The sequence below is a fragment of the Variovorax boronicumulans genome (assembly GCF_019352895.1).
Classification (GTDB): Bacteria; Pseudomonadota; Gammaproteobacteria; order Burkholderiales; family Burkholderiaceae_C; genus Variovorax; species Variovorax boronicumulans_A.
Genome location: NZ_JAAAFX010000015.1, coordinates 1 through 111,875, shown reverse-complemented (window position 1 = coordinate 111,875; position 111,875 = coordinate 1). Strand labels below are relative to the sequence as shown.

The following is a 111,875-nucleotide window of genomic DNA, read 5'->3' as shown; positions in this document are numbered from 1 at the left end:
GCGCGACGTTGCTCACCGTGCCCTCGAGGATCATGCCCTCGACCAGGTCCTTGATGTCCTCGACGCCGTCGTTGAAGCGCGCCACCTTGAAGTCGGGGCGCGGGTCGCGGCCCGGCTTCTCGAGTTCACCCAGGATGTCCTTGACGGTGATCACGCCGAACTTCTCGTTGGCGAAGAGTTCGGGCTTGAGCGTCTTGAGCATGTCGGCGCGGCCCATCAGCTCGGTGATGGGCTTGCCGGTCTTGACCATGATCTGTTCGACCAGCGGGTAGGTTTCCGGGTGCACGCCGGTGATGTCCAGCGGGTTGCTGCCGTCGCGCACGCGCAGGAAGCCCGCGCTCTGCTCGAAGGCCTTGGGGCCGAAGCCCGTGACTTCCAGCAGCTGCTTGCGGGTGGCGAAGGCGCCGTTGGCCTCGCGCCAGCGCACCACCGCCTTGGCCACGCTGGCCGACAGGCCCGAAACGCGCGACAGCAACGGCACGCTGGCGGTGTTCAGGTCCACGCCCACCGAGTTCACGCAGTCTTCCACCACCGCACTCAGCGTGCGCGCGAGTTCGCTCTGGTTCACGTCGTGCTGGTACTGGCCCACGCCGATCGACTTGGGGTCGATCTTCACGAGTTCGGCCAGCGGGTCCTGCAGGCGGCGCGCGATGCTGGCCGCGCCGCGCAGGCTCACGTCCACGTCGGGCATTTCCTGCGAGGCGAATTCGCTGGCCGAGTAGACCGAGGCGCCGGCCTCGCTCACCACCACCTTGTCGATGGCCATGGGCGGCGCGCCGGCCTGGTCGGCCATCTTCGCCAGCAGCTTGATCAGGTCCGCCGCCAGCTTGTCGGTCTCGCGGCTGGCGGTGCCGTTGCCGATCGCGATCAGGTTCACGCCGTGCTTGGCGCAGAGCTTGCCCAGCGTGTGCAGCGAGCCTTCCCAGTCCTTGCGCGGCTCGTGCGGGAACACGGTGGCAGTCTCGACCAGCTTGCCGGTCGCATCGACCACCGCCACCTTCACGCCGGTACGGATGCCCGGGTCCAGGCCCAGCACCACGCGGCGGCCCGCGGGCGCGGCCAGCAGCAGGTCGCGCAGGTTGTCGGCGAAGACCTTGATGGCGGTCTTCTCGGCGTCTTCGCGCAGGCGGGTGAACAGGTCGCGCTCGGTCGAGAGCGAGAGCTTCACGCGCCAGGTCCAGGCCACGCACTTGCGGATCAGGTCGTCCGACAGGCGGGCCGCATGGCTCCAGCCCAGGTGCAGCGCGATGCGGCCTTCGGCGACGCTGGGCTTGCCCGGCTCGGGCTCGACCGGCAGCACCAGCTTGGCGTCGAGGATGTCGAGCGCACGGCCGCGGAACACCGCCAGCGCGCGGTGCGAAGGCACGCGGCCGATGGGCTCGTCGTAGTCGAAGTAGTCGCGGAACTTGGACACGTCGACGTTGTTCTCGTCCTTGCCGGTCATCAGCGTGGACTTGAACAGGCCTTCGGTCCAGAGCCATTCACGCAGCCGCTGCACCAGCGCCGCGTCTTCGGCCCAGCGCTCGGACAGGATGTCGCGCACGCCGTCGAGCACGGCCGGCACGGTGGAGAAATCGGGGCCCGGCTTGCCGTCGTCCAGCGTCTCGGCGGGCTTGAGGAAGGCCTTGGCTTCGACGGCCGGGTCCAGCGTCGGGTCGGCGAAGAGCTTGTCGGCCAGCGGCTCGATGCCGGACTCGCGTGCGATCTGGCCCTTGGTGCGGCGCTTCTGCTTGAAGGGCAGGTAGAGGTCTTCCAGCTCCTGCTTGGTGGCCACGGTGGCGATGGCGATGCGCAGTGCGTCGGTCAGCTTGCCCTGCTCGTCGATGCTCTTCATCACCGCGGTGCGACGCTCGTCGAGTTCGCGCAGGTACGACAGGCGCGCCTCGAGTTCGCGCAGCTGGATGTCGTCGAGGCCGTCGGTGGCCTCCTTGCGGTAGCGGGCGATGAAGGGCACCGTGGCGCCGCCGTCCAGCAGCTCGATGGCCGCCTTCACCTGGTGCTCGCCGACCTTGATTTCGGACGCGAGCTGGCGAATGATTTTCTGCATGTCTGAATGAACCCTGGGCGCGCAATAAAGCGCAGAAGTTTGCCATAGGCCCCGGGGCGCGCCGGGGGGTCACAATCGCTTGCATGTTGATCCGCTTGCGCCGCCTGCTCCGTCTTGTCGCCACCGTGCTGCTGGTGCCGGTGCTGCTGTTCGAGGAATGGGGCTGGGAACCGCTGGCCGCGCAGGTCGCCAAGCTGGCGCGCCTGCCGCTGTGGGCGCGGCTCGAACGCTGGGTGCGCAGCCTGCCGCCCTGGGGCGCGCTGCTGACCTTCGCGCTGCCCGTGATCGCGCTGCTGCCGATCAAGCTGCTCGCGCTGTTTCTGTTCGGCAGCGGCCACTACGCAAGCGGCGTGCTGCTGCTGGGCGCGGCCAAGCTCGCAGGCACGGCGGTGGTGGCGCGGCTGTTCCAGCTGGTACAGCCCACGCTGATGCGCATCGGCTGGTTCGCGCGCTGGTACCCGCGCTGGACCGCATGGAAGGACCGCGTGCTGGGCCTGGTGCGGCAGAGCGCGCCGTGGCGCGCGGTGCGGCAGATGAAGGCGGGAACGCGGCGGTTCTGGCGTTCGTTCTGGCGCCTGCGTTAGGCCTTCCGCCTGCCCTGCACCAGCAAGGCGACGAACACCAGCCCGGCCGCCAGGCTGGTGTGGCCGGTGAAGCTCACCAGCCCCAGGCCCCAGCCCTGCACACCGACCAGCACGCAAAGCGCGAGCAGCAAGGCGCCCCAGCCCGCCACGCGCAGCCGCCGGGTCAGCGACGGCGCGAAGGCATGCCCGAACAGCTCTTCCTGGTGCCGCTCCATGGCCAGCGCCAGCGCGGCGAAGCCCGGCAGGCACAGCACGACAGCCAGCCCGTGACACCAGCCGCTCATGCGCCCTCCCCGGCCGGCGTGGCCGTGGTCGATGCCGCGGCCGGCGCGGCGCGGCGCGCGGGCTTGGGCTTGGGGCTGTGACGCATCGTGCGGATCGCCAGCAGCGCATGCAGCGCGGCCAGGGCCCACAGCGTGAGTTCCAGGCCGGCGAACACCCCGTCGCCGGCCAGGAGGCTGCGCCACAGCGGCCGCTCGGTGGTGAAGGCGCTCACGACCGGCAGCAGCGCCAGCGCGGCGGTGGCGATCCAGAGCTGCTCGATCCAGGCGCGCTTCGCCGGCCGCAGCATCGCGTGCAGCAGCGCCAGCCCCCAGACGATGAACAGCAGGTCGACCTCCCACACGGCGCGCCGGGGCAGATCGAGCGGCAGCAGCCGGTTGCCCCAGAGGAAGGCCGTCATGGCGATCGACAGGCCCGCGATGGCCGCGATGTTCAGCCGCTCCACCAGCCAGAAGCCGAAATAGGGCTTGTCGGGGTCGGGCAGCTTCTGCCGCCGCTTGACGGTCCACATCACCAGCCCCGTGCCCACCATCGCGGTGCCAGCCAGGCTCACGAGGAAATAGAGCCAGCGCGTCGCGGTGTCGCCGAAGCGGCCCAGGTGCAGCGCGTACATCACGCCGCGCGTCTCGGCCGCGGCGCCCACGCGGTCCTTGGTCTCGAGCAGCTTGCCGGTGGTGCCGTCGAACAGCATGTACTGCGGGCTCACCGAAGCACGGCCTTCGTCGCCGCGCGAGACGGTCACGCGCGCGGCGGCATCGCCCGGCAGCGTGATGTTCACGCGCTTGACGTTGTCGCGCCCCCAGCGCGCCTGCGCCTGCCGCACCATGTCGTCGATGGGCGCGAGCGCCGCGGCCTGCCCGGTGGGCTTGCCCGGTGCAATGAAGGCGCTGAGCTCGGCCGAGAGCTGCTGCCGCTCGGCCGCGGTCTTGAAGGCGGCCTGGCTGCCCCAGGGCATGTAGAGCGCGGCCAGCGTGATCAGCCCGGTGTAGGTGATCATGAGGTGGAAGGGCAGCCCGAACACCGACAGCGCGTTGTGCGCATCGAGCCACGAGCGCTGGCCCTTGCCGCCGCGGAAGGTGAAGAAGTCGATGAAGATCTTCTTGTGCGTGATCACGCCGCTCACGATGGCCACCAGCATGAACATCGCGCAGAAGCCCGCGAGCCAGCGGCCCCACAGCACCGGCATGTAATGGAACTGGAAGTGGAAGCGGTAGAAGAACTCGCCGCCGCCGGTCTCGCGCGAGGCCACCTTGTGGCCGCTGACCGGATCGAAGGTGCCGCTCTGGAAAGCGCGCCGGCCTTCGACGCCGGGCGTGCGCCAGAAGGTGCTCACGACGTTGTTGCGCGCATCGGGCAGGCCGATGCTCCACTGCGGGCTGCCGGCCGCGTCGGTGCGCATCGCGTCGGCCACGCGCTGCGCCACCACGGCCGCATCGGGCACCTGGGCCTGGTGCGCGATCTCGGGCCGCATCCACTGCGAGATCTCGTCCTTGAAGTAGCTCACCGTGCCGGTGAGGAACATCGCGTAGAGGAACCAGCCGACCAGCAGGCCCGTCCAGATGTGCAGGTCGGACATGGTCTGGCGGATGCCGCGCGCCTTGGGCGGCGTCTTCTTCTGAAGCTTGTCGGTGCTCACGATGCGGCGCCTCCGCTCCACACCGACCAGGCGGCCAGCCCCAGCGGTACGGCCGCGACCAGCAGGCCGGCCCAGGCGCGCCGCGCGCTGCGCACCGCGAACACCCAGACCACCGCACCGGCGAAGACCGCGAAGCTCGACAGCATGCCCGTCAGCACGGCCTGCGGTTTGCTCATGGGCAGGGCCAGCGCGGCCACGCTGGCGAGCGCGGCCAGGCCGTAGCCGCCGAACATCGCGGCCACGATGCGCGAGAGCAGCGGCCCGACGCGCAGGGCCCGGTGCAGCACGGCGTTCACTTGTTGGGCGTGGCGGCCGGACCGGCGGCGATCGGAGCCACGCCCTCGGCCTTGACGTAGGTCAGCGTGGTGACGTAGCTCACGCCGTCGTACTTCTCGGGTCCGGCGGCCCCGGGACGTTCGCCGCCGGTGCGGTCGGTGTGGCTGGCCTCGGCCACGTAGGTGCCCTTCCAGGGCATGTCGAAGCGCACCAGGCCCTGCGCGTCGGTGCGGCCTTCCTTGGACCAGCCCGACTGCGTGACCAGCGTGACCTTGGTCTTGGGCAGCAGCTGGCCCTTGAACACCAGCTTGAACTCGCCCGGGCCGCCGGCCGGCAGCAGGTCGAAGGCGAGCTTGGCTTCCTGGGGCGCGAAGCCGGTGATCAGCCGCGCGGCCGGGTGGTACCAGTTCTTCGATTCCTTGTCGCCCTGCTTGACGGTGTAGAGCGGATAGTTCCTGTCCTCGGCCACGATGGACTCGCCCTTGGCAGCCTGGAAGGGCAGCGTGAAGCCCTGGGCCGCCTTGCTGCCGTCGACGGTCTTCTCGCCCTGGGCGGAGACCAGCGTGGCCGTCGGCTGGCCGAACTTGTCGAGCAGACCCGGCGAGGTCTCGCGCAGGTTCTCGCCGAACTCGCCGAAGCGGATCACCGCGCTCTGCCCGGCCGGCTGCTCGAGCCAGATCTGATGCGCCTGCGAAGCGGTGGCGAAACCCAGCAGGGCGAAAGCGGCGGCGAGTGTCTTGTGCATGAAGAGGGTGTTCCGGAAGTCTTGGGGGCGGCCATGGGCCGCGGGACGAAGGGTTCAGGGCCGGGAGGCCGCCGTCCTGCGGGCCAGATCGGCGCGCAGCGAGCGGACGGATGCAAGCCAAATAAATACGAACCATTCGCATTCTATCAATGTTGCAAAAGTGTTTCGGCACGCGGACTGCCCGCTATTTTTACCCGGGGGATATTGAAAAATTCTTTTTATCCGGGTAAATTCCGGGCTCCGTCGCTGAAAGCCTCCGTTCCGATGTCCACCACCCTGCCCTCCGCCCTTCCTCCCGCCGACCGCCTCACGGTCTTCGCCGGTTTCCGGCGCATCGCCGCCGGTCCGCGGGCAGACGTCGTGGCGCAGTTGCGGTCGGCGCCGCCGCCGCAGGAGCCGCTGCTGCGCGTGTTCGACGACACCACCGGCGAGCGGCTCGACCTCGATCTGCGGCCCGAGGCTGCCGAAGACGCCGCCCCGGCGCGCGGCGTCGGCCGGCCCAGGCTGGGCGTGGTGGCGCGCGAAGTCACGTTGCTGCCGCGCCATTGGGACTGGCTGGCCCGCCAGCCCGGCGGCGCCTCGGTCGCGCTGCGGCGCATCGTCGACGAGGCGCGCCGCCTGCACGAAGGACGCGATACGCTGCGCACCGCGCGCGAGTCGACCTACCGCTTCATGAGCGAGATCGCCGGCGACCTGCCGGGTTTCGAGGAAGCGACGCGCGCCCTCTTCGCCGGAGAACAGCAAGGATTTCTCGAACGCATCGCGGCCTGGCCCGATGACGTGCGCACCCATCTCGATCGATTGAGCAACGCCGCCTGGGACACAACACAATGAAGAAACCCGATGCACTGACCGCCGACCTGCAGGCCGAGGACCTGCGCGTGGCCGGCGAGATCACCGCCGCGCCCGCCGCCGTGGCCGACCCCACGCTGGTTCCCGTGGCGCCTGCCGCCGAATCGGCGCCGCCCGCCGCGCCACGCACCGGCGCCCACAGCCCCGACCCGCGCCGTCCGCTCTGGAAGATCTTCCTGTTCTTCCTCGCGCCCATGCTGCTGAGCAACATCCTGCAGTCGCTGTCGGGCACGCTCAACAACGTCTACGTGGGCCAGATGATCGGCGTGGGCGCGATGGCGGCCGTGTCCAGTTTCTTCCCGGTGATGTTCTTCTTCATCGCCTTCACCATCGGCCTGGGCGCGGGCGCCTCGGTGCTGATCGGCCAGGCCTGGGGCGCGCGCGACACCGCCAAGGTCAAGACCATCGCGGGCACCACGCTCACGGTGGGCATCGCCTTCGGCCTGCTGGTGGCGGTGTTCGGCGGCAGCTTCACGAAACCGCTGCTCGCCGCGCTGGGCACGCCGCCGGACATCCTGGCCGACGCCACCGCCTATGCCCGCATCATGCTGATCGCGATGCCCGGGCTGTTCGTGTTCCTGCTGTCGACCGCGATGCTGCGCGGCGTGGGCGACACCGTCACGCCGCTCTACACGCTGGCCATCTCGACCTGCATCGGCCTGGTGCTGACGCCGGCGCTGATCCGCGGCTGGGGCGGCCTGCCGCAGTTGGGCGTGGCCAGCGGCGCGGCGGCCACCGTGGTGTCCTTCGTGGTCGCGACGACCTGGCTGGCCTTCCGCCTGCGCAAGACGAAGAGCCCGCTGGCGCCCGATGCCGCCTTCGCGCATGCCATGCGCATCGACTTCAGGATTTTGAAGACCGTGCTCAAGGTCGGCGTGCCCACGGGCGTGCAGATGATCGTGATCGCGCTGGCCGAAGTGGCACTGCTGTCGCTGGTCAACAGCTATGGCTCGAACGCCACCGCGGCCTACGGCGCGGTCAACCAGGTGGTGGCCTATGTGCAGTTCCCCGCGATCTCGATCGCCATCACGGCCTCGATCCTCGGCGCGCAGGCGATCGGCGCGGGCCGCACCGAGCAGTTGGGCGCGATCGCGCGCACCGGCCTGCTGATGAACCTGGTGCTGACCGGCTCGCTGGTCTTGCTGGGCTACCTGTTCTCGCGCCCGCTGATGGGCTTCTTCATCACCAGCGCGCCGGTGCTCGAACTCGCGCAGACCCTGCTGCACATCATGCTGTGGAGCAGCGTGATCTTCGGCATGGCCTCGGTGCTGTCGGGGATCATGCGGGCCAGCGGCTCGGTGCTGGTGCCCACGGCCATCTCGATCTTCTGCATCGCATTGATCGAGGTGCCGGTGGCCTACTTCATGAGCCACCGCATCGGCATCAACGGCGTGTGGGTGGCCTACCCCGTGACCTTCATCGCGATGCTGGCACTGCAGACCGCCTACTACCGCGGCGTGTGGCGCAAGAAGGCGATCCGCAAGCTGGTCTGAGGCCCGGAGGCCTCAGGGCTCAGGTGCCGTAGAGCGAAGCGCCGTTGGCGGCGATCGCGCGCGCACCGGCGCGCACCGTCGCACGGTCGGCCGAGGCCACGGGCTTGGCCACGCCGGTGCCGCCGTTGGTGATCTGCACCGGCTTCAGCGCCTCCTGTGCCACTTCGGCACGCGAACGCATCGACTGGAAGGCCTGCGGCGGGATGTTGCTCTGTTCGCCCTGGAAGGCCTGGGCGCTGAAGCCGGTCAGGCCGGTGAAGGCGGCAACGGCGGCGATGGCGATGAACTTGGTGGACATGATGGAACTCCTCGTGGCAGGGTGAAGACCGCCAGCCCCTGAGGGCCGGTGGAACCGGTGTGCAGCCCGATTCAGGTCCGCACAGGATCTATACGCGGGGAATTTGCAGATGGATGCAAAGCATCCGTGCGCGATCCGCGGTACCGCCCAAGTACGATCGCCGCCATCGGCCGAAGACGGCCACTCGTCCATCTTTTCGCAGGAACGCTTTGCATGTTGTCAGACCCTTGGCTCGACCGCTGGATGCCCCTTGTCGCCGAGCGCAGTGGCCAGGTGCCCGTGCTCGAGATCGGCTGCGGCCACGGTGACGACACGGTGACCTTGACGAAGGCGGGGCTGGATGTGGTGGCCTTCGATCTTTCGCCGGTCAGCGTCGCCGCGGCCAGGCTGCGCGCCCCCGGCGCACGCATCGAATGCCGGGACACCCGCGACCCTTTTCCCGCCGCTGCGACCCCGCTCGGCGTGGTGGTCGCGAGCCTGTCGCTGCACTACTTTCCCTGGACGCAGACAGTCTCCATCGTCGAGCGAATCCGGGGCCTGCCTGAGGCTTGGCGGCCTCCTTCTGTGCCGGCTCAACTCGACGGAAGACCGCAACTTCGGCGCGGGCAGCGGCACGCCCATCGAAGAGAACTTCTATCTCGCCAATGGGCAGCACAAGCGCTTCTTCGACAGGGCCGCGATCGAACACCTTTTCGTGCAGGGCTGGCGCCCGCTGTCCATGGAACACATGACTTCGCGCAAATACCTGAAGCAGAAGGCGATGTGGGAGCTCGTGCTCGAGAAGGTCGAATAGGCCCGTGATCCGAACGTCCGCTCCGGCGCTTTCCGAACGTCAGCGCAGGCAGCGTCGCAGGTAGGCCTCGAAGACTTCGGGTCGCCCGTCGGCATCGGCGCATGCGACATAGCTGTCGGGACGGATCAGGTAGGCCGCGTTGCGCGCCAGCCCCGCCGCCTCGTGCGGCTTGCCGAAATCGAAATGGTGCAGGGTGATGGCCCGCGACGCGCACCATGCAAGCAGGTCGTTGCCGGCCATGCCGTAGACGTGCACCTGCCATGCGATCTCGCTCAGCGGGCCGTGGTTGTCCGCCTGCCGCACCCACGGCAGCCGATCGCCGCCGCGCACCTCGCCGGCCTTCCCTTCGCTAAGAGGGCTGTCGTGGTAGCTGATCATGGCCTGCGAGATCATGCGGAACGCGTACTCGCGCACGGCCTCGATGCCATAGGCCAGCGGCGCCAGGACCGGTGCGACGCGCGTGCGCACGAAGTCCGCGAAGCTCCCGTCGGCAGTGACGAAGCTGAACAGCCGATCGGTCGTCTCGACCAGCTTCAGCGCGAAGGCGCGGCGCTCGGCCTGGTAGCTGTCGAGCAGTGCGTCGGGAGCCGCGTGCCGCAGCACGGCGGCCAGCTTCCAGGCCAGGTTGATCGCGTCGCCGATGCCGGTGTTCATGCCCTGGCCACCGGCCGGGCTGTGGACATGGGCCGCGTCGCCGACCAGAAAGGCGCGTCCGCGGCGGTAGTGATCGGTCACGCGATGGTGCACGTGATAGGTCGAGAACCAGTGGACCTCCTTCACCTCGAGCCCGATGCTGGCGATCGCACGGTGGCCCACATCCTCGAAGCGCAGGGTTTCCGCGCGCTCCGCGGCGTCATCACCGACTGCACCGACCACCCCGATCAGCCGACCGCTGCCCTCGTCGTCATAGGGCAGCCAGGCCACGAAGTCGGCGTTGTCGAGCGCGATGTTGGCCTCGCCCTTCGCCGCCGGGCCCGCGGCGGCGACATCCGCCACGTAGAAGATCTTGTCGTAGGTGCCACCGGGAAAGCCGGCGCCGATCTCGTGGCGCACGATCGAGCGGGCGCCGTCGCAGCCCGCGATGTAGGCGGCCTCGCAGCTTTGCGTGCCGCCATCGGGCAGGCGAAGCTGCGCGACCACGTGATCGCCCTTGTCTTCGAAGCCCAGGCATTCGGTCTGGCGCTCGACCTCGACGCCCAGCGCCTCCAGCCGCTCGACCAGCAGGCGCTCGTGCCGGTCCTGCGGGTAGACGAGCAGGAAGGCATAAGGGGTGAGGTCGTGCCCGGCGGACCCGAAGGACAGCGTCGCCCGTTTCTTGCCGGTGGTCCAGAGGTTGATCGCCGGAATGCGGTGCCCGGCCGCCACCACCGCATCGGCGAGGTCCAGCTGGCGATAGAGCTCCAGCGTGCGCGCCTGCACGGCCATCGCGCGGGAGGTGGTGCCCGGCTCGCTCGTCTTGTCGACGATGCGCACCCTGACACCCTGGCGGGTCAGCCAGAGGGCGAGCACCAGTCCGGTGGGACCGGCACCGACGATCAGTACCGTGTCGGATGTGGGCATCTGGGGTGGCAGTTGTGGGCGCCGCGGCCGGCGCATCCGGTGATCGAGGAAAACCTTGCCGCGCACAGCAGCCTGTGCGGGAGCCAGCTGCCATGCTACGGCGGCTGCGGGAAAAGGTCGAGCGCCGGGCCGCCCGCCTATCGTTCGCACCGCCAGGAACGCGGATCCATGCGACGCATCAAGGCTTCGTCGCAACGGCCAGTGTCTTGGTGAAGAACCCCACAACCGCCACGTTGAAGGCTGCGTGAAACGCATCCCGGTCGAAGCCGGCGGCGCTGGTGCAGATCGCCGGCGCCATCGATGCCAGCGTGCTGCTGCACGGTGCCAGAAAATCGTAGTGCCCCGCATTCGAAACGACGTGATACTCGGGCGCCTCCGGCAACGCCAGCCGCACCGCTTCGGCATAGCGGGGATGCGGAACGACCACATCGTTTTCGGCACGCCACAGCTGCACCGGCACCTTGACGTGCCTGAGCCCGTCCGGAGCGAAGGTGAAGCCGAGCGCGGGTGCTGCCACCACCGCGGCCTTGATGCGAGGATCGGCTGCACGCGCCGTTGCCGACGCGCCGGGCGACGCCGTCGCGTTGCCACCGCTTTTCGCGATCAGCTGGCAGGCGAAGTCACCGGGGTACTGGCTGCACACCGCTCCGATCTTCGAGAAATCCGGAATGCCCCCGATGCTCGCCAGCGCAGTGAAGGCGCCCGATGAAAAGCCGAACATGCCGATGCGCGACGCATCGATCGCCGCGCGGCCATCCCAGTTCGACACCATGTGGTCGATCACCCGGCTGATCTGGGGAGGCCGGTCCATGATGTCGATGCTGCGGCTCTGATCCTTGTAGTTGTCGCCCGTGTGCGTGACGGCCGCCACGACGAAGCCGGCGTCGGCCAGGGCGATGGCCGTGTCATGGTGCCCGAGGAACGAGCCGCCGTTTCCATGCGACATCACCACCAACGGCAGCGCGGTGCCCTGCAGCGGTCCGTCGACCGCCACGCGCATCGTGATCGGCCCCATGGCCACGGGCAGGGCCCCCGCTTCGCTCGGATACCAGATGCCGATCTCCAGTGGCTTGCCATCGGGATCGGCCGCAAAGCCGTGTTGAAAGCCGGCGGCGCTCGCGCTGGTGCCGGCGAGCGTGAGTGCCAGGACGGCGACAGCGGACAGCAGCGTGGAGGTGAGCGTTTTCATGCGGATGGGGGGCTTGGTGAGGGACGATGTCGGCGATTGTCCGGATGGCCTTGCAGGCTGTCACGCACCTTGCGATGAAGTGCAGGGGGCGGTTCGCCAAGCGCAGTTGGCGGCCGCGGGATGAAGCGGCACGGCCCTTCGGAAGATCGTCAGTGGCAGTCGTCTTCGCGCTGATCGCGCACCACTGCAATGACGACCGCAGGGTCGTCGACGGTTTTGAACAGCGCGACAGGGCCCGTGTGGCCGAACGAGATACCACCTCGCGCAGGAACAGGTGGGCATGCCCCCGGACCTCGCGATGGGCAACAATCAGCGAGCCATCGCCATTCCATTCCTTCATCCAGCTGGCGCGCAGCATGCGTTCAGAAAGGCTTCTTCATGAACTTCGGCATCCTGATCTTCGACGAAGTGGAAGAGCTCGACTTCGTGGGTCCCTGGGAGATGCTCACCATGTGGAGCAAGGTCGCCGAGGGTCCCGGCAATTGCCTGGTCGTCGCTCAATCGCCCGGGCCGGTGCGCTGCGCCAAGGGCTTGTCCGTCAACCCGCACGTCTCGTTCGCGGACTGCCCGCCGCTCGACTACCTGTTAATCCCCGGCGGCCAAGGGACGCGAACGGAGGTCGGCAACCAGGTCCTGCTCGACTTCGTCTCGACCCAGGCGAAGACCTGCAAGGCCGTGCTGTCCGTCTGCACCGGCGCCTTCATCCTCCACGCCGCCGGGCTCCTCTCCGGGAAAAGGGCCACCACCCATTGGGGCTCGCTCGAGCGGCTGCGCGCGCTGGGCGATGTGGAGGTGGTCGAAGCGCGCTACGTCGAAGATGCAGGCGTTTGGTCATCGGCCGGCGTCTCGGCGGGCATCGACCTCATGCTGGCCTTCATCGCCAGCGTTGCCGGCACCGATGCCGCGGGGAAGGTCCAGTTCGCAGCGGAGTACTACCCCTCGGCCGTTCGATACGGCACGTACGAGAGTCATGCGCAGGCGCCGGCGTATCTCAAGTCGGCGGTTTGAAACGGCCAGACGGACGCTCGGGAGTGCCCTCAAAATTCGAATCAGGGAGGATGACCTTGTCTACGCTGCAGAGGCTTCGGGGGGATTCGATGCTCCGCGTTCCAACGCTGGGTCGAACGCTCACGCTCTACCGACAAGGCGCTCGGTTGGCATTGTTTTCGTGCATTGCGACCGTGGTGCTCTGCAACTTGCCTTGACGCCTCGTTCCGGTCGTGGGCGAAATTCTTCAAATGCTGGTTGCAGCCGTTGACTTCTACCTCTCTGCAGCCCTGATCGGTTCGCTCACGCCCAACGATGTCAACGCGGACACAGCGTCGCAACGCTGGCTCTGACTTCGGCATTCAGCCAGAACCGGTCGGTCACTCATCGCCCTGAAAATTCCTGAAGGAGAGAACTTGGTATTTCTAGCCATCACCCCCGGCGGTTGGAAAGATGCGCTTCGTGAAGCGGCGAGTTCCGGCACCGCGGTTTGGTGTGGCGCCGATGCGGTCTCCGAGGAAGACTTTGCCGTGTTGAAGGGAAAGCGCCTGACACGCTTCACCTATGTGTTGGAAGCTCGTGACCCGCTCGTCCTCGCGCGCGCGCTTGACACGATCGACCAGCATCATCCCAGCGAGGTCATCTGGGTCGAAGCCGCACCCGCGCCCACTTGACCGCACCCGGCGCTAGCGGGCGCTCGGCTCGATAGATGCGAACAGCCGCAAACGGACGCTCTGCGGCCATTCCCAGCGAGGCTGGATCTTGTACCCTTCGCTCCGCTTGTCGCGTGCACGAATCGCGGCTCCACAGAATGAGGCGGTAATGCCATGGCCCTACGGTTTCGCAAGTCAATCAAGCTCGCACCCGGCATCCGGATGAATCTTTCGGGCAGTGGTACCAGTTGGACGCTCGGGCCGCGCGGAGCCTCCATCGGCATCGGAAGGCGCAGAGCGTTCTTGAACACTGCGATTCCCGGTACTGGCTTTTCTTCTCGAACCCGACTGTCAGGCAGCAGCTCAATTCTCCGGGCTCAGTTGCCCCGGATGGCCGCAACATCTCAGACGCAGCAGCAGAGCATCTCGCTGCGGGTGTCCGTGTCCGATGATGGCAACGTGACTTTCACTGATATGACCGGTGCGCCAGCTAACGAACAACAGATGGCCCTGGCCAAGGGCCAAGCCAAAGGAGAAATTCGTGACCTCCTTGAAGAATGCTGTTCGAAAATCAATGGGCAGGTGGAAGCCTTGGAGCGTTTTCACGAGAGAACACCAAGCCCACACGAAAAGCCCATGTTTGAGGCCCCCGACTACCCGCAACCGAAACCTGCCCTCCCTGTTCCGCTCCGAGCCAAGTGGTGGGAGCATGCGCTGCCAGGCCGGCGCCGCCGCGTTGCAGAGGCCAACGCTAAGGCGCTGGCCGAGCACAAGCGAACACTCTTGGACTGGCAAGGTGCCAAGCAACAGTTTGCGGTTGACGTAGAGCAGCAGCGCCAGTTGGTAGAAGTCGGTATCTACCGTGACAAGGCAGCCATGGACTCCTATTTGGAGATGGCCCTTCAGGCCGTCGAGTGGCCCAGGGAGACCAACGTGGCGTTTGATCTGCTGGATCAAGGGCGGCTTGCCTGCCTGGACGTGGACCTACCCGAGATTGAAGACATGCCCAAGCGCACAGCCTCTCTGCCGCAGCGCGGGATGCGTTTGTCCATTAAGGATCTCTCACCCACCAAGGTGCAACGGATGTACGCCGCGCATTTGCATGGTGTGGCCTTCCTCCTGATCGGCGAGACCTTCGCGGCCCTGCCCCTGGTGCAGCAGGTCATCCTGTCGGGCTACACGCAAAGGCGCAGTGCAGCCACCGGCCAGGTTGCCGACGAATATGTGCTCTCCGTGCATGTGACCCGAGACGAGTGGTTACGCATCGACTTCGCGCACCTGCAGGCTATCGATGTGGTCGAAGCGCTTGCCCAGTTCACGATGCGGCGGACGATGAGCAAGACCGGGATCTTTAAGGCCATTGAGCCATTCGAACCGCTTGCGGCGTAGAGCCGAAATCAGCCGCTAGGTAAACGGTTCTTGCCCCAATGAGCTGGCCTGCAGTCCGGGCAGCCTGTCCCAAGCCTGAACGCCGCGTCTCAAACGTCCATGTGCGGTCTTAGCCCCGGATGGTCAAGAACCGCCGCCCCTGCCGTCGCAGCCCGCAAACCCCCGCCTCAGCCCGCGCCGCGGCAAGCCGCCGCAGGATCCGCCTGCAGCGCCGACACCTGGCGCGCGATGGCCTGGGCCGCCTGCGAGGTGGCGCGCTGCGCACCCAGCGCCAGCGCATCGATGCCCTGCCCCACCGGCTCGCTGCCCGCCCATTGGCAGGTCGCACTGCGCTCCGAATCCGAGCGCCGCACGGTCCAGCTGAAGGCGGCGTCGACGCGCGTGGCCTCGATGGCGTCGAAGCGCTGCAGCTGCACCGCGATGCGCCAGGCCGGCTGGCTGGGCTGGCGGCCGCCCTTGGTGACGTCGATGGCGCCGAGCCGGCTCGCGATGCCCGCGGCCAGCGCGTCGCGCAGTTCGTTCTCGAACGAGGCCGACCAGCGGTGCTGCTCGAGCACGGCCACTTCAGCGCCGCCGCCCACGCGCTGCACCAGCATCTGCGGGCGCGCCAGGCGCTCGGGCACCGCGACCGGCGCGAGCTCGATGAAGACCGGCGTGGCCGCCGGCACGGGCACGGCATCGGCCGGCGCGGCCAGCGTGTAGTAGCGGTCGGGCGTGCTGGTGGCACAGCCGGCGACCAGCAGGGACAGGGCCAAGGCGCCCAGCAGGGTTCGGGGCAGTTGCTTCATTTCTTGTTGTCCTCCGGTTTGCCGCGCAGCAGCGACTCGGGATGGCGTTCGAGGTAGTCGGTCAGCACGCGCACCGACCCGGCCGCGCGCGTGAGTTCCTGCAGCGTCTGGCGCATGTCCTGCTGCAGCGGCGAGTCCTGCGCCAGCGTGCGCTCGGCCGAGTTGATGGTCTTGCGCGCGTCCTTCATGGCGGCCGTGATCTCGGGCGACACGTCGTTGTTGAGCGTGCGCGTGAGCTGCTCGGCGCCGACCAGCGTCTTGTCGAGCGTGGCCAATGCCTTGCGCACGTCGGTGCCGATCTGCTCGAACGGGACCTTGTTGACCTTGGTCACGATCTCCTGCACCTGCGACTGAAGTTCGTCCAGGCTGTTGGGCAGCGTGGGCATTTCTAGCGGCGTCTTGCTCACGTCCACCTTCACCGGCGGCGCCTTGGGGAAGAAGTCGAGCGCGATGTAGTTCTGGCCGGTCAGCAGGTTGCCGGTGCGCATCTGCGCGCGCAGGCCCTTGCCGATCAGGAACTGCAGGCGCTTGTCCTGCGCGATCCGCGACTCGCGGGGCTCGCCGTTGGCATGGGTGTGCAGCCGGTCGGGGTAGACCGTGACGATCACCGGCATGCGGAACTCGCGCTCGCTGCGGTCGAACTGGATGCCGATCGACTTGACCTCGCCGATCACCACACCGCGGAAGTCCACCGGCGCGCCGGGCGACAGGCCGCGCAGCGACTGGTTGAAGTACAGCAGCATGGTCTGGGCCGGGCCGTCCGGCGGCTTCATCGCCGAGCTCTCGTCGTCAGCCAGGGCGAAGGAGGTGTTCTCGACCGCGACCGGCCCGCTGTCGTTCTCGGGCGCGCCGAAAGCGATGCCGCCGATCAGGATGGTGGCCAGCGACTGGGTGCGCAGCGTGATGCCGCTGGCGTTGAGCCGCATGTCGATGCCGCTGGCCTGCCAGAAGCGCGAGTTGGCGCCGATGAACTTGTCGTAGGGTGCGTTCACGAACACCCGCAGCGTCACGCCGCGGCCGTTCTCGTCGAGCTCGTAGGCCGCCACCTGGCCGACCTTGATCCGGCGGTAGTACACCGGCGAGCCGACGTCGAGCGAGGCCAGGTCGGGTGCGCGCAGCAGGAACTGCTTGCCCGAGGCATCGCGCGTGACGATGGGCGGCGCCTCCAGGCCGGTGAAGTCCTTCGAGCTCTCGTCGGCCACGCCGGCGTCGGCGCCGATGTAGGCGCCCGATAGCAAGGTGCCCAGGCCCGAGATGCCCGAGGTGTCGAGCCGCGGCCGCACCACCCAGAAGCGGGTGTCGGTGGCGGTGAAGGCGTCGGCGTCCTTGTTGAGCTGCAGGGTCACGCGCACGTGCGAGCGGTCGCGCGCCAGGCGCAGGCTCTGCACCACACCGATCTGCACGTCCTTGTACTTGACCGCGGTCTTGCCGGCCTCCAGGCCCTCGGCGGTCTTGAAGCTGACCTCGATCTCGGGGCCGCGGTCGATCAGGATGCGCGCCACCAGCGTGATGCCGACCAGCGCCGCCACCACCGGGATCAGCCAGATCAGCGAGGGCATCCAGTCGCGCCGCTTGGCCACGCGGGGCGCGGGCAGCGCGGGCGGCGCGGGCGGCCGCGCGTCGGAGGTCTTGTCGTCGTCACTCATGGCGTGCGTCCCTTGGGTTCTCTTGCTCGGTATCGTCTTCGTCGTCGTCGGGGCCGGCGTAGTCGTCCCAGGTCAGCTTGGGGTCGAAGCTCAGCGAGGCCAGCATGGTCAGCACCACCACGGCGCCGAAGGCCGCGATGCCCACGCCGGCCGTGATCTCGGCGAAGCCCTGGATGCGCACCAGGCCCGCCAGCAGCGCCACCACAAAGACGTCGAGCATCGACCAGCGGCCGATGATCTCGATCACGTGGTAGAGCTTGGCGCGCTCGAGGCGGCGCCAGCGGCTGCGGCGCTGCGCGCTCACCACGAGCACGAACAGTGCCGCCAGCTTGAACAGCGGCACTAGGAAGCTGGCGACGAAGACGATGGCGGCCAGCCCGTAGGCGCCGGTGATCCAGAAGTAGATCACGCCGCTCATGATGGTGTCGTTCTGCGACCCGAACAGCGTGCGGGTGATCATCACCGGCAGCAGGTTGGCCGGCAGGTACATCACGCAGGCGGCGATCAGCAGCGCCCAGGTGCGGTTCAGGCTGTCGGGCTTGCGGATGTGCAAGGGCGTGCCGCAACGGCCGCAGGGCGCGCCGTCCTGCGCATCGGCCCAGGCCGTGCCGCAGTGGCGACAGCCGATCAGGCCGGTATCGATGGCGCGCGGCGCCGCGGTCATGCGGCTTCCTCGGGCGACGGGGAGGCGTCCTCGGCCGCCACGGTCGCGCCTTCGGCCAGCGTCCAGAAGCCGCGCGGGTCGAAGGCCAGCACGGCCGTCAGCAGCACCGTGAGCGCCATGAAGGCATACAGCGCCGGGCCGGGCAGCACGGTCGCCATGCTCGAGAGCTTGACCAGCGCCACCAGCACACCCAGCAGAAAGACTTCGATCATTCCCCAGGGCCGCAGCGACTGCATGGCGCGCACCAGCCAGGCAAAGCCGGCCACGCGCCGGTGGTGGCGCAAGGGCACCAGCAGCCAGACCAGAATCAGCAGCTGCAGCAGCGGGAACAGCAGCGTGGTGGCCAGCACCAGCAGCGCCACCAGCGACATGCCCTCCCCCGCCAGCGCGATCACGGCACCGGTCAGCGTGGTCTGGCTGCGCAGCCCGCGCAGCTCGATCTCGACGATGGGAAACAGGTTCGCGATGGCGAACATGATCAGCGCCGCCACCGTGAACGGCAGGATGCGGGCCTGCTGCGCGCCCGGGTGCCGGTCGAGTTCGGTGCCGCAGCGCGGGCAGCGGGCGATCTCGCGTTCATGCAGCGGCGCACGGTGGTACACCGCATCGCAGCCTTCGCAGACGATCGCCTCGGGGATTTCCTTCATTGACGCGAGCTTAATGGCTCGGCGGGGGCCCCGCCCTCAGACGGAGGCTGCTGCAAATGCCAGCCAATGCCGCAAAGCAGGCCGCCAGCACCAGCGCGATCAGGGGCCCGCGGCCCTCGTGCGGGCTCCAGATGCTGAAGATGGCGGCGACCAGCACCGCGCCCAGGGTCTGGCCGGTGAGCCGTGCCGTGCCCAGCATGCCGCTGGCCGCACCACTTCGGTGCCGCGGCGGCGTGGTCACGATGGTGTGGTTGTTGGGCGACTGGAACAGGCCGAAACCCGCGCCGCACAGCGCCATGCGCCAGACGATGTCGAGGTTGTCGGGTTGGGCCGGCAGCGAGGCCAGCAGCCCCAGGCCAATCGCCAGCAGGCCCAGGCCGATGCCGCCGAGCAGGCCGTCGGGGTAGCGGCCGATCAGCCGCCCGGCGATCGGCGCCATCACCACGATGGCCAGCGGCCAGGCGGTGATCAGCAGGCCGGCCTGCAGGTGGGTGCGGCCATAGACGTCGAGCAGCAGGAAAGGCAGCGCGATGTACGACAGCATCTGCGCGCAGAAAGCCGCCACCGAGGTGCCCATCGACAGCGCGAACACCGGGATGCGCAGCAGGTCGATCGGGAACAGCGGCAGCACCAGCGCACGCTGGCGGCGCAGGTAGAAGAAGCCCACCCCCACGCCGGCCAGCAGCAGCGCCCAGGCCATGGGCTGGGCGCCCTGCGCCGCATCGGCCTCGCGCACGCCGAGCCGGTCGGCGCCGACGAAGATCAGCGCGAACATCAGCACGTTGAGCACCACGTCGACCCACGAGAAGCGCGAGCCCTCGGCCGGCGCCGCCGTGTTGAAGGGCAGCGCGCGCACGCCCAGGGCCAGCACCGCCAGCCCGAGCGGCACGTTGATGGCGAACAGCCAGGGCCAGGACGCCACCGACAGGATGCCGGCCGCCACCGAGGGCCCGGCCACCGAGGCGGTGGCCACCACCATCGAGTTGATCGCGATGCCGCGGCCCAGCTGCGCCGAGGGGTAGATCAGCCGCACCATCGCCGCGTTGACGCTCATGATGCCGGCCGCGCCCAGCCCCTGGAAGGCGCGCGCGGCGATCAGGGTGCCGAGGGAATTGGACAGCGTCGCGGCCAGCGACGAGACGGTGAACAGGGCCACGCCCAGCAGGTAGACCCGGCGATAGCCGACGCGGTCGCCCAGCGCGGCCAGCGGCAGCAGCATCACCAGCGTGGCGATCTGGTAGGCGTTGACCACCCAGATCGAATGCGCGGGGCTGGCATTGAGTTCGCGTGCGATGCCCGGCAGCGCAAGGTTGACGATGGTGCCGTCGAGCACCGAGACCGCGATGCCCAGGATGATCACCGCCATCGCGTACAGGCGTTGCGGCATGGGCAACCCGTCGCGCGGCGCCGCCGCAGCCACGGCCTGCAACGCTTCCTCGCGCAAGGTGCCGGCGCTCATTCAGCGCACCGCGGGTTCGGCCACGGCATCGGAACCGGCGCCATAGGCGCTGCCCAGCGTGAGCCAGGTCAGCACCACGGCCACCAGCGCGCCGCCGGCCATGCCGGCCACCATGGGCAGCGGCCGGCCGTCGGTGAACAGGCCCACCACGCCCATCACGACCGCGCCGGTCAGCATCTGCAGCGTGCCCATCAGCGCCGAGGCGGTGCCGGCGATGCTGCCGTGCTCTTCGAGCGCGAGCACCGAGGTGGTGGGGATCACCAGGCCCATCAGGCCGCTGGCGATGAAATACAGCACCAGCAGCACCCAGATCGAGTCGCCGCCCAGCAGGTAGTAGACGAACATCGCGACCATCACCACGCCGCAGGCCGCCACCGCGCCCTTGACCACGCGCGCCAGCCCGAAGCGTTCGCCCAGCGGGCCGTTGAACTGCGCGGCCGCGAAGAAGGCCGCCGCATTGACGCCGAAGGCCACGCTGTACATCACGGGCGACAGGCCGTAGTGGTCGATCATCACGAAGGACGAGTTCGCCAGGTAGGTGAAGAAACCGGCCATCGCGAAGCTGCCGATGAACACCAGGCCCAGGTAGTGCCAGTCGCGCAGCAGCTGGCCGTAGCCGGCCAGGGCGCTGCCCAGGCTGCTCTCGACGCGCTGCTCGGGCGTGCGGGTCTCGCCGAGCGAGGTATGGATCAGCACCAGCCCGGCGATGGCCGCCAGCGTGACGGCCCAGAACACCGCGCGCCAGCCGGCCAGCGCGATCACGCCGCTGCCGACCAGCGGCGCCAGGATCGGCGAGATGCTGAACACCAGCATCAGCAGCGACATCAGCCGCGCTGCATCGTTGCCGGTGTGCAGGTCGCGCACGATGGCCCGCGGGATCGCCATGCCGGCCGCGGCACCCAGGCCCTGCAGGAAGCGCAGCACGATCAGCGTCTGGATGTCGCTGGCCAGCGCACAGCCCACGCTGGCCAGGGCGAACAGGCCGAGCCCGAAGTACAGCGGCGGCTTGCGCCCAACCATGTCGGAGATCGGACCGTAGAAAGGCTGGCCCACCGCGAGCGCCAGGAAGAACACCGTGAGGCTCCACTGCACGGCGCCGATGTCGGCGCGCAGGCTGGTGCCGATGGCCGGCAGCGCGGGCAGATACATGTCGATGGCAAACGGACCGATGGCCGACAGCAGGCCCAGCACGAGCGCCATCTTGAAAAAACGCGAAGAAGTCATAGGGGGTGATTGTCGCCAACCTGGAAACGGCCACCCGGCAGCGCGGCGAGCGCGCTTGTGCTACGACGCCAGCAGGCCCTGGCGACCGCCCGCTTCGTCGACGCAGGAGATCTGCAATTGCTGCAGGTGCGAGCGAAAGGCGACCGCGTCGATCCAGCCCTCGACCTGGAAGCCCTCGCGTTCGCGCGCGGCGGCATCGGCGCCGTGCAGCAGCGTCACCGCGTAGCCGCCGGCCGCCTTGTCGGCCTTCACTTCGACCGCCATGGTGCGCAGATCGATCGCCTCGCGCCGGGCCGACCGGGCGGCTTTGGCGGCGGACGCCTTGCTCAGCGCCAGCACGCAGGGCGACGTGAGCTCGAACGCGGTGCGCGTGGCGCCGGCCTGTGCGCCCAGGTAGCCGTTGAGTGCGCGCACATGGTCCGCGACCGAGAGCGCGGCGGTGCGCGGGTTGTCGGCCGCCGGATAACCGTCGGCGCAGGCGGCCACCAGCAGCACCAGGCCGAGGCCGGCGATCAGCCGTGCGAAGTCTTCCATCGAGGGAGGTGGGGCCGGGTCTGGCCGGAGAAAAAGAGGAAGGGATGAATGCGGTGCGCGCCGGAGTTTCGACGCAGAAAGGCCGCAACACGCGCTTGACCTTGGGGACGGCCCGTGATTTCAACAGCCCCGCATTGTTTCCATTGCCCGAACGCCGTGGTTCTGCGGGCACGCGTTTTTGGCAGCCTTTCAGGATCAAACTTCATCCCACAGACCAACGCAGCAAGTTGATCTGGGTGAACAGGCCACCGAGCGAAGAGGCCGCTCCCGAGAGGGGCGGAGACACCCACCCAAGACCGGTTCTAAATCATCCAAATCATTGAAAGAGAAATCGAAATGACCACCCGCAAGATCCTCGCCGTCGCAGCCCTCTCCCTCCTGGCTGCCGTCGGCGCCCAAGCCGAAACCTATGACGGCGTGCTCACCGTCCACTCCAGCCTGAGCCGCGCCGACGCACAAGGCCAGGCCGTGGCCGCCGCCCGCGCCGGCAACATCTACGGCGACACCTACGGCAGCGGCGTGCTGGCCGTCGCGTCGACCGTCGACCGCGCATCGGTCCGCGCCGAAGCCGTGGCCGCCGCGCACAACCCGCTGCAGAGCCTGGACCGCCGCGCCTTCTACCGCGACCAGGTGCCCGTCGCTTACCTGAAGCCCCGCGTGTCCTTCACGCAGCAAGCTTCGCGCTGAACCACGGCGAGCCCGCTGTTCGACTAGAACTCATCGAACAGCGAGCCCGTCCCGCCGGGCCCCGCGCCTTCGTTGTGCAGCATGCGCATCTTGGCCAGCGCGCCGCCCGGCGCCGAGAAGCCCCCCGGCCGGCCATCGGCCGCCAGCACGCGATGGCAGGGCACGACGGGCGCGAAGGGATTGCGTCCCAGCGCCTGCCCCACCGCACGGGCCAGCCCCTTGCCGCCGAGTGCCTCGGCGACCTCCCCGTAGGTCCTTGTCTCGCCCGGCCGGATGCGCCGCGCGATCGCATAGACGCGCCGATGGAATTCAGGCACGCCCTCCTCGTCGAGCACGATCTCCAGCAGATCCAGCGGTGCGCCGGCCAGCATCGCGGCCGTGGCGTGCATGGCTTCCTGCACATGCGTGGGCGGCAGCGACTCGGCCAGCGCCGGAAAGCTCGCCTGCATGCGCGCGCGCGTCAGGGCCTCGTCGCGCTCGGGCAGTTGCACGCCCACGATGCCGCGTTCGCCCCAGGCGATGCTGCAATGGCCGATCACCGTTTCGAAGACGGCGAAACCGGCGGGGCATTCGGGCTGCACGCCGGCATCAGTCATGCAGCAGCACCTGGCAGCCGTCGGTCCGGAGCTCCAACAGTGTCTTGACCTCGCGCGCGATCTCCGCGCGGCGGCCAGCCTTCAGCGCCCGAAGCCGCTCGCCGTCGACCTGCCGGATCGTCTGCAACAGCAAGGTGATGGGATAGACCCGCCGAGGCATCTGCTCCGGCACGTCCTCCCAGGCCCAGACACACTCGCCCACGAAACGCACGCCCTCGTCGTCGACGAACTCGAAGGACTCACCGCGGTGGGTCAGGCGGGCGTGCTTCATCGGGCGGAGCTTGGGTCCGGCGCGCCTACTTGAGCGTCCTGGCGAACGCCAGCACGCGCTCGCCATCCGCATCGGTGTAGACCGTGGCTGGCGTCAAGCCGACATAGCGCCCGCCTTCATGCGGCCGGGCCTCGACGAGCTGAAGCCCCACCAGCTTGCCCGAGGGCACATAGCGGGTCTCGATGTAGATGCCGGTCTGCCCCTCCTTGACGATGGGCAGCTGCGCGACCGCCTCGTAGTCCTCGGCCTTGAGCAAGGCGGCCAGGCGGTCCTTCAGGGCGAAGGCATACCAGGCCTGCTCGTACACCATCGACTCGCCGGTCTGCACATGCTTGAGCATCACGAGCAGCTTGCGCTTGAAGAGCTTCAGCTCCTCCATCAGGAACGCGAAGAGGTCGCCGTATTCGCCCGGTGCCGTTTCAGGGGTACGCAAAACTGCCATGGTGTCGTGCTGCCTTTCTGGAGGGATCGAAGGGTGAAAGCCAGCGCACTTTACCCTCCCTCCGCAACACCGCCACCCTGCGCAGTTCAGGAGCTGGACAAGGCAGGGAAGTCGGTGCCCAGCCACTTCTGGTAGAGCTTGTTGAGCTCGCCGTCGGCCTTGTGGCGCGCCACGAAATCGTCCACGGCCTTCTTCAGCTCGGCCTGGCCCGGACGCAGCGCGATGCCCATGCGCTGCTCGGTCAGCACCAGCTTCTGTTCGTAGGTGTTGGCCGGTGCGCGCTTGGCGATCTGCGCGGCCACGGTGGTGGAGCAGCCGATCGCGTCGACCTGGCCCGACAGCAGCGCCTGCATGGTGGTCGCGTCGTCGTCGAAGCGGCGGATCTGCGTGCCCTCGGGCGCGATGGCGGTCAGCGCGACGTCCTGCGTGCTCGCGCGGGCCACGCCCAGACGCTTGTTCCTGAAATCGGCCGGGCCCTTGATCTCGGTCCTGGTCGCGCCGTAGAGCACCACGGAGGCGCTCGCGTAGGGCATCGAGAAATCGACCTGCTTCGCGCGTTCGGGCGAGATGGCCAGCGAGGCGACCAGCAGGTCGACCTTGTTCGTCAGCAGGAAGGGAATGCGGTTCGGGCCGGTGACCGGCACGATGCGCAGCTTCACGCCCCAGTCCCTGGCCAGCAGCCGGGCCACGTCGGCGTCGTAGCCGTCGGGCTGGTTCTGCGCGTTGGTCGTGCCGTAGGGCGGGAAGTCGACCAGCATGCCGACGGTGAGCTCGCCCTTCTTCTGGATGTCGGCGACCGACTGGGCCATGGCGAAGGGCGCGAACAGGGTGAGCGCGGCGCCCAGGCCGAGGGCCGCGAGGACCGTGCGACGGGTGGTGGAAGAGGTCATGTGCGGTGTCTCCTGGAATGCGAAAAATGAAAGGCCGGATCGACGCGTCACATCACGCCGAAGGTGTTGAAGGCCTCGACCGTGCTCATACCGTTCTGGATCGCGATGCGCACGCGGTTCTCGGTGCCGGCCTTCTCCAGCGCCAGGCCGATGGCCTCCACCTCGACTTCGCGCGGGATGATCAGCACGCCGTCCTGGTCGCCGAACACGATGTCGCCGGGCTTCACCCGCACGCCCTGGATCTCCACCGGCACGCGGTAGTCGACCACCTTGCCGCGCGGCCCCTGGTCCTGCGAATAGCCGCCGAGCGAGAACACCGGCAGGCCGAGCTCCAGCACTTCGTTGGTGTCGCGCGAGTAGCCGTCGAGCACGGCGCCCGCGGCCTTCAGGTGCAGGGCACGCGTGGTCATCAGGCCGCCCCACAGCGCGAACTGCGGCGCCGACCCGGTGGCGACATAGACCTCGTTCGGCTTCAGGTCGTCGAGTGCCTCGAACAGCAGGCCGAAAGCCTGCCGGCTCAGCGCCGACCGGCCCTCGGGCTCGGCGCGCGCGAAGCAGTTGGTCTCGAGCACCGGCATCGCGCGGCCCGCGACCACCATCGTGCGCGCCACCGGCCGGATGGCCGCCGGCAGAAACTGGTGCATCAGGCCCAGCGTGTCGAGGATGTCCCCGACCACGGCGGGAAACAGCCGCGTGCGCATCAGGCCGAACAGTTCGTCATCGTCTTTCCACATGTCGTCTCCTTTGGATGCGTGGATTGAACGCGGGGGACGTGCCTGGCACAACCTGTCACCCTGTACGATAGGTTGCATGACAGCCCATCCTTTCGTCCTCGGCCGCCTCGAGCGCACCTCCTTGTCCGAGCAGGCGGTGCAGAGCCTGCTGCAGCGCATCGAGGACCAGCAACTGCAGCCCGGCACGCCCCTGCCCTCGGAGGCGCAGTTGGGTGAATCGCTGGGCGTGAGCCGCACGGTGGTGCGGGAGGCCTTGCGCACGCTCAAGGGCCTGGGCGTGGTCGAGATCGCCAACGGCAAGAACCCCATCGTCCGGCGCGACCTCGATGCCTCGGCACTGGGCATCTACTTCTCGCGCGCGCTGCAGGTGCTGGAGAACTCCACCGACGACCTGATGGACGTGCGCGCCAGCCTCGAGGCCCGGGCCGCCGAACTGGCCGCACGTCGGCGCACGCCCGCCCAGCTGACCCGCATGTCCGAACTGGTCGTGCAGATGCAGGCGCAGCTGCGGCACCCCTCGGTCTACGCCTCGCTCGACACCGAACTGCACCTGGAGATCGCACGTGCCAGCGGCAACCTGCTGCTGTTCCAGATGATCGGCTCGGTCCGGGCCTCGCTCGAGGCGCAATCGCGTCAGGGCATGGAACGACGCAAGACCGACGCCAGCCTGCAGAAGGTCCAGGACGGGCACGTCGAACTGGTCGAACGGATCGGCAACGGCGACGCCGAAGGCGCGGCCGCTTGCATGCGGGCGCACATGGAGAGTGCGCTGCGCGTGTTGAAGAGGCGTTGAAAGGCTGCGACAGTTCAGCGGCGCCGCGCGATCCCACAACCCATGCAGACGGCGCAGCCGGCCGCGACACTCATCGCGTGCTCTTGCTTTGCAGCCGGGACGTCAGCATCTGGTAGATCTGCCGCGTCAGCGGATTGACGACATTGCGCCGAATCCAGAGGTAGTAAGGCATCTCGGGCAGGTTCGGCAGGCCGTCGCTGGCGCCCAGCACGCGCATGTCGGCGTCGAGCAGCTCGATGCTGCGCGGCGAGATGCCCAGCCCCGCGCGGACCGCGGCCTTGATCCCGATGAGGTTCGAAGACAGATAGGCCTGACGCCAGGGAATGCCGGCCTCGTCGAGCGCGCTCAGCGCCACCTTGCGGAAGATGCTGGGTTCGTCGGCGAGGATCAGCGGCACCGGTGCGCCGGCTTCGTACTGGAAGAAGGTCGAGCAGATCCACACGGTCGGCGAGGTGCGCAGCAGCGTGCCTTCGAGCGTGGAGTCGTGGCGCGTGGAGACGGTCAGGTCGATCTCTCCGCGGTGCAGCGCTTCCATCAGGAAGGGACTGCGGCCCACGTGGATCTCCAGCCGCACGTCGGGCGCCGCACGCGCCACCTGGCTGAGCAGCGGCGGCAGCAGCGTGTCGGCGACATCGTGCGGCGCCCCGATGCGCAGCGAGCCGCTCAGGCTTCCATCGCGCAGCAGCTGCATGGCCTCGTCGTTGATCGCCAGCATGCGCCGCGCGTACTGCAGCAGCTGCTGGCCCTGCGCGGTCAGGCGTTTGCTGCGGCCGCTCTTCTCGAACAGCACGGCCCCGGCCTGGCTCTCCAGCCGCTGCATCTGCTGCGTGATGGCGGACTGGGTCTTGTCGAGGTGGACGCCGGCGGCGGCGAAGGTCTCGTGCTCGACGATGGCCACCAGGGTGCGCAGCAGTTCGATCTCGAAATTACGCAAAGTATTAGATGGCTTTATGTTTTACGCGCGCGCCCTTAGGCATGACGGGTGAGGCTTCCGTTAGATTCATCAAAAGCCGAACCGGCGTTGATTCTATGAAGATCCCATGAGCACAGCGAACCCCATCGACGAACGCAACCATGCCGTGGCCGAGACGACTGCGACCATCCGCGCCATCCTGGGCGACACCCCTGCAGACCGGCAGCGCCTGGCCGCGGTGCTCGAGGCGCTCAAGGCCCTGGCTGCTCGCGCCGAGCTCTGGAGCGATGCCGCCTTTGCCGCACCCGCACCCGACGAGAACCAGGCGCGCTACCTGATCCGCGAGGACGAGGACCAGGGCCTGGCGCTCTACCTGAACGTCATGCGCCCGGGCAAGAAAATCGTTCCGCACAACCACACGACGTGGGCCTGCATCGCCGCGGTCGAGGGGCTCGAGCACAACTACCTGTACCGCCGCCTCGACGACGGTTCGGTGCCCGGCCAGGGACGGCTCGAGCAGACCGGCCTGGTGCCGGTCGGTCCCGGCCAGGGCATCGCGCTGCTGCCGGACGACATTCATGCGGTGCGCATCGAGGGCCAGGACGTGATCCGCCACCTGCACCTCTACGGCCGCGCGCTCGAGACGCTGACCGCGCGCAGCGCCTTCGACCTGGAAACCGGCACTGTCCAGACCATGGGCATCGGCGTCGCCACGCGCCGCTGAGCCTCGCGGCCTCGCGCGGCGGCGGACGTCCTCGGGCGGCGCGCCCGCGGAGCCTTTCTTTTTCCGACTCCCCGACGATGCCCCAGCACGCACTTCCCCCCCACACACTGCAGGCGTGGCTGCACGACGACCAGGAGATCGCGCTGTTCGACGTGCGCGAAGCCGGCCAGTACGGCGCGGCCCACCTGCTCCATGCCTGCCCCCTGCCCTACAGCCGCCTCGAGGTCGACATCGGCCGGCTCGCACCGAACCGGGCGATCCGCACCGTGCTGTACGACGGCGGTGAGGACCCGCAGCACGGCGCGGCCGCGCGCGCACGACGCCGCCTCGCGGCGCTGGGCTACGCCGATGTCCGCGTGCTCGAAGGCGGCACGCGCGCTTGGGCCGCCGCCGGCCTGCCGCTGTTCGCCGGCGTGCATGTGCCGTCGAAGGCCTTCGGCGAGATGGTCGAGCACCGCTACCGCACGCCCAGCGTCGGGCCGCAGGCACTGCAGGCCTGGCTGCGCGAGCCGCAGCCGCCCGTCGTGATCGACGGCCGGCCGCCCGAGGAGCACCACACGATGTGCATCCCGGGCGCCGTCTGCTGCCCGAACGGCGAACTCGCGCTGCGCATCCGCGCCATCGTGCCGGACCCGGCGACACCGATCGTGGTGAGCTGCGCCGGCCGCACGCGCAGCATCATCGGCGCGCAGACGCTGCGCGAGCTCGCGCTGCCCAACCCGGTGTTCGCGCTGGAAAACGGCACCCAGGGCTGGTTCCTGGCCGATCTTCCGCTCGAGCACGGCGCCACCCGCCGCCATCCTGACGCCGTGGCGGCGACGGCCGACGCCCGGGACGCGGCCCGGCACTTCGCCCGACGGTGCGGCGTGGCGACCGAAAACGCGGCCACGCTCGAAGCATGGCTCGGCGATGCGGCGCGGACCACGCTGGTCTTCGACATCCGGACCGCCGAGGAGTACGCGGCCGACGGCTGCTCCGGTAGCCGCCATGCACCCGGCGGCCAACTGATCCAGGCCACCGACCAGTTCGTCGGCGTGCGCGGTGCGCGCATCGTGCTGCTCGACACCGACGGCACCCGCGCGCCCGTGGTGGCCGGCTGGCTGCGCCGCATGGGACGCGATGCGCATTGCGTGGCCGGCGAGGTGCGCGCGCTGCTGGCGCGGCACGCCGCCGAATCCACACAACCCGAGCTGCCGGCCGTGCCCGGCATCGATGCCGAAGACCTCCAGCGATCGCTGCCGTCGCCGAAGTTCCTGGTGCTCGACATGCGCAGCAGCGCGGCCTACCGCAAGGCGCATGTGCCGGGCGCGAAATGGCGTTCGCGCAGCCAACTGAACGCAGGCCTCGATGCTGCGGAGATCGTGCTGGTGGCCGACGATCCGGCCGTGGCGGCCTGTGCCGCCATCGACCTGCGCGAGGCGGGCTTCTCAACGCTGCGGCAACTCGAAGGCGGCTGGCCGACGTGGCTGCACGCCGGTGCGCCCACCGAGTCCACGCCCGATCGGCCGGCCGATGCCGACCGCATCGACTTCCTCTTCTTCGCGCACGATCGGCACCGGGGCAACAAGGAAGCAGCACGTCAGTACCTGCGATGGGAGACCGAGTTGCTGTCCCAGTTCGACGCGTCGGACCACGCGGCGATGACGCGCAGCCTGGACACCGCGGGTGCCGCCGCATGACCGGCACCGCCCCGGCCTCCGCGCCCTTCGATGCGGTCGACGCCGCGCTGTCCAGCTACCTGCAATGGGCCGTGCGCCAGTCCTTCGAGGACATTCCGCCGGCCGTGCGCCAGCGCATGGTGATGATCCTGGCCGACGACATGGCGGCCGCCTTCTCCGCCGCGAACGAGCCCGAGGCCGTCCGCCTCGCCGCATGGGCAGCGCCGGCCGCCCATGCGCCGTCGGCTTCGCTGCTGCGGCGTGGGCGCCCGCGCGCTGACCTGCGCCAGGCCGCCATGGTCAATGCCGTGGCCGGCGGATGGAACGAACTCGACAGCGGCTACCGCCTGGCGGTCTGCCACGCAGGCCTCTACACCTGGCCCACGCTGATGGCGCTGGCCGAGGCGCAACGCGCCCCCCTGCCCGAAGTGCTGCGTGCGGCCATGCTGGCCTACGAGACCGTGGTGCGCTTCGCCAGTGCCTGGCCGCTGGCCTCTCCGAAACTGCATCCCCATGCGCTGTACGGTGCGCTGGGCGCGGCCGCGGCGGCGGGCTTCCTGCAGCGCCTGCCGGTCGATCGCCTGCAGCAGGTGCTCACGGCGGCCTGCACCATGGGCCTGACCGGGCCCTTCAATCAGGCGCCGGCCGGCGCGCTGGTCCGCAACGCCTGGGCCGCAGCCGGCGTGGCCAACGGCCTGCTCTGCATCGAATGGGCCGAGGCCGGCATCGGCGGCCTGGCGCGCACGCCGCACGATCTCTACGCGAGCGTGCTGGCTGCGCCCTGGCGGCCCGCCGCCTTCGCGCCGATCGACGCAGAGAGCGCATGGGCGGTGAATGCCAGCTACCACAAGCGCTACGCCTGCTGCCAGTACCTGCACTCCAGCATCGAGGCCTTGCTGACGCTGCTCGGGCAGGCGCCGTCGCTGGTGGGCGGCGATGCGGTCAACACGCTGGAGGTCCGCATCCATCCACTGGGCATGGGGCTGACGAACCGAGCACCGGACAACACGCTGGCCGGCTGCTTCTCATTGCCGCACGCCATGGCCACGACGCTGGTGCACGGCCGGGCCGATGCGCTCGCCTTCTCGGGCCATGCGTTGAACGATCCGCGCGTCGCCGCGCTGCGCGGGCGCGTGCACTGGCGCGCCTACGAGCCCCTGGCCGCGTGGCCGCACGACCGGCCAGCGAACGTCACGCTGACGCTCAAGGATGGCCGCGTGCTGCGGGCCGAATGCCTGAGCGCGCAAGGCGGCCCCGACCACCCCTTCACCGATGCCATGCTGTGGGACAAGGTGCGACATGCGACGCACGATGCGGCGCCCGGCTTCGAGGCTGCCATGCGCGAATGGCATGCCGCCGCGGGCAAGAACGCCGCAGCCTCGCGGCACGCAGACACGCTGCTGGCGTCGTTCTTCGGCTGAGCGCCGGACGCCGCATCGCGGCGCCCGGCGTTCAGCAGAGCCCTCCGAACGCTCTCAGTCGACCTGCGCGCCCACGCGCTGCACGATCGGCACCCACTGGTCGATCTCGGCCGCGATCTTGCGGCGGTAGTTCTCCGGTGCGGGTGAAGCCCCGACCTCGAAGCCCTGACGGGTGAGCGAGGCTTTCACGGTCGCGTCGCCCAGCGCCGAAACGATCGCCGCATGCAGGCGTGCGACCACCTCCGGAGGCAGGCGGGCCGGGCCGATCACGCCGTAGGTGACCGACGGCGTGTAGTTCGGGAAACCGGCTTCGCGCGTCGTCGGCACGTCGGGCAGCTGCGCCGAGCGCTGCGCGCTCGTGACCGCCAGCGCCTTGAGCTTGCCCTCGGTGGCGAGCGACGCCACGTTCGGCACCGGATAGACGCCGTACGAGACCTCGCCCGTGATCACCGGCACGATGCCCTGCGGCGTGCCCTTGTAGGGGATGTGGCGGGCGTCGATGTCGGTGAGGAAGGAGAACTGCGCGCCGGCCAGATGCACCACCGTGCCGCTGCCGCCCGACGAATACGTCAGCGCCTGCTTGTGCGCGCGGCCGCGCGCCGCGAGTTCGGCCACGCTGTTCACGCCCAGGGCGTTGCCCACGACGAGCACGTTGGGCGAGGTCGCGACCTCTGAGATCGCGGTGAAATCCTTGCGCGGGTCGTAGGGCAGGTCCTTGATCAGCCCGACGTTGATCGCCATCGGGCCGCTGGCCACCACGCCCAGCGTGTAGCCATCGGCCGGTGACTTGGCCAGCGCGCCGAGCGCGATTCCGCCGCTGGCGCCCGGACGGTTCTCGACCACCACCGGCTGCTGCAGCGTCTTCGCGAGTTCCGCGCCGATGACGCGCGCCAGGTTGTCGGGCCCGCTGCCCGGCGGCAGGAACACGATGACCTTGATCGGACGATCGGGATAGGCCGCACTCGCGGCCAATGCGGTGAAGGCCAGCGCGGCGGCGGCCAGGATGCGGAAGGTGGGGTGTTTCACAGGGAGGAGGTCCGAGGTGTCTGGAAGAGCGGTGCGATGCGTGCGGCCACGCCCAGCAGCGCGCGGTCGTCGAATCGCGGGGCCACGAGCTGCAGGCCGACCGGCAGGCCCTGCCGGCTGAACAGGCCGGGCACGTTCAGCGCGGGCACGTGGAGCAGCGTCCAGAGGCCGTTGAAGATCGCGTCGCCGGAATGGGCCCGGCCCAACGGCGGCTCGCCGGTGGCGCTGGGCGTGAGGATGGCGTCGAAGGGGGCCGCGAAGGCATCGAAAGCCAGGCGCAACGCTGCCGCCTGGTCGCGGGCCTCGCCCAGCGCGCGGCGCGAGATGTTGCGCCCGTCGTTCATGCGCGCCACGATGCCCGGCGACAGTTGCTGCGGATGGCTTCGCTCCAGGTCGAGGAACGCGATGTGGCCCTCGGCCCGCATGATGGTTTCCTTGAGCAGGTTGAGTCGGTCGAAGCGGCTGTCGAGCTCGGCCTCGACCACCGTGACGCCCGCCTCGCGCAGCCGCCCGATGGCCTCGTCGAGCGCCTCGTGCAGCGCCGGTTTGGCCTTCTCGCCCCAATAAGGTGTGCGGCACACGCCGATGCGCAGGGCCGAGGTCTCGGCAACGACCGGCGATGCTTCGTCGCTGACGTGCAGCACCTCGGCCAGCAGCGCGATGTCCTCGAGCGTGCGCGCGAACCAGCCGATGGTGTCGAGCGTGGGCGAGAAGTGCTTGGCGCCTTCGGTGCTCACCACGCCGTGCGTGGGCTTGAAGCCGAACACGCTGCAATAGGCCGCGGGCCGGATCACCGAGCCGCCGGTTTGCGTGCCGAGGGAGATCGCGACGCTGCGGTCGGCCACGGCCGCGGCCGACCCGCTCGACGAACCGCCGGGCGTGCGCTGCGCATCGAAGGGATTGCGCGTGACCGCATGCCGGCCGTGCGCGCCGAACTCGATGGTCTCGGTCTTGCCCAGCAAGATCGCGCCGGCCGCGCGCAGGATGGCCACCACGGCGGCGTCCTTGCCCTGCTGCAGGTCGCGGTAGATGCGCGAGTTGTGCTGGGTCGGCAGGTCGGCCGTGTCGAGGATGTCCTTGACCGCCAGCGGCACGCCGTGCAGCGGACCCAGCGCAGCGCCCACCTGCTGGGCCGTGTCGGCGTCGCGCGCCGCGGCGATGGCCCGCTGCGGGTCGACCCACGACCAGGCGCGCAGGTGGCCGTCGGTCTGGTCGATGCGCGCCAGGCAGGCACGCACCACGTCTTCGCTGGCGATCTGGCCGGCCGCGATCTGCCGGGCCGCCTCGGTGGCGGAAAGCTGGTGGAGTTCTTGTGTCATGTGTCGGAAGGAGTGCGGGAATCGGACGCGGGGTGGGCGCCCCCGCAGGCATGGGAAAGCGCGTGGCCGACGTAGCGGTCGACGTCGGCATAGGAGCGCGCCGCCAGCCCCGCGCAGTAGCCGTCGACCACGCCGCCGATGGCGGTGAAGAGCTGGCGGTGCGGTCGCACCTTGGCCTCGAGCCGGTCGCGCGAGGCCTCGACACGGCGCGCCAGGTCCTGCATGTCGACCGTGAGCAGGCGCCGGTTCTTGACGATCAGCCGACCACCGACCATCACCGAGTGCACCGCATTGCCGTCCTCGCTGTGCACCAGTTGGTTGAGTGCGTCGTTGAGCGGCAGCCAGTTCACATGGCCCAGATCGAGGAACACGATGTCGGCCTGGAAGCCCGGCGCGATGCGCCCGATGCTGTCGCCCCAGCCCAGGCAGCGCGCGCCGGACGTGGTGGCCGCGGCCACCACCTCGGCGCTGCGCAGCCAGCGTCCGACCGGCCGGCGCTGCACCGACGAAGTCATCGACGCCAGCCGCATCGATTCGTACATGTTGAGGTTGTCGGAGCAGTGCGCACCGTCGGTGCCAAGCGCCAGGTTGATGCCGGCGTCGAGCATGCCGCGCGCGTCGGCCAGCCCGTTGCCCAGGCGCATGTTGCTGCCCGGGTTGTGCGCCACCGAGCAGCCGTGCCGGCCCAGCCGCGCCATGTCGTCGGCGCTGAGCCAGACGCCGTGCGCGGCGGTGAAGCGCGGTCCCAGCAGGCCCAGCGACTCCAGGTGCGCGACCTGGCTCTGGCCGTACTGGTCGACGCAGGTCACGGCCTGCACCTTGGACTCCTGCACATGGCTGTGCAGGCCGACGTCGAAATCCGCGGCCAGCCGTGCGCAGTCCGCCAGGAAGCCGTCGGTGCAGTGGTGCGCGATGGTCGGCGCCACGGCCAGGCGCAGCCGTTCGCGGTCGAAGGGCCACGTGTGCAGCGCGCGGCGCAGTTCCGCCAGCGTGCCGGCATCGGTGCGGGGGGCGGCGGGCGCCGATGCCGGCGCGAGCGCGGGCGGCAGCGCGCCGCGCAAACCGGGGATCGCATCGAAGAACGGGATGTTCGACACCATGGGCGCGATCACCGCGCGCAGGCCGACGGTGTCATAGGCCTGCGCGGCGGCCAGCAGGCCGTCGACGCTCGGCCCGGGCAGCTCGACCGTCAGGTCGTAGCAGGCGGTGCAGCCCTTGAGCGCCATCTCGGCCGCGCCGAGCAGCGTGGCGTTGTAGCGGTCTTCGGCGGTCTGGCCGCCCACCGTCCAGGTGGAGGCGGCCAGCAGCAGCTCGAGCGTCCAGCGTTCACCGAAGCCCTTGGCCAGGTTGCCGTGGCCGTGCGTGTGGGCGTTGACCAAGCCGGGGTGCAGCAGCCGGCCGCGCGCGTCGAGCGTGCGGGCGCCGGCCGGCGCGGCCAGGCCCGGCGGGCCGACGGCCACGATGGTGCAGCCTTCGATCAGCAGATCGGCCGCGTCTGCGCTGCCGTGCACCGGGTCGAGCAGCCGGCCGCCATGGATCAGCAGGAAGGGGCTATCGGCCATGGCCGTCCTCCAGCGTGGCCCACGCGAACCAGCGGCGCTCGGCCAGCACCACGAGCTGGAAGAACACGATGCCCAGCACGGACAGCACGACCAGCGCACCCCAGGCCAGCGGCGTCTTGAAGAAGGCGGTCGAGCTCATCAGCAGGTAGCCCAGGCCGCGCTCCGAGTTGACGAACTCGGCCACCACCGCGCCCACCACGGCCAGCGAGGCCGAGGCCTTGAGGCCGCTGAAGATGTGCGGCACAGCCGAGGGAAAACGGATCAGCCACAACGACTGCGCCCTGCTCGCGCCGCTCACGCGGCCCAGGTCGAGCAGCTCGGGCGGCACGACGCGCAGCCCGGTGGCGATCGACAGCGTGAGCGGGAAGAACGCGACCAGGAAGGTCACGACCACGCGCGGCAATTCGCTGGTGCCGAACAGCAGCACGAGGATCGGCGCCAGCGCGACCTTGGGGACCGATTGCGTCACCACCAGCAGCGGCCACGCGACGGCCGCGAGCCGCTGCGAGGTGGCCAGCGCGATCGCCACCGGTGTGCCGACGGCGATCGACAGGGCCAGGCCCAGCAGCACGGTGCGCGTGGTGGCCAGCGTGTGGCCGAGGATGCCCGCGTCCGGGGCGAACAGCGCGCGTGCGATGTTCGACGGCGACGGCACCAGGTACTCGGGCAGCGGCACGGCGCGGCAGGCGATTTCCCAGAGCGTCAGTAAGGTCAGCAGTGCGACGACCGCCGCGACGACATTCGACGATGACGTGTTGCGTCCGGTGCTCATGGTTGAACCTCCGTGCTACGTGCCGCACGCTGGCCGAAGATCAGCTCGCGCACCTGGCGTGCATAGCCGACGAAGGCCGGCGAGTCCTCGACGCGCTCGGGCCGCGGACGCGGCAGGTCGATGTCGATCACCGCCTCCACACGACCCGGGCGCGGGGACATCACGACCACGCGGTCGCCCAGCAGCACGGCTTCATTGATGGAGTGGGTGACGAACAGGATGGTCAGGGGCGCGCGCTGCCAGAGGTTGAGCAGCTCGACCGTCATCTCCTCGCGGGTGAGCGCGTCCAGCGCGCCGAAGGGTTCGTCGAGCAGCAGCACGTCCGGGTCGAGCAGTAGCGCGCGGCAGATCGTGGCGCGCTGGCGCATGCCGCCCGACAGCTGGTGCGGCATCGCCTGCTCGAAGTCCGCGAGGCCGCTGAGACGCAGCAGTTCGCGGGCGCGAGCGACCAGCGCGGGCGTGCGGCGCCCGGCGATGCGGGCCGGGAACAGCACGTTGTCGAGCACGCAGGCCCAGGGCAGCAGCGTGCTGGCCTGGAACACGACACCCGTTCCGGTACGTGGCGCGGTCACGGGCTGGCCGGCGATGGCGACGCTGCCAGTGGAAGGCGGCGCGAGGCCCGCGACCATGCGCAGCAGCGTCGATTTGCCGCAGCCCGAAGGGCCGACGATGGTCACGATCTCGCGCGCGCCGACGTCGAGCGAGGTCTCGCTCAACGCCAGCGTGTCCGCACCGTCGTTGCCGCGGTAGGTCTTGCTCAGCTGTCGGATCTCGATCATGGCGCGGCGTCGGTCGCTCGTTCAACGGGCCGGCAGGAAGGAGGTGTCCACGCCCTGCGCCGGGTTCCATGCCGGGTCCAGGCCCTGGGCCTGCGCCACGGCGGCCCAGGTCGCAGCAAGGCGCTCGGGCGAGACACCGCCCCAGCCGAATTCCTTCTCGTGCGCGTTGAAGACGAAGGGCAAGGTGGCCTTGAGGCTGATCAGGCAGACGTCGTAGCCCACCTCGGGCACCTTGCGCACGTGGGCGCGGCAGGCTTCCTCGGGGTTGTCGCGCGCCCATTCAAACGAGTGCTTGACGGCCTTGAGGAAGCGCCGCGTCAGGTCGGGCTTCTCGGCCAGTACCTTGTCGCTCGCGATGATCGTGGCCGCATAGATCCTGAAGCCCGCATCCACATAGGGCAGCGCCACGACCTCCTTGCCGGCCTTGCGCGCCGCGTCATTGAGCGCGCCCAGGTGGATGGTGTAGAGCGGGATCGCGTCGACGTTGCCGGCAATCAGCTGGGCGCCGAGCGCGGCCGCGTCCATCGTGACCCAGTTCACACGTTCGGGTCGTACGCCGGCCTTGGCCGCCACGGCCGGGAAGTACACGCGGTGGCTGTTGCCGGCCGGCGCGCCGATGCGCTTGCCCTCGAGGTCTTTGAGCGAGGTGATGCCCGAATCCTTGAGTACGAACAGCGAATGCGGCGAGTGCGAATAGATGACGGCGATCGACTTCACCGGCAGACCCTGGCGCGCGCGTGCGGTCAGCACCGACGAAGCGTCGGCCACACCGAAGTCGAAGGAACCGGTGGGCGCCTTCGCCACCGTGTCGCTCGGGCCGTAGCCGCGCACGATGGTGATGTCGATGCCTTCCTGCGCGAAGAAGCCCTTCTCCCAGCCGCCGTAGTACATGGCGTGTTCGCCCGAGGGCAGCCAGTCGGTCTGGAAGCGGACCGTGTCCGCGGCCTGCGCCACGGGGCCGGCCAGCAGGGCGCCGCTGGCGACCAGCGCGAGGGCGAAGGCCCGGCCCGGAAGGCGCGGGGCACGGGAGAGGAAGCGTGTGACGGTCATGGTCGGGATCAGGAAGAAAGGTCGTGAGGGGACGAGCGCGTCCGGCCGACGCCGGCGGGCCGGGTCGGAAGAACGAGGGGTGTGGTGGCGCGCTGGCGCGGAATCAGCTGCCGGGGACGACTCCCGGCGGCAGCGCGCTGGCGTAGCGCGCGATGTCGCCCGGCGTGGTCAGCCAGAGCTGGTCGCGCGAACGCAGGATGTGCTCGACCGCACGCCGAAACGCGTGCAGGCGGAAGGGCTGGCCGATGATGAACGGGTGCAGCGCGACGATGTAGACCAGCGGCCGCTTGCGCGACTGCAGCAGCATCTCGTCGAACTGGTCGATCATCATGTCGGCGAACTCGCGCGCCGTGTGCTGGCGGAAGATCAGCGCCGGCGAATCGTTGAGCTCGAGCGGATAGGGCACGGAGAGAATCTTCCCGGCGCGGGTACGCATCCAGAAGGGCTGGTCGTCGGCCGGCCAGTCCAGCACGTAGCGGTAGCCGTTCTCCTGCAGCAGGTCGAGCGTGACCTTGCTCTGTGCGATGTACGGGCCCAGCCAGCCTTCGGGCGCACGACCCGAGAGCCGCTCGATCACCTCGGTCGACTCGGTGATCAGCCGGGCCTCGTCTTCTTCCCAGAGCACGTCCTGCCGCTCGGCGTTGGTGCGGCCGTGGCCGATGAACTCGTCTCCGCGCTGCACCAGACGGCGCGTGATCTCGGGATAGGCCTCGAGCACGGTGGAGTTGATGTTGTGCGAGCCAGGGATCTCGAACTCGTCGAGCAGGTCGAGGTAGCGCCACAGGCCGACACGGTTGCCGTAGTCCTTCCAGGCCCAGTTGCGCTGATTCTGCGGCCCCGATCCGGAGGCGTTGTCGGTGCCGAGTCCGGCCGAGAACGCGAAGTGCTCAATGTTGTTGCAGAAGACCACGGCGAGGCGCTTGCCGCCCGGCCATTCGTAGTCCGCCCGCGCATCGATGGGCGTGAAGTCGTAGCGGTTGTGGCTCGGCAGTTTCAAGGGGCGCTCGCAGTCCTGTTAGGGGAAAACACTAGGCCCGAATTCTAGAAATTGCGCCCGGCGAAGGGAACGCTTGTATTTATATAAGCTTATGTATTTTTGTGATTTTGTTGAAAACGAAAATCATCATCGAAACAAGCCATTGATTTAAAAGGATATTTATTTTTACTCGGCCAACTCGACAGGAAATTCATTAATTTCGTTTATGTGTTTGCTTGCATGGATGAAGCAAGGCCATCGGAAATCGGGGCACGCCGCCCTTTCGAGGACGCGACACCGCAGGCGTGGGCCTCAGCGGCAGCGCGACCTGAACTGAAGATCCCGCAGCTGTTTGCGCCGCTCGCGCAGGCGGTCCTGCGAGGCGGCGCGTTGCGGCTGTCGCGCGGCCGCATCCAGCCAGGCGATCTCTGCGTCGATGTCTGCACACGCCTGCACCGCGCCATCGGCCTGCAAGGCCGCGCGCCGCTCGTGCGCCGCCCTCGCCTGTGCGGCGTCGCGGTTCTGCTGTGCCGACGCCTCGCGCGCGCCCGCGCTCATGCCATCGGCCAGGTTGCTGTCGGGGCGCAGCTCCACGGTGGCGCCGCGCAGGCCCGGGGCACATGGCCCGTCGGCATAGCTCGCCGCCCCGGCGCTGTCCACGCACTTCGTGACGCGCTCGATGCGCTGCGACGGCCAGGGCGCAGGCGATGCCGCGGGCGGGGCCGGCACCGTCGGCGCCGGGGCCACCGTGGGTGCCGCCCCGCCCGGGACCGGTCGACGAGGCGCGGGCGCCTCGAACCATCCTTGCGGCAGCGCCAGCCACGCCAGGACCGCGAACAGTCCCGCCAAAAGTACGGCCAGCACCAGGGGTCGGTTCGAAGACGGCGCCGGCCGCAGGCCGCGCTCGAAGGCCGTCAGGGGCATCGGCTCGGTATGCACGGGACGCACGGAAGGCGATGCGCGCTGGCGCTCAGGCCGGCGCGCCGATCAGCAGCCGCTCCAGCGCCTTGGGCTGCAGGGGCCGCGCGAAACCGTAGCCCTGAATGTCGTCGCACTTCAGCGCCTCGAGCGCCGCGGCCTGCGCGGGGGTTTCCATGCCTTCGGCCGTGACCTTCATGCCCAGGGCATGCGCGAGCGACACGATGGCCGCGACAATCGCGTAGCCCTTGCCCGGCTGATCGACGTTCATGACCAGCGAGCGGTCGATCTTGAGCCGGTCGAAGGGAAATTGCGTCAGGTACGAGAAGCTCGAGTAGCCGGTGCCGAAGTCGTCGATGGCCAGCTCGATGCCCAGCTGGCGCAGCGACTCCAGCGTGGCCAGCGCGCGCGCCGCATCGTTGAGGAAGATGCTCTCGGTGATCTCGATCTCCAGGTGCTCGGGGCCCAGGCCCGCATCGGCCAGCGCGCTCTGCACCATCTCGACCAGGCCCGGCGACAGCAGCTGGTGCGCCGACACGTTGACCGCCACGCGGGGGGCTTCGCCGCCCCTGCGCGCGAGCAGGCGGTGCAGCCGGCCGACCTCGCGGCAGGCCTCGCGCATCACCCATTCGCCGATCGGCACGATCAGGCCGATGTCCTCGGCCACCGGAATGAAGGCGGCCGGGCTGACCGCGCCCAGGGCCGGCGACTGCCAGCGCAGCAAGGCCTCCATGTGCTGGATGCGTCCGGTCGACAGGTGCAGCTGCGGCTGGAACACCAGGCTGAATTCGTTGCGCTCGAGCGCTTCGCGCAGCAGGCCTTCGAGTTGCAGCCGCCCTTCGGCCTGGCTCTGCATCGCGCTGGTGAACCAGCGCGCCTGCGCCGCGCCCGCGGCCTTGGCCACGCCCAGCGCGACGCGCGCACGGTGCATCAGTTCACTCACGTCCGTGCGGTTCTCGAGATGGCTGATCGCGGCACCGATGCAGGCCGTGAGGCGCAGGCTGCGGTCGGCCCCCTGCATGGGCAGCGACAGGGCGTGCAGCATGGCGTCGATGCGGCCATCGACCTCGTGCGTATCGCCATCGACCACGCAGGCCAGCAGCCCGCCGCCGAGCGTCGCGAGCACCGCTTCGGGCCCGAGGGCGCCGCGGATGCGGTGCGCGCACAGTTGCAGCACCTGCCCCAGCATCTCGTCGCCCTGCGAGTCGCGCAGCCGGGCCATCTGGTCGAGCTCGACCACCAGCAGCGCGCAGGGCCGCTGGCGCTGACGCGCCGATTGCAGCTTCAACGCCGCGCGCTCGCGCAGCCAGGCCACGTTGGGCAGCTGGGTCCAGGCGTCGTGGAAGCCGTCGTTCCAGCGGGCCAGCGCCTGCGTGTCGCGCGGCGGCACCGGCACCAGCGTGCCGAGCCAGCTGTGCGGTGCATCGTCCTGCTGCGGCATGGGGGTGAGCACGAGCTGGAACGGCAGCGTGCGGCCGTCGCGGTGCCGGCTGGTCCACGACGGCCGCGCCAGCGACTCGGGGCCCGGGGGCAACTCGAACGCGCCATGCACCAGCGCGATCGTCTCGCGACCGACCAGCGCATGGGCCGCGTGACCCGTCAGGCGCTCGTAGGCGGGATTGACCCGCAGATAGACGCCCTGGGCGTCGCATGCGAAGAGCGCCTGCGGCAGGCTGTCGACGATATCGGCATTCCGGACCGCGGCAATGGAGGACATGGGGTCACCCGTTCAAAGATGAAGAACCATTGTAGTGAGGCCTCCTGCCGCGCCGGCTGGCCCGGCGCGCGCAGCGTGTCGCGTCAGGACCCGGTCTTCAGCCGCGCGTACTCGCTGTGCTTCATCGTCAGGTACTCCGAGCGCTCGGTCTCGTGCAGCTGCCGCGCGTACTGCTCGGTGGCGTCGAACCAGGCGGCCAGCCGGCGGTCGAGCTGCTCTGGCTGCGGCGCATCGAGGAAGGCGTCGATCGCCAGGTAGTAGCGCATGGTGTTGCGCTCGACCACGCCGCGCACGCCGCCCACGTAGTCGGTCGCGCCCTGCGCATCGCGGCCCTTCGGCGTGAAGCCGACCTTGTCGCTGCCCAGCGTGCCGAGGTAGGCCTGCATGGCCAGCCGTGCCGCGGTGCCGTAGCCGTAGGCATAGGACAGGTGCACGAAGCTCTGTTTCGGGCCCAGCGGCGTGGCCTCGAAGCCGATGCGGTAGTCGCGCGTCGACATCGGCCCGCTGGCCGCCGACAGCCGCACCGACAGGTAGTCGGCCGTCGCCGCGGCGCCGCCCCAGACGAAGGGCACGCGTTGCGCCTTGTCGAGCGGCTGGTCGAACTTGCGCCCGATCGCCACCTCGACCACCGGTGCGGCCTCGCCGCCCTTCACCGCGCAATGCTTGGTGTTGAGGTGCAGCATCAGCACCTCGCACCAGTTGGCCGGCCGCTCGAGCGCCTTCAGTTCGGCGAAGGGATGGTCCACCACCGCATAGATGTCGCCGCTGAGGCGGTCGGGACTCTCCGTGGAGTCGAGCACCAGCCGGCGCTGGAACGGGTTGTCCGTCAGCCGCGCCGTCAGGGCCTGGTGCCGGGCCTTGAGCGCGGCCGCGTCCTGGGCGGCAGCACCCGCGCCGGCGCACAGCAGACAGAGGCCGAGCGCGACGGCCGAGAGGCCCCGGAAGACCTGGCGAGGGGTGAAGGGATGCGTCATGGTCCGCTCACCCTACGCGCGGCCGCGCGGCGGCCGTGTAGGAAAACAGGTCGGCCGAGCGGGGCTCAGGCGCGCAGTTGCGCGCGCAACTGCTGGCCGATCTCGGGCCGCTCCAGGAACGGGTCGGCCGGGTTGGTGCCCGCGACGATGCCTTCCATGCGGCTCCTCACGTTCCCCAGCGCCTTGGGGTGGCTGAAGATGTAGAACTGGTTGTCGCGGATCGCGTCGAAGACCTTGTTCGCCACGTCGGCCGCGCTGACCTTGCCGCTGCTCACGGCCTTGGAGGTCATGGCCTGGCCGATCAGCTGGCTCTTGGTCAGCTCGCCCGCGGGCAGGTCGCCGGGGCGGTTGCGTTCGCTGTTGTTGATGCCGGTGGCCACGAAGTACGGGCACAGCAGGCTGGCGCCGACCTGGTCGGTCACCAGCGAGAGATCCTGGTAGAGCGTCTCGGTGAGGCTCACCACCGCGTGCTTGCTCACGTTGTAGACGCCCATGTTGGGCGGCGTGAGCAGGCCCGCCATGCTGGCGGTGTTGACGATGTGGCCGCGGTACGACGGGTCCTGGGCGGCAGCGGCCAGCATCATCGGCGTGAACAGGCGCACGCCGTGCACCACGCCCCAGACGTTGACGCCCAGCACCCATTCCCAGTCGGCCACGGTGTTCTCCCACACCAGCCCGCCCGCGCCCACGCCCGCGTTGTTGAACACGAAGTGCGGCGCGCCGAAGCGCTCCTGCACCGCCTGCGCGAGCGATTCCATCTGGTCGGCCTTGGACACGTCGACGCGGCGTGCCAGCACCTGGGCACCCGCGGCCTCCATCTCGGCCTGGGCGCGGTCGAGCGCGTCCTGCTGCACGTCGACCAGCACGAGGTTCATGCCGCGCGCCGCGCCGATGCGTGCGCACTCGAGGCCGAAGCCCGAACCGGCGCCGGTGAGCACGGCGGTCTTGCCCTTGAAATCCTGAATCATGGAAGCGGTCCTTTTTGCGTTGTCGTCTCTTGTCTCGTATTGAACCGCGTTGCGGCGCCGCGCGATGTCCTGCGCGCGACGGCGCTCAGGCCTCGGCCTTGCGCAGCACGTAGCCGATGCGCGGGAAGTGCACGTGCACGGTGCCCGTGCGGTCGCTGCGGCGCGCCAGCGTGTAGTGGGTGCGCGTCGCGGCGACCAGCTGGCCGGCGGTTTCCTCGAGGCCGAAGCTCTCGGCCCGGACCGTGACCTCGCTGCCGAGCGGGATGCCGTGGTCGTCCTGGAAGGTGCTGTCGGTCAGCACCGTCAGGGGCGTCGCCGCCTGGGCCACGGCGATGGCTTCCGGCGCGCTGAATTTCTCCGGCTGGCCATGGCCGATGGCCGCGATGCGGTCCATCCAGTCGACCACCGCCGGCGTGAGGTCGAGGATGCCCTTCACGGCCTCGATGCGGCGCGTGTACCAGAGCGGGTGGTAGGCGGAGAAGTCGGCGATGCAGGGCACTTCGCCGAGCAGGAAGGGCTTGTCGTCGAGCATGTCCGACAGGCGCCGCAGGTAGGACTTGTAGGCGCTGGTGGCATCGGCGGGCCGCAGCCGCGTCATGTTGCCCGCGCTCATCTTGCCGCGGTCCTCGCCGAAGGCCTTGGCCGCCTCGGGCGGCGCATGGGCGAAGACCTCGGCCGCGCCCTTGGGCTGGAGGTTCCATGCCATCGCCGCCCAGAACAAGGTGGTGTCGGCCCACTGCGACAGGATGCGCGACATGCCTTTCTCGGGCTCCGGGTAGAGCGTGGCCTGCGGCTGCAGGTGTTCCAGCACGTCGGCGATGAGCGCCGAGTCGCAGTACATGTCGGCGCCGATCTGCAGGAACGGCGTCTTGCGGTAGCCCCCGGTGAGTTCGAGCACCTCGGGCTTGGGCATGATCGGCGGGATGAAGACCGACTTCCACGGCAGCTTCTTGACGCCGAGGATCAGCCGGACCTTCTCGGAGAAGGGAGAGGTGGGGTAGTGATGGAGGATGAGGTCGGTCATGCCGCCACCCTACCCGTTCACCCCCTCAACGTCGAGTCCTGGGCGCGACACGCCCGCCGACGGCTCGGCGAAGCGACGGCCTTGCGCGCGGCGCAGGCCGGCCGGAGGCTCAGACGAGCTTGACCAGCTGCTTGCCGAAGTTGCGGCCCTTGAGCAGGCCCAGGAAAGCCTCGGGCGCCGCGGCGATGCCCTCGGCCACCGACTCGCGCGGGCGCAGCTTGCCGCTGGCGACCAGGCCGCCCAGCTCCTTGAGCGCCTCGGGCCAGAATTCCATGTGCTCGCTGACGATGAAGCCTTCGATCTTCAGGCGGTTGATCAGGATCAGCGCCGGGTTGGCCAGCGGCAGCGGCGCGCCGTCGTAGCCGGCGATCATTCCGCACAGGGCCACGCGGGCGAAGGCGTTGGTGCGCAGCAGCACCGCATCGAAGATGTAGCCGCCGACGTTCTCGAAGTAGCCGTCGATGCCGTCCGGGCAGGCTTCCTTGAGCGCCTGCGACATGCTCTTGACGTCAGGATGCTGCTTGTAGTCGATGCAGGCGTCGAAGCCCAGTTCCTCGGTCGCGTAGCGGCACTTGTCCGCACCGCCCGCGATGCCCACCACGCGGCAGCCGCGGGCCTTGGCCAGCGCGGCGAAGGCGCTGCCCACCGCGCCGCTGGCGGCCGTGACCACCACCGTCTCGCCGGCCTTCGGCGCGATGATCTTGACCAGGCCGTACCAGGCGGTCACACCCGGCATGCCGACCGCGCCCAGGTAGTGCGACAGCGGCACGTGGGTGGTGTCGACCTTGCGCAGCGCGCCGACCACGTTGCCGTCGACCACGCTGTATTCCTGCCAGCCGCCGAAGCCCACCACCTTGTCGCCCACGGCGTACTTGGGGTTCCGGCTCTCGACCACCTCGCCCACCGTGCCGCCCTGCATCACCTGGCCCAGCGGCTGCGGCTGCGCATAGCTCTTGGAATCGTTCATGCGCCCGCGCATGTACGGGTCCAGGCTCAGGTAGTGGTGGCGCACCAGCACCTGGTGGTCCTCGAGCGCGGGCGTCTCGGCGGTCACGAGCTTGAAGTTGCCGGCGACGGCTTCGCCCTCGGGGCGGTTGTCCAGATGCTGTTGGCGATTGGTGGGCATGAAAGGCTCCTGTTCGATGGGGGTGGTGTCTGTCTTGAGTCGAGGAACACCGCGGAACCGGCTTTGCCGGGCCGCGGGTGTGGCCCCCTTTTGCGGGGGGAGGCGCCGCAGGCGCCTCGGGGGTCAGTCCGTCGACGGTGGACGCTGCGCATTCGCGCTCGCCGGACCCGTCGGCAGGCGTCGTTTCACGTACTTGAAAGTGCCCGTCGACTGTGCGCAGGCCTGCTCCTTCTCGTCGTAGATCGTGGCCTCGACAAAGGCCAGCGTCGCGGTGCGGTGGATCAGCCGGCCGCGCGCGCGCAGCGGGCCGACCGAGGGCCGCATGAAGCTGGTCTTCATCTCGATCGTGACCACGCCGACCTCGGGCGTCTGGCTGCGTGCCGCCGCCGCCATCGCGATGTCGAGCAGGGTCATGCAGGCGCCGCCGTGGGCCACGTCGAAGGTGTTGAGATGCTCGGGCTTGGGCGTGTAGAGGATCTCGGAGGCACCGTCTGCGAACTTGGTGAGCTCGAAGCCCAGGTGCCGCGCGAACGGGATCTGGCTGGTGTAGGAACGGACGTTGATGTCGTTGTTGTCGCTCACGGTCGCGGTCCCGTTCAGGCCAGCACGACGCTCACGCCGCCGTCGACCGCCAGCCACTGGCCGGTGATGTGCTTGCCGGCCTCGCTCGCGTAGAGCAGCGTGATGCCCTTGAGGTCCTCGTCGTCGCCGAGCCGGCCCAGCGGCACGGTGGCCGTCATCTTGTCCTCGCCCACGTTCTTGATCAGCACCGAGGCCATTTTGGTCATGAAGAAGCCGGGGCAGATCGCGTTGACGTTGATGTTGTACTTGCCCCATTCGGCGGCCAGCGTCTTCGTGAAGCCGATCACCGCGGTCTTGGAGGTGTTGTAGGCCAGGGTCTGGATCTCCGGCCCGTTGCCGTTGAGGCCCGCGATCGAGGCGATGTTGATGATGCGCCCCGTCTTGTTCGGGATCATGTACTTGTTGGCCACCTGCTGGGCCAGCACGAAGTAGCCGCGCACGTTGAGGTTCATGACCTTGTCCCAGGCCTCGACCGGGTGCGACTCGGCGGGTGCGCCCCAGCTGGCGCCGGCGTTGTTGATCAGGATGTCGATGGCCCCCATGCGCTCGAGCGTCTGGTCGGCCAGGCGGCGCGTGTCCTCTTCCTTGGCGCAGTCGGCGGCGATCCAGCGCGCGTCGATGCCCGCGGCCTGCAGGTCGGCGGTGGCCTGCTCCAGGTCGTCGGCCTTGCGCGAGCTCAGCATGATCCGGGCGCCCGCCTCGCCCAGCGCATGGGCCATCTGCAGGCCCAGGCCGCGCGAACCGCCGGTGATGAGCGCGGTCTTGCCGCTGAGGTCGAAGAGTTGTTGAACGGTGCGTTGGCTCATGGGTGCATCTTTCTGTGTGTGGGTTCCGATCCGCGGTTGGCGAGGCTCGCTCACAATAACCGGCAGGACCAAATCCAGGGATACCGCGGAACCGGCTTTGCCGGGCCCCCGGTATCGCCCCCTGGGGGGAGGCGCCGCAGGCGCTTCGGGGGGTTAAGTCTTGTAGTCGAACACGCTGCGCGAAGCGCGCGCGGGCAAGGTCGCCACCACTTCCTGGTGCCGCGGGTGCACGACGTAGGCCTGCAGCGAGGCGGCATCGTCGAACACCGAGTACAGCGCCACGTCGTGGTTGGCTTCCAGCCCCTCGGCCTGCACGGCGACCTCGAACTCGCGCATGCCGGGCACGATGCCCTTGCAGGTCTCGAGCAGTTGCTTGAATGGCGGCGCCTGCGTGGCGTCGACGAGTTTCCACATCACGATGTGCTTGATCACGGTTTGTCCTTGATGCGCGAACGCAGGTAGATCAGCAGCACGCCGACGGCGGCCGCCAGCGCGCCCGGCGTGGCCAGGCTCCAGCCGAGCACGGTGTCGGTGCGCGACGTGGCGATCCCCAGAATCAGCACGAACAGGCCGCCGTAGATCAGGAGCCAGGTCCATTTCTCCAGGCTGGCGTGCGGCTTCGGCGGTTCGTTGGATCGTAGTTTGGGCATGTAGCTCCCGCTGTTCATCAGAATGCTTCCTCGGGCATTTGGGCGCATGTGGGATCTCGGTTCTCGACCACACGCAGCCACGCGCCGATTTTCGGCAGTTCGTAGTGAAAGAAATAGCTTGCGGCCCCGAGCCTGCCGACGGTGGCCGGCGTCGATGCTGCCGCATCGCCCAAAAGCGAGCGATATGCAACATCGAGCCAGATCCACGCCAGCACGGTATGGCCGAAAGCTTGCATATAGGGTACCGCGTTCGCGAGGGCCGCTCCCGGATCGCCGGTCGACCAGGCGGCGCGGGTCGCCGCCTCGACCTGCGCGAGCGCGTCGGTCAGGGCCCGGGCATCGGCCGCCAGCGCGGGCACGGCGGCCGCGCGCGCGGCCGTTTCGGCGATGCGCGCGGCCAGCAGCGCCAGGCCGCGGCCGTCTTCCATCAGCACCTTGCGGCCCAGCAGGTCGGCCGCCTGGATGCCGTGCGTGCCCTCGTGGATCATGTTGAGGCGGTTGTCGCGCCAGTACTGCTCGACCGGGAAATCGCGCGTGTAGCCGTAGCCGCCATGGACCTGGATGGCCAGCGAATTGGCCTCCAGGCACCACTCGCTGGGCCAGCTCTTCGCGATGGGCGTGAGCACCTCCAGCAGCAGCCGCGCCTCGTCGGCCGCCTGCGCGTCGCCGGTCTTCTGCACGTCGACCAGCCGCGCGCAGTAGAGCTGCAGCGCCAGCGACCCTTCGCAGTACGCCTTCTGCGCCAGCAGCATGCGGCGCACGTCGGCATGCTCGATGATGCGCACCTGCGGCCTGGCCGCGTCCTTGCCGGCCGGGCCCACGGGTCGGCCCTGCGGGCGCTGCCTGGCATAGGCCAGCGAGGCCTCGTAGCCGGCCATGCCCAGCATCGAGGCCGCCATGCCGATGGCGATGCGCGCCTCGTTCATCATGTGGAACATGCAGTGCAGGCCCTTGCCGGGCTGCCCGACCAGGTAGCCCACCGCGCCGGCCTTGCCGTCGACCGGGTACCTGCCCTCGCCGAAGTTCAGCAGCGTGTTGGTGGTGCCGCGCCAGCCCAGCTTGTGGTTGAGGCCGGCCAGCGCCACGTCGTTGCGCTCACCGGTGAGCGCGCCCGAGGTGTCGACCATCTTCTTCGGCACGATGAACAGCGAGATGCCGCGCGTGCCCGGCACCAGCTTGCCGTCGGCGTCGGGGATCTTGGCCAGCACGATGTGCACGATGTTCTCGGTCAGCTCGTGGTCGCCCGACGAGATCCACATCTTGTTGCCGGTCAGGCGGTAGCGCGGGCCCAGCGGGTCGTCCTGGAAATCGGCCCCGTCGGGCACGGCGCGCGTGGCCACGTCGCTCAGCGAAGAACCGGCCTGCGGCTCCGACAGGCACATGGTGCCGGCCCAGCGGCCCGAGAATTCGTTCTTGGCGAACACCTCTTTCTGCATGTCGGTGCCGTGCACCATCAGCAGGTTGGCGTTGCCGCTGGTCAGCATGTTCGAGCCGATGCTGACCGAGGCCATCGCGAAGAAGGCGTTGGCCGCCGATTGCACGGTGTAGGGCAGCTGCATGCCGCCGATCTCGTAGTCCTGCGCGGCGCTGAGCATGCCCGAGCCCGCGAAGGCCGCATGGGCGTCGTGCGTGGCCTGCGGCAGGATCACCTTCTCGCCGTCGAAGTGCGGCTCCTGCGTGTCGACGATGCGGTTCGCCGGCGCGTACTTCTCGCGCGCGATGCGCTCGCAGGTGTCGAGCACTGCGTCGAAGGTCTCGCGCGAATGGTCGGCGAAACGCTCGTTCTGGTTGAGCGACTCGGCATCGAGCCAGTCATAGAGCAGGAAGTCGAGGGTGGAGCGAAACGTCATGGCCGTGCCGTGCTGGAAGGAGACAAGCCGAGCAATGTACTGGAATCAATGCGGCGGCCCTGACTCCTTGAAGACACGTGCCGTATCGCCCGGGCGCTCGCCAAAACGCCGCTGGTAGTGGGCCGCGAAATGGCCCGCATGGAAGAAGCCGTAGCGTTCGGCCAGCCGCGCCAGGGCGCCGGGCTCCGCGCGGATCGCCCCGCCCACCAGCGCCTGGCGCACCAGGTCCAGGCGCATCCCCCGCCAGTACGCCATCGGACTTTCGCCGGTGGCGGCAGCGAAGGCCTGCTGCAGGCCCCGCGCGCTCACGCCCAGATGGCGGCACAGGTCGACCAGCGTGAAGGGCTCGGCGGCATGGGCGCGCATGAACTCCTGGGCCCGGCGCACCGTGCGCGGCAGCAGGGCCCGCCGGGCCGAGGCGTCGAGCACCGGCCGGTGGCTGTGCGGCAGCTGCAGCAGCAAGGTGGAGATCAGGTAGCTTTCCGCCTGGCGGGCCAGCGCAGAGCCGGCAAAGCCCGGGTCGCCGTCCAGCGCGTCGCAGAGGTAGCGCACGAAGGCCACGGCGGGGGCGACGGAGGGTTCGTCCAGCCGCACGCCGGGCTCGAAGACCGGCGGGCCCTGCACCTCGCACTGCGCCAGCTGCGCGAGTTGCGCCACCACCGCGGCCTGCGAGAAACGCACGATCAGGTGGGGGCTGTCGTCGGCCCATTGCATGCGCAGGGATTCGGTGGGCGATGGCAGGGAGGCCATGCTGCGGTCGGCCCGCACCTCCTTGCCGCCACACCAGACGGTGGCGCCGCCGCGCAGGGGAATCTGCAGCAGGTAGAAGCTGCCCAGATGGCCGGGGTCGATCTCCACGGCCGGGCCGTACTGCACGTAGTTGAGGCTGGCGTCCGCGCCCAGCGGCGCGCTGTGGTGGCGGGCGTCCAGCGCATCGCGCGGGTGGCAGGTGTTGAGCACGTGGGGGCAGAACACCCGCGCCACGCTTTCGCGCGCCTGGTCCACGTCGCGGGTGTGGAACAGGCTGAAGCGCGACAGGGGCAGCGAAGCGGGCCGGGTCAGCATGGTGCAGACAATCTATCAAAAGGCCCCTTCCTGCACATCGGGGCCGGCCCTCGGCGCCCGGTAAAGACCTGCGCATTCGGGATCCGGCCTGCGCTTTCCGGACCCCGCGCGCGCCCCGCCCTGCCTATCGTTCGGCCATCCCAACGATAAAAGGAGACGGCGATGTTCAAGGGCTTGCAGGACAAGGTGGCGATCGTGACCGGCGGGGCGACCCTCATCGGCGCGGGCGTGGTGCGCGCGTTGCACGAGGCCGGGGTGCGGGTGACGCTGGCCGACATCGATGCCGAAGGCGGCGCGCGCGTCGCCGCGAGTTGCGGCGGCGACGACAAGGTGTGGTTCCGCCGCACCGACATCACCGACGACGCCCAGGTCCGGGCCTGCGCCGACGAGACCGCTGCGCGTTTCGGCCGGGTGGACTTCCTGGTCAACCTGGCCTGCAGCTACGTCGACAACGGCGTCGAATCGCCGCGTGCGGACTGGCTCACGGCGCTCAATGTGAACGTGGCCAGCGCCGTCGTGATGCTGCAGGCGGTGCTGCCGCACCTGCGCCGCAGTGGCGGGGGGGCGGTGGTGAACTTCACCAGCATCTCCTCCAAGGTGGCCCAGACCGGCCGCTGGCTCTATCCCACGAGCAAGGCCGCGCTGGTGCAGCTCACGCGCAACATGGCGCTGGACCTGGCGCCCGACAACATCCGCGTCAACAGCGTCTCGCCCGGCTGGACCTGGTCGGCCATCATGGACCAGCTGAGCCAAGGCGACCGCGCCAAGACCGACCGCGTGGCCGCGCCCTTCCACATGCTGCGCCGCGTGGGCGACCCGCAAGAGGTGGCGCAGGTGGTGCTGTTCCTGTGCTCCGACCACGCCAGCTTCGTCACCGGGGCGGACTACGCCGTCGATGGCGGCTACTCGGCCATGGGTCCCGAATCCTTCGAGCCGGCCATCCCCAAGCTGATGGCCTGACCCCCACGAAACCACTGGAGACACCCATGCGCAACATCCTCATCGTCGGCGCCGGCCAGTCCGGCCTGCAACTCGCCCTAGGCCTGCAGGCCCGGGGCTATGGCGTGACCGTGGTCTCGAACCGCTCGGCGGACGACATCCGCGGCGGCAAGGTCATGTCCAGCCAATGCATGTTCCATGACAGCCTGCAGCTGGAGCGGGACCGCGGCCTGGCCTTCTGGGAACAGGACTGCCCGCCGGTGGAGGGCATTTCCTTCGCCGTGCCCCACCCCGAGCAGGCGGGCGTGAAGGCGCTGAGCTGGAGCCACCGGCTGGACCATGTCGCGCAGTCGGTCGACCAGCGCGTCAAGTTGCCCGGCTGGATGGAGGCCTTCAGCCAGCGCGGCGGCCAGCTGCTCTTCAAGGATGCCGAGATCGAGGACCTGGAGCAGTGGACACGCGAACATGACCTGGTGATCGTGGCGGCCGGCAAGGGCGCCATCGCCAAGATGTTCGAGCGCGACGCCGACCGCAGCCCCTACGACCGGCCCCAGCGCGCCCTGGCCCTCACCTACGTGCACGGCATGCGGCCGCGCGAGGAGCACAGCGCGGTGAGCTTCAACCTGATCCCAGGGGTGGGCGAGTACTTCGTCTTCCCGGCGCTCACGCACAGCGGCCCCTGCGAAATCATGGTGTTCGAAGGCGTCCCGGGCGGCCCCATGGACTGCTGGGCCGACGTCCGCAGCCCCGCCGAGCACCTGGCGCGCTCACTGGAGATCCTGCGGCGCTTCCTGCCATGGGAAGCCGAGCGTTGCGCGCAGGTGGAACTCACCGACGCCAACGGCCTCCTCAGCGGCGCGTTCCCGCCGACGGTGCGCAAGCCGGTCGGGCGCCTGCCCAGCGGACGGCTGGTGATGGGCATGGCCGATGCGGTGATGCTCAACGACCCGATCACGGGCCAGGGCTCGAACAATGCCGCGAAATTCGCGCACGCGGTGGAGACCGCCATCGTCGCGCAGGGGCAGGCCGCCTTCGACGAGCGCTTCATGCAGCACACCTTCGAGGGCTTCTGGAACGGCTACGGCACGCATGTGAGCGGCTGGACCAACGCCATGCTGGCGCCGCCGCCCCCGCATGTGATGCGGCTGCTGGGCAGCGCCGCTGCCTTGCCCGCGGTGGCGCGACGCATCGTCAACGGCTTCAACGACCCGACCGACTACGCGAACTTCTTCATGCGCCCGGACCTGGTCGATGCCTACCTCGCGCAGGTCGCACCGGCCGAGGAGGCTGCGGCATGAGCGTGGTCGAAGCGCCTGCCGCCCTGCCCCCGCTGCAGGCCCTGCGCCGGGCCGCGTGCCTGCCGCCGGCCGACTTCCGGCTGGCCATGCGCCGGCTCGCGGGCGCGGTGTGCATCGTCGCCACGACTGACGGGCAGCGGCCCACGGGCCTCACGGCCACGGCCGTCACGGCGCTGTCGGCGGAGCCCGCGCGCCTGCTGACCTGCATCAACCTCAACGGCAGCACCTTCCGTGGCATCACCGAGAGCCGGCGCATGAGCGTGAACCTGCTGGCCACGCACCATGCCGATCTGGCGGGGCGCTTCGGCGGCGCCGGGCCCGGCACCGGCGAGCTGTTCGAGACGGCGCTGTGGGACACCCTGACCACCGGCGCGCCCATCCTGCGCGATGCGCTGGTGGCCTTCGACTGCGTGGTCGACGAGATGATGGTCGCGCACAGCCACGCCGTGATCATCGGCGAGATCAAGGCCGTACAACTGCACCCGGGACGCCATGCGCCGCTGCTCTATGCAGACGGCCGCTACACCACATTGCACCCCCAAGGAAACCCCAACCCATGAGCACCACATCCGAGGCGCAAGCAAGCCGCCTGACCCTGCGCGCCGCCGACGGCAGCGGCGAATTCGGCGCCTACCTCGCCCTGCCCGCCGCGGGCAAGGGTCCGGGCATCGTCATCGCGCAGGAGATCTTCGGCGTCAACAAGACGATGCGCGAGCTGGCCGACTATTACGCCGAGGAAGGCTATGTCGCGCTGGTGCCCGATCTCTTCTGGCGCCAGGAAGCCGGCATCGAACTCGATGAATCGCAGTTCGACCGCGCGCTGGCGCTCTACCAGGGCTTCGACGAGGCCAAGGGCGTGGAGGACATCCAGGCCGCGCTGGACGCCTTGCGCACCCTGCCGGCCTTCGCGGGCCAAGCGGGCGTGCTGGGCTTCTGCCTGGGCGGCAAGCTGGCCTACCTGTCGGCCTGCCGCACCGACTGCGAGGTGGCCGTGGCCTACTACGGCGTCGGCATCGAACAGGCGCTGGACGAGGCCAAGGCCCTCACGGGCAAGCCGCTGGTGCTGCACATCGCCGAGCAGGACGGCTTCTGCCCGCCGGCGGCGCGCGACGCCATCCTGCAGGCGCTGCAGGGACGCGCGGGTGTGGAACTCTACGTCTACCCCGGCGCGGACCACGCCTTCGCGCGCGCCGGCAGCGAGCATTTCCACAAGCCTTCGGCCCTGATGGCGCACCAGCGCAGCATCGCGGCCTTCCGCAAGGTGCTGGGGCCGCACTACGACTTCTCCGCGCTGTGGGACAAGCACTGCGAGCATGAATTCGCCACCCGCGACGTCGAGGCCACCATGGCCACGATGGTGGCCGAGCCCTACGTCAACCACATCCCGACGATGACCGGCGGCGTGGGCCACCGGCTGCTGTCGCGCTTCTACCGCCACCACTTCGTGGATGCGAACCCGCCCGACACCACGCTGATCCCGATCTCGCGCACCGTGGGCACCAGCCAGATCGTCGACGAGATGCTGTTCTGCTTCACCCACAGCTGCGAGATCGACTGGCTGCTGCCGGGCGTGCCGCCCACCGGCCAACGCGTGGAGATCCCGCTGGTCGCCATCGTGAAGTTCCGCGGCGACAAGCTCTACCACGAGCACATCTACTGGGACCAGGCCAGCGTGCTGGTGCAGATCGGCAAGCTGGATCCGACCGGGCTGCCAGTGGCCGGCGTGGAGACCGCGCGCAAGCTGCTCGACGAACAGCTGCCATCGAACACGCTGATGGCCAACTGGGCGCATTCCGCCTAGGCGCGGATGCGAAAAGGCCGCGCCGGGCTGGAGGCCCGACGCGGCCTTTTGCTTGCCGCAGTGATTCGAAGATCAGATCACTTCGAACACGCCCGCAGCACCCATGCCGCCGCCGATGCACATCGTGACCACGACCTTCTTCGCGCCGCGGCGCTTGCCTTCGATCAGCGCGTGGCCCGTGAGGCGCTGGCCGCTCACGCCGTAGGGGTGGCCCACGGCGATGGCGCCGCCATCCACGTTGAGGCGGTCGGCCGGGATGCCCAGCTTGTCGCGGCAGTAGATCACCTGCACCGCGAAGGCTTCGTTGAGTTCCCACAGGTCGATGTCGTTGACCGTCAGGCCCAGCTTCTTCAGCACCTTGGGGATCGCGAACACCGGGCCGATGCCCATCTCGTCGGGTTCGCAGCCCGCGACCGCGAAGCCGAGGAAGCGGCCCAGCGGCTTCAGGCCCTTGCGCTCGGCATAGGCTTCGTCGACCAGCACGCAGGCGCCGCCGCCGTCGGAGAACTGGCTGGCGTTGCCGGCCGAGATCAGGCCGCCAGGCATGGCCGAGCGGATGCCGCTGATGCCTTCCTTGGTGGTGCCGGCGCGGATGCCTTCGTCGTTCTCGACCGTGACTTCCTTGGTGCGCAGGCCCAGCACCGGGTCGGCCACGCCGGCCAGCACGGTGATCGGGGCGATCTCGTCCTTGAAGCGGCCGGCTTCCAGCGCGGCGGTGGCGCGCTGCTGGCTGGCGGCGCCGTACTCGTCCATCGCGTCGCGGCCGATGTTGTAGCGCTTGGCGACCTGCTCGGCGGTCTGCAGCATGTTCCAGTAGATCTCGGGCTTGTGCTTGACCAGCCACGGGTCGGTGATCATGTGGCGGTTGGCCTCGTTCTGCACGCACGAGATGCTCTCGACGCCGCCGGCCACATAGACCTCGCCCTCGCCCGCGATGATGCGCTGGGCCGCGGTGGCGATGGTCTGCAGGCCCGAGGAGCAGAAGCGGTTGATGGTCATGCCCGAGGTGGTGATGGGCAGGCCGGCGCGCAGCGCGATCTGGCGCGCGATGTTCGAGCCGGTCGCGCCTTCGGGCGTGGCGCAGCCCATGATCACGTCGTCGACCTCGGCGCCGTCGATGCCGGCGCGCGCCACCGCGTGCTGCACCGCATGGCCACCCAGCGTGGCGCCGTGCGTCATGTTGAAGGCACCCTTCCAGCTCTTGGCGAGCGGCGTGCGGGCGGTGGAAACGATGACGGCGCGGGTCATGGTGAGGTCCTTTGGAGAATGGAAGGGAAAGAGGTCACTGCGCGGCCGCGGCCGAACCGGTGCTGCGCAGGACCTGGTGATAGAACTGGATCATCCGGGCGTAGTTGGCCACCGCCAGGCGCTCGTTGGTCCCGTGGAAGCGCGCCAGGTCCTCGCCCTTCATCTGCAGCGGCGAGAAGCGGTAGACCGCGTCGCTGACCAGGCTGAAGTGGCGCGAGTCGGTGGCCGCGGTCATCAGGCCCGGCGCCACCACGGCCTCGGGGAAGACCTCGCGCACCGAGCGCGCGATCGTGGCGTAGCCACGGCCTTCGGTGGGTGACACCGGCGAAGGCTCCGAGTTGCCCGGGTAGGCCTCGATCTGGATCGCGTCGTTGGCCAGCGTCTTGCGCAGATGCGCCTCGACGCTCTGCAGCGAATCGCCGGGCAGCACGCGGAAGTTCACCGCCGCCTCGGCGCGGCCGGGCAGCACGTTGTCCTTGTTGCCGGCCTTGACGATGGTCAGCGCCGTGGTGGTGCGCAGCATCGCGTTGCTGCTCGGGCTCTTCTCCAACTGGGACTGCACCAGCGGTGCGGTCAGCCAGAGGTTGGTGAGCATGAAGCGGTTGATGCCGCCCATCTCGGGCGCCAGCGTGCCGAACATCGAACGCGCGACACCCTGGATCCCGCCCGGCATGGGCGTGGCCTCGAGCCGGGCCAGCGCGGCACTCATCTGGCCGATCGCGCTGTGCGCGGGCGGCATCGACGAATGGCCGGGCGCCGTGTCGAGCGAGAGGAAGAAGGTGGCGTAGCCTTTCTCGGCCAGGCCGATCAGCGCCGCGGGCTTGCTCAGGCCCGGCAGCACGCCGTCGAGCACCAGCAGGCCCTCGTCGAGCACCCACTCGAGCCGCACGCCGCGGGACTTCAACAGCTGGGCGATCGGCAGCGCGCCGCGCAGGCCGCTGACCTCCTCGTCGTCGCCGAAGACGAAGTAGACGGTCTGGCGCGGCTGGAAGCCCGCGGCCACCAGCATCTCGACGGCCTCGAACTGGGCCATCAGGTTGCTCTTGTTGTCGAGCGTGCCGCGGCCCCAGACGAAGCCTTCCTGCACGGTGCCGCTGAAGGGCGCGACGGTCCACATCTTCTCGGTGCCCGGCGCGATCGGCACCACGTCCTGGTGCGCAAGCAGCGCCACCGGCGCGGCGCTGGGGTCGCTGCCGGCCCAGGTATAGAGCAGCGCCTTGCTGCCGACCACTTCCCTCTTCAGCACGGCATGCAGCTTGGGGAACTGCTGCGCCAGCAGCGCATGGAGCTTGTCGAACTCGGCCTCGCTCTGCGCCACGTTCTCCAGGCTGGAGACCGTGCGCAACTGCACCGCGCCCGACAGGCGCTGCACGGCCGCGTCGAGGTCGATGGCCAGCGGCGGCGGGGCCGCCACCGCCACCTGCTGCGAGGGCGTGCGCCAGGTGTTGACCGCCATCGCGGCGGCCAGCACCACCACGACGCCCAGCAATCCGACGAACGCTCGCTTCAGCACGGTGTGGCCTGCTGCTTCAGGCGAAGGACTTGCCTTCGGCCACCAGCTTGCGGATCAGCGGTGCCGGCTCCCAGAACGACGCATCGTCGTGCGGGTTCCGGGCAAAGCGCTTCATCGCCTCGGCCACGTTGTAGAGGCCGACCTGGCCCGCGTAGTGCATCGGGCCGCCGCGCCAGATCGGGAAACCGTAGCCCGTGAGGTAGACCATGTCGATGTCGCCCGCCTTCGAGGCGATGCCGTCCTCGAGGATGTGCGCGCCTTCGTTGACCAGGGCGTAGACCAGGCGCTGCACGATTTCCTCGTCGCTGATCTTGCGCGGCGTGATGCCTTCGTCCTTGCGGTGCTGCGCGATCAGGTCGAGCACGACCTGGCTCGGGATCGCGTCGCGCTTGCCGGCTTGGTAGTCGTACCAGCCCGCGCCGGTCTTCTGGCCGAAGCGGCCCAGCTCGCAGAGCTTGTCGGCGGTCTTGCTGTACTTCATGTCGGCGCGCTCGGTGGCGCGGCGCTTGCGGATCGCCCAGCCGATGTCGTTGCCGGCCAGGTCGCCCATGCGGAACGGGCCCATCGCGAAGCCGAACTTCTCGACCGCACGGTCGACCTGCTGCGGCGTCGCGCCTTCGTCCAGCAGGAAGCCGGCCTGACGCGAGTACTGCTCGATCATGCGGTTGCCGATGAAGCCGTCGCACACGCCCGACACCACGGCCGTCTTCTTGATCTTCTTGGCCACGCCCATCACGGTCGCCAGCACGTCCTTGCCGGTCTTGGCGCCGCGCACCACTTCCAGCAGCTTCATCACGTTGGCCGGGCTGAAGAAGTGCATGCCCACCACGTCCTGCGGACGCTTGGTGAAGGCCGCGATCTTGTCGACGTCGAGCGTCGAGGTGTTCGACGCCAGGATCGCACCGGGCTTGGCCACGCGGTCGAGTTCGCCGAAGACCTTTTCCTTGACGCCGAGCTCCTCGAACACGGCCTCGATGATCAGGTCGGCGTCCTTGAGGTCGTCGTAGCTCAGCGTGGTGCTCAGCAGCGCCATGCGCTGCTCGTACTTGTCCTGCTTGAGCTTGCCCTTCTTGACCTGGGCTTCGTAGTTCTTCTTGATGGTGGCGATGCCACGGTCGAGCGCCTCCTGCTTCATCTCGAGGATCTTGACCGGCACGCCGGCGTTGAGGAAGTTCATCGAGATGCCGCCGCCCATGGTGCCGGCGCCGATCACGGCCACCGACTTGATCTCGCGCTTGGGCGTGTCGTCGGCCACGTCGGGGATCTTGCTCGCGGCGCGCTCGGCCATGAACAGGTGGCGCAGCGCCAGCGATTCGGGCGTGAACATCAGCGCGGTGAACAGGCGGCGCTCTTCGGCCAGGCCGTCGTCGAACTTCATCTTGGCCGCGGCTTCGACGGCATCGACGCACTTCAACGGCGCCGGGTAGTTCTTCGACATGCCGCCGACCATGTTGCGCGCGAACTGGAAGTAGGCGTCGCCCTGCGGGTGCTTGCACGGCAGGTTGCGCACCAGCGGCAGCGCATCGCCGGTCTTGCCGGCGACCGACTTCGCGAAGGCCACGGCTTCGTCGAACAGCGATTCGGCCGAGGCCGACAGCGCGTCGAACAGCTTCTGGCCAGGCAGGCTGGCCAGCACTTCGCTCTTGACGGCCTCGCCGCTGACGATCATGTTCAGCGCGGTCTCGACGCCGAGCACGCGCGGCAGGCGCTGCGTGCCGCCGGCGCCGGGCAGCAGGCCCAGCTTGACTTCGGGCAGCGCGACGCTGGTGCCCGGTGCGGCCACGCGGTAGTGGCAGCCGAGCGCGAGCTCGAGGCCGCCGCCCATGCAGACCGAGTGAATCGCGGCCACGACCGGCTTGGTCGAGGCTTCGAGCGCGAGGATCACGCTCAGCAGGTTCGGGTCCTGCAGCGCCTTGGCGGTGCCGAATTCCTTGATGTCCGCGCCGCCCGAGAAGGCCTTGCCGGCACCGGTGATGACGACCGACTTCACCGCGTCGTCGGCCAGCGCCTTCGCCAGTCCGTCGGTGATGCCCACGCGCGTCGCAAAGCCCAGGCCGTTGACCGGGGGGTTGGCCAGCGTGATCACGGCGACCTCGCCGAGCACTTTGTATTCAGCCGTCATGCTGCTTTCCTTCGAATGAGAGGGTTGGAGAGGATGAACCGCGGAGCGCCCACGCCCGGACGCAGGGCGCCCGGCGGGGACTGTCTCCGAAAAGAACGACTGTTCTTTTTTTCCGGAATTCTAGGCATTTCCGGCCACCGGGCAATGTCACCCAGTCGCTGGAGGGACAAGTCGTGCAAGTCCGGGCCCCCAGTGCAGGCGGCCGGCCCTTTCACTTACACCTCGAGCCATTCCTTGCGCGTGGCCGCATCGGCGCGCAGGCCATCGGGCGTGCCGTCGAACACGATGCTGCCATGGCCCATGACCAGCGCGCGGTCGGAGATCTGCATCGCGATGGTGAGCTTCTGCTCGATCAGCAGCACCGACACGCCGCGGTCCTTGAGCCGCTTGAGGTACTCGCCCACCAGCTCGACGATCTTCGGCGCCAGGCCTTCGGTGGGCTCGTCGATGATGATCAGGTCGGGGTCGCCCATCAGCGTGCGGCACAGCGTGAGCATCTGTTGCTCGCCGCCCGAGAGCACGCCGGCCTCGTTGTGCTGGCGCTCCTTGAGGCGCGGGAACATCGCGTACATGTCGTCGAAGGACCAGCGGCTGGACTTGACCGCCGCCTTGCCCTTCTGGCCCAGCAGCAGGTTCTGGTGCACCGTGAGCTTGGGGAAGATCTCGCGGTTCTCGGGCACGTAGCCGATGCCCAGGTGCGCGATCTCGTAGGCCTTGCGGCGCAGGATGTCCTGGCCCTTCCAGTGCAGGCCGCCCTCGGCATGCACCAGGCCCATGATGGCCTTGGCGGTGGTGGATCGGCCCGAGCCGTTGCGGCCCAGCAGCGCGACGATCTCGCCGGGCTGGACGCCGAAGGAAACGCCATGCAGCACATGGCTCTTGCCGTAGTAGGCGTGGAGGTCCTGGAGCTTGAGCATGTCAGTGGCCTCCCTGCGCGTCGGCGACCGAGGAGCCCAGATAGGCCTCCTGCACTCTCGCGTTGGCACGCACCGCGGCCGGCGTGTCGAAGGCGATCACCTCGCCATAGACCACCACCGCGATCCGGTCGGCCAGGCCGAACACCACACCCATGTCGTGTTCCACCGTCAACAGCGTGCGACCCACGGTCACCTCCTTGATGAGCGCGATGAAGTGCGCGGTCTCGGTCGTGCTCATGCCGGCCGTCGGTTCGTCCAGCAGGATCACGCTGGCGCCGCCGGCGATGGTCACGCCGATCTCAAGCGCGCGTTGCTCGGCGTAGGTGAGGTTCACCGCCAGCACGTCGCGCTTGCGGTCCAGGCCCACCTGGCGCATCAGCTGCTCGGTGCGCTCGTTGGCGTCGTCGAGCTTCGACAGGAAACGCAGGAAGGTGTAGCGGTAGCCCAGGCTCCACAGCACGCCGCAGCGCAGGTTCTCGAAGACGCTGAGCTTGGGGAAGATGTTGGTGATCTGGAAGCTGCGCGACAGCCCCATGCGGTTGATCTCATAGGGCCGCATGCCGTTGACCCGCTGGCCGTTGAGCAGCACGTCGCCGCTGGTCGGCGTGAGCCGGCCGCTGATGAGGTTGAACAGCGTGGACTTGCCCGCGCCGTTGGGCCCGATGATCGCGACGCGCTCGCCGGCCTTCACCGCCAGGTTGGCGCCGCGGATGATCTCGGTCTTGCCGAAGTTCTTGCGCAGGTCCTTGAGTTCCAGCGCGTAGTTCAATGTGGCGCTCATGCCGTCTCCCCGCGCTTGATCTCGCGCTCGATCACTTCCTGTGCCGCGCCCCATTCGCGCACGAAGCGGCGACGCACGATTTCCATCAACACCCCGCCGACCACCATCAGGCCGATCGAGACCGCCCAGGTCGTCGCACTCGAGGTGTCGAGCGTGAAACCGAAGAAGCGCACCGTCGGGCCCAGGGCCGCGTTGAGCTGCATGTGATAGATCATCTCGACCACGCTGGCCACGCCGGCGACCAGCACGGCACCGGTCGCGAACAGCCCGGCGTAGAGCTTCCAGAAGGGCTTGAAGAGGCCGAACTTGGCCACCCGCAGGTTCATCATGATCAGGCTGGCCACGCCGCCCGGCGCGAACATCACCATGAACAGGAAGATCAGGCCCAGGTACAGCAGCCAGGCCTTGCTGAGCTCGGACAGCAGGATCGAGGCAAACACCAGCAGCACCGCGCCGATGATCGGCCCGAAGAAGAAGGTCGCGCCGCCCAGGAAGGTGAACAGCAGGTAGCCGCCCGAGCGCAGGCCGTTGAGGCTGTCGGCGGCGTTGACGATCTCGAAGTTGATCGAGGCCAGCCCGCCGCCGATGCCGGCGAAGAATCCCGCGATGATGAAGGCCGTGTAGCGCACGCGCTGCGTGTTGTAGCCGATGAACTCGACGCGCTCGGGGTTGTCGCGCACCGCGTTCAGGATCCGGCCCAGCGGCGTGCCGGTGAAGGCGAACATCAGCGCGGTGCAGATGAAGCAGTAGACCGCGATCAGGTAGTACACCTGCGTCTGCGAGCCGAAGTCCAGGCCGAAGAGAGGCGTGCCGTAGACCCGGTTGGTGGTGATGCCGCCCTCGCCACCGAAGAAGGTGGGGAACATCAGCGCCATCGAGGCCACCAGTTCGCCCAGGCCCAGCGTGATCATCGCGAAGGTGGTGCCCGACTTCTTGGTCGTGACGTAGCCAAACAGGATCGCGAAGAACATGCCGCCCAGCCCGCCGACCAGCGGGATCAGCACCAGCGGCACCGGGATGCTGCCCTTGGCCGCCAGGTTCATGGTGTGGATGGCGATGAAGGAGCCCAGGCCGGTGTAGACCGCATGGCCGAAGCTCAGCATGCCGCCCTGCCCCAGCAGCATGTTGTAGCTCAGGCAGATGATGATCAGGTAGCCGATCTGCGAGAGCATGGTCAGCGCCAGGCTGCTGCGGAACAGCATCGGCGCGACGATCAGCGCGATGGCGAACAGCGACCACACCAGGATGCGGCCGAGGTTCCAGGGCTTGAAGCGGTGGTAGCGCACGGGCGCCGACGCGGATGCAATTGAATTCATCTCAGTTTTCCAGCACGCCATTGCGTGACACACGACACATGAAACCGGCAGATCTCGAGGCCAGGGATACCGCGGAACCGGCTTTGCCGGGCCGCTGGTATCGCCCCCTTGAGGGGGAAGCGCCGCAGGCGCATCGGGGGTGGTCCAGGGATACCGCGGAACCGGCTTTGTCGGGCCGCTGGTATCGCCCCCTCGAGGGGGAGGCGCCGCAGGCGCTTCGGGGGTGGTTCTTCATCTCAATCTTCGCGGGTGCCGAGCAGGCCTTTAGGGCGGAAAATCAGGATCAGCACGAGGAACAGGTACGGCAGGATCGGGGCGACCTGCGAGATGGTGAGCTTCATCAGCTCGTAGCCGAAGGTCTGCTCGGTCACGGCCACGCCCAGGCCCTGGAGCCCGGTGGCGACCGAATAGTCCATGGCCACGGCGAAGGTCTGGACGATGCCGATCAGCAGCGACGCCAGGAAGGCGCCGGCCAGCGAGCCCATGCCGCCGACCACCACCACCACGAAGATGATCGAGCCCACCGAGGCGGCCATCGCCGGCTCGGTGACGTAGGTGTTGCCACCGATCACGCCGGCCAGCCCGGCCAGCGCCGCACCGCCGCCGAACACCAGCATGAACACGCGCGGCACGTTGTGGCCCAGCGCCTCGACCATTTCCGGGTTCTTGAGCGCGGCCTGGATCACCAGCCCGATGCGGGTGCGCGTGAGCAGCAGCCACACCGACACCAGCATCAGCATGGCGACCAGCATGATGAAGGAACGCGACTTGGGGAACTGCGTGCCGTAGAGCGTGAACAGCGGACCCTGCAACTGGGTCGGCAGGCCGTAGGGCACCGTCGAGCGGCCCCACAGCAGCTGCACCACCTCGAGGATCAGGTACGAGAGGCCGAAGGTCACCAGCAGCTCCGGCACATGGCCGTACTTGTGGACCCGGCGCAGGCTGTAGCGCTCGAAGGCGGCGCCCAGCGCGAACACGACCAGGGGCGCGAGGATCAGGGCCGGCCAGAAGCCGACCAGGCCCGAGATCGTGTAAGCCAGGTAGGCACCGAGCATGTAGAAGCTGGTGTGCGCAAAGTTGAGCACGCCCATCATGCTGAAGATGAGCGTGAGGCCCGAGCTCAGCATGAACAGCAGCAGCCCGTAGCTGACGCCGTTGAGCAGGGAGATGACAAAGAATTCGACGTTCATCGTTCCGTACGGTGGTGAAAAGAAAAAGGCCCGAGTTGTGAAGTCGGGCCTCGACACTCAGGCGCGGGTGCGCGTCAGGAGGGCCGCTTCATCTCGCAGCTGGTGGGCGTGCTCGATACATAGGCCTCGTAGTACTTGACCGGTGCCAGCGTGTAGCCGGTGTTCTCCGGGCTGTAGGGGTTCTTGGCATCGGTCTTCTGCCAGCGCGTGATGAACAAGCCCTGCTGCAGCTGGTGGTCGGCCTTGCGCATCTCGACGTCGCCGTTGAAGCTCTTGAACTTCATGCCTTCGAGCACCGCCGCCACCTTGGCCGGCTCGGTCGACTTCACGCGCACAAAGGCCTCGCTCAGCATGGCGTAGACGGTGTACACGTCGGCCGTGTACAGGTCGTCGTTGAACTTCTTCTTGAACTCGGCCATCAGCGGCACCATCGGGCCGGGCGCGTTGTAGTGGCTGTAGCCCACCTGGTAGACCTTGCCGTCGGAGGCCGCGCCCATGGCGGTCGGCGTGCCGGTGGTCACGGCGTAGTAGGTGTAGAACTTGACGTTCAGGCCGGCGTCGTTCGAGGCCTTGATCAGCAGCGCCAGGTCGGAGCCCCAGTTGCCGGTGATCACCGAGTCGGCGCCCGACTGCTTGATCTTGGCGATGTAGGGCGCGAAGTCGCGCACCTGGGCCAGCGGATGCAGGTCGTCGCCGACGATCTGCACATCGGGCCGCTTGGCCTTGAGGTTTTCCTTGGCGTACTTCGAGACCTGCTGGCCGTGCGCGTAGTTCTGGTTGATCAGGTAGACCTTCTTGATGTCGGCCTGGTCCTTCATGAAGGTGGTCAGGGCTTCCATCTTCATCGAGGTGTCGGCGTCGAGCCGGAAGTGCCAGTAGCTGCACTTGCTGTTGGTCAGGTCGGGGTCGACCGCGGCGTAGTTGACGTACAGCACTTCCTTGCCGGGGTTGCGCGCGTTGTGCTTCTCGAGCGCGTCCATGATCGCCAGCGCCGGGCCCGAGCCGTTGCCCTGCACCACGTAGCGGGCGCCCTGGTCCATGGCCGAGCGCAGCGCGCTGGTGGTTTCCTGGGGGCTCAGCTTGTTGTCGATGCCGATGATCTCGAACTTCACGCCGGCCACGTTCTTCTTGTTGAACTCCTCGGCCAGGAACTGGAAGGTCTTGAGCTGGTTGGTCCCGACCGAGGCCATCAGGCCCGACAGCGGATCGAGCCATGCGATCTTCACGGTTTCGCCCTGCTGGGCCCAGGCGCCGGCGGCGCTGGCGGCAATCAGGGAGGCGGCGAGAAACTTGACTGGAAATTGCATGGTTGTCTCCTGGGTCGTTGGTCTGAGTGCGAGCGAGATTACAAGCCTTTGCAGGTCGGACCGTCAGGGAATGCCCGTAACGGCCGCCTCGGAGAGAGCGTTTCTATCGCCCACGCGACAGGCGGCACGGAAAAATCCTACCGCGCGGTAGAACTTCGCCGTGCACCATCTCAGGGACGCTTCATCTGGCACGAGGTCGGCGTGCTGGCTACGTAGGACTCGTAGTACTTGACCGGCGCCAGCGTGTAGCCGGTGTTCTCGGCATCGTAGGGGTACTTCGCGCTCTTCTTCTCCCAGCGCGTGATGTAGAGGCCCTGCTGCAGCTGGTGGTCGGACTTGCGCATCTCGATCTCGCCGTTGAAGCTCTTGAGCTTCATGCCTTCCAGCGCCGCCGCGACCTTGACCGGGTCGGTCGACTTGGTCTGCGCGAAGGCGTTGTCGAGCAGCGCGAACACATGGTGGATCGAGGTCTGGACCATGTCGTCGTTGAGCTTCTTCTTGTAGCCGTCGATGCTCTTCTGCATGTCGCCACCCATGTTGTAGTGGGCGTAGCTGACGGTGTAGACCTTGCCCTCGGAGGCCGCGCCCATGGCCGTCGGCGCACCCGCGCCGTAGGCGTAGTAGGTGTAGAACTTGACGTTGCTCAGGCCCGCGTCATTGGCGGCCTTGATCAGCAGCGACAGGTCGGAGCCCCAGTTGCCGGTGATCACGGTGTCGGCGCCCGACTGCTTGATCTTGGCAATGTAGGGCGCGAAGTCGCGCACCTGGGCCAGCGGATGCAGGTCGTCGCCGACGATCTGCACATCGGGCCGCTTGACCTTGAGGTTTTCCTTGGCGTACTTCGCAACCTGCTGGCCGTGCGCGTAGTTCTGGTTGATCAGGTAGACCTTCTTGATGTCGGTCTGGTCCTTCATGAAGGTGGTCAGGGCTTCCATCTTCATCGAGGTGTCGGCGTCCACGCGGAAGTGCCAGTAGCTGCACTTGGCGTTGGTCAGGTCGGGATCGACCGCCGCGTAGTTCATGTAGAGCATTTCCTTGCCCGGATTGCGCGCGTTGTTCTTCTCGATCGCATCCATGATCGCCAGCGCCGGACCCGAACCGTTGCCCTGCATCACGTAGCGGGCGCCCTGGTCCATGGCCGAGCGCAGCGCGCTGGTGGTTTCCTGCGGGCTCAGCTTGTTGTCGATGGCGACGATCTCGAACTTCACACCCGAGAGGTTCTTCCTGTTGAACTCTTCGGCGAAGTACTGCGTGGTCTTGAGCTGGTTGGTGCCCACGGCGGCCATCAGGCCGGACAGCGGGTCGAGCCAGGCAATCTTGACCGTCTCGCCCTTTTGGGCGAATGCGCCTGCGGCGGCGGATACGAGAACGACGGCTGCGACGGCCTGCAACGGGAACTTCATGACTGTTTTGTCTCCTGCGATGAAATAGAACGGAAAAGAATCGCGGGCCAGGGGTTCAGGCCACGGCCCGCGCGGAAGGCCATCGGCACGGTCGACCTACCCTTCGGTAGGAAAGCCGCGCCGACAGGGTTTCAGAGCCCGGGCAGCTTGTAGCCCTTGAGCTGCTCGCGCAGCTTGGTCTTGAGGATCTTGCCAGTGGCACCGATCGGGATCGCCTCGACGAAGATCACGTCGTCGGGGATCTGCCACTTGGCGGTCTTGCCTTCGTAGAACTTGAGCAGTTCCTCGCGCGTGACCTCGGCGCCCGGGCGCTTGACCACTGCCACCACCGGGCGCTCGTCCCACTTGGGATGGAACACGCCGATGCAGGCCGCCATGGCGATCGCCGGATGCGCGACCGCGATGTTCTCGATGTCGATCGAGCTGATCCACTCGCCGCCGGACTTGATCACGTCCTTGCTGCGGTCGGTGATCTGCAGGAAGCCGTCGGCGTCGATGGTCGCCACGTCGCCCGTGGGGAACCAGCCGCGGCCCTGCGCGTCGGGCACCAGCGGGTTGCCGCCCTCGGCCTTGAAGTATTCCTTGACGATCCACGGTCCCTTGACCAGCAGGTCGCCGTAGGCCTTGCCGTCCCAGGGCAGTTCCTTGCCGTCGCCGTCGACGATCTTCATGTCGACGCCGAAGATCGCCCGGCCCTGCTTGAGGCGGATCGCATCCTGCGCATCGGCCGACATCGACAGGTGCTTGTTCTTGAGCGTGCACAGCGTGCCCAGCGGGCTCATCTCGGTCATGCCCCAGGCGTGCAGCACCTCGACGCCATAGTCCTGCTGGAAGGCATGGATCATGGCCGGCGGGCAGGCCGAGCCGCCGATCACCGTGCGCTTGAGCGTCGTGAAACGCAGGCCGGCCGGCTTCATGTGCGTGAGCAGCATCTGCCAGACGGTGGGCACGCCGGCGGCGTAGGTCACCTTCTCGGCCTCGATCAGTTCGTAGACCGACTTGCCGTCGAGCGCCGGGCCGGGGAAGACCACCTTGGCACCGGTCAGCGCGGCCGAGTACGGGATGCCCCAGGCGTTGACGTGGAACATCGGCACCACCGGCAGCACCGAATCACGTGCAGACAGGCCCATGACGTCGGGCAGAGCGGCCGCGTAGGCGTGCAGGATGGTCGAGCGATGGCTGTAGAGCGCGGCCTTGGGGTTGCCCGTGGTGCCGCTGGTGTAGCACATGCTGGAGGCCGAGTTCTCGTCGAAGCTGGGCCAGGCGTAGTCGGTGGGCTGGTCGCCGATCCAGGCCTCGTAGCTGACCAGTCCGGGGATGCCGCTGTCGGCCGGCAGCTTGTCGGCGTCGCACAGCGCGATCCACTTCTTGACCGTGGCGCACTTGGCATGCACGGCCTGCACCAGCGGCAGGAAGCTCAGGTCGAAGCACAGGATCTGGTCTTCGGCATGGTTGGCGATCCAGGCGATCTGCTCGGGGTGGAGGCGCGGATTGATGGTGTGCAGCACGCGGCCCGAACCCGAGACCCCGTAGTAGAGCTCCAGGTGACGGTAGCCGTTCCACGCCAGCGTGGCGATACGGTCGCTGAACAGCAGGTTCTCGCCGTCCAGCGCACTGGCCACCTGGCGCGAACGCCGGGCCACGTCGGCCCAGGTGTAGCGGTGAATGTCGCCTTCGACCCGCCGCGACACGATTTCGCCGTCGCCGTGGTGACGTTCGGCGAATTCGATCAGGGACGAAATCAACAACGGTTGGTCTTGCATCAAACCCAGCATCTACAAACTCCTGTGTGAAATAACTTTGAAAAGCTTACCGACCGCAGATTCACGCAAGCTTTTGAAGCTTCCACAATGACACAAACCCGCACTGGACGGCACGCTCAATTCGGCGCGGCGGCCACGGGCGTGATCTTCGCGTCCGACAGCGTGGCGTCGAGCCGCAATTGCGCCGGCCAGGGCGCCCAGTTCGCGCCCAGCGCCGGCGTGTTCGGGTCGCCGTTGCGCATGAAGGCGCCGACGCTGGCCATGACCGCGTTCGACAACGCGATCCGCCCGGGCTTGTTGGCCTGGCTGAACTCGGCGTTGGTGAGCAGCGCCGGGCCGAAGTTGCCGAACACGAAGGCCAGGTCGAAGGCATGGGCCGCGCCGTAGACATCGTTCCACGGTGACGGGGCCTGGGCCCAGTCGAAGCGGTAGTGCCAGATGTTCGACTGGTGCTGCTTCATCGCGCCCAGCAGGTTGTCGCGGTTGGCCTCGAACAGGCCGCGCGTGATCAGGCCGGTGGCCGCGTTGTAGCCCGTTCCCACCGTGTCTACCGGCAGGTAGGAAGGGTCGATGATGTCTTCCACGGTGAGCGTGGGCGCCGCATCGGGGTTGTAGTCGTACATCATCTTGAAGCGCTTGGCGTCGTCGACGATCCAGCCTGCCTTGAAACCCGGGATGCCGAGCGAACCCAGCAGGCCCGCGAACAGCTTGCCCTCGTCGCGCGTGTTGCCGGTCAGGGCCGGCACCTGGATGTAGTTGCCGGCGGCGATGGCGCCGATCGGGTCGGTCGGGATCACCGTGCCGTCGGGAATGGGATTCGCGCTGTTCAGGCCCGCGGCCTGGACCACGCGCAGCAGCGCCTTGCCCTCCTGGGCGCGCAGGTAGTCGGCCACCTGGGCGGGGGTGCGTGTCGCCAGGTAGGTGCGCGCGGCCGCGACATCCACTGCCGTGCCGTCGGCGACCAGCAACCTCTCGAGCAGGGTTTCGCCCTGCTTCGTCGAGGCCGGCGTCAGCGTCGGCAGCGTGCCGGTTGGCAGGTTGCTCGCCAGCGAGATCCCGCCGCTCATCTCGAAGACCTTGTGGAACAGCCCCTTGGCCATCGGCGAGGTCATCAGCGCCAGCAGGTTGGTGGCGCCGGCCGATTCGCCCGACAGCGTGACGTTGCCCGCATCGCCGCCGAAGGCCGCGGCGTTGGCCTGGATGTAGCGCAGGGCCGCCAGGATGTCGAGCAGCGCGAAGTTGCCCGAGTCGTCGCCCGCCGTCCCGCCGGTGCGCAGCTGCGGCACGTTCAGGAAGCCCAGCAGGCCGAGCCGGTAGTTGGTGGTGATCACCACCGCGTTGGCGGCCTTGGCCAGGGCCGCGCCGTCGTACAGCGGGTCGGCCGTGTAGCCCGAGATGTTGCTGCCGCCGTGGACGAACAGCAGCACCGGCAGCTTCGCGTCGGTGGTGGCCGGGCGCCAGACGTTGACATACAGGCAGTCCTCGCTGCCCACCGGCTGGCCCAGCGTGGTGCCGATGGTGGCGTCGTAGGTGTTGTTCTCGCCTGGGCCGAACAGGCGCCCGAGCTGCAGGCAGGCGTTGCCGAAGGTCGCCGCGGGGCGGATGCCGCTCCAGGCCTCGGGCTCGACCGGTGCGCGCCAGCGCAGGGCGCCGACCGGCGGCTTGGCGAAGGGAACGCCCTTCCAGGACCAGGTGCCGGTGCGCGCGCTGTCGTCCACGCCCTCGATCTTGCCGGCCGTGGTCTGGCGCACCATCGGCCCGTCGGCGGCCGGCGGCGTGGGGGTCGGGGTGGTGGGTGGCGGCGTCGGTGCCGCCTGGGACGAGCCACCGGAACCGCCGCAGGCCGCGAGGACCAGGCAGGCGGTTGCCGCCAATGTCGAAGCGAGCGCGCGTGCGCCCACCGCTGTCTTTTTTGTCTCGTTCATTCTTGTTGTATCCACACCGGGTTAATCGGAATTTCTGGATTGGTGTCCGGTGACCCATACTGCGAAGCCATCGAACCCGTCAAAATTCTAGGAACGGTCGCCGTTTTCCCCGCTATCGCAAGCGAGCCAAAGCAATGACTTCAGGAGCCCAAATCTCTCGCCATCCGCGTCGGCCGCTGCGCCGACCCGGTTGCGCGCAACAGCCGGAACTTCGCACCAGCTCCGCCGCCTGGCTCGAAGGCGTGCTGTCGATGTTCGAGGCCGAGGGGCTCGACGTGCCGTCGCTGCTGCGCGATGCCGGCTTCGAACCCGACTCGCTGCTGCGCCAGAACGCCCGCATCCCGGTCGACGAGATCACCGTGCTCTGGCAGCTCGCGCTGGCGCGCGCCGGCAAGACCACGCTGGGCCTGCACCGCGACCTGGCCGCCACGCACAGCAAGCTGGGCACGGTCGGCCATGCGATGGCCTGCAGCCCCGACCTGGGCGCCGCGCTGGTGCGGCTGACGCGCTACATGGCGGTGATCTCGGATGCGACCGCCTTCTCGCTGCAGTCCGACACGCGCGGCTGCTGGCTGGTGATGTCGCACAACGGCGGCAGCCTGCCGATCCCGCGCCAGCGCGTCGAGTACGCGCTGCTGACCACGCTGATGCAATGCCAGTGGCTCACGCGGCGCGAACTGCAGCCGCTGGCCATGGAGTTCGTCTACCCGACCCCGGCCAGCGACCGGCTGCACCGCGAGGCCTTCGGCTGCGACGTGGGCTTCAACGCGGTCGCCAACCGCATGCTGCTGTCGGAAGCCGACATGACCATGCCGCTGCCCACCCACCACCCGGCGCTGGGCCAGATGCAGGAACACCTGCTGGACGACCAGTTGAACCTGCTGGGCCAGACCACCACCAGCACCCTGGTGTGCGCCGAGATCGCGCGCCGCCTGCAGCAGGGCGAGCCGCGCCGCCAGGACGTGGCCGCCGGCCTCGGGCTGGCCGAGCGCACGCTGCAGCGCCGGCTGCAGGAGGAATCGGTGTCCTACCAGTCGCTGCTCGACCGCACGCGCCGCGAGCTGGCACAGCAGTACCTGGCCGAAGACCGCCACACGCTGACCGACGTGGCCGACCTGCTGGGCTTCGTCGACAGCAGCAACTTCTTCCGCGCCTGCAAGCGCTGGTTCGGCCTGCCGCCCGCGCAGTACCGGGCACGGATCTGGCACACGCCGTCGCTGAGCCATTGACCGTCCCAGGGCCGGGGATGGCCCGCTCGGCCAGGGGTTTCGCGCTCTGCCGGACAATCCGGTCATGAGCCTGCTTGCCGAAGACCTCGAGGTTGCCGACCTGGGATTGCGCTGGAAACCCGGCTTCACCACCCTGGGTCCCGCCTTTTTCACCGCCCTGCGCCCCACCCCCCTGCCCGCGCCCTACTGGGTCGGCCACAGCGACGCGGTGGCGCGCGAACTCGGCCTGCCCGCCGAATGGCGACAGTCGGAGCGCACCCTCGCGGCCCTGACCGGCAGCCTGCCGATCGCCGGCACCCAGCCCTACGCCACGGTCTACAGCGGCCACCAGTTCGGTGTCTGGGCCGGCCAGCTGGGCGACGGCCGCGCGATCGCGATCGGCGAGGCCGAGGGCGGACTCGAGGTGCAGCTCAAGGGCGCGGGCCGCACGCCCTACTCGCGCGGCGGCGACGGCCGCGCCGTGCTGCGCTCGAGCATCCGCGAATTCCTCTGCAGCGAAGCCATGCACGGCCTGGGCATCCCGACCACCCGCGCGCTCAGCGTGACCGGCTCCGACCAACCCGTGCGCCGTGAAGCGTTGGAGACCGCTGCCGTCGTAGCGCGGGTCGCACCCAGCTTCATCCGCTTCGGCCACTTCGAGCATTTCGCGGCCGCCGAGCGCATCGACGAGCTGCGCGCGCTGGCCGACCACGTGATCGACCGCCATTACCCGGCCTGCCGCCACACCGAGCGCTTCGGCGGCAACGCCTACGCAGCCTTCCTCGAGGCCGTGAGCGAACGCACGGCCGCGCTGCTGGCCCGCTGGCAGGCGGTGGGCTTCTGCCACGGCGTGATGAACACCGACAACATGAGCATCCTCGGGCTCACCATCGACTACGGCCCGTTCCAGTTCCTCGACGGCTTCGACCCGGCCCACATCTGCAACCACAGCGACACGCAAGGCCGCTACGCCTTCAACCAGCAGCCCAACGTGGCCTACTGGAACCTGTTCTGCCTGGCCCAGGCGCTGCTGCCGCTGATCGGCGACCAGGAACTGGCGATCGCCGCGCTCGAGTCGTACAAGACGGTCTTCCCGCGCGAGTTCGACGCCCGCATGGGCGCCAAGCTGGGCCTTTCCGATGCCGGCGAAGCCGACCGGCCACTGGTCGACGGCGTGCTGCGGGTGCTGGCCGCCGAGCGGACGGACTGGACGATCTTCTGGCGCCGCCTGTCCGACGCCATGGCCACGGGCGACCTGCAGCCGGTGCGCGACCTGTTCGTCGACCCGGCGGGCATCGACGCCTGGCTCGCCACCTTCACGCAACGGCACGCGGGCCTGCCCTCGGCGGCAGCCGCCACGACCATGCACGCCGCCAATCCCAAATTCGTGCTGCGGAACCACCTGGGCCAGCAGGCGATCGAATTGGCCGCGGCCAAGGACTTCTCGGGGGTCGCCACCTTGCTGAAACTGCTCGAAACCCCATTTGAAGAACACGCCGGCCACGACGCCTATGCCGGATTCCCGCCCGACTGGGCCTCCACGATCGAAATCAGCTGCTCCTCATGACCTCCCCTTCCACCCCCAAGATCCAGAAGACCGATGCCGAATGGAAGGCGCTGCTGGCCGAGAAAGGCGCCGAGAAAGGCGCCTTCGAGGTCACGCGCCATGCCGCGACCGAGCGCCCCTTCACCGGCAAGTACGAAGCCCACTGGGACGACGGCACCTACCACTGCGTGTGCTGCGGCGCCAAGCTGTTCGAGGCCGCGACCAAGTTCGACGCCGGCTGCGGCTGGCCCAGCTTCTCCGAAGAAGCCGTGCCCGGCGCCATCACCAACATCGTCGACCGCTCGCACGGCATGACGCGCACCGAGAATGTCTGCACCCAGTGCGGCGCCCACCTCGGCCATGTGTTTCCGGATGGCCCCACGCCGACCGGGTTACGCTACTGCATGAATTCGGCGTCGCTGGATTTCGAACCCCGCAAGGACTGACGCCTCCCCGCTCCGCATGAAACTGATCCTCGACTTCTTCCCCATCCTGCTGTTCTTCGGCGCCTACAAGCTGGCCGACATCTATGTCGCGACCGCGGTGCTGATGGGCGCCACCGTGCTGCAGATGGTCATCACCTATGCCATCGAGCGCAAGCTGCAGACCATGCAGAAGGCGACGCTGGTGTTGATCCTGCTGTTCGGCACGCTGACGCTGGTGCTGCACGACGACCGCTTCATCAAGTGGAAGCCGACCGTGCTGTACGGCGCGATGGCGATCGCGCTGGCCGTGGCGCTGTGGGGCTTCCGCAAGAACTTCCTGCAGGCCATGCTGGGCGCACAGCTGCAACTGCCGCAACGCATCTGGACCCACCTCAACATCGCCTGGATCGGCTACTGCCTGTTCATGGCGGTCATCAACGGCTACGTCGCGCTGTACTTCAGCACCGAGGCCTGGGTCAACTTCAAGCTCTGGGGCTACGCCTTCCCGATCGTGTTCCTGATCGCGCAGGGGCTCTACATCGCACCCCACCTGAAATCCGAAGACACGCCCGCCGCATGACGCTCTACACCGCCGCCCAGCTGGACGCGGTGCTGCGCGAGAAGCTGCAGCCCACCACCCTCGAAGTGATCGACGAAAGCGCCGCGCATGCGGGCCATGCGGGCGCCGGCGCCGAGGGCTACGGGACCCATTTCAGGGTCCGCATCGCCAGCCCCGAATTCGCCGGAAAGCCCCGCGTGGCGCGGCATCGGCTTGTGTATGATGCGCTGCACTTTTTCATCGCCGAGGGCGTTCACGCCATCGCCATCGAAACGCTCTGAGCCGCACGATTTCCTTCGCGGACCGCCCTCTCCTACGGCGGCACGAGACACCCCCTTTCACCACTGCGCTTTGCGCGATCTCACCCTGCGAGTCCTAAGGACCATTCCATGAAACAACCTACCCTGAAGACCCTGGCAGCAGCCCTCGTGCTGAGCGCAGCTTCCGTTGGCGCGTTTGCGCAAAACGTGGCGATCGTCAACGGCAAAGCCGTGCCCAAGGCCCGCATGGAAGTGCTGGCCCAGCAGTTGGCTGCCGCGGGCCGTCCCGTGACGCCGGAAATGGAACCGCAGCTGCGCGAGGAAGTCATCGCCCGCGAAGTGTTCATGCAGGAAGCCCAGAAGCAGAGCCTGGACGCCAGCGACGACTACAAGAGCCAGCTCGAACTCGCCCGCCAGGCCATCCTGATCCGCGCCCTGTTCGACAACTACCGCAAGACCCATCCGGTGACCGATGCCGACGTGCAGGCCGAATACGACAAGTTCGTGGCGGCCAACGGCGGCAAGGAATACAAGGCGCGCCACATCCTGGTGGAGACCGAAGACGAAGCCAAGAAGATCATCGCCGACCTGAAGAAGGGCGCGAAGTTCGAGGACATCGCCAAGAAGCAGAGCAAGGATCCGGGATCGGGTGCCAACGGTGGCGACCTCGACTGGGCCAACCCCGCGAGCTTCGTGCCCGAATTCTCGGAAGCCATGATCAAGCTGGGCAAGGGCGAGACCACGCCGGCCCCGATCAAGTCGCAGTTCGGCTACCACATCATCCGCGTCGACGACATCCGCCAGGCCGAGTTGCCGAAGATCGACGAAGTCAAACCGCAGATCACGCAGCAGCTGCAGCAGCAACGCCTGCAGAAGTATCAAGAAGAGCTGCGCGCCAAGGCAAAGATCGAGTGATCGACGGCTGAGCTCGTGTAAAAGGCGGCCTCGTGCCGCCTTTTCTTTTTTTCGATCCGCGAGGCCCCATGAGAATTTCCATTTCCCGCCTGGCCGGCGTGGCGCTTTGGGCGCTGCTGAACGTTTCCGTCGGCGCCCAGCCCGCACCGGAGCGCTGGCAAGCGCTCGAAGGCATGCAGTTCGGCCGCGAGGTGCGGGGCATCTATGTCGATCGCCGCGGGCTGGTGGAAGTCCAGAACCACAACACCGACGACGACCGCGCCTACCCGGCCGTGCTGGTGCTGGTCGACATGGAGAAGGAACGCGAGGCCGGCCTGCTGGGCAGCTACCGCTCGCTGGCCTACCTGGTGGCCATCGACTGCCGCGGCCGCCGCGCCCAGAACGTGCAGAGCCGGCTCTACGCGCAGAACGGTGGCGTCGAGCGCACCGCGATCATGGGCACGCTGTCGATGTGGTCGTGGGACCCGAAGCAGGCCACCGACCCGCGCATGGCGCGGCCGCTGCTGCAGCGCTATTGCTGAGCGCCGCGTTCAGCCCCAGACGACGGAACGCATCGAGATGGACGCCGACTGGAAGTCGGCGTTGAAGAAGCGTGGCGCTTCCTTGCCCGCATCGACCGCTCCGGCTGCATAGAGCAGCGGCAGGTAGTGCTCGTGCGTCGGGTGCGCCTGCTGCGCCACGGCGCCCAGCGACTGGAAGCGCGGCAGCGACGCCAGATCGCCCTTCTCCAGTTGCTCGGTCACGATGCGATCGAAGGCATGGGCCCAGTCGTAGGCCTGGTCCGGCGCGGTGCCGCGGCGCGTCACGCGCAGGTTGTGCACCAGGTTGCCGCTGCCCACGATCAGCACGCCGCGCTCGCGCAAGGCCTTGAGTTGCCGGCCCATCATCGCGTGCTCGGCCGGCGTGCGGCTGTAGTCCATGCTCAGCTGCACCACCGGAATCTGCGCCTGCGGGAACATCGGCTTGAGCACCGACCAGGTGCCGTGGTCGAAGCCCCACTCCTCGCGATCGAGCCCCAGGGCCGTGCCGCCGACCGGCTGGCGCACGAACTGCGCGATCTCCGCGGCAGCGGCAGGTGAGCCGGGGGCGGGAAACTGCTGGTCGAACACTTCCTGCGGGAAGCCGCCGAAGTCGTGGATCGTCTTGGGCTTCGCCATCGCGGTGAGGAACCAGCCGCCCTGCGTGAGCCAGTGGGCCGACACGCACAGGATCAGTTGTGGCGTCGGATACCTGCGGCCGAACTCCGCGCCCAGCGCCTGCCAGCTGCGCCGGTAGGCGTTGTCGCCGATCGCATTCATCGGACTGCCATGGCCGACGAACAGCACCGGCATGCGCGGCGATGGCTTCAATGCAAGGAAAGGCTCGGCCGACAGCGCGTCGGCCAGCGGAAGAACGGCACCCAGGGCCCCCACGAAGTCACGGCGATTCAGCATCGGGTGATCATCGAGGCCGCCGGGGGCATGCGCAGTGCGCCAGCGCACACGAATCGATGGCAGCCTGGCGTGGGGTCAGCCCACCCACTTGCGCGCATTGCGCCAGATCTGCATCCACGGGCTCCAACCGCTCTTGTCTTCCGAGGTCCAGCTCATCTGGATGTTGCGGAACACGCGCTCCGGATGGGGCATGACGGCAGTGAAGCGGCCGTCCGCGGTCGTGACCGAGGTCAGGCCGCCCGCGCTGCCGTTCGGGTTGAACGGGTACTGCTCGGTCGGCTGGCCGTGGTTGTCGACGTAGCGCATGGCCGCGATGGCCTTCGTCGCGTCGCCGCGGTGCTTGAAGTTGGCATAGCCCTCGCCGTGCGCCACCGCGATCGGCAGGCGGCTGCCGGCGAGGCCGCCGAAGAAGATGCTGGGCGACTCCAGCACCTCGACCATCGCCAGCCGCGCCTCGAAGCGCTCGCTCTGGTTGGTGGTGAAGCGCGGCCAGGCTTCGGCACCCGGGATGATGTCGGCCAGCTCGGCGAACATCTGGCAGCCGTTGCACACGCCCAGGCCGAAGGTGTCGGCACGGCCGAAGAAGGCCTGGAACTGTTCCGAGAGCTTGGGGTTGAAGGTGATGCTGCGTGCCCAGCCGATGCCCGCGCCCAGCGTGTCGCCGTAGCTGAAGCCGCCGCAGGCGACCACGCCCTTGAAATCGGCCAGGTCGGCACGGCCGGTCTGCAGGTCGGTCATGTGCACGTCGAAGGCCTCGAAACCGGCCTCGGTGAAGGCATAGGCCATCTCGACATGCGAGTTGACGCCCTGCTCGCGCAGGATCGCGACCTTGGGACGCGACTGCAGGATGGCCGGCGCGGCCGGTTGTGCGTTCGGCAGGAACACGTGCAGGCCCGGGTTCGAGGGCTCGCCCGCGGCGGCGTGCTCGGCATCGGCGCAGGCCGGGTTGTCGCGCTCGCGCGCGATCTTCCAGCTCACCGAGTCCCAGACCTGGTGCAGGTCGTGCAGCGTCGCGCTGAACACCGACTTGGCATCGCGCCAGACTTCGATCTTGCCCTTGCCGACCTCGAGCGGCGAGCTGGCCGGCCGGGTCTTGCCGACGAAATGGCTGTGGGCGCTCAGCCCGTGGGCGCGCAGCAGTTGCATGACTTCGTTGCGCTCGGCCGTGCGCACCTGCAGCACCATGCCCAGCTCTTCGCTGAACAGGGCCTTGAGCGTGAGTTCCTCGCGCCGCGCGCTGACCTGCTGGGCCCAGTTCTTGGCGTCGCCGGTTTCCATGCGGCTGTCGGAGATGCCGTCGCCTTCGGTGACCAGCATGTCGACGTTGAGCGCCACGCCGACCTGGCCCGCAAAGGCCATCTCGCAGGTGGCCGCGAACAGGCCGCCGTCGCTGCGGTCGTGCAGCGCGAGGATCTTGCCCTCGGCGCGCAGCAGGTTCACCGCCTTGACCAGGTTCACGAGGTCTTCGGGATGGTCGAGGTCGGGCACGGTGTCGCCGCTCTGGCCCAGGGTCTGCGCCAGGATGCTGCCCGCCATGCGGTGCCGGCCGCGGCCCAGGTCGATCAGCACCAGCGTGGTGTCGGCCTCGTCGCGGTCGAGTTGCGGCGTGAGCGTGCCCCGCACATCGGCCAGCGTGGCGAAGGCGGTGACGATCAGGCTCACCGGCGAGCTGACCTTCTTCTTCTCGGCGCCGTCCGACCACTGCGTGCGCATCGACAGCGAATCCTTGCCCACCGGGATCGAGATGCCCAGTGCCGGACACAGCTCGAGGCCGACCGCCTTCACGGTCTCGTAGAGCGCGGCGTCCTCGCCGGCTTCGCCGCAGGCCGCCATCCAGTTGGCCGAGAGCTTGACGCGCGAGAGCTCGATCGGCGCGGCCAGCAGGTTGGTGATGGCCTCGGCCACCGCCATGCGGCCCGAGGCCGGCGCGTCGAGCGCGGCCAGCGGCGTGCGCTCGCCCATGCTCATGGCCTCGCCCCCGAAGCCGCTGTAGTCGGCCAGCGTGACCGCGCAATCGGCCACCGGCACCTGCCACGGGCCGACCATCTGGTCGCGGTGGCTGAGGCCGCCGACGGTGCGGTCGCCGATGGTGATCAGGAAGCGCTTCGAGGCCACGGTCGGGTGCGAGAGCACGTCGATCGCGGCCTTCTGCAGCGACACGCCGGTCAGGTCGAGCGGCTTGAACTTGCGCGCGACGGTCTTCACGTCGCGCAGCATCTTGGGCGGCTTGCCCAAAAGGACGTCCATCGGCATGTCGACGGGCTGGGCGCCTGCGCCCTCGTCCGCCACCAGCAGCTGGCGCGCCTCCGTCGCCACGCCCACCACCGAGAACGGGCAGCGCTCCCGATCGCAGAAGGCCTTGAACTGTTCGAGCGACTCGGGCGCGATGGCCAGCACGTAGCGCTCCTGGCTCTCGTTGCACCAGATTTCCTTGGGCGCCATGCCCGACTCTTCCAGCGGCACCGCGCGCAGGTCGAAGCGCGCGCCGCGGCCGGCGTCGTTGGTGAGTTCGGGGAAGGCGTTGCTCAGGCCGCCCGCACCCACGTCGTGGATCGCCAGGATCGGGTTGGCCGCGCCCTGCTGCCAGCAGTGGTTGATGACCTCCTGCGCACGGCGCTCGATCTCGGGGTTGCCGCGCTGCACCGAGTCGAAGTCGAGCTCGGCCGCGTTGGCGCCGGTGGCCATCGAGCTGGCGGCGCTGCCGCCCATGCCGATGCGCATGCCGGGGCCGCCCAGCTGGATCAGCAGCGAGCCCGCGGGGAACAGGATCTTCTTCGTCTGCGTGGCGTCGATGCTGCCGAGGCCGCCCGCGATCATGATGGGCTTGTGGTAGCCGCGCTGCACGGTGTCGGCATCGCTTTCAATCGCCTGCTCGTACTCGCGGAAGTAGCCCAGCAGGTTGGGCCGGCCGAATTCGTTGTTGAAGGCGGCGCCGCCCAGCGGACCCTCGGTCATGATCTGCAGCGGGCTCGCGATGTGGGCGGGCTTGCCGTAGTGACCCTCTTCCGGCCAGAGCTTGGACACGGTGAAGCCGGTCAGGCCGGCCTTGGGCTTGGAGCCGCGGCCGGTCGCGCCCTCGTCGCGGATCTCGCCGCCGGCGCCGGTCGAGGCACCGGGGAAGGGCGAGATGGCGGTCGGGTGGTTGTGCGTCTCGACCTTCATCAGCACGTGGCTCAGCGCGCTTTCCTTGTCGTAGCGCGCGCCGTTCGCGTCGGTGCGGGCCACGAAGCGCTCGATCTGCTGGCCTTCCATGATCGACGCGTTGTCGGCGTAGGCCACCACGGTGTGCTGGGGGTTCTGCTTCTCGGTGTGGCGGATCATGCCGAACAGGCTGATCGGTTGCTGCTGGCCGTCGATCACGAAGTCGGCGTTGAAGATCTTGTGGCGGCAATGCTCGCTGTTGGCTTGGGCGAACATCATGAGCTCGACGTCGCTGGGGTTGCGCCCGAGCCTGGTGAAGGCCTCGACCAGGTAGTCGATCTCGTCCTCGGCCAGCGCCAGGCCGAAAGTGGTGTTGGCCGAGACCAGGGCCGCGCGACCGCCGCCCAGCACGTCGACCTGCACCATCGGCTGCGCATCGAGCTCGGCGAACAGCGCGGCGGCGCCGTCGAGCGCGGGCAGCACCGATTCGGTCATGCGGTCGTGCAGCAGGCCGGCCACCGCCAGCAGCTTCTCGCCTTCGAGCACCGGGGCCTTGCCGATCAGCGGCGACTTCAGGCTCAGGTGGTACTGCACGACGCGCTCGACGCGGCGCAGCGCCAGGCCGCAGTTGTGGGCGATGTCGGTGGCCTTGGACGCCCAGGGCGACACGGTGCCGAGGCGCGGCGTGACGACCAGTTCGGTCGCGCTCCTGGGCGCCGCGAAGGGCTCGCCATAGCTCAGCAGGGCCGCGAAGCGCTCGCGCGCGGCGGTATCGGGCGCGGCATCGGTCACGACCAGGTGGACGAAGCGGGCCGCGAGGGCCTCGATCTTCGGTTCGATGGCCTGCAGCCGGGGCAGCAGCTGGCGCGCGCGGAAGTCGCTGAGTGCGCTGCCGCCCTCGAACACGGTCACGACGGGTTGGGCGGTGTGGGAAGGCTGCGTCACGGTCGGATGGGCTGGCGGGGCCGGCTGGGCTGGTTGTGAAAGAAGAAAGAACGAAAAGCGCACCGGAGAGCCGCTGACTGGGGCCGTCGGTGGAAACCCGGAATTTTAGCCGCCGGCCCGCACCATCGGCCGGCCAGAGGTCATGCATGCGCCCGCCAGCCCGCCGCGATGCCGGATGGGATAATTGGGCCATGAGCATTACCTATCACGACGCGGCAGGCATTGCGGCCATGCGCGCAGTCGGCCGCCTGACCTCGGAGGTGCTGGACTACCTCACCCCGTTCATCAAGCCCGGCATCACCACCAACGAAATCGACCGCCTCGCCTCGGAGTACATGGTCGGCCAAGGCACCACCTCGGCCACGGTCGGCTACCTGGGCGCGAGTTCGGTGCCCTTCCCCAAGTCGCTGTGTACCTCGGTCAACCACGTGGTGTGCCACGGCATCCCGAACGACAAGCCCCTGAAGAAGGGCGACATCATGAACATCGATGTCACCGTCATCAAGGACGGCTGGTTCGGCGACAACAGCCGGATGTTCGTGATCGGCGACGCCTCGATCGCGGCCAGGCGGCTGTGCTCGGTGACCTACGAGGCGATGTGGCACGGCATCCTGCAGGTGCGCCCCGGCGCGCACCTGGGCGACGTCGGCCACGCGATCCAGAAGTTCGCCGAAGCCCAGGGCTATTCGGTGGTGCGCGAGTTCTGCGGCCACGGCGTGGGCCAGAAGTTCCACGAAGAGCCGCAGGTGCTGCACTACGGCCGCCCGGGCACCATGGAAGAACTCAAGCCCGGCATGATCTTCACCATCGAGCCGATGATCAACGCCGGCAAGCGCGACATCAAGGAAGACGCCAAGGGCGGCAACTACGACGGCTGGACCATCGTCACCCGCGACCATTCGCTGTCGGCCCAGTGGGAGCACAGCGTGCTGGTGACCGAGACCGGCTACGAGGTGCTGACGCTGTCGGCGGGCAGCCCGCCGCTGCCGTCCTTCGTGACCGCGACGGCCACCTGATCGACCGGGAGACGCCCACGTGATCGAAGTCGCCAACACGGTCGACGTGGCGTCCTTGCGCGAAGCCCATCGCGCACAGAAGCTCGCGCTGTTCGACACGCTGCGCCATGGCCATGCGCCCACGCGCAGCGTCCACGCCACGCTGCGCCAGTTCTCGGCGCTCGCCGACGAAACGCTGACCACGCTCTGGGACGATGCCGGCTTCGGCAACGACCTGGCGCTGGTGGCGGTCGGCGGCTTCGGCCGCGGCGAGCTGTTCCCCTACTCCGACGTCGACGTGCTGCTGCTGCTGCCGGAGGTGCATGCCTCGAACGTCGACCCGACGCGGCTCGAGGCCTTCATCGGCCGCTGCTGGGACGCGGGGCTGGAGATCGGCTCCAGCGTGCGCACGCTGGAGGAATGCCTGGACGAGGCGGCCAAGGACGTCACGGTCCAGACCTCGCTGCTCGAATCGCGCCTGATCACCGGCGACAAGAAGCTCTACACGGCCTTCCGCAAGCGCTTCTGCGCGGCCATCGACCCGCAGGCCTTCTTCACGGCCAAGTCGCAGGAGATGCGGCACCGCCACCAGAAGTTCGACGACACGCCCTACGCGCTCGAACCCAACTGCAAGGAATCGCCGGGCGGCCTGCGCGACCTGCAGACCGTGCTCTGGATGACCAAGGCCGCGGGTTTCGGCAAGCGCTGGGAAGACCTGGCGAAGAACGGCCTGGCGACCGCTTTCGAGGTCCAGCAGATCAAGCGCAACGAGGCGCTGCTGAGCCTGATCCGCGCACGCCTGCACGTCACGGCCAACCGGCGCGAGGACCGGCTGGTGTTCGACCTGCAGACGGCCGTGGCCGCCACCTTCGGCTACGAGGCCCTGTCGCAGCGCAAGGCCAGCGAGGCGCTGATGCGCCGCTACTACTGGGCCGCCAAGGCGGTCACGCAGCTCAGCCAGATCCTGCTGCTCAACATCGGCGAACGGCTCAAGCCGCAGGCCGAGGAACCGACGCCCATCAACGAGCGCTTCTTCGAGAAGGCCGGGATGATCGAGGTCGCAAGCGACGACCTGTACCTCAAGCATCCGCACGCGGTCCTCGAGACCTTCCTGCTCTACCAGAAGACCATCGGCGTGAAGGGCCTGTCGGCACGCACGCTGCGCGCGCTCTACAACGCGCGTTCGGTGATGGACGCCAAGTTCCGCAACGACCCGGCGAACCACGCGACCTTCATGCGCATCCTGCAGCAGCCGCGCGGCATCACGCACGCGTTCCGGCTGATGAACCAGACCTCGGTGCTGGGGCGCTACCTGCGCCCCTTCCGCGACATCGTGGGCCAGATGCAGCACGACCTGTTCCACGTCTACACGGTCGACCAGCACATCCTGATGGTGCTGCGCAACGTGCGGCGCTTCTTCATCGCCGAGCATGCGCACGAGTACCCCTTCTGCTCGCAGCTCGCGGCCGGCTGGGACAAGCCCTGGATGCTCTACGTGGCGGCGCTGTTCCACGACATCGCCAAGGGCCGCGGCGGCGACCATTCGACGCTGGGTGCACGCGACGTGCAGCGCTTCTGCCGGCTGCACGCGGTGAGCCGCGAAGACAGCAAGCTGATCGAGTTCCTGGTCACCGAGCACCTGACCATGAGCACGGTGGCGCAGAAGCAGGACCTGAGCGACCCCGAGGTGATCGCCGCCTTCGCCAAGCGCGTGGGCAGCGAGCGCTACCTGACCGCGCTGTACCTGCTGACCATCGCCGACATCCGCGGCACCTCGCCGCGCGTGTGGAACGCCTGGAAGGGCAAGCTGCTGGAGGACCTCTACCGCGCCACCTCGCGCGCGCTGGGCGGCCACCTGCCCGACCCCGACGCCGAGATCGAGGCCCGCAAGCGCGAGGCGCTGGTGCAGCTCGCCTTGCATGCCATGCCCTTCGAGGTGCACAAGGGCCTGTGGGAGACGCTGGACGTGGGCTACTTCATGCGCCACGACGCCTCGGAGATCGCCTGGCACACCAAGCAGCTGTCGCGTCACGTGCCGCACAAGGGCGTGCCGGTCGACCCCAAGGCCGCGCCGATCGTGCGGGCCCGGCTCTCGCCCGTGGGCGAGGGCCTGCAGGTGGTGGTCTACACGCCCGACCAGCGCGATCTGTTCGCGCGCATCTGCGGCTACTTCGACCAGTCCTCGTTCAGCATTCTCGACGCCAAGATCCACACCGCGACCAACGGCTACGCGCTCGACACCTTCCAGATCGTCACGGCCTATGCGCCCGAGCACTACCGCGACCTGATCAGCATGGTCGAGACCGGCCTGACCAAGACGCTGGCCGAGGCCGGCGCGCTGCCGGCGCCGAGCATGGGCCGGGTGTCGCGCCGCGTGCGCAGCTTCCCGATCCAGCCGCGCATCAGCCTGATCCCCGACGACAAGGCCCAGCGCTGGCTGCTGAGCATCTCGGCCAGCGACCGCGCGGGCCTGCTCTACGCGGTGGCGCGCGTGCTGGCCCGGCACCAGCTGAACCTGCAGCTGGCCAAGGTCACGACCCTGGGCGAACGGGTGGAAGACACCTTCCTGCTCAGCGGACCCGAGCTGCAGGGGCAGCGCGCCCAGCTCGCGATCGAGACCGAGCTGATCGAGGCCCTTTCGGCCTAGCGCGGCCGGCTACCGGTTGCCCGCGCCCAGCCGCCGCTCGAGCCAGGCGCTGTAGCGCGACAGGCCGAAGCACATCACCCAGTACACCAGCGCGAGGAACAGGTAGCCCTCGAGGTAGAAGGGCCGCCAGGTCGGGTCGCCGCCCAGCGCCAGGCCCAGCGCGCCGGTGAGCTCGAACAGGCCGACCACAGTGACCAGCGAGGTGTCCTTGAGCGTGCCCACCACGTTGTTGGTCAGCGCCGGCACCACCAGCCGCAGTGCCTGCGGCAGCACGATGTCGCGCTGCACCGGCCAGCGGCCGAAGCCCAGCGCCACCGCGGCATCGGTCTGGCCGCGCGGCACGGCCTGCAGGCCGCCGCGGATGATCTCGGCCAGGTAGGCCGCGACGAACAGCGACAGGCCCGCGAGCACGCGCACCAGCACGTCGGGCTGCCAGCCCGCGGGCCACAGCAGCGGCAGCAGGAAGGACGCCATGAACAGCACCGAGATCAGCGGCACGCCGCGCACCAGTTCGATGTAGGTGGCGCACAGCGCCCGCGCCGCGGGCCATTGCGAGCGCCGCCCGAGCGCGAGCAGCAGTGCCAGCGGGAAGGCCATCGCGAGGCCGACCACCGCCAGGCCGATGGTCAGCGGCAGGCCGCCCCAGCGGTTGGTCGGCACGTAGGCCAGGCCGGCCACGCCGCCGCGCATCAGCACCACGAACAGTGCCAGCGCCAGCACCCACAGCGGCAGCAGCCACCAGCGCCAGCTGCGCGGCCAGGCGCTCAACAAGGTGACGGCCGAGAGCACCACGACGGCCACGGCCGGCCGCCATTGCGCCTCGTAGGGATAGCGGCCGAACAGCATCGGCCGCCACTTCTCGGCCACCACGCCCCAGCAGGCGCCATGGCGCACCGCGCGGCAGGCCTCGGCGTCGGCACGGAACACCGCATGCAGCACGGCCCATTCGAAGGCATGCAGGGCCGCCCAGCCGATCGCGAGCAGCAGCAGCACCGAGGCCAGCGCACGCCAGGGCGAGCCGAACAGCTCGGCGGTCCAGCGCTTCGAGGCGCTGGCGAGCGGCGGCGGTGCCGTGCTCATTGCCAGCCCCGCAAGGCGACGCGCGCGTTGTAGAAATTCATCGCGGCGGAGATGGCCAGCGACAGCAGCAGGTAGACGAGCATCACGACCGCGATGCATTCGAAGGCGCGGCCGGTGGCATTGAGCGAGGTGTTGGCCACCGAGACCAGCTCGGGGTAGCCCACCGCCACCGCCAGCGAGGAGTTCTTGGTCAGGCTCAGCAGCTGGTTGGTCAGCGAGGGCACGATCACGCGCAGCGCCTGCGGCAGCACCACGATGCGCAGCTGCTGGCCGGACGACAGGCCCAGCGCCTGCGCCGCGAGCTTCTGCCCCGACGACACCGAGGCGATGCCCGCGCGCACGATCTCGGCCACGAAGGCCGCGGTGTAGAGCGCGAGCGCGCCCACCACCGCCAGGTACTCGGGGCTCAGCGCCGCGCCGCCCGTGACGTTGAAGCCGCCCTGCTCGGGCCAGTCGAGCCCGCTGGGCCAGAACGCGCCCGGCTCGCGCAGCGGCCAGGGCAGCGCGAGCCCGCCCTTGCTGAGCCAGACGCCCGGCAGCAGCTCGATCGCTTCCATCGAGTCCGGCAGCAGCTGGGTCAGCGCGAAGTACAGCATCAGCATCTGCACCAGCAGCGGCACGTTGCGCACGGTGTCGACGTAGGTCGCGCACAGGCCGCGCAGCAGCGCATGCGGCGCCAGCCGGCCGATGCCCAGCAGCGTGCCGAAGGCCACGGCGATCAGCGCGGCCGGCACCGCCGCGCGCACGGTGTTGATCAGGCCCGCGAGGAAGGCGCGCCAGAAGGGCTGGCCCGAATCGAAATCGAGCCAGCCTTCGGAGATGTCGAAGCCGGCCGACTGCAGCAGGAAATCGAAACCCGAACGCACGCCGCGCGCGCGCAGGGTCTCGAGCGCGTGGTGCACGAGCCAGAAGGCGCCCCCCGCCACCGCGGCGATCAGCAGAAGCTGCAAGGCGCGCCCGCGCCAGACGGCACGGCGGGATGCCGGCACGAAATCACTCATCCGGTCAGAGCCCGTCCAGATGGCTCAGGCGGCCCGACGCGATCACCGGACCGGCAGCGCGTACAGAAGGCCGCCCTTGTTCCAGAGGTTGTTCGCACCGCGCGGCAGCTTGAGCACCGACTTCGGACCGACGTTGCGCTCGAAGATCTCGCCGTAGTTGCCCACGGCCTTGATCGCGCGGTAGGACCAGTCCTTGTCCAGGCCCAGGAGCTTGCCCAGGTCGTCGCCCGTGCCCACGAGCCGCTGCTGCGCCGGGTCCTTGCTGCTGCGCTTGAGCTCGTCGATGTTGGCCTGGGTGATGCCGGCCTCCTCGGCCTCGATCAGCGCGTTGGGCACCCACTTGACGATCGCGAACCACTCGTCGTCGCCGCGGCGCACCAGGGGTGCGAGCGGTTCCTTGGAGATCAGCTCGGGCAGGATGATGTAGTCGTCGGGGTTCGGCGCTTCCTTGTTGCGCAGGCCGGCCAGCGCCGAAGTGTCGGTGGTGAAGGCCTGGCAGCGGCCCGCGAAGAAGGCCTTGAAGGACGCCTCGAAGCTCTCGAACACGACGGTCTTGACCGGAATGCCCTGGGCTTTCGACCAGTCGGCCACGTTCTTCTCGTTGGTGGTGCCCGACTGGGTGCAGATGGTCGCGCCCTTGAGCTGCTTGGCGCTCGTGACCTTGATCTTCTTGGGCACCAGGAAGCCCTGGCCGTCGTAGTAGTTGATGGTGGTGAAGTGGAAGCCCAGCGAGGCGTCGCGCGTGAGGTTCCAGGTCGTGTTGCGCGCCAGGATGTCGACTTCGCCGGCCTGCAGCGCCGAGAAGCGCTGCTGCGAATTCAGCGGCACGAACTCGACCTTCTTCGCGTCGCCCAGCACGGCGGCGGCGACGGCGCGGCAGGTGTCGACGTCCAGGCCCGACCAGTTGCCTTGGGTGTCGGGTGCCGAGAAGCCGGCCACGCCGTTGGTGACGCCGCACTTGACGCTGCCGCGCTGCTTGACGGTGTCGAGCACCTTGCCGGCGAAGGCGGGCGCGGCGCTGGCCAGCGCAAGGGTGGAGGCCAGGACGGCCAGGGCGGGGCGAAACGTTTTGTTCATGGGCATGGATTCCTCGAAAGACGGCCCGCGCAGTTTACGGGGCGGCCGGCGTCCGTGCAGATGCAGGGGCGTCGACGCACGTGTTGTGCGCAACGGCGCGAACTTGGCCCACAATGCGGCCCTCTTGGCTTGAAAGGACTTTTGACATGACCCGTTCCGACGACACCGGAAAACTCGTCCTGCGCCTGGCGCTGGGCATCCTGATCCTGCTGCACGGCATTTCCAAGCTCAGCACGGGCGTCAGCGGCGTGGGTGGCATGCTGGCCTCGCACGGCCTGCCCTCGGCGCTGGCCTATCTGGTCTACATCGGAGAGATCGTCGCGCCCGCGCTGGTGATCATCGGCCTCTATACCCGCCCAGCCGCGCTGATCATCGTGATCAACATGCTGGTGGCACTCTGGCTGGTGCACACGGCCGACCTGTTCGCGCTCGGCAAGAGCGGCGGCTGGGCGCTCGAACTGCAGGGCATGTTCCTGTTCGGCGCGGTCGCGGTGGCCTTCCTGGGCGCGGGTCGCCTGAGCGTGGGCGGCGCCGCAGGCAAGTACAACTGAGCCGGCCGCGGGTTCTCGATCAGTCGTCGTCGGACGCGTCGAGCCCCGGGAACAACACCTCGGTGAAACCGAAGCGCGTGAAGTCGCGCACCCGCATCGGGTAGAGCTTGCCCAGCAGGTGATCGACTTCGTGCTGCACCACGCGTGCGTGGAAGCCGCTCACCGTGCGGTCGACCGGGTCGCCGTACAGGTCGAAGCCGGTGTAGCGGATGTTCGCGAAGCGCGGCACCACGCCACGCAGGCCGGGCACCGACAGGCAGCCCTCCCAGCCCTCGTCCTCTTCATCGCCCAGCGGCGTGATCACCGGGTTGAGCAGCACCGTGCGCGGCACCACCGGCGCGTCGGGATAGCGGGGATTGGCCTCGCCGGAGCCGAAGATCACGATCTGCTGGTCGACCCCGATCTGCGGTGCGGCCAGGCCGGCCCCGTTGACCGCATGCATGGTCTCGAACATGTCGCGCACCAGCAGGTGCAGTTCGTCGGTGTCGAAGGCGGCCACGGGCTGGGCGACGCGCAAGAGGCGCGGATCGCCCATCTTCAGGATGTCTCGAACGGTCACTGTCGGTCTATCGCTTTTCAAGGCTCAGTTGTTGTACTGGCCATTGGGTTGCACCACCGACGGACCAGGGATGACCTGAGGATAGCCCGAGGACGGCGCCGGCCGGTTCGGACGCACGACCGGCGGACGCGGATCGGGACGGTTCGGCCGGTCCACGTTCTGCGGCGGCCGGTTCGGCGGGCGGTTGTAGCCCGGACGGCCGTTGTCGCCGCGATCGCGGTCACGGTAGTCACCCCGGTAGTCGGGCCGACGATAGTAGCCGCCGCCGTTCACATAGACCGGAGGCTGCTGGATGATGACCGGGGCCGCGCCGGGGTAGTAGCCGCCCTCATAGGCGTTGTAGCCGCCGCCATAGCCGTACGCATTGCCGCTGTAGCCGCCGCTGCTGTAGCCGCCGCCGTCGTAATAGGTGCCCGCGGGATAGGCCGCGCATCCGGCCAGCACCACCACGGCGCTCAGGCCCAGGCCCATGACCAACCGACGCATGTTCATCTTCATAGCAATCTCCTTCTTTCAACGCCATTCGGCGCCAAAAATACATTCTGCTGACGTCCCTCACGCAAACCCCGGTAACACCGCGTAAGTCCGCCCGGCAAAAACCGTCGAAGCCGTGCAAGGTTCACGAAAGGGGCGCCTCCTGCGCCAGCAGTTCCAGCATGCCCCCTTCATCGATCACCGCAACGCCCAACAAGTTCGCTTTTTCGAGCTTGCTGCCGGCTTCGGCGCCGGCCACCAGGTAGTCGGTCTTCTTGCTGACCGAGCCGGCCACCTTGGCCCCAGCCGCCTCCAGTTTGTCCTTCGCCTCGTCACGCGACAGCGTAGGCAATGTACCGGTGATCACGAAGGTCTTGCCCGCAAGCGGTTTCAGCGCGCGCGGTGCGGGCTCGCCCTCCTCCCATTGCACGCCGCTGGCGCGCAGTTGTTCGACCACCTCGCGGTTGTGCGGCTGGTCGAAGAAGGTCCGCAGGCTGGTCGCGACCACCGGCCCTACGTCATCGACCTCGAGCAGTTGCTCCTCGCTGGCATCGATGATCGCGTCGAGCTTGCCGAAATGGCGGGCCAGTTCCTTGGCGGTGCTCTCGCCGATGTGGCGGATGCCCAGGCCGAACAGGAAGCGCGGCAGCGTGGTCTTCTTCGAAATTTCGAGCGCCGCGATCAGGTTGTTCGCCGACTTGTCGGCCATCCGCTCCAGCCCCGCGAGCGTAGTGAAGCCCAGCTTGTAGAGATCGGGCAGCGTGCGGATCAGCTGCGCATCCACCAGCTGCTCGACCAGCTTGTCGCCCAGGCCCTCGATGTCGAGGGCGCGGCGCGCGGCGAAATGCAGGATCGCCTCCTTGCGTTGGGCGGCGCAGAACAGGCCGCCAGTGCAGCGGTAGTCGACCTCCTCCTCCTCGCGCACCGCATCGGAACCGCAGACCGGGCAATGGTGCGGCATGGTGAACAGCGCGCCGCGCTGCTCCGCGGGCCGCGCCGCGCTCTCGGGCGTGACGCCCACCACCTCGGGGATCACGTCGCCGGCGCGCCGCACGATCACGGTGTCGCCCACGCGCACGTCCTTGCGGCGCGCCTCGTCCTCGTTGTGCAGCGTCGCGTTGGTCACGGTCACGCCGCCGACGAACACCGGCGCCAGCTTGGCCACCGGCGTGAGCTTGCCGGTGCGACCGACCTGCACCTCGATCGCCAGCACCTCGGTCAACTGCTCCTGCGCCGGGTACTTGTGGGCCACGGCCCAGCGCGGTTCGCGCGAGACGAAGCCCAGCTGCCGCTGCAGCGCGATGCTGTCGACCTTGTAGACCACGCCGTCGATGTCGTAGGGCAAGGCATCGCGCGTGCGGCCCGTGAGTTCGTGGAAGGCGACCAACGCCTCGGCGCCGCTGGCGCGCGCGGTCTGCATCGCGACCGGAAAGCCCCAGGCGCGGAACTGCTCCAGCCAGTCGAACTGCGTCGGGCAGTCGGGCCCGCCCTGCTTGGGCGTCGAGACCTCGCCCAGGCCGTAGGCGAAGAAGCTCAGCGGCCGCTCGCGCGCGATCGCGGGATCCAGCTGGCGCACCGCGCCCGCCGCGGCATTGCGCGGGTTGACGAAGACCTTCTCGTTCTTCTGCCCGGCCGCGATCCGGTCGCGTTGCCGGTCGTTGAGCGCTTCGAAGTCGTCGCGCCGCATGTAGACCTCGCCGCGCACCTCGACCACCGGCGGCGGCGCGTCGCCGTGCAGGCGCAGCGGGATCTGGGCGATGGTCCGGATGTTCTGCGTGACCTCCTCGCCGATCTCGCCGTCGCCGCGCGTCGCGGCCTGCACCAGCACGCCGTGCTCGTAGCGCAGGTTCATCGCCAGGCCGTCGAACTTGAGCTCGCAGACATAGGCCACAGGCGGCGCGTCCTCGGCCAGGCCGAGCTCCTTGCGCACCCGCGCGTCGAAGGCGCTCGCGCCGCCGGCCGTGATGTCGGTCTCGGTGCGGATCGACAGCATCGGCACGCGGTGGCGCACCTTCACGAAGCCGTCGAGCACCTGGCCGCCCACGCGCTGGGTGGGCGAATCGGCGGTACGCAGTTCGGGGTGCTCGGCCTCGAGGGCCTGCAGGCGCTGGAACAGCTTGTCGTACTCGGCGTCCGGCAGCATCGGCGCATCGAGCACGTAGTAGAGATGCGCGTGATGGCGGAGCGTCTCGCTCAACGCGGCGGCTTCGCGCGCGGCATTTTCGTCAGGGGAAGTCATGGCAACAGAAGAGCGCGGTCAATCGGGAACGGGCACACCGCGCGCCGGCGTGAACCGACCGCGGCAGTCACAGGAGGCGAAGCGACAGGACATGTACGCGACGCCGGAAAAATCATCTAGCTGAACAGGCGCCGCGCCAGCGCCGAGCCCGCGCCCAGGTCGCGCGAGTCGAGCATGTCGTAGAGCTCCTCGAGGTCGGCGCCGATCACGTCCATGGTCTCGTCGCGCAGCAGCTGGCCGTCGCCGTCGGTCACGACGCCGTCCATCTCGCGCGCCAGCGTGGCGGCCGACTCGCGCATGCGCACGAAGGGGCGCTCGGCACGGTCGACCTGCGGCACGTCGAGGCTCAGCGTGAGTTCGCGGATCGCCGACTGCGCCGGGTCGTCGGCCAGCGCGGCCTGGGTGTCGAAGGACAGGCCGATCAGCGGCGGCAGTCCCGCTTCCCCAGCCGGCAGCACCATGCGGCCCGGGATCAGCCCGGCCACGAAACCCAGCCGCGCGGCGTTCTGCTGCACATAGCCGGGGCTCCAGGCCGCATGGCGCGCGCGCAGCACGAAGCCCAGCTGCGCATCGTGCGCGCTGGCGAACTGGTCGAGCTCGCGGGCGCGCGCGACCTCGTCGAGCATCTCGGGAAATTCGGGCGCGCCGTTGAGGGTGTCGGCGAAGGCCTGGGCCTTGACCACGAACTCCGAGTACTCGATCTCGTTGAGCGCGCCGGTGCGGTTGGCCAGCTGCACGCCGACCTGGAAGGCGCCGTAGCGCTGGCCCGCCACCGGCGGCTCCCATTCGCCGTTGTGCTCGTTGAGGCCTTCGATCGCGACCGGCTTGCTGCCCGCGCGGCGCGTGGCCGGCATGGCGGCGATGGCGGCATCGCCCGAGACCAGTCCGTCGAGCGAGACCGGCGCGATCACGTCGATCAGCGGGTCGAGCCCGCCGCGGCGGTCGGCCGTGGGGATCGGCAGCGCCGTGGGCGCGGGCAGGTCGGGGTCGAACAAGGGCTCGTGGCGTTCGTTGCCCGGCACGGGGTGCGGGTCGACGTGCAGCGTGGGCCCGTCGTCGGCGCGCTCGCCGGCGGAAGCGGGGTCGAGCCCGGTGGGCGGCGGCGCATCGGGCTGGCGCGGTGCATTGCGGCGCGAAGACCAGGTGTTGAAGGCCACCAGGCCGGCGAGAACGAGTCCGCCCAGGATGGCGAGGGCGACGGTGAGGCTGCTCATGTTGTGCGGGACCCGATCAGGCTTCGATCATGGATGCGGCGGACTCCATGTCCACCGCCACGATGCGCGACACGCCCTGCTCCTGCATGGTCACGCCGATCAGCTGTTCGGCCATCTCCATCGCGATCTTGTTGTGGCTGATGAAAAGGAACTGCGTGCTCTTGCTCATGGCGGACACCAGTTTGGCATAGCGTTCGGTGTTGGCGTCGTCCAGCGGCGCGTCCACTTCGTCCAGCAGGCAGAAAGGCGCCGGGTTCAGCTGGAAGATCGCGAACACCAGCGCGATGGCCGTGAGCGCCTTCTCGCCGCCCGAGAGCAGGTGGATGGTCTGGTTCTTCTTGCCGGGCGGCTGGGCCAGCACCTGCACGCCGGCGTCGAGAATCTCGTCGCCGGTCATCACCAGGCGCGCATTGCCGCCGCCGAACAGCTCGGGGAACATGCGGCTGAAGTGCTCGTTGACGATCTTGAAGGTACCGCCCAGCAGCTCGCGGGTCTCGCCGTCGATCTTGCGGATCGCGTCTTCCAGCGTGCCGATGGCCTCGTTCAGGTCGGCCGACTGGGCGTCGAGGAAGGTCTTGCGCTCGCTGGCCATGGCCAGTTCGTCGAGCGCGGCCAGGTTGACCGCACCCAGCGCCGCCACCTCACGGTGCAGCCGGTCGATCTCGCCCTGCAGGCCGGTCAGGCGCACCTTGTCGGTCTCGATCGACAACGCGATCGCCTCCAGGTCGGCCTGGGCGTCGGCCAGCAAGGTGGCGTACTGCTCGAAGCCCAGGCGCGCGGCCTGCTCCTTGAGCTGGAATTCGGTGATGCGCTGGCGCAGCGGATCGAGCTCGCGCTCGAGCTGCAGCCGGCGCTCGTCGCTGGCGCGCAGCTTGAGCGTGAGGTCGTCGTACTGGCTGCGCGAGGCGCCCAGCGCGGTCTCGCGCTCGAGCTTGAGCGACAGCGCATCCTGCAGGCCGGCCTGCGCGGCCGCATCCGACAGCCGGCCGAGTTCGGCCTGGGCGCGTTCCTGCTCGTCGGCCAGCGCCACGGTCTGCTGCGCGGCCGTCTCGATCGCGCGGCTCAGTTCGCCGCGGCGGGCGTCGACGCTGCGCTGCGTGAAGGTGGCTTCCTGCGCCTGGCGTTCCAGGCTGCGGTGCTGGTCGCGGCTGGCGGCCAGCGCGCGGCCGGCCTCGATCACGCGCTCGTCGAGCTGGGCATGACGTTCCTGGCTGTCGGCCAGCTGCATGTCGAGCTCCTCGAAGCGGCCTTCGGCGGCCACGCGGCGTTCCTGCAGATCTTCCAGTTGCGCATCGACCTCGCCCAGGTCGGCCGCGAGCTGTTCGCTGCGCGCGCGGGTCTGCTCGGCCAGCTGCGTGAGGCGCAGCGTCTCGACCTGCAGCTCGTGCGCGCGCGACTGGGTCTCGCCGGCTTCGCGGCGTGCCGTGACCAGGCGCTGCGCCGCGTCGGCGTAGGCCGCCTCGGCGCGCACCAGCGCGGTCCGCGCCTCTTCGCTCAGCAGCGTCTGGGCGCGCAGCTGGCGATCGAGGTTCTCGATCTCCTGCTGACGGCCCAGGAGGCCGGCCTGCTCGGAATCCTGCGCGTAGAAGCTGGCGCTGTGCGCCGTGACCGCATGGCCGCTCTGAACGAAGATCGCTTCGCCGGGCTGGAGCTGGCCGCGCTGGGCCAGCGCTTCCTCGAAGCTGGCCGCGGTGTAGCAGCCGTGCAGCCAGTCGACCAGCAGCGCCTGCAGGCCGGCATCGTTGACGCGCAGCAGGTCCGACAGGCGCGGCAGCGTCGCGCCGCCGGGCGGCAGGCCGGCCGCGGGCGGGCTGTAGAAGGACAGCTTGGCGGGCGGCGCGTCGCCGCCGAAGGCACGCACCATGTCCAGCCGCGAGACTTCCAGCGCGCCCAGGCGCTCGCGCAGCGCGGATTCGAGCGCGTTCTCCCAGCCCTGTTCGATGTGGATCCGGCTCCACAGGCCCTGCAGCCCGTCGAGGCCGTGCTTGGCCAGCCAGGGTGCGAGCTTGCCGTCGGTCTTGACCTTCTCCTGCAGCGCCTTGAGCGCCTCGAGCCGGGCCGACAGGTCGGCATGGCGCGCCACCTCGGTGTTGACGGCCTGCTGGCGCGTGCGGCGGTCGTCGTCGAGCTGCGGCACGGCTTCCTGCAGATCCTGCAGGCGCGCATCGGCCTCGGCCGCGGCTTCCTGGGCGGCCGCGAACTGGAACTGCAGGTCCTGCAGCTTTTCCTCGTCGGGCGCGGCCAGCGCCTGCTTGTCGGTGCGCAGGCGTTCGCTGCGCAGCGTGAGCTGGCGGCTCTGTTCCTCGATGTTGCGCTGGTCGGCGGCCAGCACCTGGATCTGCTGCTGCACCTGCACCACCGCCGCGCGCTGCGCGTTGGCCTCGTTCTGGGCGCGCTGCTGCGCGTCTTCCAGCTCGGGCATGCGCGCGTCGTGTTCCTCGAGCTGCGCGGCCAGCAGTTCGGCCTGCTCCTCGGCATCGACGCCCTGCCCGGCCAACGTCTCGATCTCGACCTCGGCCTGTTCGCGCCGGCCGCTCCACTGGCCGATCTGCTCGCGCAGCTGGATCAGTCGCTGCTCGACGCGCTGGCGGCCCTCGACCACGAAGCGGATCTCGCCCTCGAGCCGGCCGACTTCGGCGCTGGCCTCGTAGAGCTTGCCCTGCGCCTGGTTGACGTGGTCGCCGGCCGCGTAATGCGCCTGGCGCACGGTCTCGAGTTCGGACTCGATGCGCCGCAGGTCGGCGGTGCGCGACTCCAGGTCGTTGAGCGCGCGGTCGGCATCGGCCTTGATCTTGGCCTGGTCGGCCTCGCTCTCGGTGCGCTTGAGGAACCACAGCTGGTGCTGCTTGCGCGTGGCGTCGCCGGTGAGCGCGTTGTAGCGCGCCGCCACCTCGGCCTGCTTCTCGAGCCGCTCGAGGTTGGCGTTGAGTTCGCGCAGGATGTCCTCGACGCGCGTGAGGTTCTCGCGCGTGTCGCCCAGCCGGTTCTCGGTCTCGCGGCGGCGTTCCTTGTACTTCGACACGCCCGCGGCTTCTTCCAGGAACAGGCGCAGTTCCTCGGGCTTGGACTCGATGATCCGGCTGATCGTGCCCTGGCCGATGATGGCGTAGGCGCGCGGGCCCAGGCCGGTGCCGAGGAACACGTCCTGCACGTCGCGCCGGCGCACCGGCTGGTTGTTGATGTAGTAGCTGCTGGTGCCGTCGCGCGTGAGCACGCGCCGCACCGCGATCTCGGCGAACTGCGCCCACTGGCCGCCGGCCCGGTGGTCGGCGTTGTCGAACACCAGTTCCACGCTCGAGCGGCTGGCCTGCTTGCGGGTGGTCGTGCCGTTGAAGATCACGTCCTGCATCGACTCGCCGCGCAACTCCGAGGCGCGCGACTCGCCCAGCACCCAGCGCACCGCATCCATGATGTTCGATTTGCCGCAGCCGTTCGGGCCGACCACACCGACCAGTTGGCCCGGCAGCAGGAAGTTGGTGGGCTCGGCGAAGGACTTGAAGCCGGAAAGCTTGATGGAATTGAGACGCACGAGGGGTCGTTCCGACTTGGCCGGGAAGCCAAGGTCTTGATTTGTAAGGAAAAATGCACAGCCGGCCGGCTGCCGCCCGAGGCCGCGATGATAACGTGCACACCATGCGCGATTCCCTCTTTCCACGAGCCCGCGAACACCGCTCCTCGACGCTGCGTCGCACGCGGATCGCCGTCATGGCCGCGCTGGCGCTCGGCCTGGTCGGCTGTGCCGCCAACCGCAGCACCGAACGGGCCGAAAACTACGACGGCCGCGAGTGGCGGCAATCCGGCGCCAACCGGATCGCGAACCTGGCACTGCGCGACAACCTGCAGTCGATCCGCCGGGTGCAGCTCTCGCTCTACCGCCGCAATCCGCGCGAATGGCGCAAGTGGGCCGCCAGCCCCGAGGACGCGACCGAGCGCACCTGGAACGCGGTCATGCAGGGCACGCCGCTGGCGGCGCTGCGCGGCACCAGCGGCATCGATGCGGTGCGCCTGGCCTTCGACGCCGGCCCGCCACCCTACGCCGGGGACCGGGTCGCCGCGCTGGTGTACGGCTGGGCCACCATGCTCAAGCAGGCCAACGGCGACACCTGGGAGCAGACGATGATCGACGGCGTGAATGCCGAGAACAGCTACCGCGCGGCACGCAACATGGAGATCTCGCTGTGGCTGATCGGCTCCAGGACCGGCCCCGACGGCCAGCCGCTGCTGCTGGCCACCGAGGTCAGCGAGCGCGGCCGCAACCTGCTGGTGGACCGCGAGCTGTCGAAGGTCGTGGCGCGACTGGACCTGCTGGCGGCGCAGGCCGACGAGAAATACCGCCGTGCCGCGCTCGACTTCGCCCAGGGCTGGCTCATGGGCAGCCTGGGCCCCTTCCTGTCGATGGCCAAACAATAGGAAACATACTTCCTTTTTTTGGAAAAAAGGTATTATGTTGCCGTGGACAAAAAGGCACTGATCGAGCAACTGGCGACGCGGCGCGATGCGCTCGGGCTCACGCTCGACCAGGTCGCGCAGCGCGCGGGCCTGACCGAGCGCTCGGTGCGCAATGCGCTGGGCCCACAGGCCAACCCCCAGCTCTCGTCGCTGCTGGCGCTGGCCGATGCGCTCGAGCTGGAATTCCATCTCGCCCCCCGCGGCTTCGGCGCCCCCGGCCGCGCGGCCGACGATCCGGCCTACCGGCCCGTGGCCACGCGCGTGGGGGCGGCGGTGGCGGCGAGCCCGCCGGGCAAGCCCCCCTCGCCCGCCTCATGAACGTCAAGATCCTCGAGATCGCGCTCGGCGGCCGGCCCTTCGGCCAGCTGTTCCAGTACGCCGACCTGTGCCGCTTCGTGGCCGATCCGGCGCTGGTCGCGGCACCGCCCGCCGAGGTGCTGTCGCTCTCGATGCTGGCGGCCGACGCCTCGGCGCAATCGGCGCTCTGGAGCGACGTCAAGAATCCGCTGTTCAACGCCCAGGCCGGCAAGCTGCCGCCCTATTTCCAGAACCTGCTGCCCGAAGGCGTGCTGCGCACCCACATCGCGCAGTTGCGCGGCTGCCGCGAGGACGATCATTTCGAGCTGCTCGCGGCCTGCGGCGGCGACCTGCCGGGCGCGGTCAGCGCGCGCCCGACCACGGTCGACCGCGCCACGCTGCAGCGCCTGATCACCCAGGACCAGGATGCGCTGGAGATGTCGGTGGTCGAGCTGCCGCTGCTCCAGGGCATCTCGGTGTCGGGCGTGCAGCCCAAGCTGGGGCTGCGGCGCCAGGGTGGGCGCTACGTGGCGCGCACCCGCGCGGGCAAGAGCACGCGCGTGATCGCCAAGCTGCCGGTGGCGGGCCGGCCGCACATGCCGCAGCTGGAGATGCTCTCGCTCGAGATGGCGCGCGCCGCCGGGGTCGAGGTCTGCCATGCCGAGCTCGCACCGCTGGCCGCGATCCACGCCGAGCACAGCTACGCGCTGCCCGACGAACCCGCGTTCCTGGCCGTGACCCGCTTCGACCGCGACGGCGCCAAGCGCATCCACTTCGAGGACTTCGCCCAGGTGCTGGCGATCGACCCGCAGCACAAGTACGGCGCCAGCTACCTCGACATGGCGCTGGCGATGCAGGCATTCCCCTCGCTGGGCGAAGCGGCTGTGCTCGAGTTGCTGCGCCGGCTGGTGGTGAACGACCTGCTGGGCAACCCCGATGCACACCTGAAGAACTTCGGCCTGCTCTACCCCGACGGCCGCACGCCGCGCTTCGCGCCGGCCTACGACATCGTGGCCTATGCGGCCATGCAGGGCGTCGAAGGCCATGGCCTGCCGCTGATGCCAGCCGCACCGGGTGCACGCACCCCGGCGGCGCGCAGCGCGCTGTTCACGCCCGCACGCGTGCGGGCCTTCTGCTTTGCCGCCGGCCTGCACGAGCCGCGGGTGCGCCGCGCCATCACGGACACGGTACGTGCCGCACGCACCGCCTGGCCCGCGATGATCGAGGCCGCCGCGCTGCCTGCGCCGTGGAAGGCCCGGCTCCAGACCCGGCTGCGCGATCACGCCCTGCTGCAGGGCCTGGCGCGACGTGGCACCTAAAATGCTTCACAGGTTCCTGACCTTCCTCTCCCCTTCTTCCCAACCCCTGACCAGGCACACCCTCATGAGCTCCCTCAATTTCATCGGCGGCGAAAAAGGTGGCGTCGGCAAGTCGGTCACCGCACGGGTGCTGGCGCAGTACTTCATCGATCACAGCCGGCCCTTCACCGGCTTCGACACCGACCGTTCGCACAGCTCCTTCACCCGCTTCTACGAGGGCTTCGCCTCGCCGGTGGTGGTCGACAGCTTCGAGGGCCTGGACAAGGTGGTCAATGGCTTCGAGAGCAACCCCACGCAGAGCGTGATCGTCGACCTCGCGGCGCAGACGCTGGCACCGCTGTCGCGCTGGATCAAGGAGTCGGACCTGTTCGACCTGTTCGCCGAGATGGGCGTGGCGGTCAACTTCTGGCATGTGCTGGACGACGGCCGCGACTCCACCGACCTGCTGGGCACGCTGATCGACACCTTCGGCGAGCGCCCCAACTACATCGTGGTGCAGAACTACGGCCGCGGCAGCGACTTCGGCATGCTGCTGGCCTCGCAGTCGCTGGCCAAGGCCAGCGCGCACGGCGCCCGCGTGATCGCGCTGCCGCGCCTGCACGAGGCCAGCATGCGCAAGATCGACGCGCAGAACAGCAGCTTCTGGAAGGCCGTCAACGACCGCGAAGGCCCGCATGCACTGGGCCTGCTGGAGCGCCAGCGCGTGAAGACCTGGCTGGCCACGGCCTACGCGTCCTTCGACACGCTGCCGCTGTAGGGCCGCGGCGCGCCCGCGCCTGGACGGGGCCTGCGTGCGCTTGCCGCCACAGCCCGGGCCGCCACTCGTCGCCCCACCCCCTGCCGCGCTGGCTGCAGCGCGCGCCATTCGCTATCGTTCGACGCTCGACCCACCACTCAAAAAGTTGACCTATGCAAAGACGCATCTTCTCGTTGGCCGCGGGCGGCATGCTGGCAGGCCTGGCGAGCGCCTCCAGCGCCAGGAAGCCGAGCGAAAACACCATCGAGCAGGACCTCCAGCGCATCGAAACCGAGAGCGGCGGCCGGCTCGGCGTGTGCATCCTCGACACCGCGACCGGGCGCCGTACGGGCCATCGCGCCGACGAGCGCTTCCCGATGTGCAGCACCTTCAAGTGGCTGGCCGCGGCGCTGGTCTTGCAGCGCATCGATGCGGGCCAGGAAACGCTGGAGCGCACGCTGGCCATCGAACGCTCGGCGATCCTGCCGCATTCGCCCCTCACCGAACCCAAGGTCGGCAGCCGCATGACCATGGGCGCACTGTGCGAAGCCGCCATCACGCAGAGCGACAACGCCGCGGCCAACCTGATGCTGGGCAGCTTCGGCGGCCCGGCCACGTTGACGGCCTACCTGCGTTCGCTCGGCGACCCGACCACGCGGCTGGACCGCAACGAGCCCACGCTCAACGAAGCCACTCCCGGCGATCCGCGCGACACGACGACACCCGCCGCCATGCTCGACCTGCTGCAGACGCTGCTGCTCGGCGACGCACTGAAGGCGCCTTCACGCGACCGGCTGCGCGACTGGCTGCTGGCGAACCGCACCGGCGACGATCGGCTGCGCGCACGCCTGCCGGGCGGCTGGCTGGTGGGCGACAAGACGGGGGGCGGTGCCTTCGGGACCAACAACGACGTGGCCATCGTCTGGCCGCCGAAGCGGCCGCCGCTGCTGGTGACGGCCTACCTCACGCAGACCAAGGCACCGATGGGCCAGAGCAACGGCACGCTGGCGGCCGTCGGCGCCCTGCTGCCCACGCTCTGAACGCAGGCAGACCTCAGCGCGCGCGCCTGAACAGCAGCACGACCAGCAGCAGCGCGAAGCCGACGAAGCAGACGAAGGACCAGTTGGCGATCGACAGGCCCAGGAAGGTCCAGTCGATCTTGGTGCAGTCGCCGCTGCCGCGGAAGATCATGGGGATGGCGCGCTGCAGCGGGAAGGTCTCGATCATCCCGTAGATGTCGCGGCCGCAGGAGCCGAACTCGGGCGGGTACCACTGCAGCCAGCTCTGCCGCGCAGCCGTGTAGGCGCCGCCGACGGCCGTGACCAGCGCCAGCGCGACCGCCGTCTTCTGGACCACCGGCTTGCCCGTCAACGCGGCCAGGCCGGTGAAGACGGCCACCAGCACCAGCGCATAGCGCTGCACGATGCACATCGGACAGGGCTCGAGCCCGACCACATGCTGCAGGTACATGCCAAAGGCCAGCATGGCCACGCAGGCCAGACAGATCAGCGCCAGGGCGCGGCGCGGCGCCGCGAAATACCAAGAGATCAAGGGGATACCCAGTCTTCCACGAATACCTTGGCCTTGCGTGGCGTGGCGACAACCGTGTCGCCCTCGACCAGACCCAGGTCCCGGAACTGTTGCGCAGGGAGTTGCGCTTCGATGATGGTTCCGGACGCAGGATTATGCTGATTCGATTCGACCGGCAGGAGTTCCAGCCGCGCGATCGGTCCGACCACGATCGCACGCGAAATCGTCGCGACCAGGCCGCCGGCCGTCGAACCCGTGACGTAGCGCTCGACCGTCAGGTCGTGCGGTCGCACATAGGCCAGCGCCTTGCTGTCCTGCACGCTGCTGTGCTCGGGCGACTGCAGGCGGATGCCTTCGAGCTGCACCTCGCCCTCGTGGGCGCGGCCATGGAACAGGTTCACGTCGCCCAGGAAGCCGTAGACGAAGGGGCTCGCCGGATGGTCCCAGACCTGCTGGGGCGAACCGACCTGCTCGATCTTGCCCTTGTTGATCACCACCACGCGGTCGGCCACCTCGAGCGCCTCTTCCTGGTCGTGGGTGACGAAGATCGAGGTGACGTGCAGTTCGTCGTGCAGTCGGCGCAGCCAGCGGCGCAGTTCCTTGCGCACCTTGGCGTCGAGCGCGCCGAAGGGCTCGTCGAGCAGCAGCACCTTGGGCTCCACCGCCAGCGCGCGCGCCAATGCGATGCGCTGCCGCTGGCCGCCGGACAGCTGCGAGGGGTAGCGGTCGGCCAGCCAGTCGAGTTGCACCAGCTTCAGCAGGTCGGTCACCTTCTGCTTGATCTGCGCGTCCGACGGGCGCTCCTTGCGCGGCTTCACGCGCAGGCCGAAGGCCACGTTCTCGAACACGGTCATGTGGCGGAACAGCGCGTAGTGCTGGAACACGAAGCCGACCTGGCGCTCGCGCACATGCACGTCGGTGGTGTCCTCGCCCGAGAACAGGATGCTGCCCTGGTCGGCCGTTTCCAGGCCGGCGATGATGCGCAGCAGCGTGGTCTTGCCGCAGCCCGAGGGGCCCAGCAGCGCGACCAGCTCGCCGGAGGCGATGTCGAGATTGACGTCGTTCAGCGCGCGGAAGTCGCCGAACTGCTTGCTGACGTTGCGGATTTCGATGCTCATGATCTGGTTCTTTCTCTGTCAGGCCGCGCTGGGTTCCGGCGGACGCTCAGGGGGCAGTTCGGCAATGGCCTTCATCTCGCGCTCGTGGCGCCACTCGATCACCGACTTGATGACCAGCGTGACCACCGCCAGGATGGCCAGCAGCGAGGCCACGGCGAAGGCCGCGACCGACTGGTACTCGTTGTAGAGCACCTCGACGTGCAGCGGCATGGTGTTGGTCTGGCCGCGGATGTGGCCCGAAACCACCGACACCGCACCGAACTCGCCCATGGCGCGCGCGTTGCACAGGATCACGCCGTACAGCAGTCCCCACTTGATGTTGGGCAGCGTCACGCGCCAGAAGGTCTGCCAGCCGGTCGCGCCCAGCACGATCGCGGCCTGCTCCTCGTCGGTGCCCTGCGCCTGCATCAGCGGGATCAGTTCGCGCGCGATGAAGGGGAAGGTCACGAACACGGTCGCCAGCACGATGCCGGGCACCGCGAAGATGATCTTGATGTCGTGCGCGGCCAGCCACGGGCCGAACCAGCCCTGGGCGCCGAACACCAGCACGTAGATCAGGCCCGCGACCACCGGCGACACCGCGAACGGCAGGTCGACCAGCGTGGTCAGCACGGCCTTGCCGCGGAACTCGAACTTCGCGATGGCCCAGGCCGCCGCGACGCCGAACACCAGGTTCAGCGGCACCGCGATGGCGGCGGTGATCAGCGTGAGCCGGATCGCGCTCCAGGCGTCGGGTTCCTTGAGCGCCTCGAGGTAGGCGCCGAAGCCCTTGCGCAAGGCCTCGGTCGCCACCGCGGCCAGCGGCAGGATCAGGAACAGGAACATGAACAGCAGCGCGATGCCGATCAGCGTCCAGCGGACCCAGGGCGCTTCGGTGGTGCCGGCATTGGCGCGGCGGATGACTTTTTGGGGAGCGCTCATGTCAGCTTTCCGAACGGCGGCGTTGCCAGCCCTGGAGACCGTTGATCACCAGCAGCAGCAGGAAGGAAATCGCCAGCATCACCAGCGCCACCGCGGTCGCGCCGGCGTAGTCGTACTGCTCGAGCTTGCCGATGATGATCAGCGGCGTGATCTCCGAGATCATGGGCATGTTGCCCGCGATGAAGATCACCGAGCCGTACTCGCCGATCGCGCGCGCGAAGGCCATCGCGAAGCCGGTCAGCAGCGCCGGCAGGATCGACGGGAAGATCACGCGGGTGAAGGTCTGCAGCCGCGTGGCGCCCAGCGAGGTGGCGGCCTCTTCCAGTTCCTTCTCGGTGTCCTCGAGCACCGGCTGCACCGTGCGCACCACGAAGGGCAGCCCGACGAAGATCAGCGCGATCACCACGCCCGCGGGCGTGAAGGCCAGCTTGATGCCGTGCGGCTCGAGGTACTGGCCGACCCAGCCGTTGCCGGCCAGCAGCGCGGTCAGCGAGATGCCGGCCACCGCGGTCGGCAGCGCGAAAGGCAGGTCGACGAGCGCGTCGATGATCTTCTTGCCCGGAAATTTGTAGCGCACCAGCACCCAGGCCAGCAGCAGGCCGAACACCAGGTTGACCAGCGCCGCGATCAGCGAGGCGCCGAAGGTCAGCCGGTAGGACGCCATCACGCGCGGCGCGGTCACGGCCACCCAGAACTGGTCCCAGGTCAGCGTGAAGGTCTTGAAGACCAGCGCCGACAGCGGGATCAGCACGATCAGGCAGAGGTACAGCAGCGAATAGCCGAGCGTCAGGTTGAAGCCCGGCAGCACGCGGTTGTTGCGCCGCCCCGGACGCGAAAGCGGCGCTGTCGCGGACGACAGCGCCGAAGAAGTGGTTCCGCTCATGATTTTAGTCTGTATCAGTCGTGGAGCACCGCGGAACCGGCTTCGCCGGACCGCTGGTGTTGTCCCCCGGCAGGGGGAAGGAAGAAGGCGGCACGCCATGCGCCGCCGCCCGAGGGGCGCGTCACTTGCCAACGGTGTAGATCTTGTCGAACTGGCCGCCGTCGTTGAAGTGCACCTTCTGCGCTTCGGCCAGGCTGCCGAACAGTTCCTGCACCGTGAACAGCTGCACCGGCTTGAAGGTGCTGGCGTACTTCTTGAGCACGGCCGGCGAACGCGGGCGCAGCGCATGCTTGGCGGCGATTTCCTGGCCCTCTTCCGAGTACAGGAAGTCGAGGTAGGCCTTGGCCACGTCGGCGGTGCCCTTCTTGGCCACGGTGCGCTCGACCACGGCCACCGGGTTTTCGGCCAGCACGCTGATCGAGGGGTAGACGGCGTCGACCTTGCCGGCGCCGAACTCGCGGTCGATCGACAGCACTTCGGATTCGAAGGTGATCAGCACGTCGCCGATGTTGCGTTGCAGGAAGATGGTGGTGGCGTCGCGGCCGCCCTTGCCCAGCACCGGCACGTTCTTGAACAGCTTGCCCACGAACTCGGCGGCCTGCGCATCGCTGCCGCCCTTCTTCTTCACGTAGCCCCAGGCCGCAAGGTAGGCATAGCGGCCGTTGCCGCCGGTCTTGGGGTTGACCACCACGACCTGCACGCCGGGCTTGGTCAGGTCGTCCCAGTCCTTGATACCCTTGGGGTTGCCGTTGCGCACCAGGAACAGCATGGTCGAGGTGGTCGGCGATGCGTTGTCGGGGAAGCGCTTGGACCAGTCCTTGGCCACCACGCCGAGGCCGGCCAGGTAGTCGATGTCGGTGGTGGTGTTCATGGTCACGACGTCGGCGTCGAGGCCGTCGCCCACCGCCCGCGCCTGGGCGCTCGAGCCGCCGTGCGCCTGGTCGACCTTCACGTCCTTGCCGGTGGCCTTCTTGTAGCTCGCGATGAAGGCCGGGTTGATGTCCTTGTAGAACTCGCGCGCCACGTCGTACGAGGCGTTGAGCAGGGTCGTGGTCTGCGCCAGCGCGGCGGAGCCGGCCGCGGCGAAGGCGACGGCGACGAGGAGGGTCTTGATTCTGAAAGTCATGAGGTTGCCAAAGGTTCTGAAGAGGTTCGGCCCGCCAGCATCTGGCTGGGCGCTTCGGTCAGCGACTGGAGCAGTGCCAGGCCGAGCGGCCAGTCCCCGTGCCCCGAGTCGACGTTGATGTGGCCCGCATTCTGCATGCGGACGAATTCGCTGCCCCAGGCCCGCGCATAGGCACCGGCCAGGCGCACCGGGCAGAAGGGGTCGTTGCTGCTGGCCACCACGACGCTGCGGTAGGGCAGCGCGGCGTAGGGCACCGGCGCGAAATCGGCCAGCGCCGCCCGGCGCTCGGGGTCGGCCGGGGCCACCAGCAGGGCGCCGGCGATGCGCTCGACCACCGGTGGCGGCAGGTGCGCGACCGCGATGCAGCCCAGGCTGTGGGCGGCCACGACCACCGGTGCGTCCTGCGCCAGGATCAGGTCGCCGATCGCCCGGATCCAGGATTCGCGCCGGGGCGACACCCAGTCGTCCTGCACCACGCGCGCGGCGTCGGCCAGGCCCTCGGCCCACAGGCTCTGCCAGTGGCCCGGACCCGAATCGCGCCAGCCCGGAACGATGACGACGCGATGGGTCACGGCGCCAGCCTGCGGGACAGCGCTCGCACGCCGGTGATCAACGCCAGCTTCATCGCTTACTTGTTCGGCTGGGGCGTGACGCGCAGGTACGGACGCACGGCCTTGAAGCCCTTGGGGAAACGCTGGGCCAGTTCGGCCGGGTCCTGCAGGCTGGGGATGATCACCACGTCGTCGCCGTCCTTCCAGTTGGCGGGCGTCGCGACCTTGTGGCTGTCGGTGAGCTGCAGCGAATCGATCACGCGCAGGATCTCGTCGAAGTTGCGGCCGGTGCTCGCCGGGTAGGTCAGCGTGGTGCGCACCACGTGCTTCGGATCGATGATGAACACGCTGCGCACCGTGGCGGTGGTCGAGGCGTTCGGGTGGATCATGTCGTACAGGTCGGCCACCTTGCGGTCGGCATCGGCCAGGATCGGGAAGTTCACCGTGGTGTTCTGCGTCTCGTTGATGTCGGCGATCCAGCCCTGGTGCTTGTCGACCGGGTCCACGCTCACGGCGATCGGCTTCACGCCGCGCTTGGCGAATTCACCCGACAGCGCCGCCGTCTTGCCCAGCTCAGTGGTGCAGACCGGCGTGAAGTCGGCCGGATGCGAGAACAGCACGACCCACGAATCGCCAGCCCACTGGTGGAACTGGATCGGACCTTCGCTGGAGTCCTGCAGGAAATCGGGGGCGGTGTCGCCGAGTCGAAGGGTGGCCATGGTCGTCGCTCCTCAGTGGAATGGGGTTGGAGCACCGATTGTGGGAAGGCCGGCTCGGATAACAAACGAATATCTAATTGTTTGAATATGTCGTTTTGGCACTAAGCGCGACCCGCAGCGCCGCTTCTTCCTCGCTCGCGCAGCCCACCGGCTCGTGCCCGTCCAGGTGCTCGGCCAGGAAATCGAGCAGGTGGCGCACCGCCGGCACCAGCGCCCGGCGCGGCGCGTACATCGCGTGCACCACGCCGGCCTGCGGCGCCCAGCCGGGCAGCACTTCGACCAGTTCGCCGCTCGCCAGCTCGCGGCGGCACATGTAGTCGGGCAGCATGCCGGCGCCGACGCCCTGCATGATCGCGATCTTGAGCGTCAGCAGGTCGTCGGCCACGTAGCGCGGGTGGTGCACCGCCTGGTGCGTGCGGCCGTCGGGGCCGGCCAGCGCCAGGGTGGCGCGGCCGTCGCCGGCGGACATGGCCACCGTGTCGATGCGCGCCAGGTCTTCCGGCCCCTGCAGCGGCCCCTGGTGCGGCAGCCGCTCGGCGCTCATCACCAGCATGCCGCGGCTCTCGCCGAAGTTGCGGGCCGCCAGCGTGGCGCTGTCCTCGATCGACGGGCGCACGCGCAGGGCCAGATCGATCCCCTCCTCCACCGGGTCCACCGGCCGGTTCAGCACGCGCATCTCGATGCGGATGCCGGGATAGCGGCGCATGAACACCGGCAGCAGGGGCCCCACGCTGCTTTGCGCCAGCGTCACCGGGCAGGTGATGCGCACCGTGCCGCGCGGCTCGGTCTGCACCTGGGACACGGCCTCGGAAGCGGCCTGGGCGGCGTCGCGCATCTCGAGGCAGTAGCGCAGGTAGAGCTCGCCCGCGGGCGTGAGCGACAGGCGCCGCGTGCTGCGCTGGAGCAGCTGCACACCCAGCGAGGCCTCGAGATCGGCCACCCGCCGCGACAGGCGCGACTTGGGCACGCCCAGCGCCTTGCTGGCGGCGGTGAAGCCGCCCCGTTCCGCCACTTCGGCGAAGAAAACCATGTCGTTGAGGTCCTGCATCGGCTTATTGTCCCAAATAGAGAACGATGTGGCTCAAATTTACCGACTTATCAGCCACTGGTCTCAAAAATAGAATTCTCTCCATGCCGGCCTTCCGTGCCGACCCTTCTGAATCGAAAGTGAGCGACTGATCATGAAACTGCTGCAAGTGGACGCCAGCGTTCTGGGTACCAATTCCGTCTCCCGCCAACTCACGGCCGACATCGTCGCCGAATGGCGCCGTGTGCACCCCGACACCACGGTCGACTACCTCGACCTGGCCGTCGACACCCCCAACCATTTCGATGCCAACGCGCTGGGCATCAAGGTCGGCCTGCAGGCCGAACCCACCGAAGCGCAGAAGCGCGAGAACGCGGTCTCGGAAAAGCTGGTGAGCCAGTTCCTGGCCGCCGACGTGATCGTCGTGGGCGCACCGCTCTACAACTTCAGCATCCCGACCCAGCTCAAGGCCTGGATCGATCGCCTCGCGCAGATCGGCCGCACCTTCAAGTACACCGACAAGGGCCCGGTCGGCCTGGCCGGCGGCAAGACCGTGATCGTGGCTTCTTCGCGCGGCGGCATCTACTCCACCAGCGAAGGCGGCCAGGCCGCTGAGCACCAGGAAAGCTACCTCAAGGTGGTGTTCGGCTTCTTCGGCATCACCGACGTGCGCATCGTGCGTGCCGAGGGCCTGGCGATGGGCGAAGCCCCCAAGGCCGCGGCCATCGAGTCGGCCCGCGCCGACATCCGTGCCGCCACGGCCGAAGCGGCCAACCAGGCCGTCACCCAACTCGCTGCCTGAACCCGGCGGGCCTTCGGGCCCGCGTCAAGGCACAGCGCTCAGAACGCGCGCAGGAACCGTCGCGAGCGCCCCGAGCCTGCCAAACCTGAGTTGTGGACCGGAGCCGCACACCCGTGCGGTGAGGACCGCAGATGCGGGATCGGGGTGCGCGGCAGGTTCATGCGCGTATTCAGTTGTGTGTCTTGACCCAGGCCACGTACTTGTCGACCCAGCTCTGCAGGAACTGCTTGCTGGCGTCCGACACGTGGCCCTTGTCGTCGAACAGCCCTTCCTTGTTCTGGATGAAGGCCTCGGGCTGGCCCAGCGTCGGCACGTCGAGGTAGGCCAGTACGTTGCGCAGGTGCTGCTGCGCCAGCGCGGTGCCGATGGCGCCCACCGACACCCCGATCACGCCGGCCGGCTTGCCGCCCCACGCGTTCTGGCCATAGGGCCGCGAGGCATGGTCGATCGCGTTCTTCAGCACGCCCGGCACCGAGCGGTTGTATTCCGGCGTCACGAACAGCAGGCCCTGGGCCGCCGCGATCTCGGTCTTCAGCCGCTTCACGGCCGGCGCCTGGTTGCCGTCGTCGTCCTGGTTGTAGAGCGGCAGGTCACCGATCTCCAGGTGCTCGAAGGTGAAGTCCGAGGGCGCGAGGTGGGCCAGCGCCAGCGCCAGCTTGCGGTTGAACGAATCCTTGCGCAGGCTGCCGATGACGACCGCGATCTTGTACTGACTCATGCAATCTCTCCAGAAGAAATGGAAGTGGAAGAAAAGGGCTCAGGCCGGATCGAGCACGCGCTCGATGGCCCGCTGCAGGTGCTGGAGCCCGAAGGACACGTCGACGAACTCGCCGTTGAGATAGAAGGTCGGCGTGGCGCGCACGCGCAGCTGCGTCGCGACCTGCATCTGCTCCTGCACGCGCTGCAGGTAGACATGGTCGCGCAGCTCGTTCTCGAAGCGCGCCATGTCCAGGCCCGCCTGCTGGGCATGCTCGCGCAGATGCGCTTCGCCCAGCCGATGCGGGTGCGTGAACAGCAGGTCGTGGAAGGGCCAGAACTTGCCCTGCGCGCCCGCGGCTTCGGCGGCCTCGGCCGCCAGCTCGGCGTGCGGGTGCACCTCGCGCAGCGGGAAGTGCCGGAACACGTAGCGCACCTTGGGCCCGAAGTGGTCCAGCATGATCTTCACGGCGGGGTAGGCCTGTGCACACGAGGGGCACTCGAAATCGCCGTACTCGACCAGCGTGGCGCGCGCGCCGTGCGGGCCGAGCACGTGGTCCGTCGTCTCGTCGGGTTCGAGCAGGCGCTTCGGATTGACTGCGGCATTCATGGCGTTCTCCAGAGAGAGGCGGAACGCACAGTATGACCCCGAGACATGTCTCAGAACGTAGGACTCAGGTGCAGGGCTTCTTTTGCAGGCTGGCCTGCGTGACGCTGGCGCCCGCGGGCACGTCGTCGGTGATCCAGACGTTGCCGCCGATGGTCGCGCCCTTGCCCAGCGTCACACGCCCCAGGATCGTCGCGCCGGCGTAGATCACCACGTCGTCCTCCACCACCGGATGGCGCGGCAGCCCCTTCTGCAGATGGCCTTCGGCATCGGTCGGGAAGCGCTTGGCGCCCAGCGTCACGGCCTGGTAGAGGCGCACGCGCTCACCGATCACGGCCGTCTCGCCGATCACCACGCCGGTGCCGTGGTCCATGAAGAAGCCCGCGCCGATGGTCGCGCCCGGATGGATGTCGATGCCGGTCTGGCCGTGGGCCAGCTCGGCCACGATGCGCGCCAGCAGCGGCAGGCCCAGGCCGTAGAGCCGGTGCGCGAGGCGGTGGTGGATCATTGCCAGCACGCCCGGATAGCACAGCAGCACCTCGTCGACGCTGCGCGCCGCCGGGTCGCCCTGGTAGGCCGCCAGCACGTCGCTGTCGAGCAGGCGGCGGATCTGCGGCAGCGAGGCGCCGAAGGCCTTGACGGCCGCGCTGGCCTGCGCGTCGATCGCCATCTCGTCGAGCGACTGCTGGCGCCCCACGTAGCGCAGCTCGAGCCGGGCCTGCGCGACCAGGCCCATCAGCGCCGCGTCGAGCGTGTGGCCCACATAGAAATCCTCGCTCTCGTGGCGCAGGTCGGGCGGGCCCAGCCGCATCGGGAACAGCGCGCCCTTGAGCGCCTCGACGATCTCGGTCAGGGCCTCGCGCGAGGGAAATTCACGGCCCACGGGTTCGCGCGAGCGTTTTTGCGAGTCGCGCCATTCATGGCGTGCGTCGCGCAGTGCGCGGACGATGTCGTCGACGTCGAAGGATTGCATGTCGGATCCGCCTTGCGGCGCAGAAAAAGTAACGGGTCAGCTTCGGGTTTTAGCGCAAAAGCGCGGCCTCGGCGGCGCGCCCGACTTTCGTCCGCGCCGCGTGCCGGGGCATCCGCCTGACCTCAATCCGAGGTCTGGATCGTCTCGCCCTTGAGCGCGCCGTGGTCGCGGATGTTGCCGGCGCGCCGCTTCCAGCCGGCATAGGTGCGGCGCGGATGGATCAGCGATACGAAGTAGTAGATCAGCTTGAACATCCGCAGCGACTGCCGGTAGGCCGGCCCCTGGTTGTGGATGTCGGCGGCCAGCAGCGACATCAGCCCCTGCTTGGCGTTGAAGGCATTGTTCGGGTGCATGAACATGTCGCGGATCGTCGGGTTCGTGACCCGGTAGATGAACCACGAATAGTCGCGCGGGCCGACGCGCATGCGCTTTTCCAGCGCACGGCGCGCGGCCGGCAGCTCGGCCGGCCGGTCGAGCGCGGTGGCCACCAGTTCGGCACCGTCGAAGGCGCTCTGCATCGCGAGGAACACGCCCGAGGAGAACATCGGGTCGATGAAGGTGAAGGCGTCGCCCACCATCAGGTAGCGCTCGCCGGTGGCGTGGGTGCTGGCGTAGCTGAAGTTGCCGGTGGCGTGCACCACGTCGTCGACCAGGGTCGCGTCCTTCAGGCGGTCGGCCAGTTCGGGACACAGCGCGATGGTGTCGTGGAAGTAGTCCTTGAGCGGCTTGTCGCGCGCCTTCAGGTAGTAGGCCCAGCACACCGCGCCCACGCTGGTCGTGCCGTCGACCAGCGGGATGAACCAGAACCAGCCGTGCTCGAACCAGCAGATGCTGATGTTGCCCTCGCGCTTGCCCTCGAGCCGGCGCGCGCCGCGGAAGTGGCCAAACAGCGCCGTGCTGTTGTGTTCGGTGTTCTTCTTCTTGGACTGGAGCTTGGTGGCCAGCAGCGTGTCGCGCCCGCTCGCATCGACCACGAACTTCGCGCGCCAGCTGCGGCGCGCGCCGTCGTCGAGCACCGCCTGCACCGTGGCGCCGCCGTCGTCGAAATCGACCTGCCGCACCTGCGCGCCCTCGAGCGTCAGCGCACCCTCCTTCGTCGCGTTGCGGAACAGCAGCTCGTCGAGCTCCGAACGGCGCACCTGCCAGGCCGAGTCGAGCTTCGGGTTCCAGCCCTCGGAGAAATCGACGTAGCTGCGGTAGGGCAGGTCGGGCGGCACGAACTCGATGCCGAACTTCGGCATGCCGATCTTCTCGACCTGGTCGCGCACGCCCAGCTTCTCGAACAGCTCGACGTTGCCCGGCAGCAGCGACTCGCCGATGTGGAAGCGCGGGTGGTGCGCCTTCTCGAGCATCACGACGCGCCGTCCCTGGCGCGCGAGCAGCGTGGCGATGGTCGAGCCGGCGGGTCCGCCGCCGATCACCAGCACGTCGCATTCCTGGCTTGCTTCCATGGCGTCCATTCCCTTGGCTTGAATTGATTCGTTGGCACGCATTGTGCCGTCGGTCGTCAGCGTGCCGCGCGCCCGACCCGCACACTGCCGCGCCGCTCGATCAGCGTCAGCAGGGGCCCGGTGGCCGCGGTCGTCGCCAGCGCCATCACCAGCAGCATCGTGAACAGCTCGGGACCGATCAGTCCCGCGTCGAGGCCGACCTTGATCACGATCAGCTCCATCAGCCCGCGTGAGTTCATCAGCGCGCCGGTCGACAGGCTTTCGCGCCAGTCGTAGCCGCAGACCCGCGCGCCGGCCGCGCCGCCGACGATCTTGCCCACGGTCGCGACCAGCAGGATCAGGCCCAGCGCGCCGAGGCCGGCATTGGCGAAGGCACCTGAGTGCGTGCCCAACCCGGCCAGCGCGAAGAAGATGGGCATCAGCACGATGACCGACAGCGGCTCGAGGCGCTCGACCAGCGCATGCAGCAAGCGGTTGTCGCGCGGCAGGCTGATGCCGAACAGGAAGGCACCGAACACCGCATGCAGGTGCAGCCATTCGGTGACCATGGCGCAGGCGAACAGGCCGATCATCAGGCCGGCCAGCAGCATCGGCGAGGGCGCGCCGTCGGGCGCGTAGCGGCGCAGCGCCCAGGCCAGCAGGGGCCGCACCGCCAGGAACACCACGGCCACCAGCACGGCCAGCCCGCAGGCGATGCGCCCGAAGGCGGCCCAGCCGCCGCCCGCGCTGGCCAGCGCCACCACCAGCGCCAGCAGCACCCAGGCGAAGGCATCGACCACGCCGGCCGCCGCGAGCGCGAGCTGGCCGACCCGGGTGTGCGTCATCCCGCGGTCCTTGAG

At 68.7% G+C, this 111,875-nt stretch carries 106 protein-coding genes and 1 pseudogene (1 of these 107 running past the window's edge); 33 read left to right on the top strand and 74 right to left on the bottom strand.

Going from position 1 to position 111,875, the window contains the following annotated elements; translation table 11 throughout:
• A protein-coding gene (locus K0H49_RS30115; RefSeq protein WP_219220659.1) for a Tex family protein crosses the window boundary here: on the bottom strand, positions 1 to 2,047 show its 5' portion. 332 nt of this gene lie to the left of the window's left edge; the window shows 2,047 of its 2,379 coding nt (coding positions 1-2,047); it begins with the start codon at positions 2,045 to 2,047; its stop codon lies off the left edge, out of view.
• Between the two features lie 83 nt (positions 2,048 to 2,130).
• Here K0H49_RS30115 and K0H49_RS30110 point away from each other — a divergent pair, with 83 nt between their 5' ends.
• Entirely contained in the window at positions 2,131 to 2,631 is a 501-nt protein-coding gene (locus K0H49_RS30110; protein ID WP_219220657.1) for a hypothetical protein, read from the top strand.
• On the opposite strand, the gene K0H49_RS30105 is transcribed toward K0H49_RS30110, so the two are convergent.
• The 4 genes from K0H49_RS30105 to K0H49_RS30090 are packed head-to-tail and all read right to left on the bottom strand — an operon-like array spanning position 2,628 to position 5,570.
• On the bottom strand, positions 2,628 to 2,915 hold the full coding sequence (locus K0H49_RS30105; protein WP_219220655.1) for a DUF3325 domain-containing protein: 288 nt from the start codon (positions 2,913 to 2,915) through the stop codon (positions 2,628 to 2,630). The genes K0H49_RS30110 and K0H49_RS30105 overlap by 4 nt on opposite strands.
• Entirely contained in the window at positions 2,912 to 4,489 is a 1,578-nt protein-coding gene (locus tag K0H49_RS30100) for a PepSY-associated TM helix domain-containing protein (protein WP_219220797.1), read from the bottom strand. Before K0H49_RS30100 ends, K0H49_RS30105 begins: the two co-directional genes overlap by 4 nt.
• Positions 4,490 to 4,545: 56 nt before the next feature.
• Complete coding sequence (locus tag K0H49_RS30095; RefSeq protein ID WP_374122448.1) at positions 4,546 to 4,845, bottom strand: DUF3649 domain-containing protein; 300 nt, start codon at positions 4,843 to 4,845, stop codon at positions 4,546 to 4,548.
• Positions 4,842 to 5,570 (bottom strand): DUF4198 domain-containing protein, encoded by a 729-nt coding sequence (locus K0H49_RS30090; protein ID WP_219220652.1) that lies wholly within the window; start codon positions 5,568 to 5,570, stop codon positions 4,842 to 4,844. The genes K0H49_RS30095 and K0H49_RS30090 overlap by 4 nt, the downstream gene beginning before the upstream one ends.
• A 264-nt stretch (positions 5,571 to 5,834) precedes the next feature.
• Between K0H49_RS30090 and K0H49_RS30085 the strand changes: the two genes are divergently transcribed.
• Positions 5,835 to 6,404, top strand: coding sequence for a DUF2239 family protein (locus K0H49_RS30085; RefSeq protein WP_219220649.1), 570 nt, complete (start codon positions 5,835 to 5,837; stop codon positions 6,402 to 6,404).
• Positions 6,405 to 6,616: 212 nt separating this feature from the next.
• Positions 6,617 to 7,915 (top strand): MATE family efflux transporter, encoded by a 1,299-nt coding sequence (locus K0H49_RS30080; RefSeq protein ID WP_257625329.1) that lies wholly within the window; start codon positions 6,617 to 6,619, stop codon positions 7,913 to 7,915.
• Between the two features lie 19 nt (positions 7,916 to 7,934).
• On the opposite strand, the gene K0H49_RS30075 is transcribed toward K0H49_RS30080, so the two are convergent.
• Entirely contained in the window at positions 7,935 to 8,213 is a 279-nt protein-coding gene (locus K0H49_RS30075) for a DUF4148 domain-containing protein (protein ID WP_219220645.1), read from the bottom strand.
• 213 nt (positions 8,214 to 8,426) lie between these two features.
• Between K0H49_RS30075 and K0H49_RS30070 the strand changes: the two genes are divergently transcribed.
• A complete protein-coding gene (locus tag K0H49_RS30070) occupies positions 8,427 to 9,014 on the top strand; it encodes a class I SAM-dependent methyltransferase (protein WP_307886103.1) in 588 nt (195 codons plus the stop codon).
• A 31-nt stretch (positions 9,015 to 9,045) separates the two neighbouring features.
• Here the strand turns inward: K0H49_RS30070 and K0H49_RS30065 are convergent, their stop codons facing one another.
• Positions 9,046 to 10,566: an FAD-dependent oxidoreductase gene (locus K0H49_RS30065; protein ID WP_219220642.1), complete on the bottom strand. Its 1,521-nt coding sequence runs from the start codon at positions 10,564 to 10,566 to the stop codon at positions 9,046 to 9,048.
• A 178-nt stretch (positions 10,567 to 10,744) separates the two neighbouring features.
• Positions 10,745 to 11,755, bottom strand: a complete 1,011-nt coding sequence (locus K0H49_RS30060) for an alpha/beta hydrolase family protein (protein ID WP_219220638.1) — start codon at positions 11,753 to 11,755, stop codon at positions 10,745 to 10,747.
• Positions 11,756 to 12,133: 378 nt separating this feature from the next.
• Here K0H49_RS30060 and K0H49_RS30055 point away from each other — a divergent pair, with 378 nt between their 5' ends.
• From K0H49_RS30055 to K0H49_RS30045, 4 genes and pseudogenes are all read left to right on the top strand, one after another.
• Positions 12,134 to 12,763, top strand: coding sequence for a DJ-1/PfpI family protein (locus K0H49_RS30055; protein WP_219220636.1), 630 nt, complete (start codon positions 12,134 to 12,136; stop codon positions 12,761 to 12,763).
• Positions 12,764 to 13,158: 395 nt separating this feature from the next.
• Complete coding sequence (locus tag K0H49_RS30050) at positions 13,159 to 13,416, top strand: hypothetical protein (protein WP_219220632.1); 258 nt, start codon at positions 13,159 to 13,161, stop codon at positions 13,414 to 13,416.
• 153 nt (positions 13,417 to 13,569) lie between these two features.
• Positions 13,570 to 13,725, top strand: a pseudogene (locus tag K0H49_RS30875) (DUF4236 domain-containing protein); the annotation flags it as partial.
• A gap of 60 nt (positions 13,726 to 13,785) precedes the next feature.
• Entirely contained in the window at positions 13,786 to 14,784 is a 999-nt protein-coding gene (locus tag K0H49_RS30045; RefSeq protein ID WP_257625334.1) for a DUF4236 domain-containing protein, read from the top strand.
• Between the two features lie 167 nt (positions 14,785 to 14,951).
• On the opposite strand, the gene K0H49_RS30040 is transcribed toward K0H49_RS30045, so the two are convergent.
• The 7 genes from K0H49_RS30040 to K0H49_RS30010 are packed head-to-tail and all read right to left on the bottom strand — an operon-like array spanning position 14,952 to position 21,746.
• Positions 14,952 to 15,572, bottom strand: a complete 621-nt coding sequence (locus tag K0H49_RS30040) for a PqiC family protein (protein ID WP_219220628.1) — start codon at positions 15,570 to 15,572, stop codon at positions 14,952 to 14,954.
• Positions 15,569 to 17,218: a PqiB family protein gene (locus tag K0H49_RS30035; RefSeq protein ID WP_219220624.1), complete on the bottom strand. Its 1,650-nt coding sequence runs from the start codon at positions 17,216 to 17,218 to the stop codon at positions 15,569 to 15,571. Before K0H49_RS30035 ends, K0H49_RS30040 begins: the two co-directional genes overlap by 4 nt.
• Positions 17,211 to 17,882 (bottom strand): paraquat-inducible protein A, encoded by a 672-nt coding sequence (locus K0H49_RS30030; protein WP_219220622.1) that lies wholly within the window; start codon positions 17,880 to 17,882, stop codon positions 17,211 to 17,213. The genes K0H49_RS30035 and K0H49_RS30030 overlap by 8 nt, the downstream gene beginning before the upstream one ends.
• Entirely contained in the window at positions 17,879 to 18,529 is a 651-nt protein-coding gene (locus tag K0H49_RS30025) for a paraquat-inducible protein A (RefSeq protein WP_219220620.1), read from the bottom strand. The genes K0H49_RS30030 and K0H49_RS30025 overlap by 4 nt, the downstream gene beginning before the upstream one ends.
• 10 nt (positions 18,530 to 18,539) lie before the next feature.
• The gene (locus K0H49_RS30020) at positions 18,540 to 19,988 is read right to left on the bottom strand and encodes an MFS transporter (RefSeq protein ID WP_219220617.1); all 1,449 of its coding nucleotides are present in this window, start codon (positions 19,986 to 19,988) and stop codon (positions 18,540 to 18,542) included.
• Positions 19,989 to 21,212, bottom strand: a complete 1,224-nt coding sequence (locus tag K0H49_RS30015; protein ID WP_219220614.1) for a multidrug effflux MFS transporter — start codon at positions 21,210 to 21,212, stop codon at positions 19,989 to 19,991.
• A gap of 60 nt (positions 21,213 to 21,272) precedes the next feature.
• The gene (locus tag K0H49_RS30010; protein WP_219220611.1) at positions 21,273 to 21,746 is read right to left on the bottom strand and encodes a hypothetical protein; all 474 of its coding nucleotides are present in this window, start codon (positions 21,744 to 21,746) and stop codon (positions 21,273 to 21,275) included.
• A 336-nt stretch (positions 21,747 to 22,082) separates the two neighbouring features.
• Between K0H49_RS30010 and K0H49_RS30005 the strand changes: the two genes are divergently transcribed.
• On the top strand, positions 22,083 to 22,433 hold the full coding sequence (locus K0H49_RS30005) for an alpha/beta hydrolase (protein WP_219220609.1): 351 nt from the start codon (positions 22,083 to 22,085) through the stop codon (positions 22,431 to 22,433).
• A gap of 23 nt (positions 22,434 to 22,456) precedes the next feature.
• On the opposite strand, the gene K0H49_RS30000 is transcribed toward K0H49_RS30005, so the two are convergent.
• The 5 genes from K0H49_RS30000 to K0H49_RS29980 all read right to left on the bottom strand — a co-directional run bounded on the left by K0H49_RS30000 (position 22,457) and on the right by K0H49_RS29980 (position 25,366).
• A complete protein-coding gene (locus K0H49_RS30000) occupies positions 22,457 to 23,029 on the bottom strand; it encodes a methylated-DNA--[protein]-cysteine S-methyltransferase (RefSeq protein ID WP_219220606.1) in 573 nt (190 codons plus the stop codon).
• The gene (locus tag K0H49_RS29995) at positions 23,022 to 23,300 is read right to left on the bottom strand and encodes a hypothetical protein (RefSeq protein WP_219220602.1); all 279 of its coding nucleotides are present in this window, start codon (positions 23,298 to 23,300) and stop codon (positions 23,022 to 23,024) included. The genes K0H49_RS30000 and K0H49_RS29995 overlap by 8 nt, the downstream gene beginning before the upstream one ends.
• Positions 23,301 to 23,325: 25 nt before the next feature.
• Positions 23,326 to 23,742 (bottom strand): hypothetical protein, encoded by a 417-nt coding sequence (locus K0H49_RS29990; RefSeq protein ID WP_219220600.1) that lies wholly within the window; start codon positions 23,740 to 23,742, stop codon positions 23,326 to 23,328.
• Between the two features lie 86 nt (positions 23,743 to 23,828).
• Complete coding sequence (locus K0H49_RS29985) at positions 23,829 to 24,632, bottom strand: transporter substrate-binding domain-containing protein (protein ID WP_219220598.1); 804 nt, start codon at positions 24,630 to 24,632, stop codon at positions 23,829 to 23,831.
• 47 nt (positions 24,633 to 24,679) lie between these two features.
• Positions 24,680 to 25,366, bottom strand: coding sequence for an RraA family protein (locus tag K0H49_RS29980; RefSeq protein WP_219220596.1), 687 nt, complete (start codon positions 25,364 to 25,366; stop codon positions 24,680 to 24,682).
• A 76-nt stretch (positions 25,367 to 25,442) separates the two neighbouring features.
• Here K0H49_RS29980 and K0H49_RS29975 point away from each other — a divergent pair, with 76 nt between their 5' ends.
• Entirely contained in the window at positions 25,443 to 26,159 is a 717-nt protein-coding gene (locus tag K0H49_RS29975) for a FadR/GntR family transcriptional regulator (RefSeq protein ID WP_219220594.1), read from the top strand.
• 70 nt (positions 26,160 to 26,229) lie between these two features.
• On the opposite strand, the gene K0H49_RS29970 is transcribed toward K0H49_RS29975, so the two are convergent.
• The gene (locus K0H49_RS29970; protein WP_219220591.1) at positions 26,230 to 27,093 is read right to left on the bottom strand and encodes a LysR substrate-binding domain-containing protein; all 864 of its coding nucleotides are present in this window, start codon (positions 27,091 to 27,093) and stop codon (positions 26,230 to 26,232) included.
• A 106-nt stretch (positions 27,094 to 27,199) separates the two neighbouring features.
• Between K0H49_RS29970 and K0H49_RS29965 the strand changes: the two genes are divergently transcribed.
• From K0H49_RS29965 to K0H49_RS29955, 3 genes are all read left to right on the top strand, one after another.
• Complete coding sequence (locus K0H49_RS29965) at positions 27,200 to 27,796, top strand: cysteine dioxygenase family protein (protein ID WP_219220589.1); 597 nt, start codon at positions 27,200 to 27,202, stop codon at positions 27,794 to 27,796.
• A gap of 77 nt (positions 27,797 to 27,873) precedes the next feature.
• Entirely contained in the window at positions 27,874 to 29,475 is a 1,602-nt protein-coding gene (locus K0H49_RS29960) for a rhodanese-like domain-containing protein (RefSeq protein WP_219220587.1), read from the top strand.
• Positions 29,472 to 30,875, top strand: coding sequence for an MmgE/PrpD family protein (locus tag K0H49_RS29955; protein ID WP_219220585.1), 1,404 nt, complete (start codon positions 29,472 to 29,474; stop codon positions 30,873 to 30,875). The genes K0H49_RS29960 and K0H49_RS29955 overlap by 4 nt, the downstream gene beginning before the upstream one ends.
• 54 nt (positions 30,876 to 30,929) lie before the next feature.
• Here K0H49_RS29955 and K0H49_RS29950 read toward each other — a convergent pair whose 3' ends face one another.
• The 19 genes from K0H49_RS29950 to K0H49_RS29860 all read right to left on the bottom strand — a co-directional run bounded on the left by K0H49_RS29950 (position 30,930) and on the right by K0H49_RS29860 (position 50,039).
• On the bottom strand, positions 30,930 to 31,901 hold the full coding sequence (locus K0H49_RS29950) for a Bug family tripartite tricarboxylate transporter substrate binding protein (RefSeq protein WP_219220581.1): 972 nt from the start codon (positions 31,899 to 31,901) through the stop codon (positions 30,930 to 30,932).
• The gene (locus K0H49_RS29945; protein ID WP_219220579.1) at positions 31,898 to 33,220 is read right to left on the bottom strand and encodes an amidase; all 1,323 of its coding nucleotides are present in this window, start codon (positions 33,218 to 33,220) and stop codon (positions 31,898 to 31,900) included. The genes K0H49_RS29950 and K0H49_RS29945 overlap by 4 nt, the downstream gene beginning before the upstream one ends.
• Complete coding sequence (locus K0H49_RS29940; RefSeq protein WP_219220577.1) at positions 33,217 to 34,782, bottom strand: amidohydrolase family protein; 1,566 nt, start codon at positions 34,780 to 34,782, stop codon at positions 33,217 to 33,219. Before K0H49_RS29940 ends, K0H49_RS29945 begins: the two co-directional genes overlap by 4 nt.
• Positions 34,772 to 35,554 carry an ABC transporter permease gene (locus K0H49_RS29935; protein ID WP_219220575.1) on the bottom strand — a complete coding sequence of 261 codons (783 nt, stop codon included), beginning with the start codon at positions 35,552 to 35,554 and terminating at the stop codon, positions 34,772 to 34,774. The genes K0H49_RS29940 and K0H49_RS29935 overlap by 11 nt, the downstream gene beginning before the upstream one ends.
• Positions 35,551 to 36,333 (bottom strand): ABC transporter ATP-binding protein, encoded by a 783-nt coding sequence (locus tag K0H49_RS29930; protein ID WP_219220573.1) that lies wholly within the window; start codon positions 36,331 to 36,333, stop codon positions 35,551 to 35,553. The genes K0H49_RS29935 and K0H49_RS29930 overlap by 4 nt, the downstream gene beginning before the upstream one ends.
• Before the next feature lie 21 nt (positions 36,334 to 36,354).
• The gene (locus K0H49_RS29925; protein WP_219220571.1) at positions 36,355 to 37,383 is read right to left on the bottom strand and encodes an ABC transporter substrate-binding protein; all 1,029 of its coding nucleotides are present in this window, start codon (positions 37,381 to 37,383) and stop codon (positions 36,355 to 36,357) included.
• Between the two features lie 103 nt (positions 37,384 to 37,486).
• The gene (locus K0H49_RS29920) at positions 37,487 to 38,380 is read right to left on the bottom strand and encodes a polysaccharide deacetylase family protein (protein WP_219220569.1); all 894 of its coding nucleotides are present in this window, start codon (positions 38,378 to 38,380) and stop codon (positions 37,487 to 37,489) included.
• Between the two features lie 291 nt (positions 38,381 to 38,671).
• Positions 38,672 to 39,283 carry a hypothetical protein gene (locus tag K0H49_RS29915; protein WP_219220567.1) on the bottom strand — a complete coding sequence of 204 codons (612 nt, stop codon included), beginning with the start codon at positions 39,281 to 39,283 and terminating at the stop codon, positions 38,672 to 38,674.
• Positions 39,284 to 39,329: 46 nt separating this feature from the next.
• Positions 39,330 to 40,994 (bottom strand): putative bifunctional diguanylate cyclase/phosphodiesterase, encoded by a 1,665-nt coding sequence (locus K0H49_RS29910; RefSeq protein WP_219220565.1) that lies wholly within the window; start codon positions 40,992 to 40,994, stop codon positions 39,330 to 39,332.
• An 83-nt stretch (positions 40,995 to 41,077) separates the two neighbouring features.
• Positions 41,078 to 41,968 carry a hypothetical protein gene (locus tag K0H49_RS29905; protein WP_219220563.1) on the bottom strand — a complete coding sequence of 297 codons (891 nt, stop codon included), beginning with the start codon at positions 41,966 to 41,968 and terminating at the stop codon, positions 41,078 to 41,080.
• Between the two features lie 65 nt (positions 41,969 to 42,033).
• Complete coding sequence (locus K0H49_RS29900) at positions 42,034 to 42,936, bottom strand: SDR family oxidoreductase (protein ID WP_219220561.1); 903 nt, start codon at positions 42,934 to 42,936, stop codon at positions 42,034 to 42,036.
• An 85-nt stretch (positions 42,937 to 43,021) separates the two neighbouring features.
• Positions 43,022 to 43,960, bottom strand: coding sequence for a glutathione S-transferase family protein (locus K0H49_RS29895; protein WP_219220560.1), 939 nt, complete (start codon positions 43,958 to 43,960; stop codon positions 43,022 to 43,024).
• 109 nt (positions 43,961 to 44,069) lie between these two features.
• Entirely contained in the window at positions 44,070 to 45,086 is a 1,017-nt protein-coding gene (locus K0H49_RS29890) for an NADP-dependent oxidoreductase (RefSeq protein ID WP_219220559.1), read from the bottom strand.
• A 123-nt stretch (positions 45,087 to 45,209) separates the two neighbouring features.
• On the bottom strand, positions 45,210 to 45,668 hold the full coding sequence (locus K0H49_RS29885) for a PaaI family thioesterase (protein WP_374122447.1): 459 nt from the start codon (positions 45,666 to 45,668) through the stop codon (positions 45,210 to 45,212).
• A 14-nt stretch (positions 45,669 to 45,682) separates the two neighbouring features.
• Positions 45,683 to 46,474, bottom strand: coding sequence for an SDR family oxidoreductase (locus K0H49_RS29880; RefSeq protein WP_219220557.1), 792 nt, complete (start codon positions 46,472 to 46,474; stop codon positions 45,683 to 45,685).
• Positions 46,475 to 46,627: 153 nt separating this feature from the next.
• Positions 46,628 to 46,906: a Dabb family protein gene (locus K0H49_RS29875; protein ID WP_219220555.1), complete on the bottom strand. Its 279-nt coding sequence runs from the start codon at positions 46,904 to 46,906 to the stop codon at positions 46,628 to 46,630.
• Positions 46,903 to 47,124, bottom strand: coding sequence for a hypothetical protein (locus K0H49_RS29870; RefSeq protein ID WP_219220553.1), 222 nt, complete (start codon positions 47,122 to 47,124; stop codon positions 46,903 to 46,905). The genes K0H49_RS29875 and K0H49_RS29870 overlap by 4 nt, the downstream gene beginning before the upstream one ends.
• 17 nt (positions 47,125 to 47,141) lie before the next feature.
• A complete protein-coding gene (locus K0H49_RS29865) occupies positions 47,142 to 48,974 on the bottom strand; it encodes an acyl-CoA dehydrogenase (RefSeq protein WP_219220551.1) in 1,833 nt (610 codons plus the stop codon).
• Between the two features lie 45 nt (positions 48,975 to 49,019).
• A complete protein-coding gene (locus K0H49_RS29860) occupies positions 49,020 to 50,039 on the bottom strand; it encodes an AraC-like ligand-binding domain-containing protein (protein WP_219220549.1) in 1,020 nt (339 codons plus the stop codon).
• A 162-nt stretch (positions 50,040 to 50,201) separates the two neighbouring features.
• Between K0H49_RS29860 and K0H49_RS29855 the strand changes: the two genes are divergently transcribed.
• From K0H49_RS29855 to K0H49_RS29840, 4 genes are read left to right on the top strand one after another with little or no spacing between them, the layout of a single operon-like run.
• The gene (locus K0H49_RS29855) at positions 50,202 to 50,999 is read left to right on the top strand and encodes an SDR family oxidoreductase (protein ID WP_219220547.1); all 798 of its coding nucleotides are present in this window, start codon (positions 50,202 to 50,204) and stop codon (positions 50,997 to 50,999) included.
• A gap of 26 nt (positions 51,000 to 51,025) precedes the next feature.
• Entirely contained in the window at positions 51,026 to 52,276 is a 1,251-nt protein-coding gene (locus K0H49_RS29850; RefSeq protein ID WP_219220545.1) for a styrene monooxygenase/indole monooxygenase family protein, read from the top strand.
• Complete coding sequence (locus K0H49_RS29845) at positions 52,273 to 52,836, top strand: flavin reductase family protein (RefSeq protein WP_219220543.1); 564 nt, start codon at positions 52,273 to 52,275, stop codon at positions 52,834 to 52,836. Before K0H49_RS29850 ends, K0H49_RS29845 begins: the two co-directional genes overlap by 4 nt.
• Positions 52,833 to 54,077: a dienelactone hydrolase family protein gene (locus K0H49_RS29840; protein ID WP_219220541.1), complete on the top strand. Its 1,245-nt coding sequence runs from the start codon at positions 52,833 to 52,835 to the stop codon at positions 54,075 to 54,077. The genes K0H49_RS29845 and K0H49_RS29840 overlap by 4 nt, the downstream gene beginning before the upstream one ends.
• Before the next feature lie 72 nt (positions 54,078 to 54,149).
• Here K0H49_RS29840 and K0H49_RS29835 read toward each other — a convergent pair whose 3' ends face one another.
• The 11 genes from K0H49_RS29835 to K0H49_RS29785 all read right to left on the bottom strand — a co-directional run bounded on the left by K0H49_RS29835 (position 54,150) and on the right by K0H49_RS29785 (position 69,562).
• Positions 54,150 to 55,325, bottom strand: a complete 1,176-nt coding sequence (locus K0H49_RS29835) for an acetyl-CoA C-acyltransferase (RefSeq protein ID WP_219220539.1) — start codon at positions 55,323 to 55,325, stop codon at positions 54,150 to 54,152.
• A gap of 34 nt (positions 55,326 to 55,359) precedes the next feature.
• A complete protein-coding gene (locus K0H49_RS29830) occupies positions 55,360 to 56,838 on the bottom strand; it encodes a M20 family peptidase (protein WP_219220537.1) in 1,479 nt (492 codons plus the stop codon).
• A 16-nt stretch (positions 56,839 to 56,854) separates the two neighbouring features.
• Positions 56,855 to 58,960, bottom strand: a complete 2,106-nt coding sequence (locus K0H49_RS29825) for a 3-hydroxyacyl-CoA dehydrogenase NAD-binding domain-containing protein (RefSeq protein ID WP_219220536.1) — start codon at positions 58,958 to 58,960, stop codon at positions 56,855 to 56,857.
• A 215-nt stretch (positions 58,961 to 59,175) separates the two neighbouring features.
• Positions 59,176 to 59,877, bottom strand: coding sequence for an ABC transporter ATP-binding protein (locus K0H49_RS29820; protein WP_219220534.1), 702 nt, complete (start codon positions 59,875 to 59,877; stop codon positions 59,176 to 59,178).
• A 1-nt stretch (position 59,878) separates the two neighbouring features.
• Entirely contained in the window at positions 59,879 to 60,658 is a 780-nt protein-coding gene (locus K0H49_RS29815; protein WP_219220532.1) for an ABC transporter ATP-binding protein, read from the bottom strand.
• Complete coding sequence (locus K0H49_RS29810; RefSeq protein ID WP_219220530.1) at positions 60,655 to 61,974, bottom strand: branched-chain amino acid ABC transporter permease; 1,320 nt, start codon at positions 61,972 to 61,974, stop codon at positions 60,655 to 60,657. Before K0H49_RS29810 ends, K0H49_RS29815 begins: the two co-directional genes overlap by 4 nt.
• Positions 61,975 to 62,210: 236 nt before the next feature.
• On the bottom strand, positions 62,211 to 63,164 hold the full coding sequence (locus K0H49_RS29805) for a branched-chain amino acid ABC transporter permease (protein ID WP_219220528.1): 954 nt from the start codon (positions 63,162 to 63,164) through the stop codon (positions 62,211 to 62,213).
• 74 nt (positions 63,165 to 63,238) lie between these two features.
• Positions 63,239 to 64,471 carry a branched-chain amino acid ABC transporter substrate-binding protein gene (locus tag K0H49_RS29800; protein WP_219220526.1) on the bottom strand — a complete coding sequence of 411 codons (1,233 nt, stop codon included), beginning with the start codon at positions 64,469 to 64,471 and terminating at the stop codon, positions 63,239 to 63,241.
• 170 nt (positions 64,472 to 64,641) lie between these two features.
• Positions 64,642 to 65,874: a branched-chain amino acid ABC transporter substrate-binding protein gene (locus tag K0H49_RS29795; protein ID WP_219220525.1), complete on the bottom strand. Its 1,233-nt coding sequence runs from the start codon at positions 65,872 to 65,874 to the stop codon at positions 64,642 to 64,644.
• 131 nt (positions 65,875 to 66,005) lie between these two features.
• Positions 66,006 to 67,649 (bottom strand): 3-(methylthio)propionyl-CoA ligase, encoded by a 1,644-nt coding sequence (locus K0H49_RS29790; RefSeq protein WP_219220522.1) that lies wholly within the window; start codon positions 67,647 to 67,649, stop codon positions 66,006 to 66,008.
• A gap of 104 nt (positions 67,650 to 67,753) precedes the next feature.
• The gene (locus tag K0H49_RS29785) at positions 67,754 to 69,562 is read right to left on the bottom strand and encodes a carboxylesterase/lipase family protein (RefSeq protein ID WP_219220520.1); all 1,809 of its coding nucleotides are present in this window, start codon (positions 69,560 to 69,562) and stop codon (positions 67,754 to 67,756) included.
• Between the two features lie 134 nt (positions 69,563 to 69,696).
• Here K0H49_RS29785 and K0H49_RS29780 point away from each other — a divergent pair, with 134 nt between their 5' ends.
• The 7 genes from K0H49_RS29780 (at position 69,697) to K0H49_RS29750 (ending at position 74,996) form a co-directional block, all read left to right on the top strand.
• A complete protein-coding gene (locus K0H49_RS29780) occupies positions 69,697 to 70,791 on the top strand; it encodes an AraC family transcriptional regulator (protein ID WP_219220518.1) in 1,095 nt (364 codons plus the stop codon).
• Between the two features lie 64 nt (positions 70,792 to 70,855).
• Positions 70,856 to 72,337, top strand: coding sequence for a protein adenylyltransferase SelO (locus K0H49_RS29775; RefSeq protein WP_219220516.1), 1,482 nt, complete (start codon positions 70,856 to 70,858; stop codon positions 72,335 to 72,337).
• The gene (gene msrB / locus K0H49_RS29770) at positions 72,334 to 72,762 is read left to right on the top strand and encodes a peptide-methionine (R)-S-oxide reductase MsrB (RefSeq protein ID WP_219220515.1); all 429 of its coding nucleotides are present in this window, start codon (positions 72,334 to 72,336) and stop codon (positions 72,760 to 72,762) included. The genes K0H49_RS29775 and msrB overlap by 4 nt, the downstream gene beginning before the upstream one ends.
• Before the next feature lie 16 nt (positions 72,763 to 72,778).
• Entirely contained in the window at positions 72,779 to 73,321 is a 543-nt protein-coding gene (locus K0H49_RS29765) for a septation protein A (protein WP_219220513.1), read from the top strand.
• Entirely contained in the window at positions 73,318 to 73,581 is a 264-nt protein-coding gene (locus K0H49_RS29760; RefSeq protein ID WP_183029330.1) for a BolA family protein, read from the top strand. The genes K0H49_RS29765 and K0H49_RS29760 overlap by 4 nt, the downstream gene beginning before the upstream one ends.
• Positions 73,582 to 73,689: 108 nt before the next feature.
• On the top strand, positions 73,690 to 74,475 hold the full coding sequence (locus tag K0H49_RS29755; RefSeq protein ID WP_219220511.1) for a foldase protein PrsA: 786 nt from the start codon (positions 73,690 to 73,692) through the stop codon (positions 74,473 to 74,475).
• 68 nt (positions 74,476 to 74,543) lie between these two features.
• Positions 74,544 to 74,996, top strand: a complete 453-nt coding sequence (locus K0H49_RS29750; RefSeq protein WP_219220509.1) for a hypothetical protein — start codon at positions 74,544 to 74,546, stop codon at positions 74,994 to 74,996.
• Between the two features lie 9 nt (positions 74,997 to 75,005).
• On the opposite strand, the gene ygiD is transcribed toward K0H49_RS29750, so the two are convergent.
• Positions 75,006 to 75,908 (bottom strand): 4,5-DOPA dioxygenase extradiol, encoded by a 903-nt coding sequence (gene ygiD / locus K0H49_RS29745; protein ID WP_219220506.1) that lies wholly within the window; start codon positions 75,906 to 75,908, stop codon positions 75,006 to 75,008.
• Positions 75,909 to 75,983: 75 nt separating this feature from the next.
• Positions 75,984 to 79,994, bottom strand: a complete 4,011-nt coding sequence (gene purL / locus K0H49_RS29740; RefSeq protein WP_219220504.1) for a phosphoribosylformylglycinamidine synthase — start codon at positions 79,992 to 79,994, stop codon at positions 75,984 to 75,986.
• Positions 79,995 to 80,185: 191 nt separating this feature from the next.
• On the opposite strand from purL, the gene map reads away from it, so the two are divergent.
• A complete protein-coding gene (gene map / locus K0H49_RS29735; protein ID WP_219220502.1) occupies positions 80,186 to 81,010 on the top strand; it encodes a type I methionyl aminopeptidase in 825 nt (274 codons plus the stop codon).
• A 19-nt stretch (positions 81,011 to 81,029) separates the two neighbouring features.
• On the top strand, positions 81,030 to 83,636 hold the full coding sequence (locus tag K0H49_RS29730; protein WP_219220500.1) for a [protein-PII] uridylyltransferase: 2,607 nt from the start codon (positions 81,030 to 81,032) through the stop codon (positions 83,634 to 83,636).
• Positions 83,637 to 83,645: 9 nt separating this feature from the next.
• Here the strand turns inward: K0H49_RS29730 and K0H49_RS29725 are convergent, their stop codons facing one another.
• Genes K0H49_RS29725 through K0H49_RS29715 form a run of 3 tightly spaced genes read right to left on the bottom strand, consistent with a single transcriptional unit; the run spans position 83,646 to position 86,794 of the window.
• Positions 83,646 to 84,716: an amino acid ABC transporter permease gene (locus K0H49_RS29725; protein WP_219220498.1), complete on the bottom strand. Its 1,071-nt coding sequence runs from the start codon at positions 84,714 to 84,716 to the stop codon at positions 83,646 to 83,648.
• Positions 84,713 to 85,705: an amino acid ABC transporter permease gene (locus K0H49_RS29720; protein WP_374122446.1), complete on the bottom strand. Its 993-nt coding sequence runs from the start codon at positions 85,703 to 85,705 to the stop codon at positions 84,713 to 84,715. The genes K0H49_RS29725 and K0H49_RS29720 overlap by 4 nt, the downstream gene beginning before the upstream one ends.
• 54 nt (positions 85,706 to 85,759) lie before the next feature.
• On the bottom strand, positions 85,760 to 86,794 hold the full coding sequence (locus K0H49_RS29715) for an amino acid ABC transporter substrate-binding protein (protein WP_219220493.1): 1,035 nt from the start codon (positions 86,792 to 86,794) through the stop codon (positions 85,760 to 85,762).
• Positions 86,795 to 86,940: 146 nt separating this feature from the next.
• Here K0H49_RS29715 and K0H49_RS29710 point away from each other — a divergent pair, with 146 nt between their 5' ends.
• Entirely contained in the window at positions 86,941 to 87,345 is a 405-nt protein-coding gene (locus K0H49_RS29710; RefSeq protein ID WP_219220492.1) for a DoxX family protein, read from the top strand.
• 19 nt (positions 87,346 to 87,364) lie between these two features.
• On the opposite strand, the gene def is transcribed toward K0H49_RS29710, so the two are convergent.
• The 5 genes from def to smc all read right to left on the bottom strand — a co-directional run bounded on the left by def (position 87,365) and on the right by smc (position 95,360).
• A complete protein-coding gene (def, locus tag K0H49_RS29705) occupies positions 87,365 to 87,904 on the bottom strand; it encodes a peptide deformylase (RefSeq protein WP_219220490.1) in 540 nt (179 codons plus the stop codon).
• A gap of 24 nt (positions 87,905 to 87,928) precedes the next feature.
• Positions 87,929 to 88,402 carry a hypothetical protein gene (locus tag K0H49_RS29700; protein ID WP_219220488.1) on the bottom strand — a complete coding sequence of 158 codons (474 nt, stop codon included), beginning with the start codon at positions 88,400 to 88,402 and terminating at the stop codon, positions 87,929 to 87,931.
• Positions 88,403 to 88,523: 121 nt separating this feature from the next.
• Positions 88,524 to 90,617: an NAD-dependent DNA ligase LigA gene (gene ligA, locus K0H49_RS29695; protein WP_219220486.1), complete on the bottom strand. Its 2,094-nt coding sequence runs from the start codon at positions 90,615 to 90,617 to the stop codon at positions 88,524 to 88,526.
• A 116-nt stretch (positions 90,618 to 90,733) separates the two neighbouring features.
• The gene (locus K0H49_RS29690; RefSeq protein ID WP_219220484.1) at positions 90,734 to 91,831 is read right to left on the bottom strand and encodes a cell division protein ZipA C-terminal FtsZ-binding domain-containing protein; all 1,098 of its coding nucleotides are present in this window, start codon (positions 91,829 to 91,831) and stop codon (positions 90,734 to 90,736) included.
• 16 nt (positions 91,832 to 91,847) lie between these two features.
• Positions 91,848 to 95,360, bottom strand: coding sequence for a chromosome segregation protein SMC (smc, locus tag K0H49_RS29685; protein WP_219220482.1), 3,513 nt, complete (start codon positions 95,358 to 95,360; stop codon positions 91,848 to 91,850).
• A 104-nt stretch (positions 95,361 to 95,464) separates the two neighbouring features.
• Between smc and K0H49_RS29680 the strand changes: the two genes are divergently transcribed.
• From K0H49_RS29680 to bla, 5 genes are all read left to right on the top strand, one after another.
• A complete protein-coding gene (locus tag K0H49_RS29680) occupies positions 95,465 to 96,241 on the top strand; it encodes a hypothetical protein (RefSeq protein WP_257625319.1) in 777 nt (258 codons plus the stop codon).
• 42 nt (positions 96,242 to 96,283) lie between these two features.
• Positions 96,284 to 96,598, top strand: a complete 315-nt coding sequence (locus K0H49_RS29675; protein WP_219220480.1) for a helix-turn-helix domain-containing protein — start codon at positions 96,284 to 96,286, stop codon at positions 96,596 to 96,598.
• Positions 96,595 to 97,896 (top strand): type II toxin-antitoxin system HipA family toxin, encoded by a 1,302-nt coding sequence (locus K0H49_RS29670; protein WP_219220478.1) that lies wholly within the window; start codon positions 96,595 to 96,597, stop codon positions 97,894 to 97,896. The genes K0H49_RS29675 and K0H49_RS29670 overlap by 4 nt, the downstream gene beginning before the upstream one ends.
• Before the next feature lie 64 nt (positions 97,897 to 97,960).
• Complete coding sequence (locus K0H49_RS29665; RefSeq protein WP_219220477.1) at positions 97,961 to 98,653, top strand: mobilization protein; 693 nt, start codon at positions 97,961 to 97,963, stop codon at positions 98,651 to 98,653.
• 152 nt (positions 98,654 to 98,805) lie between these two features.
• Positions 98,806 to 99,672 (top strand): class A beta-lactamase, encoded by an 867-nt coding sequence (gene bla, locus K0H49_RS29660; RefSeq protein WP_219220475.1) that lies wholly within the window; start codon positions 98,806 to 98,808, stop codon positions 99,670 to 99,672.
• Positions 99,673 to 99,685: 13 nt separating this feature from the next.
• Here the strand turns inward: bla and K0H49_RS29655 are convergent, their stop codons facing one another.
• From K0H49_RS29655 to K0H49_RS29620, 8 genes are all read right to left on the bottom strand, one after another.
• Entirely contained in the window at positions 99,686 to 100,183 is a 498-nt protein-coding gene (locus K0H49_RS29655; protein WP_219220472.1) for a disulfide bond formation protein B, read from the bottom strand.
• Entirely contained in the window at positions 100,180 to 101,280 is a 1,101-nt protein-coding gene (locus K0H49_RS29650) for a sulfate/molybdate ABC transporter ATP-binding protein (RefSeq protein ID WP_219220471.1), read from the bottom strand. Before K0H49_RS29650 ends, K0H49_RS29655 begins: the two co-directional genes overlap by 4 nt.
• An 18-nt stretch (positions 101,281 to 101,298) precedes the next feature.
• Positions 101,299 to 102,201, bottom strand: a complete 903-nt coding sequence (gene cysW / locus K0H49_RS29645) for a sulfate ABC transporter permease subunit CysW (RefSeq protein WP_219220469.1) — start codon at positions 102,199 to 102,201, stop codon at positions 101,299 to 101,301.
• Between the two features lies 1 nt (position 102,202).
• Positions 102,203 to 103,084, bottom strand: coding sequence for a sulfate ABC transporter permease subunit CysT (gene cysT, locus K0H49_RS29640; RefSeq protein ID WP_219220467.1), 882 nt, complete (start codon positions 103,082 to 103,084; stop codon positions 102,203 to 102,205).
• Positions 103,085 to 103,205: 121 nt separating this feature from the next.
• A complete protein-coding gene (locus tag K0H49_RS29635) occupies positions 103,206 to 104,210 on the bottom strand; it encodes a sulfate ABC transporter substrate-binding protein (protein WP_219220464.1) in 1,005 nt (334 codons plus the stop codon).
• Positions 104,207 to 104,782, bottom strand: a complete 576-nt coding sequence (locus K0H49_RS29630) for an RBBP9/YdeN family alpha/beta hydrolase (RefSeq protein WP_219220462.1) — start codon at positions 104,780 to 104,782, stop codon at positions 104,207 to 104,209. Before K0H49_RS29630 ends, K0H49_RS29635 begins: the two co-directional genes overlap by 4 nt.
• A gap of 56 nt (positions 104,783 to 104,838) precedes the next feature.
• A complete protein-coding gene (locus K0H49_RS29625) occupies positions 104,839 to 105,480 on the bottom strand; it encodes a peroxiredoxin (protein ID WP_183029303.1) in 642 nt (213 codons plus the stop codon).
• A 73-nt stretch (positions 105,481 to 105,553) separates the two neighbouring features.
• Positions 105,554 to 106,528, bottom strand: a complete 975-nt coding sequence (locus K0H49_RS29620) for a LysR family transcriptional regulator (RefSeq protein ID WP_219220461.1) — start codon at positions 106,526 to 106,528, stop codon at positions 105,554 to 105,556.
• 133 nt (positions 106,529 to 106,661) lie between these two features.
• Between K0H49_RS29620 and K0H49_RS29615 the strand changes: the two genes are divergently transcribed.
• Positions 106,662 to 107,309 (top strand): FMN-dependent NADH-azoreductase, encoded by a 648-nt coding sequence (locus tag K0H49_RS29615; RefSeq protein WP_219220459.1) that lies wholly within the window; start codon positions 106,662 to 106,664, stop codon positions 107,307 to 107,309.
• Positions 107,310 to 107,478: 169 nt separating this feature from the next.
• Here K0H49_RS29615 and K0H49_RS29610 read toward each other — a convergent pair whose 3' ends face one another.
• The 5 genes from K0H49_RS29610 to K0H49_RS29590 all read right to left on the bottom strand — a co-directional run.
• Positions 107,479 to 108,027, bottom strand: a complete 549-nt coding sequence (locus K0H49_RS29610; protein ID WP_219220457.1) for an NADPH-dependent FMN reductase — start codon at positions 108,025 to 108,027, stop codon at positions 107,479 to 107,481.
• A 39-nt stretch (positions 108,028 to 108,066) separates the two neighbouring features.
• A complete protein-coding gene (locus K0H49_RS29605; RefSeq protein WP_219220455.1) occupies positions 108,067 to 108,615 on the bottom strand; it encodes a DsbA family protein in 549 nt (182 codons plus the stop codon).
• Between the two features lie 64 nt (positions 108,616 to 108,679).
• Entirely contained in the window at positions 108,680 to 109,585 is a 906-nt protein-coding gene (epsC, locus tag K0H49_RS29600; RefSeq protein WP_219220454.1) for a serine O-acetyltransferase EpsC, read from the bottom strand.
• A 122-nt stretch (positions 109,586 to 109,707) separates the two neighbouring features.
• Positions 109,708 to 111,036, bottom strand: a complete 1,329-nt coding sequence (locus K0H49_RS29595) for an NAD(P)/FAD-dependent oxidoreductase (protein WP_219220452.1) — start codon at positions 111,034 to 111,036, stop codon at positions 109,708 to 109,710.
• A 56-nt stretch (positions 111,037 to 111,092) separates the two neighbouring features.
• Positions 111,093 to 111,875, bottom strand: a 783-nt coding sequence (locus tag K0H49_RS29590) for a cation:proton antiporter (RefSeq protein ID WP_219220451.1), incomplete at its 5' end; no start/stop codon positions are given.

Bases quoted from the DNA above. Each gene is read 5' to 3' on its own strand.
- map (WP_219220502.1), top strand. From the start codon at position 80,186: ATGAGCATTACCTATCACGACGCGGCAGGCATTGCGGCCATGCGCGCA.
- K0H49_RS29785 (WP_219220520.1), bottom strand. From the start codon at position 69,562: ATGAACGAGACAAAAAAGACAGCGGTGGGCGCACGCGCGCTCGCTTCG.
- K0H49_RS29650 (WP_219220471.1), bottom strand. From the start codon at position 101,280: ATGAGCATCGAAATCCGCAACGTCAGCAAGCAGTTCGGCGACTTCCGC.
- K0H49_RS30075 (WP_219220645.1), bottom strand. From the start codon at position 8,213: ATGTCCACCAAGTTCATCGCCATCGCCGCCGTTGCCGCCTTCACCGGC.
- K0H49_RS29610 (WP_219220457.1), bottom strand. From the start codon at position 108,027: ATGAGTCAGTACAAGATCGCGGTCGTCATCGGCAGCCTGCGCAAGGAT.
- K0H49_RS29850 (WP_219220545.1), top strand. From the start codon at position 51,026: ATGCGCAACATCCTCATCGTCGGCGCCGGCCAGTCCGGCCTGCAACTC.
- K0H49_RS29900 (WP_219220561.1), bottom strand. From the start codon at position 42,936: ATGATTCAGGATTTCAAGGGCAAGACCGCCGTGCTCACCGGCGCCGGT.
- K0H49_RS29625 (WP_183029303.1), bottom strand. From the start codon at position 105,480: ATGGCCACCCTTCGACTCGGCGACACCGCCCCCGATTTCCTGCAGGAC.
- K0H49_RS29975 (WP_219220594.1), top strand. From the start codon at position 25,443: ATGACAGCCCATCCTTTCGTCCTCGGCCGCCTCGAGCGCACCTCCTTG.
- msrB (WP_219220515.1), top strand. From the start codon at position 72,334: ATGACCTCCCCTTCCACCCCCAAGATCCAGAAGACCGATGCCGAATGG.
- K0H49_RS29700 (WP_219220488.1), bottom strand. From the start codon at position 88,402: ATGAAGATGAACATGCGTCGGTTGGTCATGGGCCTGGGCCTGAGCGCC.
- K0H49_RS30110 (WP_219220657.1), top strand. From the start codon at position 2,131: ATGTTGATCCGCTTGCGCCGCCTGCTCCGTCTTGTCGCCACCGTGCTG.
- K0H49_RS29715 (WP_219220493.1), bottom strand. From the start codon at position 86,794: ATGAACAAAACGTTTCGCCCCGCCCTGGCCGTCCTGGCCTCCACCCTT.
- K0H49_RS29765 (WP_219220513.1), top strand. From the start codon at position 72,779: ATGAAACTGATCCTCGACTTCTTCCCCATCCTGCTGTTCTTCGGCGCC.
- ygiD (WP_219220506.1), bottom strand. From the start codon at position 75,908: ATGCTGAATCGCCGTGACTTCGTGGGGGCCCTGGGTGCCGTTCTTCCG.
- K0H49_RS29995 (WP_219220602.1), bottom strand. From the start codon at position 23,300: ATGAAGCACGCCCGCCTGACCCACCGCGGTGAGTCCTTCGAGTTCGTC.
- K0H49_RS29795 (WP_219220525.1), bottom strand. From the start codon at position 65,874: ATGAAGTTCCCGTTGCAGGCCGTCGCAGCCGTCGTTCTCGTATCCGCC.
- K0H49_RS29825 (WP_219220536.1), bottom strand. From the start codon at position 58,960: ATGACGGCTGAATACAAAGTGCTCGGCGAGGTCGCCGTGATCACGCTG.
- K0H49_RS29670 (WP_219220478.1), top strand. From the start codon at position 96,595: ATGAACGTCAAGATCCTCGAGATCGCGCTCGGCGGCCGGCCCTTCGGC.
- K0H49_RS30040 (WP_219220628.1), bottom strand. From the start codon at position 15,572: ATGAAGCAACTGCCCCGAACCCTGCTGGGCGCCTTGGCCCTGTCCCTG.
- K0H49_RS29985 (WP_219220598.1), bottom strand. From the start codon at position 24,632: ATGACCTCTTCCACCACCCGTCGCACGGTCCTCGCGGCCCTCGGCCTG.
- K0H49_RS29865 (WP_219220551.1), bottom strand. From the start codon at position 48,974: ATGACGTTTCGCTCCACCCTCGACTTCCTGCTCTATGACTGGCTCGAT.
- K0H49_RS29790 (WP_219220522.1), bottom strand. From the start codon at position 67,649: ATGCTGGGTTTGATGCAAGACCAACCGTTGTTGATTTCGTCCCTGATC.
- K0H49_RS29860 (WP_219220549.1), bottom strand. From the start codon at position 50,039: ATGCTGACCCGGCCCGCTTCGCTGCCCCTGTCGCGCTTCAGCCTGTTC.
- K0H49_RS30085 (WP_219220649.1), top strand. From the start codon at position 5,835: ATGTCCACCACCCTGCCCTCCGCCCTTCCTCCCGCCGACCGCCTCACG.
- K0H49_RS29605 (WP_219220455.1), bottom strand. From the start codon at position 108,615: ATGAATGCCGCAGTCAATCCGAAGCGCCTGCTCGAACCCGACGAGACG.
- K0H49_RS29890 (WP_219220559.1), bottom strand. From the start codon at position 45,086: ATGCCCACCAATCGCCAACAGCATCTGGACAACCGCCCCGAGGGCGAA.
- K0H49_RS29615 (WP_219220459.1), top strand. From the start codon at position 106,662: ATGAAACTGCTGCAAGTGGACGCCAGCGTTCTGGGTACCAATTCCGTC.
- K0H49_RS29775 (WP_219220516.1), top strand. From the start codon at position 70,856: ATGAGCCTGCTTGCCGAAGACCTCGAGGTTGCCGACCTGGGATTGCGC.
- K0H49_RS30015 (WP_219220614.1), bottom strand. From the start codon at position 21,212: ATGACTTCTTCGCGTTTTTTCAAGATGGCGCTCGTGCTGGGCCTGCTG.
- K0H49_RS29725 (WP_219220498.1), bottom strand. From the start codon at position 84,716: ATGAGCACGGCACCGCCGCCGCTCGCCAGCGCCTCGAAGCGCTGGACC.
- K0H49_RS29910 (WP_219220565.1), bottom strand. From the start codon at position 40,994: ATGTCCTCCATTGCCGCGGTCCGGAATGCCGATATCGTCGACAGCCTG.
- K0H49_RS29895 (WP_219220560.1), bottom strand. From the start codon at position 43,960: ATGACCGACCTCATCCTCCATCACTACCCCACCTCTCCCTTCTCCGAG.
- K0H49_RS29945 (WP_219220579.1), bottom strand. From the start codon at position 33,220: ATGACACAAGAACTCCACCAGCTTTCCGCCACCGAGGCGGCCCGGCAG.
- K0H49_RS29805 (WP_219220528.1), bottom strand. From the start codon at position 63,164: ATGAACGTCGAATTCTTTGTCATCTCCCTGCTCAACGGCGTCAGCTAC.
- K0H49_RS29955 (WP_219220585.1), top strand. From the start codon at position 29,472: ATGACCGGCACCGCCCCGGCCTCCGCGCCCTTCGATGCGGTCGACGCC.
- K0H49_RS29940 (WP_219220577.1), bottom strand. From the start codon at position 34,782: ATGGCCGATAGCCCCTTCCTGCTGATCCATGGCGGCCGGCTGCTCGAC.
- K0H49_RS29880 (WP_219220557.1), bottom strand. From the start codon at position 46,474: ATGAGCCAACGCACCGTTCAACAACTCTTCGACCTCAGCGGCAAGACC.
- K0H49_RS29915 (WP_219220567.1), bottom strand. From the start codon at position 39,283: ATGCCCCTGACGGCCTTCGAGCGCGGCCTGCGGCCGGCGCCGTCTTCG.
- K0H49_RS30005 (WP_219220609.1), top strand. From the start codon at position 22,083: ATGACCACCCGCAAGATCCTCGCCGTCGCAGCCCTCTCCCTCCTGGCT.
- K0H49_RS29835 (WP_219220539.1), bottom strand. From the start codon at position 55,325: ATGACCCGCGCCGTCATCGTTTCCACCGCCCGCACGCCGCTCGCCAAG.
- K0H49_RS29760 (WP_183029330.1), top strand. From the start codon at position 73,318: ATGACGCTCTACACCGCCGCCCAGCTGGACGCGGTGCTGCGCGAGAAG.
- K0H49_RS29810 (WP_219220530.1), bottom strand. From the start codon at position 61,974: ATGAATTCAATTGCATCCGCGTCGGCGCCCGTGCGCTACCACCGCTTC.
- K0H49_RS30000 (WP_219220606.1), bottom strand. From the start codon at position 23,029: ATGACTGATGCCGGCGTGCAGCCCGAATGCCCCGCCGGTTTCGCCGTC.
- K0H49_RS30020 (WP_219220617.1), bottom strand. From the start codon at position 19,988: ATGAGCGCCGGCACCTTGCGCGAGGAAGCGTTGCAGGCCGTGGCTGCG.
- K0H49_RS29750 (WP_219220509.1), top strand. From the start codon at position 74,544: ATGAGAATTTCCATTTCCCGCCTGGCCGGCGTGGCGCTTTGGGCGCTG.
- K0H49_RS30090 (WP_219220652.1), bottom strand. From the start codon at position 5,570: ATGCACAAGACACTCGCCGCCGCTTTCGCCCTGCTGGGTTTCGCCACC.
- K0H49_RS30025 (WP_219220620.1), bottom strand. From the start codon at position 18,529: ATGAAGGAAATCCCCGAGGCGATCGTCTGCGAAGGCTGCGATGCGGTG.
- K0H49_RS29935 (WP_219220575.1), bottom strand. From the start codon at position 35,554: ATGAGCACCGGACGCAACACGTCATCGTCGAATGTCGTCGCGGCGGTC.
- K0H49_RS29980 (WP_219220596.1), bottom strand. From the start codon at position 25,366: ATGTGGAAAGACGATGACGAACTGTTCGGCCTGATGCGCACGCGGCTG.
- K0H49_RS30035 (WP_219220624.1), bottom strand. From the start codon at position 17,218: ATGAGTGACGACGACAAGACCTCCGACGCGCGGCCGCCCGCGCCGCCC.
- K0H49_RS29840 (WP_219220541.1), top strand. From the start codon at position 52,833: ATGAGCACCACATCCGAGGCGCAAGCAAGCCGCCTGACCCTGCGCGCC.
- K0H49_RS29905 (WP_219220563.1), bottom strand. From the start codon at position 41,968: ATGACGCATCCCTTCACCCCTCGCCAGGTCTTCCGGGGCCTCTCGGCC.
- K0H49_RS29680 (WP_257625319.1), top strand. From the start codon at position 95,465: ATGCGCGATTCCCTCTTTCCACGAGCCCGCGAACACCGCTCCTCGACG.
- K0H49_RS30030 (WP_219220622.1), bottom strand. From the start codon at position 17,882: ATGACCGCGGCGCCGCGCGCCATCGATACCGGCCTGATCGGCTGTCGC.
- K0H49_RS30100 (WP_219220797.1), bottom strand. From the start codon at position 4,489: ATGTCCGACCTGCACATCTGGACGGGCCTGCTGGTCGGCTGGTTCCTC.
- K0H49_RS29845 (WP_219220543.1), top strand. From the start codon at position 52,273: ATGAGCGTGGTCGAAGCGCCTGCCGCCCTGCCCCCGCTGCAGGCCCTG.
- K0H49_RS30105 (WP_219220655.1), bottom strand. From the start codon at position 2,915: ATGAGCGGCTGGTGTCACGGGCTGGCTGTCGTGCTGTGCCTGCCGGGC.
- K0H49_RS30070 (WP_307886103.1), top strand. From the start codon at position 8,427: ATGTTGTCAGACCCTTGGCTCGACCGCTGGATGCCCCTTGTCGCCGAG.
- K0H49_RS29595 (WP_219220452.1), bottom strand. From the start codon at position 111,036: ATGGAAGCAAGCCAGGAATGCGACGTGCTGGTGATCGGCGGCGGACCC.
- K0H49_RS29635 (WP_219220464.1), bottom strand. From the start codon at position 104,210: ATGACTTTCAGAATCAAGACCCTCCTCGTCGCCGTCGCCTTCGCCGCG.
- K0H49_RS29620 (WP_219220461.1), bottom strand. From the start codon at position 106,528: ATGCAGGACCTCAACGACATGGTTTTCTTCGCCGAAGTGGCGGAACGG.
- K0H49_RS29665 (WP_219220477.1), top strand. From the start codon at position 97,961: ATGAGCTCCCTCAATTTCATCGGCGGCGAAAAAGGTGGCGTCGGCAAG.
- cysW (WP_219220469.1), bottom strand. From the start codon at position 102,201: ATGAGCGCTCCCCAAAAAGTCATCCGCCGCGCCAATGCCGGCACCACC.
- K0H49_RS29930 (WP_219220573.1), bottom strand. From the start codon at position 36,333: ATGATCGAGATCCGACAGCTGAGCAAGACCTACCGCGGCAACGACGGT.
- K0H49_RS30080 (WP_257625329.1), top strand. From the start codon at position 6,617: ATGCTGCTGAGCAACATCCTGCAGTCGCTGTCGGGCACGCTCAACAAC.
- K0H49_RS29820 (WP_219220534.1), bottom strand. From the start codon at position 59,877: ATGCTCAAGCTCCAGGACCTCCACGCCTACTACGGCAAGAGCCATGTG.
- K0H49_RS29925 (WP_219220571.1), bottom strand. From the start codon at position 37,383: ATGACCGTCACACGCTTCCTCTCCCGTGCCCCGCGCCTTCCGGGCCGG.
- bla (WP_219220475.1), top strand. From the start codon at position 98,806: ATGCAAAGACGCATCTTCTCGTTGGCCGCGGGCGGCATGCTGGCAGGC.
- K0H49_RS30010 (WP_219220611.1), bottom strand. From the start codon at position 21,746: ATGGAAGACTTCGCACGGCTGATCGCCGGCCTCGGCCTGGTGCTGCTG.
- K0H49_RS29780 (WP_219220518.1), top strand. From the start codon at position 69,697: ATGACTTCAGGAGCCCAAATCTCTCGCCATCCGCGTCGGCCGCTGCGC.
- K0H49_RS29755 (WP_219220511.1), top strand. From the start codon at position 73,690: ATGAAACAACCTACCCTGAAGACCCTGGCAGCAGCCCTCGTGCTGAGC.
- K0H49_RS29815 (WP_219220532.1), bottom strand. From the start codon at position 60,658: ATGAGCGCCACATTGAACTACGCGCTGGAACTCAAGGACCTGCGCAAG.
- K0H49_RS29855 (WP_219220547.1), top strand. From the start codon at position 50,202: ATGTTCAAGGGCTTGCAGGACAAGGTGGCGATCGTGACCGGCGGGGCG.
- K0H49_RS30065 (WP_219220642.1), bottom strand. From the start codon at position 10,566: ATGCCCACATCCGACACGGTACTGATCGTCGGTGCCGGTCCCACCGGA.
- K0H49_RS30055 (WP_219220636.1), top strand. From the start codon at position 12,134: ATGAACTTCGGCATCCTGATCTTCGACGAAGTGGAAGAGCTCGACTTC.
- K0H49_RS29870 (WP_219220553.1), bottom strand. From the start codon at position 47,124: ATGCCCAAACTACGATCCAACGAACCGCCGAAGCCGCACGCCAGCCTG.
- K0H49_RS29800 (WP_219220526.1), bottom strand. From the start codon at position 64,471: ATGCAATTTCCAGTCAAGTTTCTCGCCGCCTCCCTGATTGCCGCCAGC.
- K0H49_RS29990 (WP_219220600.1), bottom strand. From the start codon at position 23,742: ATGGCAGTTTTGCGTACCCCTGAAACGGCACCGGGCGAATACGGCGAC.
- K0H49_RS29710 (WP_219220492.1), top strand. From the start codon at position 86,941: ATGACCCGTTCCGACGACACCGGAAAACTCGTCCTGCGCCTGGCGCTG.
- cysT (WP_219220467.1), bottom strand. From the start codon at position 103,084: ATGAGCGGAACCACTTCTTCGGCGCTGTCGTCCGCGACAGCGCCGCTT.
- K0H49_RS29965 (WP_219220589.1), top strand. From the start codon at position 27,200: ATGAGCACAGCGAACCCCATCGACGAACGCAACCATGCCGTGGCCGAG.
- K0H49_RS30060 (WP_219220638.1), bottom strand. From the start codon at position 11,755: ATGAAAACGCTCACCTCCACGCTGCTGTCCGCTGTCGCCGTCCTGGCA.
- K0H49_RS30045 (WP_257625334.1), top strand. From the start codon at position 13,786: ATGGCCGCAACATCTCAGACGCAGCAGCAGAGCATCTCGCTGCGGGTG.
- epsC (WP_219220454.1), bottom strand. From the start codon at position 109,585: ATGCAATCCTTCGACGTCGACGACATCGTCCGCGCACTGCGCGACGCA.
- K0H49_RS29690 (WP_219220484.1), bottom strand. From the start codon at position 91,831: ATGAGCAGCCTCACCGTCGCCCTCGCCATCCTGGGCGGACTCGTTCTC.
- ligA (WP_219220486.1), bottom strand. From the start codon at position 90,617: ATGACTTCCCCTGACGAAAATGCCGCGCGCGAAGCCGCCGCGTTGAGC.
- K0H49_RS29960 (WP_219220587.1), top strand. From the start codon at position 27,874: ATGCCCCAGCACGCACTTCCCCCCCACACACTGCAGGCGTGGCTGCAC.